The 94,160-nt window shown below is 51.3% G+C and carries 84 protein-coding genes, 1 tRNA gene and 1 rRNA gene; 35 read left to right on the top strand and 51 right to left on the bottom strand.

The window, feature by feature from the left end; genetic code table 11:
- The 6 genes from C9I98_RS23305 to C9I98_RS23280 form a co-directional block, all read right to left on the bottom strand.
- Nucleotides 1–116: ribosomal RNA gene (locus C9I98_RS23305) — 16S ribosomal RNA — on the bottom strand; the annotation flags it as partial.
- A gap of 422 nt (nucleotides 117–538) precedes the next feature.
- Nucleotides 539–1,375 carry an ABC transporter ATP-binding protein gene (locus tag C9I98_RS23300; RefSeq protein WP_081878900.1) on the bottom strand — a complete coding sequence of 279 codons (837 nt, stop codon included), beginning with the start codon at nucleotides 1,373–1,375 and terminating at the stop codon, nucleotides 539–541.
- Between the two features lie 30 nt (nucleotides 1,376–1,405).
- Nucleotides 1,406–2,272 carry an ABC transporter ATP-binding protein gene (locus tag C9I98_RS23295; RefSeq protein ID WP_081878901.1) on the bottom strand — a complete coding sequence of 289 codons (867 nt, stop codon included), beginning with the start codon at nucleotides 2,270–2,272 and terminating at the stop codon, nucleotides 1,406–1,408.
- Nucleotides 2,273–2,283: 11 nt separating this feature from the next.
- Nucleotides 2,284–4,119 carry an extracellular solute-binding protein gene (locus C9I98_RS23290; protein ID WP_036820170.1) on the bottom strand — a complete coding sequence of 612 codons (1,836 nt, stop codon included), beginning with the start codon at nucleotides 4,117–4,119 and terminating at the stop codon, nucleotides 2,284–2,286.
- Nucleotides 4,120–4,149: 30 nt separating this feature from the next.
- The gene (locus C9I98_RS23285) at nucleotides 4,150–5,193 is read right to left on the bottom strand and encodes an ABC transporter permease (protein WP_036820173.1); all 1,044 of its coding nucleotides are present in this window, start codon (nucleotides 5,191–5,193) and stop codon (nucleotides 4,150–4,152) included.
- Between the two features lies 1 nt (nucleotide 5,194).
- Nucleotides 5,195–6,220: an ABC transporter permease subunit gene (locus tag C9I98_RS23280; protein ID WP_036820176.1), complete on the bottom strand. Its 1,026-nt coding sequence runs from the start codon at nucleotides 6,218–6,220 to the stop codon at nucleotides 5,195–5,197.
- An 823-nt stretch (nucleotides 6,221–7,043) separates the two neighbouring features.
- Here C9I98_RS23280 and C9I98_RS23275 point away from each other — a divergent pair.
- The 7 genes from C9I98_RS23275 (at nucleotide 7,044) to C9I98_RS23245 (ending at nucleotide 14,717) form a co-directional block, all read left to right on the top strand.
- Nucleotides 7,044–9,677 carry a TonB-dependent receptor plug domain-containing protein gene (locus C9I98_RS23275; RefSeq protein ID WP_107272534.1) on the top strand — a complete coding sequence of 878 codons (2,634 nt, stop codon included), beginning with the start codon at nucleotides 7,044–7,046 and terminating at the stop codon, nucleotides 9,675–9,677.
- 68 nt (nucleotides 9,678–9,745) lie between these two features.
- Nucleotides 9,746–10,513, top strand: a complete 768-nt coding sequence (locus C9I98_RS23270) for a DUF3450 domain-containing protein (protein ID WP_036824032.1) — start codon at nucleotides 9,746–9,748, stop codon at nucleotides 10,511–10,513.
- Nucleotides 10,513–11,880, top strand: a complete 1,368-nt coding sequence (locus C9I98_RS23265; RefSeq protein WP_036824029.1) for a MotA/TolQ/ExbB proton channel family protein — start codon at nucleotides 10,513–10,515, stop codon at nucleotides 11,878–11,880. The genes C9I98_RS23270 and C9I98_RS23265 overlap by 1 nt, the downstream gene beginning before the upstream one ends.
- Before the next feature lie 9 nt (nucleotides 11,881–11,889).
- Nucleotides 11,890–12,417 (top strand): MotA/TolQ/ExbB proton channel family protein, encoded by a 528-nt coding sequence (locus C9I98_RS23260; protein ID WP_036824027.1) that lies wholly within the window; start codon nucleotides 11,890–11,892, stop codon nucleotides 12,415–12,417.
- Between the two features lie 26 nt (nucleotides 12,418–12,443).
- Entirely contained in the window at nucleotides 12,444–12,851 is a 408-nt protein-coding gene (locus C9I98_RS23255) for an ExbD/TolR family protein (RefSeq protein ID WP_036824023.1), read from the top strand.
- Between the two features lie 4 nt (nucleotides 12,852–12,855).
- Nucleotides 12,856–13,488, top strand: a complete 633-nt coding sequence (locus tag C9I98_RS23250) for an energy transducer TonB (RefSeq protein WP_036824021.1) — start codon at nucleotides 12,856–12,858, stop codon at nucleotides 13,486–13,488.
- 8 nt (nucleotides 13,489–13,496) lie between these two features.
- Complete coding sequence (locus tag C9I98_RS23245) at nucleotides 13,497–14,717, top strand: tetratricopeptide repeat protein (RefSeq protein ID WP_036824019.1); 1,221 nt, start codon at nucleotides 13,497–13,499, stop codon at nucleotides 14,715–14,717.
- Between the two features lie 103 nt (nucleotides 14,718–14,820).
- Here C9I98_RS23245 and C9I98_RS23240 read toward each other — a convergent pair whose 3' ends face one another.
- Nucleotides 14,821–15,120, bottom strand: coding sequence for a hypothetical protein (locus tag C9I98_RS23240; RefSeq protein ID WP_036824015.1), 300 nt, complete (start codon nucleotides 15,118–15,120; stop codon nucleotides 14,821–14,823).
- Nucleotides 15,121–15,337: 217 nt separating this feature from the next.
- Nucleotides 15,338–15,892: a D-glycero-beta-D-manno-heptose 1,7-bisphosphate 7-phosphatase gene (gmhB, locus tag C9I98_RS23235; RefSeq protein WP_036824011.1), complete on the bottom strand. Its 555-nt coding sequence runs from the start codon at nucleotides 15,890–15,892 to the stop codon at nucleotides 15,338–15,340.
- A 352-nt stretch (nucleotides 15,893–16,244) separates the two neighbouring features.
- Here gmhB and metN point away from each other — a divergent pair, with 352 nt between their 5' ends.
- The 3 genes from metN to C9I98_RS23220 all read left to right on the top strand — a co-directional run bounded on the left by metN (nucleotide 16,245) and on the right by C9I98_RS23220 (nucleotide 18,835).
- Nucleotides 16,245–17,279 carry a methionine ABC transporter ATP-binding protein MetN gene (gene metN / locus C9I98_RS23230; RefSeq protein ID WP_036824009.1) on the top strand — a complete coding sequence of 345 codons (1,035 nt, stop codon included), beginning with the start codon at nucleotides 16,245–16,247 and terminating at the stop codon, nucleotides 17,277–17,279.
- Entirely contained in the window at nucleotides 17,269–17,955 is a 687-nt protein-coding gene (locus C9I98_RS23225; RefSeq protein WP_036824006.1) for a methionine ABC transporter permease, read from the top strand. Before metN ends, C9I98_RS23225 begins: the two co-directional genes overlap by 11 nt.
- A 64-nt stretch (nucleotides 17,956–18,019) precedes the next feature.
- A complete protein-coding gene (locus C9I98_RS23220; RefSeq protein ID WP_107272533.1) occupies nucleotides 18,020–18,835 on the top strand; it encodes a MetQ/NlpA family lipoprotein in 816 nt (271 codons plus the stop codon).
- 77 nt (nucleotides 18,836–18,912) lie between these two features.
- Here C9I98_RS23220 and ykgO read toward each other — a convergent pair whose 3' ends face one another.
- Entirely contained in the window at nucleotides 18,913–19,056 is a 144-nt protein-coding gene (gene ykgO / locus C9I98_RS23215; protein ID WP_081878948.1) for a type B 50S ribosomal protein L36, read from the bottom strand.
- Nucleotides 19,057–19,320 carry a type B 50S ribosomal protein L31 gene (locus tag C9I98_RS23210; protein ID WP_036822809.1) on the bottom strand — a complete coding sequence of 88 codons (264 nt, stop codon included), beginning with the start codon at nucleotides 19,318–19,320 and terminating at the stop codon, nucleotides 19,057–19,059.
- A 128-nt stretch (nucleotides 19,321–19,448) separates the two neighbouring features.
- On the opposite strand from C9I98_RS23210, the gene tsaA reads away from it, so the two are divergent.
- The 7 genes from tsaA to C9I98_RS23175 all read left to right on the top strand — a co-directional run bounded on the left by tsaA (nucleotide 19,449) and on the right by C9I98_RS23175 (nucleotide 25,225).
- Entirely contained in the window at nucleotides 19,449–20,162 is a 714-nt protein-coding gene (gene tsaA, locus C9I98_RS23205; protein WP_036822777.1) for a tRNA (N6-threonylcarbamoyladenosine(37)-N6)-methyltransferase TrmO, read from the top strand.
- Nucleotides 20,163–20,294: 132 nt separating this feature from the next.
- Nucleotides 20,295–22,010: a proline--tRNA ligase gene (locus tag C9I98_RS23200; protein ID WP_036822780.1), complete on the top strand. Its 1,716-nt coding sequence runs from the start codon at nucleotides 20,295–20,297 to the stop codon at nucleotides 22,008–22,010.
- Between the two features lie 171 nt (nucleotides 22,011–22,181).
- On the top strand, nucleotides 22,182–22,535 hold the full coding sequence (locus tag C9I98_RS23195) for a hypothetical protein (RefSeq protein ID WP_036822783.1): 354 nt from the start codon (nucleotides 22,182–22,184) through the stop codon (nucleotides 22,533–22,535).
- Between the two features lie 77 nt (nucleotides 22,536–22,612).
- On the top strand, nucleotides 22,613–23,737 hold the full coding sequence (locus C9I98_RS23190) for a patatin-like phospholipase family protein (protein WP_036822785.1): 1,125 nt from the start codon (nucleotides 22,613–22,615) through the stop codon (nucleotides 23,735–23,737).
- 92 nt (nucleotides 23,738–23,829) lie between these two features.
- Nucleotides 23,830–24,684: a GGDEF domain-containing protein gene (locus C9I98_RS23185; RefSeq protein ID WP_036822786.1), complete on the top strand. Its 855-nt coding sequence runs from the start codon at nucleotides 23,830–23,832 to the stop codon at nucleotides 24,682–24,684.
- A 146-nt stretch (nucleotides 24,685–24,830) separates the two neighbouring features.
- Nucleotides 24,831–25,037: a YaeP family protein gene (locus C9I98_RS23180; RefSeq protein ID WP_036822788.1), complete on the top strand. Its 207-nt coding sequence runs from the start codon at nucleotides 24,831–24,833 to the stop codon at nucleotides 25,035–25,037.
- Entirely contained in the window at nucleotides 25,037–25,225 is a 189-nt protein-coding gene (locus C9I98_RS23175; protein ID WP_036822791.1) for a DUF4250 domain-containing protein, read from the top strand. The genes C9I98_RS23180 and C9I98_RS23175 overlap by 1 nt, the downstream gene beginning before the upstream one ends.
- A 122-nt stretch (nucleotides 25,226–25,347) precedes the next feature.
- On the opposite strand, the gene C9I98_RS23170 is transcribed toward C9I98_RS23175, so the two are convergent.
- From C9I98_RS23170 to rpsB, 20 genes are all read right to left on the bottom strand, one after another.
- On the bottom strand, nucleotides 25,348–26,559 hold the full coding sequence (locus C9I98_RS23170; RefSeq protein WP_036822794.1) for an aromatic amino acid transport family protein: 1,212 nt from the start codon (nucleotides 26,557–26,559) through the stop codon (nucleotides 25,348–25,350).
- Nucleotides 26,560–26,852: 293 nt separating this feature from the next.
- Nucleotides 26,853–27,164: a c-type cytochrome gene (locus C9I98_RS23165; protein ID WP_036822797.1), complete on the bottom strand. Its 312-nt coding sequence runs from the start codon at nucleotides 27,162–27,164 to the stop codon at nucleotides 26,853–26,855.
- A 98-nt stretch (nucleotides 27,165–27,262) separates the two neighbouring features.
- A complete protein-coding gene (gene tilS, locus C9I98_RS23160) occupies nucleotides 27,263–28,582 on the bottom strand; it encodes a tRNA lysidine(34) synthetase TilS (protein ID WP_036822800.1) in 1,320 nt (439 codons plus the stop codon).
- Nucleotides 28,583–28,722: 140 nt separating this feature from the next.
- The gene (gene accA / locus C9I98_RS23155; protein WP_036822803.1) at nucleotides 28,723–29,682 is read right to left on the bottom strand and encodes an acetyl-CoA carboxylase carboxyl transferase subunit alpha; all 960 of its coding nucleotides are present in this window, start codon (nucleotides 29,680–29,682) and stop codon (nucleotides 28,723–28,725) included.
- A 54-nt stretch (nucleotides 29,683–29,736) separates the two neighbouring features.
- Nucleotides 29,737–33,216, bottom strand: a complete 3,480-nt coding sequence (dnaE, locus tag C9I98_RS23150; protein ID WP_107272532.1) for a DNA polymerase III subunit alpha — start codon at nucleotides 33,214–33,216, stop codon at nucleotides 29,737–29,739.
- Between the two features lie 143 nt (nucleotides 33,217–33,359).
- On the bottom strand, nucleotides 33,360–33,965 hold the full coding sequence (gene rnhB, locus C9I98_RS23145) for a ribonuclease HII (protein WP_036822063.1): 606 nt from the start codon (nucleotides 33,963–33,965) through the stop codon (nucleotides 33,360–33,362).
- A 1-nt stretch (nucleotide 33,966) separates the two neighbouring features.
- Nucleotides 33,967–35,106 carry a lipid-A-disaccharide synthase gene (lpxB, locus tag C9I98_RS23140; protein WP_107272531.1) on the bottom strand — a complete coding sequence of 380 codons (1,140 nt, stop codon included), beginning with the start codon at nucleotides 35,104–35,106 and terminating at the stop codon, nucleotides 33,967–33,969.
- Nucleotides 35,107–35,108: 2 nt separating this feature from the next.
- Nucleotides 35,109–35,897: an acyl-ACP--UDP-N-acetylglucosamine O-acyltransferase gene (gene lpxA, locus C9I98_RS23135; RefSeq protein WP_036820755.1), complete on the bottom strand. Its 789-nt coding sequence runs from the start codon at nucleotides 35,895–35,897 to the stop codon at nucleotides 35,109–35,111.
- The gene (fabZ, locus tag C9I98_RS23130) at nucleotides 35,897–36,349 is read right to left on the bottom strand and encodes a 3-hydroxyacyl-ACP dehydratase FabZ (RefSeq protein WP_036820752.1); all 453 of its coding nucleotides are present in this window, start codon (nucleotides 36,347–36,349) and stop codon (nucleotides 35,897–35,899) included. Before fabZ ends, lpxA begins: the two co-directional genes overlap by 1 nt.
- A gap of 91 nt (nucleotides 36,350–36,440) precedes the next feature.
- A complete protein-coding gene (lpxD, locus tag C9I98_RS23125) occupies nucleotides 36,441–37,469 on the bottom strand; it encodes a UDP-3-O-(3-hydroxymyristoyl)glucosamine N-acyltransferase (RefSeq protein WP_036820749.1) in 1,029 nt (342 codons plus the stop codon).
- Between the two features lie 280 nt (nucleotides 37,470–37,749).
- Nucleotides 37,750–38,259: an OmpH family outer membrane protein gene (locus C9I98_RS23120; protein WP_036820746.1), complete on the bottom strand. Its 510-nt coding sequence runs from the start codon at nucleotides 38,257–38,259 to the stop codon at nucleotides 37,750–37,752.
- 20 nt (nucleotides 38,260–38,279) lie between these two features.
- The gene (bamA, locus tag C9I98_RS23115) at nucleotides 38,280–40,700 is read right to left on the bottom strand and encodes an outer membrane protein assembly factor BamA (RefSeq protein WP_107272530.1); all 2,421 of its coding nucleotides are present in this window, start codon (nucleotides 40,698–40,700) and stop codon (nucleotides 38,280–38,282) included.
- 35 nt (nucleotides 40,701–40,735) lie between these two features.
- On the bottom strand, nucleotides 40,736–42,091 hold the full coding sequence (gene rseP / locus C9I98_RS23110; RefSeq protein WP_036817160.1) for a sigma E protease regulator RseP: 1,356 nt from the start codon (nucleotides 42,089–42,091) through the stop codon (nucleotides 40,736–40,738).
- A gap of 2 nt (nucleotides 42,092–42,093) precedes the next feature.
- Nucleotides 42,094–43,284, bottom strand: a complete 1,191-nt coding sequence (ispC, locus tag C9I98_RS23105; RefSeq protein WP_036817162.1) for a 1-deoxy-D-xylulose-5-phosphate reductoisomerase — start codon at nucleotides 43,282–43,284, stop codon at nucleotides 42,094–42,096.
- 114 nt (nucleotides 43,285–43,398) lie between these two features.
- On the bottom strand, nucleotides 43,399–44,247 hold the full coding sequence (locus C9I98_RS23100) for a phosphatidate cytidylyltransferase (protein WP_036817165.1): 849 nt from the start codon (nucleotides 44,245–44,247) through the stop codon (nucleotides 43,399–43,401).
- Nucleotides 44,248–44,396: 149 nt separating this feature from the next.
- The gene (locus tag C9I98_RS23095; protein WP_036817167.1) at nucleotides 44,397–45,161 is read right to left on the bottom strand and encodes an undecaprenyl pyrophosphate synthase; all 765 of its coding nucleotides are present in this window, start codon (nucleotides 45,159–45,161) and stop codon (nucleotides 44,397–44,399) included.
- Between the two features lie 72 nt (nucleotides 45,162–45,233).
- On the bottom strand, nucleotides 45,234–45,791 hold the full coding sequence (gene frr / locus C9I98_RS23090; protein ID WP_036817168.1) for a ribosome recycling factor: 558 nt from the start codon (nucleotides 45,789–45,791) through the stop codon (nucleotides 45,234–45,236).
- 82 nt (nucleotides 45,792–45,873) lie between these two features.
- Nucleotides 45,874–46,602 (bottom strand): UMP kinase, encoded by a 729-nt coding sequence (gene pyrH / locus C9I98_RS23085; protein WP_036817170.1) that lies wholly within the window; start codon nucleotides 46,600–46,602, stop codon nucleotides 45,874–45,876.
- A 91-nt stretch (nucleotides 46,603–46,693) separates the two neighbouring features.
- Entirely contained in the window at nucleotides 46,694–47,539 is an 846-nt protein-coding gene (gene tsf, locus C9I98_RS23080; protein ID WP_036817173.1) for a translation elongation factor Ts, read from the bottom strand.
- 113 nt (nucleotides 47,540–47,652) lie between these two features.
- Nucleotides 47,653–48,381: a 30S ribosomal protein S2 gene (gene rpsB / locus C9I98_RS23075; protein WP_036817176.1), complete on the bottom strand. Its 729-nt coding sequence runs from the start codon at nucleotides 48,379–48,381 to the stop codon at nucleotides 47,653–47,655.
- A gap of 321 nt (nucleotides 48,382–48,702) precedes the next feature.
- On the opposite strand from rpsB, the gene map reads away from it, so the two are divergent.
- From map to C9I98_RS23060, 3 genes are all read left to right on the top strand, one after another.
- Nucleotides 48,703–49,581 (top strand): type I methionyl aminopeptidase, encoded by an 879-nt coding sequence (map, locus tag C9I98_RS23070; RefSeq protein ID WP_036817178.1) that lies wholly within the window; start codon nucleotides 48,703–48,705, stop codon nucleotides 49,579–49,581.
- 100 nt (nucleotides 49,582–49,681) lie between these two features.
- The gene (gene glnD / locus C9I98_RS23065; RefSeq protein ID WP_107272529.1) at nucleotides 49,682–52,303 is read left to right on the top strand and encodes a bifunctional uridylyltransferase/uridylyl-removing protein GlnD; all 2,622 of its coding nucleotides are present in this window, start codon (nucleotides 49,682–49,684) and stop codon (nucleotides 52,301–52,303) included.
- 132 nt (nucleotides 52,304–52,435) lie between these two features.
- Nucleotides 52,436–52,816, top strand: a complete 381-nt coding sequence (locus C9I98_RS23060; RefSeq protein WP_036827329.1) for a DUF3461 family protein — start codon at nucleotides 52,436–52,438, stop codon at nucleotides 52,814–52,816.
- A gap of 38 nt (nucleotides 52,817–52,854) precedes the next feature.
- Here C9I98_RS23060 and C9I98_RS23055 read toward each other — a convergent pair whose 3' ends face one another.
- From C9I98_RS23055 to C9I98_RS23045, 3 genes are all read right to left on the bottom strand, one after another.
- A complete protein-coding gene (locus tag C9I98_RS23055) occupies nucleotides 52,855–53,316 on the bottom strand; it encodes a flavodoxin (RefSeq protein ID WP_036827319.1) in 462 nt (153 codons plus the stop codon).
- Nucleotides 53,317–53,458: 142 nt separating this feature from the next.
- Nucleotides 53,459–54,211 (bottom strand): tRNA pseudouridine(65) synthase TruC, encoded by a 753-nt coding sequence (truC, locus tag C9I98_RS23050; protein ID WP_036827321.1) that lies wholly within the window; start codon nucleotides 54,209–54,211, stop codon nucleotides 53,459–53,461.
- Between the two features lie 3 nt (nucleotides 54,212–54,214).
- Entirely contained in the window at nucleotides 54,215–54,535 is a 321-nt protein-coding gene (locus C9I98_RS23045; RefSeq protein ID WP_036827323.1) for a YqcC family protein, read from the bottom strand.
- Nucleotides 54,536–54,718: 183 nt separating this feature from the next.
- On the opposite strand from C9I98_RS23045, the gene C9I98_RS23040 reads away from it, so the two are divergent.
- The 4 genes from C9I98_RS23040 (at nucleotide 54,719) to C9I98_RS23015 (ending at nucleotide 59,120) form a co-directional block, all read left to right on the top strand.
- Nucleotides 54,719–55,771 (top strand): DUF3549 family protein, encoded by a 1,053-nt coding sequence (locus C9I98_RS23040; protein ID WP_081879046.1) that lies wholly within the window; start codon nucleotides 54,719–54,721, stop codon nucleotides 55,769–55,771.
- A 27-nt stretch (nucleotides 55,772–55,798) separates the two neighbouring features.
- Entirely contained in the window at nucleotides 55,799–56,104 is a 306-nt protein-coding gene (locus C9I98_RS23035; RefSeq protein ID WP_036827326.1) for a DUF3301 domain-containing protein, read from the top strand.
- Between the two features lie 2,454 nt (nucleotides 56,105–58,558).
- On the top strand, nucleotides 58,559–58,789 hold the full coding sequence (locus tag C9I98_RS23020; protein WP_036819865.1) for a DUF2789 domain-containing protein: 231 nt from the start codon (nucleotides 58,559–58,561) through the stop codon (nucleotides 58,787–58,789).
- 46 nt (nucleotides 58,790–58,835) lie between these two features.
- The gene (locus tag C9I98_RS23015) at nucleotides 58,836–59,120 is read left to right on the top strand and encodes a hypothetical protein (protein WP_036819863.1); all 285 of its coding nucleotides are present in this window, start codon (nucleotides 58,836–58,838) and stop codon (nucleotides 59,118–59,120) included.
- A 79-nt stretch (nucleotides 59,121–59,199) separates the two neighbouring features.
- Here the strand turns inward: C9I98_RS23015 and C9I98_RS23010 are convergent, their stop codons facing one another.
- The gene (locus C9I98_RS23010; RefSeq protein WP_036819860.1) at nucleotides 59,200–59,979 is read right to left on the bottom strand and encodes a Zn-ribbon-containing protein; all 780 of its coding nucleotides are present in this window, start codon (nucleotides 59,977–59,979) and stop codon (nucleotides 59,200–59,202) included.
- 3 nt (nucleotides 59,980–59,982) lie between these two features.
- Nucleotides 59,983–60,549: a SecY-interacting protein gene (gene syd, locus C9I98_RS23005; protein ID WP_036819857.1), complete on the bottom strand. Its 567-nt coding sequence runs from the start codon at nucleotides 60,547–60,549 to the stop codon at nucleotides 59,983–59,985.
- A gap of 63 nt (nucleotides 60,550–60,612) precedes the next feature.
- On the opposite strand from syd, the gene queF reads away from it, so the two are divergent.
- The 5 genes from queF to xni all read left to right on the top strand — a co-directional run bounded on the left by queF (nucleotide 60,613) and on the right by xni (nucleotide 68,014).
- On the top strand, nucleotides 60,613–61,458 hold the full coding sequence (gene queF / locus C9I98_RS23000) for an NADPH-dependent 7-cyano-7-deazaguanine reductase QueF (protein ID WP_036819854.1): 846 nt from the start codon (nucleotides 60,613–60,615) through the stop codon (nucleotides 61,456–61,458).
- Nucleotides 61,459–61,562: 104 nt separating this feature from the next.
- Complete coding sequence (locus C9I98_RS22995; protein ID WP_036819852.1) at nucleotides 61,563–63,842, top strand: tetratricopeptide repeat-containing diguanylate cyclase; 2,280 nt, start codon at nucleotides 61,563–61,565, stop codon at nucleotides 63,840–63,842.
- Nucleotides 63,843–63,969: 127 nt separating this feature from the next.
- Entirely contained in the window at nucleotides 63,970–65,535 is a 1,566-nt protein-coding gene (locus C9I98_RS22990; protein ID WP_107272528.1) for a GGDEF domain-containing protein, read from the top strand.
- A 228-nt stretch (nucleotides 65,536–65,763) separates the two neighbouring features.
- Nucleotides 65,764–67,140 (top strand): nucleotide 5'-monophosphate nucleosidase PpnN, encoded by a 1,377-nt coding sequence (gene ppnN, locus C9I98_RS22985; RefSeq protein WP_036819204.1) that lies wholly within the window; start codon nucleotides 65,764–65,766, stop codon nucleotides 67,138–67,140.
- 97 nt (nucleotides 67,141–67,237) lie between these two features.
- A complete protein-coding gene (gene xni, locus C9I98_RS22980; protein ID WP_036819206.1) occupies nucleotides 67,238–68,014 on the top strand; it encodes a flap endonuclease Xni in 777 nt (258 codons plus the stop codon).
- A gap of 105 nt (nucleotides 68,015–68,119) precedes the next feature.
- Here the strand turns inward: xni and rlmM are convergent, their stop codons facing one another.
- The 4 genes from rlmM to C9I98_RS22960 form a co-directional block, all read right to left on the bottom strand.
- A complete protein-coding gene (gene rlmM, locus C9I98_RS22975; RefSeq protein WP_036819208.1) occupies nucleotides 68,120–69,202 on the bottom strand; it encodes a 23S rRNA (cytidine(2498)-2'-O)-methyltransferase RlmM in 1,083 nt (360 codons plus the stop codon).
- A 9-nt stretch (nucleotides 69,203–69,211) separates the two neighbouring features.
- Nucleotides 69,212–69,532, bottom strand: coding sequence for a DUF423 domain-containing protein (locus tag C9I98_RS22970; protein ID WP_051902025.1), 321 nt, complete (start codon nucleotides 69,530–69,532; stop codon nucleotides 69,212–69,214).
- Nucleotides 69,533–69,614: 82 nt separating this feature from the next.
- Entirely contained in the window at nucleotides 69,615–70,292 is a 678-nt protein-coding gene (locus C9I98_RS22965) for an alpha/beta family hydrolase (protein ID WP_036819209.1), read from the bottom strand.
- The gene (locus C9I98_RS22960; RefSeq protein WP_036819212.1) at nucleotides 70,285–71,193 is read right to left on the bottom strand and encodes a transcriptional regulator GcvA; all 909 of its coding nucleotides are present in this window, start codon (nucleotides 71,191–71,193) and stop codon (nucleotides 70,285–70,287) included. The genes C9I98_RS22965 and C9I98_RS22960 overlap by 8 nt, the downstream gene beginning before the upstream one ends.
- Nucleotides 71,194–71,655: 462 nt before the next feature.
- On the opposite strand from C9I98_RS22960, the gene csdA reads away from it, so the two are divergent.
- Both csdA and csdE read left to right on the top strand, forming a co-directional pair.
- On the top strand, nucleotides 71,656–72,876 hold the full coding sequence (gene csdA / locus C9I98_RS22955; RefSeq protein ID WP_036819215.1) for a cysteine desulfurase CsdA: 1,221 nt from the start codon (nucleotides 71,656–71,658) through the stop codon (nucleotides 72,874–72,876).
- A gap of 8 nt (nucleotides 72,877–72,884) precedes the next feature.
- Nucleotides 72,885–73,310 carry a cysteine desulfurase sulfur acceptor subunit CsdE gene (gene csdE / locus C9I98_RS22950; RefSeq protein ID WP_036819218.1) on the top strand — a complete coding sequence of 142 codons (426 nt, stop codon included), beginning with the start codon at nucleotides 72,885–72,887 and terminating at the stop codon, nucleotides 73,308–73,310.
- 79 nt (nucleotides 73,311–73,389) lie between these two features.
- Here csdE and tcdA read toward each other — a convergent pair whose 3' ends face one another.
- The 3 genes from tcdA to C9I98_RS22935 all read right to left on the bottom strand — a co-directional run bounded on the left by tcdA (nucleotide 73,390) and on the right by C9I98_RS22935 (nucleotide 76,010).
- Nucleotides 73,390–74,199, bottom strand: coding sequence for a tRNA cyclic N6-threonylcarbamoyladenosine(37) synthase TcdA (tcdA, locus tag C9I98_RS22945; protein ID WP_107272527.1), 810 nt, complete (start codon nucleotides 74,197–74,199; stop codon nucleotides 73,390–73,392).
- 100 nt (nucleotides 74,200–74,299) lie between these two features.
- The gene (gene mltA, locus C9I98_RS22940) at nucleotides 74,300–75,397 is read right to left on the bottom strand and encodes a murein transglycosylase A (RefSeq protein ID WP_107272526.1); all 1,098 of its coding nucleotides are present in this window, start codon (nucleotides 75,395–75,397) and stop codon (nucleotides 74,300–74,302) included.
- Between the two features lie 205 nt (nucleotides 75,398–75,602).
- On the bottom strand, nucleotides 75,603–76,010 hold the full coding sequence (locus C9I98_RS22935) for a DUF2850 domain-containing protein (protein WP_036821154.1): 408 nt from the start codon (nucleotides 76,008–76,010) through the stop codon (nucleotides 75,603–75,605).
- A 268-nt stretch (nucleotides 76,011–76,278) separates the two neighbouring features.
- On the opposite strand from C9I98_RS22935, the gene argA reads away from it, so the two are divergent.
- The gene (gene argA / locus C9I98_RS22930; protein WP_036821151.1) at nucleotides 76,279–77,604 is read left to right on the top strand and encodes an amino-acid N-acetyltransferase; all 1,326 of its coding nucleotides are present in this window, start codon (nucleotides 76,279–76,281) and stop codon (nucleotides 77,602–77,604) included.
- Between the two features lie 126 nt (nucleotides 77,605–77,730).
- On the opposite strand, the gene recD is transcribed toward argA, so the two are convergent.
- The 4 genes from recD to C9I98_RS22910 form a co-directional block, all read right to left on the bottom strand.
- The gene (gene recD / locus C9I98_RS22925; protein ID WP_107272525.1) at nucleotides 77,731–79,830 is read right to left on the bottom strand and encodes an exodeoxyribonuclease V subunit alpha; all 2,100 of its coding nucleotides are present in this window, start codon (nucleotides 79,828–79,830) and stop codon (nucleotides 77,731–77,733) included.
- On the bottom strand, nucleotides 79,823–83,428 hold the full coding sequence (gene recB, locus C9I98_RS22920; protein WP_036818610.1) for an exodeoxyribonuclease V subunit beta: 3,606 nt from the start codon (nucleotides 83,426–83,428) through the stop codon (nucleotides 79,823–79,825). The genes recD and recB overlap by 8 nt, the downstream gene beginning before the upstream one ends.
- A 276-nt stretch (nucleotides 83,429–83,704) precedes the next feature.
- Nucleotides 83,705–87,160, bottom strand: coding sequence for an exodeoxyribonuclease V subunit gamma (gene recC / locus C9I98_RS22915; RefSeq protein ID WP_107272524.1), 3,456 nt, complete (start codon nucleotides 87,158–87,160; stop codon nucleotides 83,705–83,707).
- Between the two features lie 201 nt (nucleotides 87,161–87,361).
- The gene (locus C9I98_RS22910) at nucleotides 87,362–88,339 is read right to left on the bottom strand and encodes a TDT family transporter (protein WP_036818413.1); all 978 of its coding nucleotides are present in this window, start codon (nucleotides 88,337–88,339) and stop codon (nucleotides 87,362–87,364) included.
- Nucleotides 88,340–88,463: 124 nt separating this feature from the next.
- Between C9I98_RS22910 and C9I98_RS22905 the strand changes: the two genes are divergently transcribed.
- Nucleotides 88,464–89,372: a LysR substrate-binding domain-containing protein gene (locus tag C9I98_RS22905; protein ID WP_036818403.1), complete on the top strand. Its 909-nt coding sequence runs from the start codon at nucleotides 88,464–88,466 to the stop codon at nucleotides 89,370–89,372.
- A gap of 13 nt (nucleotides 89,373–89,385) precedes the next feature.
- On the opposite strand, the gene C9I98_RS22900 is transcribed toward C9I98_RS22905, so the two are convergent.
- Nucleotides 89,386–90,072 carry a DNA-3-methyladenine glycosylase I gene (locus tag C9I98_RS22900; protein WP_036818405.1) on the bottom strand — a complete coding sequence of 229 codons (687 nt, stop codon included), beginning with the start codon at nucleotides 90,070–90,072 and terminating at the stop codon, nucleotides 89,386–89,388.
- An 82-nt stretch (nucleotides 90,073–90,154) separates the two neighbouring features.
- Here C9I98_RS22900 and C9I98_RS22895 point away from each other — a divergent pair, with 82 nt between their 5' ends.
- Nucleotides 90,155–90,454, top strand: a complete 300-nt coding sequence (locus tag C9I98_RS22895; protein WP_036818407.1) for a YebG family protein — start codon at nucleotides 90,155–90,157, stop codon at nucleotides 90,452–90,454.
- Nucleotides 90,455–90,710: 256 nt separating this feature from the next.
- Nucleotides 90,711–91,742: a 2,3,4,5-tetrahydropyridine-2,6-dicarboxylate N-succinyltransferase gene (gene dapD / locus C9I98_RS22890; RefSeq protein WP_036818409.1), complete on the top strand. Its 1,032-nt coding sequence runs from the start codon at nucleotides 90,711–90,713 to the stop codon at nucleotides 91,740–91,742.
- 79 nt (nucleotides 91,743–91,821) lie between these two features.
- Here dapD and C9I98_RS22885 read toward each other — a convergent pair whose 3' ends face one another.
- From C9I98_RS22885 to C9I98_RS22870, 4 genes are all read right to left on the bottom strand, one after another.
- The gene (locus C9I98_RS22885; RefSeq protein ID WP_107272523.1) at nucleotides 91,822–92,160 is read right to left on the bottom strand and encodes a DUF2799 domain-containing protein; all 339 of its coding nucleotides are present in this window, start codon (nucleotides 92,158–92,160) and stop codon (nucleotides 91,822–91,824) included.
- Nucleotides 92,161–92,201: 41 nt separating this feature from the next.
- On the bottom strand, nucleotides 92,202–93,398 hold the full coding sequence (locus C9I98_RS22880; protein ID WP_107272522.1) for an MFS transporter: 1,197 nt from the start codon (nucleotides 93,396–93,398) through the stop codon (nucleotides 92,202–92,204).
- Between the two features lie 96 nt (nucleotides 93,399–93,494).
- Entirely contained in the window at nucleotides 93,495–93,794 is a 300-nt protein-coding gene (locus tag C9I98_RS22875; RefSeq protein WP_036828929.1) for a hypothetical protein, read from the bottom strand.
- A gap of 281 nt (nucleotides 93,795–94,075) precedes the next feature.
- Nucleotides 94,076–94,152, bottom strand: a tRNA-Asp gene (locus C9I98_RS22870).
- Nucleotides 94,153–94,160: the final 8 nt, after the last annotated feature.

Here is a 94,160-nt window from a genome sequence, read left to right as displayed (position 1 = left end):
GCCGCTCGCCGCCCACCAACGCACCCGAAGGATTGTTGATGTCGCTGCCGCTCGACTTGCATGTGTTAGGCCTGCCGCCAGCGTTCAATCTGAGCCATGATCAAACTCTTCAATTAAAGTTTTGTTGCATCTAAGATGCGGCTCAATGAATACTGTTAATCCATTACCGAAGTAATGAATGAATTGACTGTGCCGAATCTTACGATTCGATTTGGTCACTCAGTTTCATTGATAAATCTTTTGACTATCATTCCACGAGTGCCCACACAGATTGCATGGTCAAATTGTTAAAGAACAATCCGATACGTTGCTGGCTAAGTTGCCGTGCTCCGTGTCGGTGAGGCGGCATTATAGAGAGTTCACACAGCCTGACAACCCCTAATTGTGAAAAAACTCAAAAACAAAAGCCAACCGAACAATATATAGACAAAATTATAATTTACGGTCAAAAAACAACAAGGCACGACGTTGTGTCGTGCCTTCTCTTTATCAGGTATTCAAATTATTTAGTCATTCAGATTCAAAATGACCATCAGAGTTAAGCGACATTGGGGGCACTTCCCGCCCGCCTCTTACGTTTCCTATCTTTAGGGTGAGTGATAGGGATAGCTGAAAGCAACTTCTTGGTGTAGTCAGCCTGCGGGTTAGCATATATTTCGGTTGCCGGGCCCATTTCCACCACTTTGCCGAAGTACATCACGACAACATTGTCTGAAATGTGCTTCACCACCGACAAATCATGCGAAATGAAAATAATCGCCAAATTCATCTCTTTCTGTAGTTGCAGCAGTAAGTTTAGAATTTGCGCCTGTACCGATACATCCAGCGCAGAAACAGACTCATCACAGATCAGTAACTTGGGCTTGAGTGCTATAGCTCTAGCGATCCCAATGCGCTGCCTCTGCCCACCAGAAAACTCATGGGGATAACGATTAACGGCGGTTTCTGGTAATCCCACTTTCAACAGTAGTTCCTTTACCCAAGCTTTCCGCTCTTCGGGTGTGCCTACCTTATGAATAATGAATGGCTCTTCTAATATCATACCAATCGTGTGGCGCTGGTTAAGCGACTCCATCGGGTCTTGAAACACGATTTGCATATCTTTTCGCAAAGGGCGCATTGCCTTGGTAGACAAACTCGTTATGTCCTCCCCTTCGAAAAAGATTTTCCCCTCTGTCGGTTCATACAACTTTAAAATAGTCCGTCCAAGGGTACTTTTACCGCAACCAGACTCACCGACTAAACCCAATGTTTCACCTCTCGCGATAGAGAATGACACCCCATCAACCGCTTTTATTGTATAGCCCTTCTTGAAAATGCCTTTACCCGACACAAAATGCTGTTTGAGGTTTTCTATCCTTAGTACTTCTGCCATAACGTCCTCCTTACATAACCTCATCAAGGCTCAACCTTTAAATTCAGGGAAAAGCGTGACATCAATCGGTTTAATTTCTATCGGCTGCTTGGGCTCACTATCCAGGCTCGGCATCAAGCCCATCAAACGCTCGGTGTAAGGATGCTGGGGATTATCAAACAAATCGAAGATATCGGCATACTCCACAACTTTCCCCCCGTACATGACCGCCACATCATCACAAACCTCGGCAACAACCCCTAAGTCGTGAGTAATGAAAATCATCGCCATGCCGGTTTCTTCCTGCAAGTCGTTCATCAATTCCAAAATCGATGCTTGCACGGTCACATCAAGGGCCGTTGTCGGTTCATCACAAATAAGTATGTCAGGTTTACAAGCAAGTGCCATGGCAATCATGACACGCTGGCGCATTCCGCCTGAAAGGTTGTGCGGGTATTCATTAAGACGCTTTTCCGGCATCGGGATCTTGACCTTTTGCAGCATCTCTAATGAATAGGCGTTGCGCTGCACCTTGCTAAGTTCCGGCCGGTGGAGTTCCAATACCTCATTCAGTTGACACCCAATGGTATGCACTGGGTTTAAAGCTGTCATCGGGTCTTGAAAAATCACTGATATCTTGTTGCCCCGCATCGCATACATATCTTCTGGTGGCAGCGTTACTAGATCTGTTCCGCGATAAAGGATCTGCCCCTTCGTAATTTGGCCATAAGGCTTAGGTAACAAACCCATGATCGACATGGAGGTGACACTTTTGCCACACCCCGACTCACCAACCAAGCCCAGCGTTCTTCCTTTACGAACATCAAAGCTGACACCATGAAGTATCTTTACCACCCCTTCATCCGTCATAAATTCCGTTTCCAGATCACGGACACTTAAAATTACATCATTTTGCATAGTGCCCATTCCTACAGCTTGAAATTATCGTCAATCACGGTTACCGGCTCAAACGCTTTACCTTTCTTCATCGCGGCAAGGGTGGCTTTCTTTTCATCCTCGTCAATCCAAAAAGTGGCTAAATCAACCACCGAAAACATACCTGCAGTTTGTTTTGTCATTGCCGGTGTTGGGTACTTCATCCAACGCCAATAACCTTCACGGGTATAGGGCACCATGTACCCCGGCACAATTAGGAACTCATCAGCGACGATTTTTTGAATTTGATGGGAAATAGCTTGCTTCTTCTGTAGATCAAACTCTTTATTATAGCTATCGATCAACTCGTCCATCTCAGCTGAGCGGTAATTGTTATGGTTGTTAGTCTGAGGTTTAGCATTGACCGAGTGAAGGTACTCCCAATAGGCAGGGATCTCTCCGCCCCCCATATTGATAAATGCCAGTTCATGCTTTTTCTCTAGCACATACTTGAAAGCAGATGATCCATCGACAAGGTTGAGGGTAATTTCAAGGCCCGCTTGCTTGGCTTGCTCTTTGAGGTATGCAATGCGTGGGGTATGCGGCTGGTAACCATAAGTGATCGCAAAGCTCAAACGCTCCCCGTTGGCATTTAGCCTGATCCCATCCGGGCCTACCTTACCAAACCCGGCTTTGACAAAGAATTCTGCTGCCAATTCAGGATCAAACGCAGGAGGTAAGTTATCACTACGATCATAGCCTCCATGACCAAAGCCCATACCGTGTGGCTTACGAGCGTAGTCCCCGCGCAATACATTGTTGATCATGCCGTCAAAGTCAGTGGCATACGTAACGCCAGCGCGAATATTGCGGTCATCAAGAAGTGGTTGGGCGGTATTCATCCAAATGCCTCCCGCCCCCTGCACTCGCTGGTTGTAACCCCAGAACTTGTGGATATACCCTTTTTGATAAGGTTTGGTATTGGATTTTTCATGCCACAAGTTCGGCAGCACCAAACCGAATGTATCCAAACTCCCTTTTTCAAAATGCTTGCGGGCAATATCGTTATCCCGTATCACCGTATAGCGCACTTTTTTCACGTTATAACGGTTTTGGTAGTAGCGGTTACTGTAACCCCACCACTGCTCACCAACATGCTTGAAAGTGACACTCTTGCCTTTCTTAACCTTATCCATGTAATAAGGCCCGGTTGTCGGTTCGCTCTTGAAATTGTAACGACGGACGAAATCATCATCGATACCGTCATTGTTCTCATCTTTCTTGGGCTTAAAAAAGTGCTCAGGTCTTGGCTGTAAGCCATTGCTCGGCAGGTTGATTTGTACCATCAATTCGTCATCGGTCTTTTTATCGACCGACTTTACCGCAATGGTATAGTCATCAAATTTGACGACGTCTTCTATTTTATTAGTAAAGAAGTCGTTGTACCACGGCGAAATAATGTCCTTAGAGCGGTAGTACTTCAACATAAACAGATAATCGTCGGCAGTCACTTTTTCGCCATCCGACCACCGGGCCTTGGGATCCAATTTGAAAAATACGGTCTGGTGGTCCTCGCCAAAGGCCCACTCTTTTGCTAGTTGTGGGATCCATTTCCCCGTATTTGGGTGGCGGGCTGCTAGCTTAGGTACCCCGTCCATAAAGTAGTGTCGTAACCCTGCATTCGAGTCCGGGCCAACACTGCGCAGCGTCTGCGGAAAACTGGTTATATGGGTGCGCAGAGTGCCGCCGAACTTAGCGTCGGGAGAAGCGAAGAGTGGCTCCTCCATGTTGGATTGCCATGTCAAGCCTGCGGGTAGCTCTGCCGCCTGAGCGGCACTGCCTAGCACGGCAATAATGGCGGCCGCTGAAAATGTGAATACTTTTTTCATAATCAATGTCCTTATTACAACAACAGCAAGCTAAACATAGCGGGTAAATTTCTTGGGGTCGAAGGCAGCACGGATTGCTTCGCCAATAAAGGTCACCATAACCAGAACCAAGACAATAGATGTAACAACTGAGGTGACAATCCAGGGTGAATCAAGGTTGGACTTGCCCTGCTGAAGCAACTCCCCCCAGCTCGGCGTTGGCGGCATTAGCCCCAAACCTAAGTAATCTAAAGCCGTCAGTGCCGTGATATTGGCCGCGATGGTGAAGGGGGCAAGCGTGACAATCATGACCATGGTGTTCGGCAATATATGATTAAACAAAATGCGGCCGGTGGACGCCCCCAACGCTTTCGCCGCCATGACATACTCACGCGCAGACTCCTTATAAGTCATGGTGCGCATGTACCAAGTCATCCCCATCCAGCCAAAGAGCACATTGATCCCGACAAACAGCGCAAACGTCGGTTGCGTTATCGACACCAAAATCATGATGACATACAAGAACGGCACCATTGACCACACTTCAATCAAACGCTGGACAAACAAATCAAACTTGCCGCCAAAGAAGCCCATTGCACAACCAACCGCCGTACCAATGGCGTAGGAAATTGCCATCGTCAGCAAGGCAAACCCCATGGCAATCCGAAAGCCATAAACTAAACGGGCCAGAATGTCGCGGCCGATAATATCGGTCCCCAGGTAGTGTTTGTTTTCTATGCTCGGGGGATTTGGCGGATAATTGCCAGAAAAGTCCTGCTCGTAAGGGTTCCATGGCACCAGCGGCATGATGACAAAGTTACCCTGAGCTTCTTCTGCAAAGGTTTTTTGCAGCAAGCGGTAATCGGCTTCACTGGCTGTCGCCTGACCAAACTCATTGCCTAAACGAACATCCGAAAAGACGGGAAAGCTAAATGCCCCATTATATTTAACCACCAAGGCCTTGCTGTTGATTAACAGTTCAGCAAATAACGACAATACCAAGAGCAACGATAATATAATGAATGAAAAATAGCCTCGTTTAATATCTTTAAAGCGCTTGATCTTTTTTAGCGTAAGGGGATTAAGGTTCAACATACTAAGCTCCAAACTTCACGCGAGGGTCGACCAAGGCAACGCAAACATCAGATAGGATATTGCCAATCAATAGCATTACCGCATTAATCGCAACGATGCCCATCACGACCGGATAGTCACGCTCAATAATTGACTCGTACCCCAACAACCCAATACCGTCGATATTAAAAATCACCTCAATTAAGAAAGAGCCAGTCATAAAGAACAACAGTGAGTTACCAAAGTGGCTAGCGATGGGAATTAAGCTATTTCTAAGCGCGTGCTTTCTAACAGCTTGCTTAAAAGGCAGCCCTTTTGCGATTGCAGTGCGAATATAATCTGAGGATAAGTTTTCCATCAGGTTATTTTTCATCGTCATGGTGAGAGTGGCGAAGTCGCCAATCAAGTAACAAATCAGCGGCAAGACAGCGTGCCACATAACATCTTTGGCGCGCTCGGCAAACGTTTCATAATCGTCAAAGTCATCCCCCACAAAGCCCCCCATCGGGAACCACTCCAAGTGATAGCTAAACAGGGTAATGAGCAGCACCCCGACAACATAGCCTGGCAAGGCATAGCCAACAAAAATAAGAATGGATGAACCGGAGTCAAATACTGAGCCGTGCTTGAGTGCTTTATAGTAGCCAAGAGGAATAGAAATAAAATAACTGATAAAGAAAGTCATTCCCCCATAAAACAAGGAGACCGGCAGGCGCTCTGCAATCATATCCGAGACCGGTTCGTAATAGCGGGTCGATTCGCCAAAATCGAGCACAGCCAGCTTGCCGAGCCACTCAAAATAGGCTTCAAACACAGGCTTATCCAGCCCATAAAAGGCATTCAATTCTGCAATCTGATCTTCTGACAGCGCGGTTGTACCGCCCGCCGAGGTCATCGCAGCAGCACCGTCGCCTTGCGCCTGCATATTAGCAAGCATCCGCTCGACAGGGCCGCCGGGGACAAAGCGAGTGATTGCAAAGATAAGTATGGTGATACCGATGAAGGTTGGGATCACCAACATCATTCGGCGTAGAAAATATGACAGCATGTACTCACTAACTCCTTGTCAACTCGCAGTACAAGATAAGAATTCCACCTTTACCTCTTAAAAGGATAGCCAATCATTCAAGCTATCACTTACTGCGAATACCTGTTCTTCCTGAACATTTCCATTTTATGTGTCGCCAAAAACAACATCACTTATTTTTTATATAGCCACATGTACAGTGAATATTGCCACCCATCAAGTGTGATTAACTATTTTGACCCATTTTTGTCACATTTTCCCTGTATGCTATTTTACTCATCAAAAAAAAATCAAAATCTAAAATAACCACCAAAACAAGCACATTTTATAAAACACAAAACAACTCATGCATATTACTTTAGTCACCTTGGTAATAAGGTTATTCAATTTAAATTATTCCTTCTAAAAATATAAACCTTGATATTGTTTGTGATAACTGGAACAAGTGAAACCACAAAAATTATATCAATAAAGAATATCAAGAATAAAAACCCACTTAATAGCAAACAATACTTAAAACTGAGTTTTGCGCAGAAATATAGCCAAATCTTCCAGCAATAACCAAATACTTAACACTTCATCTTAATATGCACATCAAAACAATTTCCAAAAACTTTTTAACACAAAAAACCAAAGCAACGTCCAAAACCAACTTCATTCACCGATATATGATAAATATTGGTGATAAATATTATTTTATGTTTTCTTATAACTAAATACTGCTGGTTTGACTTCAAGTTTTTGCTTCATGTATATCTTGCGACTCAACGTTAACGAAAAGTTAATGTTTATTTCGATAACAACAATTCGAAACGCAGGAAGAATAATAAATGGAGCAGCAAGGATGAATAAAAAAACAACAGCTCTATCTGTCGCAATAAGTCTTGCTTTAGGGGCGGTGCTCATAGCCCCAATAGCGCAAGCTGAAGAGCAGCAGGTAGAGAAACTGCAAAAGATGAAAGTAACAGGTTCACGTATTTCACGAGTAGAAATGGAAGGAGCCGAACCAGTCCAAGTATTATCGTCTGAATATATCGAAAACACAGGCCTTGTTTCTTTAGGCGATATCCTTAACCAAATCCCCGCCATTGCCGGTACAGTCCAAAGCACCTCAATGAATAACGGCAGTAATGGCGCAGCAACCGTTAACCTACGTGGCCTTACCGCAGAGCGTACCCTTGTTCTGGTTAATGGCCGTCGAATGGTCAATGGCGGAACGGGGGCCGATGCCGCTGTCGACCTCAACATGATCCCAACCGCCATGGTTGAGCGAATCGAAATTCTAAAAGATGGTGCATCGTCGGTTTATGGCTCTGATGCGGTAGCGGGTGTGGTTAATATTATCACCAAGCAAAGCTACGAAGGCTTTGAAGTTGGTGTTAAAACCGGACAAACGTCAAAAGGTGATGGCCAGGTTACCGAAATCACCATGCTAACTGGCGTTGCTAGCGACCGAGGTAACCTTCTGTTCTCGGCAGGGTACACTGAAGAGAAAAAAATCCAAGGCAGTGATCGTGGCTTTGCCAACACCGACTTAAATCACGATGGATTTGGTGGCAGCTATGTTGGCGGCAGCTCCTCTACTCCTTGGGGCTATTACGACGGCCAAACATTTGGCCCAGAGGGCGGCAATACCCTCCGTCCCTTTAATCCGGAAACCGACCTATACAACTACGCCCCCGACAATTACCTCAAGCGCCCGGCAGAGCGCTTTTACCTAAGTGCCAACGGCAACTACCTTGTTGCCGAAAATGATTACTTGGGTCCTGTTACTGCCTCATTCGAAGCACTGTATGCCAACTCTAAGTCGGACTATCTATTAGCCGCAGAACCTATGTTTGGTGCTTTTACCCCGGGCTTTAACCCAATTTCTGCCGACAACGAGTATAACCCGACTGGCGAAGACATTGTTGACTGGCGCCGCCGAATGGTTGAAACCGGCGGGCGCAACCGAATGTTTGAATCCGATACGGCACGGATCGTATTTGCGCTGGATGGCGAATTCGCCAATGGCTGGGTATGGGATACCAGTTTTAACTGGGGCAAAACCAAAACGGTTCAGCAAGAGGACAACGTCTTCATGAAAGACCGGGTGAACAATGCACTTGGCCCTTCATCAAATGGACAATGTTTGGATGCCGGCGGCAACGTCATTCCTGGCTGTGTGCCAATGGATATCTTCGGCACCATTAGCCAGGAAGCTCTCGATTACGTGACCTTCACGCGCCAAGATACCGGCTATAACCAACAACAAGTCATCGACTTCAATGTAACAGGCGATGTGTTTGACTATGAAATGGGGACCATTGCCTTCGCAGCTGGCTACCAAACCCGAACCGAAAAAGGTGAAAGTCAGCCTGACGCCCTTGTTGTATCAGGCAATGCCAGCGGTAACGCCCTGTCTGCAACATCGGGGACTTACTCAGTCGACTCACTCTATGGCGAGCTATTGATTCCGCTGCTTTCAGATGTTCAGTTTGCCGAATATTTAGAAGCCAAAATTTCGGCTCGCCACGATGACTACTCATCGTTTGGCAGCAATACCTCTATGGGCTACAGCCTGCTGTACCAACCATTCGACGACTTAATGTTGCGTGGTACTTACTCTGAGGTATTTAAGGCTCCATCTATTAGCCAGCTTTATGGTGGACAACAGGAGAGCTTCGACACCCTAACCGACTCATCAGGGCAAGATACCTCCGGCCGCGACCAGTTCCCGGTGCAATACGGCTCGAATGAAGACCTAAAGCCCGAGCAAGGGCATACCGCCTCCGTTGGTTTCGTTTACTCACCTTCTTTTGTCGACAACCTATCAATGACTGTCGACTACTGGCAAATCGAGCTGGAAGACCTGATCGATAATGTGGATCCCCAGTTCATGCTTGACCAGTGCGAGGCAACCGGTGAGTACTGTGACAGCATCACCCGCTTTGACAATGGCAACATCCGTTCGATTGATGCCCGCTATACCAACCTTGGTGGCTTGAAAACCGATGGCATCGACTTCAACGTTCGCTACCGCTATGACTTTGACGAGTTAACCTTCAGGGCTAATTGGGAAAACACCTACCTACTGAAATACGAAGTCGAGCAGCCAGACGGAACCGTCATCGACTACGCGGGTAAGTTTATCAGTGATCAGATCGGCCACTTTGCCCAATATCGCTCCACATTAAACCTTGGTTTATCGCAGGAAGTTTGGGCAGCCAACTGGACAGCACGCCTGATTGACAGCGTCACCTACCAACTACCCGGGGTTGATCAAGACCAGTATGAATTCAATGTTCCGACCGTGGTTTATCACGATATCAATGGTTCATACCTAGTCAACGACAACATCAAATTATCTTTGGGTATCAACAACCTGTTCGATAAAGAGCCGCCATTGATGCTAGATACCTTATCAGCCAATACCGACTCAACCACCTATGACGTAGCAGGGCGTTTCTACTACGCCAATGTCAACGTCAAATTCTAATAACAATGAGGCGCGGGGCTGCCCCGCGCCACTTCTGACTGACAAAACACCATGACAAGGATGCAACTATGACGTTAAAGGACTTTGGCGTAAGTGCTATCACTGCCGCCATACTGACTTTCAGTGTACCTTCGCTTGCCGCCGATACTGGCACGGTTGTCGCCACCCAAGGCAAGGCAGACAAGTCGGCAGCCACTTCACAGGCAAAAATAGACAATTATGCCGACAGCACCGACGCCATGCTCGCCGAATACAAGGGACTGTTACGCCAAATCGACAGCATAAAGGTGTACAACGCGCAAATTAGCCGCATGGTCGACTCTCAACAGGGCGAGCTGGATTCACTGAACCGCCAGATCGCCCAAATTGATCAAACTGCAATGGAGGTGGTGCCACTCACCCTAAAAATGATCGATGCGCTCGATGAGTTTGTCGCGCTTGATTTGCCCTTCCAATCAGAAGAGCGCACTGTGCGGGTCAACGAATTGCGCGAGCTCATGGATCGCGCCGATGTCACCACATCGGAGAAATTCCGCAAGGTGATGGAAGCCTATCAAATCGAAGAGGGCTTCTCGCGCTCTATCGAATATTATAAAGCCAGCCTTGAGCGCAACGGGGAAACCGTCACCTACGACTTCCTGCGCATTGGCCGTACCGCCCTGCTTTACCAGTCACCGGACGGTGGTGAAACCGGCATGTGGAACCAGCAAACCCGCCAATGGGAACCCCTCCCCCAGAGCTACCGCATTGCGGTCCAGCAGGGCCTTCGGATTGCCAAAAAGCAAGCGCCACCAGCACTGATTAAATTACCTGTATTTGCCGGGGAGAAAGGATAATGAACGCATTTAAATCACTGGCAGCGGCATTCACGGCAGGGCTGCTACTGGCAAGCCCTGCCCAAGCCGAAACACCCGCCTCTTTGGCTGAACTATTGAAGTCCGTAAAAGCCAACAGCATTGTTGAGTCTCAAGAAAGCAAAGATCGCGAGGCAGCATTTAGGGCAGATAGAAACCAGCAGGCCGCCTTGCTAAAACAAGCCAAAGCCGAGCTAAAAGCGGAAACCGAGCGTGGCGATCAACTTAAGGCCAGCTTCGACAATAACGACAAGCAACTCACCGAATTAACCGAAACCTTGCGCCAACGTTCCGGCACATTGGGTGAAATGTTTGGTGTCGTTCGCCAATATGCCGGCGAGTTCAAGGGGCTATTTGCGGCATCACAAAACGCAGTGCAATTTCCCGAGCGCGATACCCTGCTGACCAAACTGGCTGAGAGCAAAGAGCTACCATCAACGCAGGAACTTGAGGCTTTCTGGCATACCATTTTGCAACAGGTTGTCGTATCGGGAGACACCACGACGACTGCGGCCACGGTGGTTTATGGCGAGGGCAAGGAAGCCGTGCGCGATGTGACTTTGGTGGGTGAATTCAATGCCATTGCCGACGGCAAGTATGTTACTTACGTCCCGCAAACAGGTAAGTTCGAAGAGCTATCTCGCCAACCAAACAACAACATCATGCGCAACGTCCCAGGCTTTGAACAGGCAGGAAACAGCTACGAGCCTCTGTTTATCGACCCTTCCCGTGGTGTGATTTTGTCGCTGCTTGTCCAGAGCCCAACAGTACAGGAGCGAGTTGACCAAGGTGGTATCGTCGGGTACGTGATCCTTGGCATGGGGGCCTTAGGTGCCGTCATCGCCCTCTTCTGCTTCCTGCGCCTGGCTATCATTGGCAGCAAAATGCGCAAGCAAGCGAAATCGGAGCAGGTACTCAAGGGCAACCCGCTCGGCGAAATCATGGCAGCCTACCTTGGCCATAACAGCGATAACCTGGAAGATCTGGAAGCGAAGCTGGACGAGGTGATCCTCCGCAACGCCCCGCGCATCGAGCGCTTCGTAGGCTCGATAAAGCTCTTTGCCTCTGTCGCGCCACTGCTTGGCCTACTGGGTACGGTAATGGGGATGATCGGCACTTTCCAAGCCATCACCTTGTTTGGTACCGGCGATCCGAAACTCATGGCTGGCGGGATTTCAGAAGCACTGGTGACGACCATGTTGGGTCTGGTTGTTGCAATACCTCTGCTGTTTTTCTACACCCTCGTCCATAGCAAGAGCCGCCGCCTGGTTCAAACGCTGGAAGAACAAAGCGCAGGCTTTATAGCCCGCTACCAGGAAAAGCTTCACGCGGATAATGCCGACAAATAAGGAGGCTCTATGTGGTGGCTAATTGAAGAAGTGGAGTCTATCAGGCGCTTCCTCGGCATGGGGGGAGATGTATTGGTGGCCCTCTTCATCCTGAGTTTCATGCTTTGGACGATCCTGCTGGAGCGCTGGTTCTACTTTGCTGCAGTACTGCCGCGGGCAATCAAAAAAGCCGAAGCCAAGTGGGCGGCAAGGACTGATCACCAAAGCTGGAATGCCAAGATGATCCGCCAAGAGCTCGTTTCAATCCAAGACATCGAAAACAAGCGAGGGTTACCCGTGATCAAGGTATTGATCGCGCTCTGCCCGCTGCTTGGCCTGCTCGGCACCGTGGTGGGCATGATCCAAGTCTTTGATATTTTGGCAGTCATCGGCACAGGAAGCCCCCGAGCAATGGCTTCGGGGATCTCAAAGGCAACTATTCCAACGCTTGCGGGCATGGTCGCATCCCTATCGGGGCTATTTTTCAGCTCCCGGCTTGACCACCTGGCGAAGGTCTCCACGCAGAAGCTGGAAGACCGATTGAAGCATGTTGCCTAATTAAACGGAATTTAGAGGTATAGCTCATGAAACGACGCTATAGCAGCGAAAGCAGCGACGAAGCAGCAATCGATATGACACCGATGCTCGACATCGTCTTTATCATGCTGATCTTTTTTATCGTAACTACATCGTTTGTCAAAGAGGCAGGCATCGATGTCAACCGTCCAAGCGCCAATACCGCGCAAACAGTGAAAAAGGGCAACATCATGGTTGCAGTTGGGGCATCGGGGGATGTCTGGGTTGACAAGCGCCGAGTCGAAGTCGATGCCGTACGCGCCAATATCGAACGCCTGCGCGCAGAGAGCCCCGACGGTGCCGTGGTGATCCAAGCCGACGAAGAAGCCAAATCAGGCGTTGTCGTCAAAGTGATGGATCAGATAAGAATGGCGGGTGTCCAAAGCATCTCCATTGCCGCAACCAATAAGGATTAAGCCTATGCGGTATCTGGCCTCATTAGCACTGGCGCTCGTTGTCTCCCTGGGGTTGTTCTGGGGGATGGACAAGCTAGTAAACAAAGAGCGCCACGAACTGACGTCGAATGAAGACTTGAGAATGGTCGACTTCATCCGCGTTAAATCAGAAGAGAAAGTACAGGAGAAAAAGCGCGAGCTACCCAAGCCAACACCACCGAAGAAACCACCGCCGCCACCCGAGCTAAAGGTGACTTCCACCGTCAAGCCAGTGATGGAGCAAATCCCGGTGGATATGCCAAAGCTGGATCTGCCAGTGAATGTGACAGGCGGTTCGGTGCTTGGCCACTATAGCCAAGGCGGTAGCGCGAAGGTCACGGGCAATGGCGGCCCGGTACCGCTTGCGACCTTCCAACCCCAAATGCCGCGTAAAGCAGCAAGGGCTGGTATTGAAAGCGGAGTGGTCTTGTTGGAATTTACCGTCAATGCCCGCGGTACCGTGGAAGACGTCAAGGTATTGAAAGAAGATCCTCGTCGCCTGGGGCTGGGTAAAGCGGCCAAGAAAACGGTATCAAAATGGACCTTCAAGCCAAAGCAAGAAGACGGCAAGCCCGTCAGTGCGAGGCTATCTCAGGAAATTGAGTTTTCGATTAACTAGGAGTCACAATGAATAAATATTCTCAACATTTGCTGGCTTCGTTATTCTTGCTTGCCGGTGCCCTTGCGGCGCCGGCAACCGCCAAGGGTAACCCGGAGCTCAGTGACCGCACCTTCAGAACGGTAAACAAGGTACAGGAACTAATCGCGACCGAGCGCTACGAAGATGCTATAGATAAGCTGACTGGCGCCCTGGGTAAAACCAAGTCCAAAAAGTACGATCGGGCCGTGCTGCTGCAACAAATGGGCTTTTTATACTCGCTTCGCGATAACTACCCAAAAGCAGCTGAGTATTTCGCCAAGTCGTTGGCATTGGATGCCCTGCCCGTCCCGGTCGCACAGCAAGTACGCTACAGCCTGGCGCAACTGTACTTAGCCCAAGAACAGTTCGAGCTGTCGGTCACCACCATGCAACAGTGGTTTGAGGTAGCGAAAACGACCGAGGAGCAGCCCGAAGCCCATGCCTATATCACCCTTGCCAGTGCCTACGTCCAAATGGAGGATTACAAAAGCGCCATACCGCCGGTAAAGCAAGCCATTGCAATGAGCCCATCACCCAATGAGTCATGGTACCTACTGCTAATGGCCTCCCATTATGAGCTCAAGCAATTCAAGAGCGTGGCGGGGGTGCTGAAAACACTCACCAACAAATACCCGCATAAAAAGCGTTATTGGATGCAGCTTTCGGGGATCTATATGGAGCTAAACCAAGAGCAACACTCGCTCGCGACCTTGGAATCAGCGTACCAGTTAGGTTTGCTAGAAAGCGAGAAGGAAATACTGCGCTTGGTTAACTTCCTGGCCTACCGCGGCATTCCATTCCGCGCCGCCAAAACCCTGGAGGCAGAAATGGCAAGCGGCCGTGTCGCCCAGTCGCAGCAAAACCAAGAGCGGCTAGCCTCCTTCTGGCAACAAGCCAAAGAGCTCGATAGTGCCATTGTTGCCTACCAACAGGCATTTGACTTGGCTCCTACCGCCAAGGCGCAAATAAAAATTGCACGGCTGATGCTACAGGCTCAACAATTTGAGCAAGCCACAACCTTCAGCCAGCAAGCAACAAGCGACGCCAGTGCTGACGATAAGGCTGAGCTCGCTTACCTAAGAGGCATGGCTTACTTTGAATTAGAGCAACACGGCAATGCCCTAGCGGCAATGCAGGCAGCAGCGAAATCGGTCGAGATAAAATCGGCAGCCGTTCCCTGGATAACATTTCTAAAAGATCAAGGTTAACCACTCCCCTTCCATTAACCTCAGATCTGGTGTGAGTCAGTCACACCTTTCGGGAAGCAGATGAACGTCATTTGCTTCCCTTTTTTTCTTGTCGCCACCTAAGCTATTTAGCAGCAATATCGAGTTCAGCCACCCGCACCGACTGGCAACCCACAACCAGCACATCCCCCTGAGCATTTGGGCACTCTGTTTTGATACTATCGACAACTACCCGGTTCACGCTTGGCAAAGCGCCGATGAGCAGCTGCTGGTTCTCTTCCTGAAGCGTTTTGACGGCTTCAGTCTTTTGTTCCACCATCATCCTATCAAGTTCATTTTGCCAAACAGCTTTATCCAACGGCTCTGCATGTACCATATTGGTGACTGATAGCGTCATCAAACTGCCTACAACCAACATCTTCATCCTGCATCCCTTTATATTGATATCCACAAAAGATAGAACAACTAGAGCAGGATGCATGCCAATAGCTATCTATTTGACATTAATACAAAAAACAATCAACAGCGTCGAACACGGAGGCATTATGCAACAGTTATCACCACAAGTTGGCGAAATACACCACACTCAATAACGCAAAAAGGCCGCCTAAGCGACCTTCATTACCAGTGAAAAGAGACAATTACCGCGTTGCCAACCAACCCGGTACATCTGCGACGCTATCCAGTACCACTGTCGCAACCTGCTCGCCTTCATCTGTTACCGGTTTACCGCTGCGCACCAAGATCTTGGTACCGACTTCCGCCGCCTCGGCCGCTTTCATATCATCGGTTTTGTCACCGATCATCACCGAATTCGCCATATCGATTTTCAAGAAGTCGCGGGCTGAAATAAACATCCCCGGTTTCGGCTTGCGGCAGTTACAGTCTTGCAGGTAGTCACCCTGGCCTTCTGTTGGGTGGTGCGGGCAGTAGTAAATACCGTCAAACTCAACACCGTTATCGACAAAGTTCCAATCCATCCACTCGGTCAACGTCAGGAACTCGTCCTCGCTATACATACCCCGGGCAATACCTGCTTGGTTGGTCACCAATACAAGCATGTAGCCCATATCTTTGAGCTTCTTACATGCTTCGAATACGCCTTCAACATACTCAAAATCATCAACGGTATGAACGTAACCATGATCGATGTTAATGACACCATCACGGTCGATAAAAACTGCTGGTTTAGCCAAGTGGCAACCCTCTGTCTAACTAGATCTGTAATGGCTTAAATTATGGCATGCTTAAAAGTGGGATTCACCTGTTTCTCATCGCCATTGGTAAGTTATTGGCAATTATCACCAATCACCCCCACGAGCCTGAAAAGTTGGTTAGCAAATAGCTATAAAGCCATTTAGACGTCCAGACGTAAAAATATCTATTGACTTCATTTATGTTAGCCCATAGCATCAACTCAACAGATGAGAATGGCAGACAGTTCTCTCACCTTACAAAAATAATGTAAACACACGAAACAACATGACAATATGCCGTTAACACGGCACGATAACTCAAATCGGCGCGGCATAGGATTCAGGGCGAACAATGATAGAAATAAATCGAGTAAATAAAGTGTTCTATCAAGGGGAAAGGGAGATAAACGCGCTGCGTGATATCAACCTGACCATTGAGCAGGGCACTATCTTCGGCGTTATTGGCTCTTCAGGTGCGGGGAAAAGTACCCTTATCCGTTGCGTCAACTTGCTGGAGCGACCGACCAGCGGTCATGTCATTGTTGACGGTACTGATCTAACCGCGCTATCCAACCAAGAATTGACCCAGGCGCGCCGTAAAATCGGCATGATTTTCCAACACTTCAACCTGCTCTCATCGCGCACCGTGTTTAGCAACGTTGCGCTACCGCTTGAGCTGGCTGGCACGCCGAAAGAAACCATCAAACAAAAAGTCACCGAACTGCTATCGCTGGTTGGCTTGGATGATAAGCACGAGTCTTACCCGTCTAACCTCAGTGGTGGACAAAAGCAACGCGTGGCCATTGCCCGCGCATTGGCATCGGATCCGAAAGTACTGCTGTGTGACGAGGCAACCAGTGCCCTGGACCCGGCAACGACCCAATCGATCCTCGAACTACTCAAAGAGATCAACCGCAAGCTAAACCTAACCATCTTGCTGATCACCCACGAAATGGATGTGGTGAAAAGCATCTGTTCTCAAGTGGCCATCATCGGTGGCGGTGAACTGGTTGAAAAAGGCCCGGTCGGCGATATTTTTGCCCATCCGAAAACCGCGCTGGCCCGCGAATTCATCCGCTCGACACTGGATCTGTCCATCCCGGAAGATTACCGCTCGCGCATGGTAGAAACCCGCATCGACAACAGCTACCCGCTGGTACGCCTTGAGTTTACCGGCGCCTCGGTTGATGCCCCGCTGATTTCGCAGGTGGCCCGCGAATTCAACATCGATATCAGCATCCTGAGTTCAGACATGGACTACGCCGGCGGCGTTAAGTTCGGGCTGATGCTAGCCGAGTTCTTCGGTACTGAACAAGCAGCGGAACAGGCAATTGCCTTCCTTCGTGATCACAAAGTCAATGTAGAGGTATTAGGTTATGTTGCTTGAGTCAGTTGTTACATGGTGGACTGAAAACGAACGTCTGGTGCAACTCTTAATTGATGCCTTGGGCCAAACCCTTGTCATGGTGTTTGTCTCTGGCTTAATCGGCTTTTTGATTGGTATCCCAGTCGGTGTTGCACTGCACCTCACTAAAGAGAATGGATTGCTCGCAAGCCCTGCGCTGAACAAAATATTGGGGGCGATTACCAATATTGGCCGCTCTATCCCATTCATTATTCTTTTGGTTGCAATTATTCCATTTACCCGCTTTGTGGTCGGAAGCTCAATCGGTACCGCGGCTGCAATCGTACCGCTAACCGTTGGTGCGATCCCGTTTATCGCCCGCCTTGTTGAAGGTGCCCTGCTGGAAGTACCAACAGGCTTGGTTGAAGCTGCACAAGCGATGGGCGCTACCCCACGCCAAATTATCAGCAAGGTATTACTGCCAGAAGCCCTACCAGGCATTATCAATGCCGTTACCATTACCCTGGTAACCTTGGTTAGCTACTCGGCAATGGCTGGTACCGTGGGCGGTGGTGGCCTGGGTGATGTCGGCATTCGTTACGGCTACCAACGCTTTGATGGCACAGTCATGCTGATCACCGTTGTGATGCTCGTCATCTTGGTACAAATTATTCAGTCTGTTGGTGATCACCTGGTTAAACGCTGCGATCATCGCTAAAGAAACAACACGAAAAACAAATACTATCTAGAATTACGGAACCCCAGTTTTAAGGAGAAATAAAATGGCGTTTAATCTTAAGAACCTTGTAGCCGTTGCAGGCCTGGCTTCAGCCCTTGTGCTGACCGGTTGTGGCGAGAAAGAAACAGTTGTCGACAACAGCAAAGTTAAAATTGGGGTAATGGCGGGCGCTGAAGAGCAAGTTGCAGAAGTTGCAGCGAAAGAAGCCAAGGAAAAATACGGCCTGGATGTTGAGCTAATTACATTCACCGATTACGTATCACCTAATGCGGCACTGGAAGAAGGCTCTATCGATGCCAACGCATTCCAGCACAAACCCTACCTAGATCAGCAAATCACTGATCGCGGTTACAAGTTTGCCGTTGCAGGTAACACCTTTGTTTACCCAATCGCTGCATACTCAAGCCAAATTGAGTCTATCGACGAGCTGAAAGACGGCGATCAGATTGCAGTACCAAACGATCCAACCAACCTTGGCCGTTCGCTACTTCTTCTTGAGCAAAAAGGCCTACTAACCCTAAAAGAAGGTGCTGGCCTGACTGCAACCGTGCTGGACATCGTTGAAAACCCGCAAAACCTAAAGATTGTAGAGCTTGAAGCCGCTCAGCTGCCTCGCTCACTAGACGATGTACAACTTGCTATCATCAACACCACTTACGCTAGCAGCATCGACCTAACGCCTGAGCGCGACGGTGTATTCGTTGAAGACAAAGAATCACCATACGTAAACCTGATTGTTGCGCGCGAAGATAACGTTAACAATGAAAACGTTCAGACCTTCATCAAGGCATACCAATCAGACGTTGTATACGAAGCTGCGAAAGAAATTTTCCAAGGCGGCGTGGTGAAAGGCTGGTAACCCCTCCTTTTCATTCAACCTGAAATAAACAAGCCCCTCGAATGAGGGGCTTGCTCGTATAGGGAAGCACTATTCCCTCATTTTTTCTTCTTCACCCGTCCTTGCACTGCCTTAAGACGAGGATTCGACTTACAAATCACGTACAAACGGCCACGGCGTTTTACAACCTGGCAATCGCGCTGACGGTTTTTAGCGCTTTTCAATGAGCTGAGTACCTGCACTTACTTCCCCTTCTTACTGCCAAATTGACCAAAACGACGATTAAAGTTAGCCATTCTTCCTTCTGTACTAATGACCCGCTGCTTACCGGTATAGAACGGATGGGATTCAGAGGACACATCCAAGGTGAAGTAAGGGTACTCCTTGCCATCCTCCCAAGTGATAGTCTTGTCCGTTTTCAGGGTTGAGCCTACGACAAAGTATTTATCGACACTGGTGTCATGGAACACAACAGGGCGATATTCAGGGTGAATACCTGGTTTCATTTTGAGCACCTCAAATAACAACATATCAATTGATACGTTATAACATATCACCTGATAATCATTCTCAACAAGTTTTTCTTAGTTTTTTATGATATTTTTTGCGCCATACTCCACCGCACGGACTTGTTATGACATACCAAATCGAGCCAATCGGCACCATTCGCTCACCCTACAAGGAAAAATTCGCCGTCCCGCGCCAACCGGGCCTCGTACCCAGCGCCCGTTCGGAGATCGTCCTTCAAGGCGAAGCCAATGCGATTGAGGCAGTACGCGGACTCGAGCAATTCAGCCACCTTTGGCTGCTCTTTTTGTTTGATCAAAACCTCGAGGCTGGCTGGCGGCCAACAGTCAGGCCACCGCGACTGGGTGGCAATGAGCGTATTGGCGTGTTTGCCAGTCGTGCCACCTTCCGCCCCAATGGCATTGGTATGTCGGCGGTTGAGCTAAGAGGCATCCGCCAGCAAGGTAGCGATGTCATTATCGAACTTGGCGGTGTCGACTTAGTGGATGGCACCCCCATTGTGGATATTAAGCCCTATATCCCCTACTCCGACAGCCTACCAGAGGCCCAAGGCGGCTTTGCCACCGAGCAACCAGACACCTTGCCTGTGGCCTTTGACCCACAAGCCGAGTCCCAGTTTCATGGTTCGAACATCGCCAGGCAGCGTGCGGTTATCGAGGAGGTGCTGGCACAAGATCCGCGCCCGGCTTATAAGAAGGGAAAAAGCGACGATAAAGAATATGCCGTTCATTTGTTTGACTACAATGTAAAATTCAAAGTCAGCCAAGAGCAGGTTCGCGTCACGGCACTGGAAAAACCCGCTGTTAGCCACAAGATTTAAGCGAACGCTAGCCTGTTCCCTTTGGCGAACAGGCAAATGGCTGGTAGTATATGCGGTTACCGCCCGAATGGGTGGCAGGGGCCACCAGCCCCCAACATCCCTTATTTTCATCTAAACAAACGGATACCATCAATGCGTACCAGTAACTATCTTCTTTCTACTCTGAAGGAGACTCCAAATGACGCAGAAGTTGTTAGTCACCAGCTAATGCTTCGTGCAGGTATGATCCGTAAGCTGGCTTCAGGTCTTTACACCTGGCTGCCTACTGGTCTGCGTGTTTTACGTAAGGTCGAGAACATTGTTCGCGAAGAAATCAACAATGCAGGTGCTGTTGAGACTTTGATGCCCGTAGTTCAGCCGTTCGAACTATGGGAAGAAACAGGCCGATCTGAAAAGATGGGTGCTGAGCTACTTCGCTTTACTGACCGTCATGAGCGTCCGTTTGTACTTAGCCCAACAGCTGAAGAAGTGATCACTAGCCTTGTGCGCAACGAAGTGAGCTCTTACAAGCAGCTGCCGCTAAACCTATACCAAATCCAGACTAAATTCCGTGACGAACGCCGCCCTCGCTTCGGTGTAATGCGTGCACGTGAATTCTGCATGATGGATGCGTACAGCTTTGACATCGACAAAGACGGTCTGCAAAAGTCTTACGATGCGATGCACGAAGCATACTGCAAGGCGTTCGACCGTATGGGCCTTGACTACCGTCCAGTTCTGGCTGATACCGGTGCTATCGGTGGTAGCGGCTCTCACGAGTTCCACGTACTGGCTGAGAGCGGCGAAGACTTGATCGCCTTCTCTACCGAGTCTGACTACGCGGCAAACATCGAAAAAGCAGAAGCACTAGCCCCTGCGACCGAGCTGGCTGCGCCAACTCAAGAGATGACGCTGGTTGACACACCGAACGCGAAGACTATCGCTGAGCTGGTTGAGCAGTTCGACCTGCCAATCGAGAAAACGGTTAAGACGCTATTCGTTAAGGCTTCTGACGAAATCGATGCCGATCTTGTTGCCCTGATCATCCGTGGTGACCACGAGCTGAACGAAGTTAAAGCAGAAAACCTTAAAGACGTTGCTTCTCCGCTTGAAATGGCAACCGAAGAAGAAATCCGTGCCCTTATCGGTGCAGGTCCTGGTTCACTAGGCCCTGTAGGCCTGAAACTGCCGTTCATCGTTGACCGCTCTGTAGCGGTAATGAGCGACTTTGGCGCTGGTGCCAACGTTGACGACAAGCACTACTTCGGTATCAACTGGGGTCGTGATGTTGAGCTTGGCCAGGTAGAAGACCTACGTAACGTGGTTGAAGGTGACCCAAGCCCATGTGGTCAGGGTACTATCCAGCTTAAGCGTGGTATCGAAGTAGGCCACATCTTCCAACTGGGTACTAACTACTCAGAGAAGATGAACTGTGGCGTGCTTGGTCCTGACGGCAAGAACGTTATCCTAGAGATGGGTTGTTACGGCATCGGTGTATCCCGTGTGGTTGCTTCTGCTATCGAGCAGAACAGCGATGAAAACGGCATCATCTGGCCTGACGCAATTGCCCCATTCCAGGTATCAATCGTACCGATGAACATGGCGAAATCGGCTGAAGTGAAGGAAGCGGCTGAGAAGCTATACGCTGACTTGACGGCTGCTGGTATCGAAGTGCTATTCGACGACCGTAAAGAGCGCCCAGGTGTAATGTTTGCTGACCACGAGCTGATCGGTATCCCGCACACTATCGTGATCGGTAACCGCAGCCTAGAAAACGGCGAAATGGAATACAAAGACCGCCGTGCCGGCACCAAAGAAGGTGTCGCTGTAACCGATATCGTCGAGTTCGTTAAGCAAAAACTTGCTTAATCGCAATACAGTGATTTTAGAAAGCCTCTCTCGTGGAGGCTTTTTTTTACAGCTCATCCCCCTCGCACATCCACTTAGCTGTTTTCCCTCTCAAGGTTGGCAATTAAATTGCCTACTTGTTAATGTACTCATTAACAAGTACGCTTCCCGTAGGTAGAAAATAGTTAAGATATGAAAACCGACAGTACCGAACAATTGCGCCAGACGTGCGTGGCTACCCAAAACGCCAAAGAGGCTTCCGACCAAGCACTCCATGCCGTGATCGACTTTGTCATTACCACTCTAGCGCAGATCGATAAACCGGCCTTTGAGCAAGTATCCAAGATCACAGGCGATAGCCTATACCTGCGTGGAAACACCATTCACGCTGCCATAGAGCAAGCACACCCAAACGCAGCCAGCTTGTTGCTAAATGCCATCCGCACAGCAGAGCAACTGCAAGAGGCACTCACAACCGCCAATCGCACCCTTGGTGACTTTAAACATGCTTGCGCGATGAAAGCCAAAATACTGTCATCTCAATAACACTGTTATCGGTACTATATTCCCCGATGGGCAAAAATAGGGATATAGTTACTTATATACAGAAAGAAAGGAGCGCTATGGGCAAGGAAACGCCAAAAATAAGTTTGCTGCTCACAGGAGGAGGAGCAAGAGCTGCCTACCAAGTCGGGGTTCTCAAAGCCATTGCCGAGTGGTACCCGCGTGTCCACCATAGCCCGTTTAGTATCTACTGCGGTACTTCGGCCGGCGCTATCAACGCCATTTCGATTGCGAGCTACGCTTCCTGCTTTCGCCTCGGCGTCAAAAAATTGGAGTGGATTTGGTCCCGGCTCCACAGTCGGCGTATCTTCAGAACAACCCCATTGGGCATGACAGGCTACCTCGCCAACCAATGGTTTGCCCGCCTACAGGCCTCACACCATGAAAGGCCCCCCTTTGGCTTGCTCAACAACCGTCCGCTGCGCCAATTACTTAACCAAGTGAACAACTATCAACGGCTGGAAAAACAAATCACCGCGGGTAACCTGCACGGGATATCAGTGACGGCCTCAAGCTATAAAAGCGGTAACTCGGTCAGCTTTTTCCAAGGCCAACAAGGGATTGCCGAATGGGACAGGGCCAAATCGAAAGGACGCCGTGCCCTGATCAACACCGAGCACCTGTTGGCCTCCGCGGCGATCCCCTTGGTTTTCCCTGCAGCCCGTATCGGGCAAACTTACTATGGGGATGGCTCTATCCACCAGCTGGCCCCCCTTCGCCCCTCGCTCAAAATGGGGGCGGACAAGATCCTGATCATCGACCTTATCAACCAGAAGGTTGACGAACGCGACCACACGCGTGCCCCGGGATTGGCAACACTAGGCGGCCACCTCATGGACACCATCTTTAGCGACACCCTAACCGCCGATCTGGAAAACCTATCGCGAACTAACTCCCTGCTGGCCAACCTGCCCGAGCAAGCACAGCGTAAAAGGGGGATGAAGGTCGTTAAGCACATCCATCTTTCCCCCAGCCGCTCTTTCGAACCGTTGGCCCAACGCTTTTATTGCCACCTTCCGCCGATGACCCGAGCGTTAATGCAACTGGCCGGGATCAGCCCAAAAGATGATGCCGCTATCACCAGTTATATCCTCTTTGAACCCGCATATATTCAATCTTTGATCACAATGGGGTACGAAGACACCAAGGAGAAAGAGTCGATCCTGCGCAATTTTTTAAAATAAATCAGGTAATTATTGCCTAATTTCTCACCTTACTATTGAAATGGCTCAGTTTTTGCCTATAGTAACCTTCTTAACAATTATTTGACGCTCATATGGATCCACTTCTCTGGAACAACATTCTGGCAGATGATCGTAAACCAAGGACTAAACCCCTTGGGGCTGATCAACGCCTGTTGATCCTGCAAAAATTACAGGGGAAGCTCGATCTTTCCGTGTTGTTTGAAGTGTTCACCCGCGAGGTGGAAAAACAGATCGATATCAGCCGATTGGTTTGGGAAGTCGAGGACACCGCAACCCTGATACGACGGGGTTCGGCCACTGAAAACCGCCAAACGTTTATCCTGCGCTTTAGCAATAACGAGCTAGGAAAACTCCAGTACTGCACCCCCTACCCACTCGATAAAGATGAAGTAAACCTACTTCATACCTATCATCGTCTCTTTGCCGGCCCATTAATGAATGCGTTGGAATATCGCCGCGTCAAAAACATGGCACTGCGTGATTATCTGTCGGGGCTAGGCAACCGGGGTTGCTTTGAGCAAGATATTCTTCATGCTATCGCGATTAGCGAAAGGCGAAATGTTGGCCTGGTATTGGCGATGTTCGATCTGGACAACTTCAAGCAGGTAAACGATCGCTATGGCCACCCTGATGGCGATAAGGTGATCCGCCACTTTGGTAGCCTGCTCAAAGAAGCGGTGCGCGCATCCGATCGTTGCTACCGCATCGGCGGCGATGAATTTGCCGTGATCCTCCAGCCTGCGACAGACAAGTCTGCCTACCATGTTGCCAAGCGGGTCGAACAACTGATCGCCAACGACCGCACGCTCAGCGCCCTGAAAATTGGCTGCTCATACGGTTTTGCCCAATACCAAAAAGGTGACACCAGCAGCTTGCTGGTCGACCGCGCCGACCGCAGCCTCTACCAACACAAGCGCAACAAGTAGCGAATCGCCATCTCTGCTGCCTCCCCCTGCACTATCTGGTATAGTCAATTTGGTAATACCTCTTGGTAACCAGCCGAAGACTGTTATTCCGCCAGCTCGCTTGATTAAGCCTGCTGACGAAATCACTGTTTAAGTAAGGAATCCCCATGAAAGTGTTTGAATGCTGCGAATTGATCCGGATGAACTATGCCCAAATCGGCGGTGGCGAACTGGGCTACATCCCGAACGCAATCCACTGCGCAGTAAAAGCATTGGACTTCATCGCCGGCAACGAAGAGCTTCCAAAGGATGTTCGTGAGCGTGCGGCGTTTGCTGCGGCAAACCTGCTAATGAGCGATCACGAGGACGCATAATGGATTTGAAGAACTTTGAAAACATGGATCCGGTGATGCTGATGAGTATCGTCAACATGAAGATCCGTGATGAGTTTGGTGATCTCGATGGCCTAGTGAAGTACTTTGATATCGACAAAGAAAAGTTGGTCGCCAAGTTGGCTAGTGCGGGTTTCGACTACCTGCCGGAAGCTAAGCAGTTTAGATAAGCTGCCTTCCCCTAAGCAATGGATAGGCGATGCATTAACAATCCATTTGCCTACATTGATTACAATAAAAAACGGAAGCCAATGCTTCCGTTTTTTATTCGCTAATCGATTAGCCTATTGATCTAGCCACTAAAGACTGGCAACAAGTTCGCCATGGCTAGCATGTGGAAAGCAGCCGTCAGTACCCCGAATGCAATCACCACATAGATAGTGGCATTGCCACCCGGAACAACAAAGCCCTCTTGCTCCGGTACGCGTTGGCGTAGTGTTTTTGCCAACAGCGCCGGGATGATACAAGCCCAAATGGTCGCTGCCGCGCCCGCCAAACCAATCGCTGCCACAAAGCCAAACGGGGCAACCAGCGAGAACACCAACGGCGGAATAAAGGTGACGCCCCAAGTTTTTAGTCGGCCTTGCTTGGTATCCTCAAAACCAAAGAAGTCTGCGAGGTAATCGAATACGCCCAATCCAACGCCGATGAAAGATGAAACAATCGCGGCAATAGAGAAGATATGCAGGGCTTGCTTGATACTGTTTGAATCAATGGCTGAGGACAGTGCGCCCATTAGCGCATCTACACCACCGCCCGCGGCAACCACAGGGCCAAACTCTTGGCGTGGTAGATTACCGAAGATACAAATGACCCAACCAACATAGAAGGTCAGTGCGATAACCGTACCACCAAGAATTGCCTTTTTGGCACGATGTTCATCCTGGTAGTAGTCGCGCATTGTACTCACTGAATGGTGATAGCCAAACGAGGTTAGTGCAACGGGCAAAAGGGCTAGCGCATAGGCCGAGTAGGTCGTGTCGCCTTCGTTCGGCGAAAATAGGACCGGTACACTGATATTCGAAGCCAGCCCTGAAACCCCCAGCACGAAACTAATGATCATAAAGAGGATCAGGACGATAGAAATACGGTCAACGGCTCGAGTTGAATGCAAGACAAAAGCCGAACAAAGAGCGACAAACAAGACAGAAGCCAACTCACGCGACACCCCCAGCATGTCACTGAAAATCATGCCAGACGATGACACATAGGCGTAAAGCAAGATCCCGCCAACAAAGTACAACGACAGGTTATTAATAAAGTTAACTTTTTTACTTAACACATCCTTCGCGACAGTATTAAACGATGCCTTAAGCTCATAATGCTTCAGGGCCTCAAGCAACAACCAGCCTGACAGCGTCATCATGATCATAGTGACTGAAATGGCAATCACACTCCATAACGTCCACGCACCCGCACCTGCACTTGGCAACCCAAGCATGCCTGCCCCTACACAAACACTGGCGATAATACATGCGCCCCCAAGTGTGGATGGTTTACTCATAATGACTCCTAAACAACATTATCGCATCAGCGTGCTAGTACGATAATATATCCTGAGTAATTACACAACTTTGGCTAATCCATTTGAGCGAAAGATAATCAGCCAGTTGGAAATATGGCTATACAGTCAATCAACCACTCAAACCACTAACAATAAACACAACATTGGATAACAACCTTGCTCATCAACCATAAAAAACCGCCCCCAGCCAATCAGGCTGGGGGCGGTTGAGTCGAGCAAAGCTACCCTAGGGTAGCTTTGTTCTCAATTCGCTGTTTACACCGATACAGCACTTACTTCATCTGGGCAAAGTAAGCCGCTACATTGGCAATATCTGTATCGTTGAGCATTGACGCCTGCGGTTGCATTACCATTGCCATACCACCTGTACGCTCCTTGTTCTTATACGCTTTTAGCGCATTGACAAGGTACTGCTCATTCTGTCCTTTCAAATTAGGATAACCTGGGATCACAGCAATCCCATCTACCCCATGACACGCAGCACACACTGCTGCTTTGGCTTTCCCTGCTGCGGCATCACCTGCGGCCATTGCTGGGCTGGCAACCACTGCTGCTAACATTGCTATCGCAAAAACTTTCTTCATCAGGTCCTCTTTTCTTATAGTTTATTATCCATTCACTTCAATCGTAACCGGCATGCCGATTACAACAGAGCCAATTAAATTGTGCCCTGTTTAACTAATTATTGCACCTGCAATGCACTATTGTGCCATTCTAGGTCACAGTCTTCACCGGCAAAGCCTTCCACCACAAAGACCCCCGCCACCGCAGCCAGTACCTCACCGTAAAACAACAGTGGCGTCCGGCGACGGTTCCAGCTCGGAATACCATACTCTTGAAATAGCTTTTTCAGCTTGCGCTTTCCTACCCGCCCCACAGGCTGGACAACCTGGCCAGCGGGCTCGAACCGGATAGAAATAGGTTCATCAACACTAGGGCGGCGCAGGCTTCCTTTCGATGTTTCTACCAAGGCGATACCGCCAAGCTCACCTGGAAGGGGGGCAGGCTTGTTCAGGGTTAGCGAAACGACTTCCGTGCTGATATCAGGCCATCGGCCCAGTAAATACAGGCGCTCTTGCGAGCGCCGTACTTCATGCTGGTGCCAACTGAGCTTGGGGTTAGCATCCTGCTTGGCCATGGCGATGTTGTGCCAAATCTGCTCAAGCTGGGCCTGGGAAGGCATTCGGGCATTTTGCTGTGACAGCCATTGGCGGATCAATGCCTTAGCCTGCCGCTCGCTGCCCAATGCCGAAATATTCAAACTTTGGTCTGGGTGCAACGCATACTGGAGCTTGTCGGCTAGTAGCTCTTGTAGCAAGGCCTCTTGCTCACCGCACAAGCTCGCGCTGCGGGCAACCGCCTTGCGAAGCCCAGGCCAGCGCTCAACTAATTGGGGGGTCACGCTATGGCGGAGAAAATTCCGGTCGTAGCGCTCATCGTTATTGCTTTCATCATCCACCCACTGTAACTGGTGTTGCCCGGCATAGCATTCAATATCCTGCCTCGCGGCAGCCAATAGCGGTCGCCAGTGCACCCCGCTCGCGAACGGCTGCAAGGTTGGCATTGCCGCCAAACCGGCAGGCCCGCTGCCTCGTTTTAGTGCTAGCAGCACCGTTTCTAGCTGATCATCGGCATGCTGCGCCGTCATTAGCGTGCTGCCCGCCTGCAGGTGTTTTGCCAGGGCCTGATACCGGGCTTGGCGAGCTTGCTCCTCAAGGCTTTTGCGTTTGCCCAATTCCAATGTCACATGCTCAACCACGCAATGGATACCGGCATCACACGCCCATTGCAGGCATTGCTCCGCCCACCGATCGGCATTGGGGCTTAAACCGTGATGGACATGGACAGCCCGGCACCGGGTTTGGGGATATTGCTTGAGATAACGCCCCATCAAGTGCAGCAGCACACGGGAGTCCATCCCTCCGCTAAGGGCTAGGACAAAGCACGCGGACGAATGGTCTAGGTGTGCCTGCATATCAGCATGGAATTGGGTATAGAGCATAGGGGGATTCCAAAAACATCGACGCCACATGATAGCAAATTCGCGGCCAGGCGATGAACCCGAACCGGCAGTGACAACCAATAAAAAACGGGCCAGCATAGTGCTGGCCCGTTGTTCATTCAGATAGTTGGCAACCGCTATTAACAGTAACCGTAGCTCATTAGGCGCTGGTAACGGCGCTCTAGCAATGCATCCGCATCCATCTCATCAAGCTCAGCCAATGTTGCCAAGAACTGTGCTTTGAGCGAGCTAGCCATTGCTGCAACGTCACGGTGAGCGCCACCCAGTGGCTCTTCGATGATATTGTCGATCAGCTCAAGCTCTTTCAAGCGCTCAGCCGTAATACCCATAGCTTCTGCAGCCTGAGGCGCTTTTTCAGAATCACGCCACAGGATAGACGCACAGCCTTCTGGCGAAATGACCGAGTAGGTCGAGTACTGCAGCATGTTCACGCTGTCACCCACACCGATAGCCAAAGCACCACCAGAGCCACCCTCACCAACAACGTTACAGATAACCGGCACAGTCAGGCCAGCCATTGCTTTTAGGTTGGCAGCGATAGCTTCAGACTGGCCACGCTCTTCCGCGCCCACGCCTGGGTAGGCACCGGCCGTGTCAATGAAAGTGATGATAGGCATCTTGAAACGCTCTGCCATTTTCATCAGGCGAAGCGCTTTGCGGTAGCCTTCCGGCTTTGGCATGCCGAAGTTGCGAATCACTTTCTCGCGCGTCTCACGGCCTTTTTGGTGGCCAATCACCATGACAGGACGGCCATCAAGGCGAGCGATACCGCCCACCAGGGCTTTATCATCGGCAAACGCACGGTCACCCGCCAGCTCGTCGAACTCGGTAAAGATGTGCTCGATGTAGTCAAACGTATACGGACGCTGTGGATGACGCGCCAGTTGAGCAACCTGCCAAGCACCCAGATCACCAAATATCTTCTTGGTCAACTCTAGGCTCTTCTTCTCAAGCTGTTCAATTTCTTTATCTAAATCAACCGATTCAGATTCATCGCGACGAGATACGTCACGCAATGCTTCAATTTTGGCTTCTAGTTCAGCAATCGGCTGTTCAAACTCAAGGAAGTTCAGGCTCATACCACTTTAATCCTTTTGCTCATAATCTTTGATTATTCAATAACTATGGGCTAATTAATTAAACTCAAGCTCTACTTGCTTCTCACCCAGCAATATTTTGAGATCGGAGATGAGTTGATCTGCTGGGGTAACACGCCATTCTGTCCCTAGGGTCAGCTTAGCGCGTGCATTAGAGCGCTGATAATATACATTCACCGGCACAGTACCTGCGCGGTGCGGTTCCAGCACTTGGCTGAAACGTTCAAAAAACTGTTCATCAATTTGCCTCTCAGTGACTGAGATAGCAAGCCCCCGGAGGTGCTTTTCTCGCGCATCTGAGATATCTAGCACTTCCCGGGCGGACATTTTAAGGCCACCGTTAAAATCATCAAAGCTGACCTGTCCGGAAACGACCAAAATTTTATCTTTTTCCAACAAGTCGATATAGCGTTCGAGCGGCTCGGAGAACAGCATGACCTCCATTCGGCCACTGCGATCGTCCAAGGTCATGATACCGATCCGGGTGCCGCGCTTCGTCGTCATGACACGGGCGGCGATCACCAAGCCGGCCACCGTCACCACCTTATCACGGCCAGTCGGGTGGGCATCCTTCAAACGCCAAGTCGTGTAGTGCTTCAGCTCTTTTACATAGGCATTGATCGGGTGGCCCGTCAGGTACAGCCCCAAGGTTTCACGCTCGCCTTCCAGCCATACTTTATCCGGCCATTCAGGGATGTTGGCATAGGCATGCTCTACCTCTTCCGGCGCGGCGGTCAGTACACCGAACATATCGGTCTGGCCGAACGCTTCTGCCTGGTGGTGCTGGCTCGCCGCCTTAATGGCGTCATCAAGGGTTGCCATCATGGCTGCGCGGTTAGGGCCGAGACGGTCCATCGCACCGGACTTGATCAGCTTCTCCAGCACTCGCTTGTTCACTTTCTTGGTATCGATGCGGGCACAGAAATCAAACAGGTCCTTAAAGTGGCCCCCCTTCTCTCGCGCCTCGATGATATTTTCAATCGGCCCCTCACCGACCCCTTTCACCGCACCGATGCCGTAAACAATGGCGCCGTTATCATCAACGTTGAAACGGTAGAGGCCCTTGTTCACATCAGGCGGCAACAGCTTAAGCTTCATTCGGTGGCACTCATCCACCAAGCCGACAATCTTGTCGGTATTATCCATATCGGCAGTCATTACCGCCGCCATGAACTCTGCCGGGTAGTGGGCTTTAAGCCACAATGTTTGGTAGGAAACCAACGCATAGGCTGCCGAGTGGGATTTGTTGAAACCGTAGCCCGCGAACTTCTCTACCAAGTCGAAGATCTTCATCGCCAACTCGCCGTCGACGCCGTTCTTCACCGCACCATCTTCGAAGGTGGCACGCTGTTTGGCCATTTCTTCCGGCTTTTTCTTACCCATCGCACGGCGAAGCATATCCGCGCCACCCAGGGTGTAGCCAGACAGTACCTGGGCGATCTGCATTACCTGCTCCTGGTACAGGATAATGCCGTAGGTTGGTTCCAAGATAGGCTTCAGGCTCTCGTGCTGCCAAGTGGCATCCGGGTAAGAGACCTCCTCGCGGCCGTGCTTACGGTCGATAAAGTTATCTACCATGCCCGATTGCAGCGGGCCCGGACGGAACAGGGCTACCAGTGCGATCATATCTTCGAAGCAGTCGGGCTGAAGGCGCTTGATCAGATCCTTCATCCCGCGCGATTCCAACTGGAATACCGCGGTAGATTCGGAGCGCTGGAGCATCGCGAACGATTTGGCATCGTCCATCGGGATAGCCGCGATGTTCACCGGCTCCTTGCCCTGCGCTTCCAAGCGCGGGTTAACCATCCCCAGCGCCCAGTCGATGATCGTCAGGGTACGCAGACCCAAGAAGTCGAACTTAACCAGGCCGGCAGTTTCAACATCGTTCTTATCGAACTGGGTAACCGGGTTGGCACCTTCGGCATCGCAATACAGCGGTGCAAAGTCGGTAATGGTTGTTGGCGAGATAACCACACCACCGGCGTGCTTACCGGCGTTACGCGTCACACCCTCGAGGATGCGACACATATCAATCAGGTCTTTAACTTCTTCATCTGCCTCGTACACCTGCGGCAGCTGAGGCTCGGCTTCGAACGCCTTGGCCAGCGTCATGCCCGGCTCAGCCGGCACCAGCTTGGAGATACGGTCAACAAAGCCATATGGGTGGCCGAGTACACGGCCAACGTCTCGAATAACCGCCTTCGCCGCCATGGTACCGAATGTGATGATCTGCGATACCGCATCACGGCCGTACATTTCGGCTACGTGGTCGATAACCTGATCACGCTTGTCCATACAGAAGTCGATATCGAAATCGGGCATGGAGACACGTTCAGGGTTCAGGAATCGCTCGAATAGCAGGTCAAATTCCAGCGGATCCAAGTCGGTGATATCCAACGCATAAGCCACCAACGAACCGGCACCGGAACCACGGCCCGGCCCAACCGGTACCCCGTTGTCCTTCGACCACTGGATAAACTCCATTACGATCAGGAAGTAACCCGGGAATCCCATCTGGTTGATAACTTTCAGCTCGATATCCAAACGCTCATCATATTCAGGACGTCGCCTGGCGCGCTCTTCCTCATCGGGGAACAGGAATGCCAATCGGCGCTCCAAGCCCTCCTCCGACTCCTTGACCAAGAAGTCTTCGATGGTCATATCACCCGTCGGGAAGTTAGGCAGGAAATACTCACCGAGGCGCACCGTCACGTTACAACGCTTGGCGATCTCGACACTGTTTTCCAGCGCCTCCGGTATATCGGCAAACAGCTCGCACATCTCTTCTTCGCTGCGCAAGTATTGCTGTTCGCTGTAAAGTTTAGGACGGTTAGGATCGGCCAAGGTATAGCCGTCATGGATAGCAACCCGGATCTCATGGGCATCGAACTGATCCGGCTTGATAAATCGCACATCATTGGTTGCCACGACTGGCAAACCGGCGTTTTCCGCCAGCTCTATCGCAAAATGCAAATACGCTTCTTCATCCGGCCTGCCCGTGCGCACCAGCTCCAGATAGTAAGCATCCGGGAAATGGGTTTGGTAAAACTCGACACACTGGTCAACCAGCTTCTGGTTGCCCTTGAGCAACCCCTTGCCGACGTCACCGGTCTTACCGCCGGAGAGCAGGATCAGGCCTTTCTTATGCTCAACCAACCACGCTTTGTCCATCACCGGCAAGTGCTGAACATGGCCGCGCTGGTAAGCCTTAGAGATCAGCATGGTCAGGTTCTGGTAGCCGTCATTGTCTGCGGCCAGTACGGTAAGATCGCAAAGCTCGTCGCCAAATTCCTCTGACATAACTTTGAAATCGGCACCAATGATTGGCTTCATCCCCGCGCCTTGGGTGGCGAAATAGAATTTCACCAGGCCACACAGGTTGGTGAAGTCGGTCAACGCCATCGCAGGCATGCCCATTCCGGCCACGGTTTTAACCAGCGGCGGTACTTTTGACAAGCCGTCAACCATTGAGAAGTCACTGTGGACACGAAGATGAATAAAGCGAGGATCTGCCATGACGAACCAGATTTGATATGTGCATAAAACAAGGTGACGATTATAGCCCAAAGCGCCACAACCATCACCGTGATCTGCTAATTTCCAACACCGACGCTGGAAAATCAGCCATTTTAACGCCCCAGCTCACCGGGGCATAAAAGCTACTCTAGGCCGAGAATACGCTTCACCGGCTTAAAGCTCTTGCGGTGCTGCTCAATGGCACCGTGCTCGGCCAGGGCTTCAAAGTGCGCCTTGGTTGGGTACCCTTTGTGCTTGGCGAAGCCGTATTGCGGGAATTGTGCATCCAGCACTTCCATTTCACGGTCGCGCGTTACCTTGGCCAAGATTGACGCGGCACTGATCTCGGCAACCCGCAAGTCCCCTTTCACCACCGACTGCGCAGCCATCGGCAATTCAGGGGTTTTGTTACCGTCAACCAGCACGAAATCCGGCGTCACCGACAAACCGGCAACAGCACGCTGCATCGCGACCATGGTTGCCTGCAAAATATTAAGCTGGTCAATTTCTTCCGGCTCGCAGCGGCCAAGCGACCAAGCCAGCGCCTTCTCTTTGATTTCATCAAACAGCAGGTTACGCTTTTTCTCGGTCAGCTTTTTCGAATCGGTCAGCCCCTCAATCGGGTTGTTCGGATCTAAGATCACGGCTGCGGTTACCACCGCACCCACCAAAGGCCCGCGGCCTACTTCATCGACACCCGCAATACAATTGGCTTGCGGGTACTCAAACGGTTCTAATTCTTTGCTCATGTTACTTATCAATCAATTGCAGGACTGCCGCAGCCGCCTTCTGATCAGCATTACACTTAATCAACTGGTGCAGGCGATGAAACTCGGCCATTAGCTCAGCATTATCGGCAGCCAGAAAACGGTTTACTTCTGCGGCTAATTTTTCCGGGGTGCACTCTTCTTGCAGCAATTCAGGCACCAGCTCCCGATCGGCAAGGATATTCGCCAACGACACGTACTTAGTCTTCAGCATTTTCTTCGCCAACCACGCCGTCAGCGGCTTCACCTTGTAGCCGACCACCATAGGGCGCTTAACCAGCATACATTCCAGTGCCACCGTCCCCGACGCCAGCAATACCGCATCGGCAGCGATCATCACGTTACGTGCCGTATCGTCCACCAGCTCAAAGTCCAGTTCCGGTGCCGTTTCCTGCCAAGCTCGCTCAAATTGTTCGCGCCGCTTCTGATTCACCAGCGCCACCACAAAACCTAAATCCGGGTGTTGTTGCTTGAGAAGCTTGCAAGTTTCAATGAACGGCGGAGCCAACAACTCCATCTCGCCGCCACGGCTGCCCGGTAGCACGGCAAGCCAGCGCTTGTCCTGCGCCAGTCCCAGCAGCTCACGCGCTGCCGCCTGATCGGTTTCCATCGGGATGGCATCCGCCATGGTATGGCCGATAAACTCGCAAGGCACATTGAACTTGTCGTAAAACGCTTTCTCGAACGGCAAAAAGGCCAACACTAAATTGGTCGCCGCCTCAATCTTGAAAATACGCTTTTGACGCCAAGCCCATACCGACGGGCTGACATAATGAACGGTCTTGATCCCTTTCAGCTTCAAGTCGCGCTCAAGGCGCAAGTTGAAATCGGGCGCATCAATCCCCACAAAGACATCCGGCGGGTTATCCGTGAAGTACTGAACCAGCTCAGCCTTGACCTTGAACAGGCGCGGCAAGCGACCGAGTACCTCGACAATGCCCATGACCGCCAGCTCTTCCATGTCAAACAAGGTTTGGCAACCTTCAGCCTGCATGCGCGGGCCGGCAATACCGACAAACTCGGCATCCGGGTATTGTTCACGCACCGCCTTCATAAAGCCGGCACCTAAAATATCGCCGGAGATTTCCCCGGCGACAATTCCTATTCGAAGTGGCTTCGTCATAATTAGCGAATAATACCGCGCTCTGTATTGTTCAATGCATCAAGAAGCAAACCCACAGACGGCCATTCCTCAGCCATCTCGGCCAATACCGGCTTCACTTCTTCCATGGTTTTGCCCGAACGGTAGATTTCCTTGTAGGCACGGCGCAGGGCATGAAGCTCTTTCTTCTCAAAGCCGTTGCGCTGCAGGCCAACCAAGTTCAACCCGTACGGTGTTGCGTGGTTACCCTGGGCCAAGACATAAGGAGGCACATCCTGAACAACCGCAGAGCAGCCGCCAACATAGCTGTAGGCACCGACAGTACAGAACGGGTGGATAGCAGAAAGCGCCATTACGCCCGCATAGTCAGCCACGGTGACGTGGCCGCCAAGGATAGAGTTGTTACCAATGTGGGTGTGGTCACCCACAACAACATCGTGGGCAATGTGGGCATTAACACACAATAGGTTGTCGTTACCTACGATGGTCACACCCTTATCCTGCACGGTACCACGGTGGATCTGTACGCTCTCGCGGATCACGTTGCGGTCACCAATTTCAAGGCGGGTTGGCTCACCGTTGTACTTCTTATCCTGGCACTCTTCGCCAACGATGGCGTAAGGGAAGATACGGTTATCTTTGCCGATCACCGTCGGACCCTTGATCACCACGTGAGACATCACCTCGGTACCTTCGCCAATCTCAACATCGCTGCCGATATAGGTGAATGGACCAACGGTGACGTTCGCGCCAATCGTGACACCCTCTTCAATCACTGCCGATGGGTGAATTTTTGCAGTTTCGTGGATCATTAAAATTCTCGTCTCGCACACTTCAGCTCAGCTGAACAAACCACTGCACCATCTACTTTTGCTACACCATTAAACATAGCAATACCACGGCGCTCTTTCAGGTATTCCACTTCGATGATCAGCTGATCGCCAGGGCCTACCGGTTTGCGGAATTTGGCGTTATCAATGCTGGCAAAGTAGTACAGCTCATTTTCCGCCGGCGCGCCGAAGGTTTTGAATGCCAACAGGCCGGTTGCCTGCGCCATTGCTTCTAGGATCATAACACCCGGAAATACCGGCATTTTCGGGAAGTGGCCAGTAAACTGAGGCTCGTTAACCGACACGTTCTTGATAGCAGTCAGCGTTTTGCCTTCTTCGTAGTTGGTCACACGGTCGATCATTAGGAACGGGTAACGGTGTGGAAGAAGCTCTTGAATTTCCGTGATATTCAGCGTTTTATTTTCGCTAGTCAAAACTGAATTCCTGTTTAGTAATTTAGTATAAATGAACAGTTGAATTGAAGGCGGCCCACCTCATGCAGGCCGGGGTTGCAAACCGGAGGCGTTACTCGCCCTTTTCTTCCAGTTGCTTTTCAACTGCTTTGAGACGCTTGTTCATCTCATCGATCTTCATGGTACGTGCCGCAGTCTTACGCCACTCTCGGTTCGGCTGAAGCGGAATACCCGATGAGTACATCCCTTTTTCTTCGATGCTGCGCATCACCATGCCCATACCGGTAATGGTGACACCATCTGCAATTTCAATGTGGCCGTTAAGTACCGATGCACCACCAATAATACAGTATTTACCGATTTTGGTACTGCCAGCGACAATAGTACCACCCGCCATAGCCGTGCCATATCCGATCTGAACGTTGTGGGCAATTTGCATCTGGTTATCGAGGATCACGTTGTCTTCAATGACCGTGTCATCAAGGGCACCACGGTCAATGGTAGTACAGGCACCGATTTCAACACGGTTACCAATTCGCACCGTGCCCAATTGTGGGATCTTCACCCACTCGCCTTTTTCATTGGCATAACCGAAACCATCGGCACCGATCACCGTGCTTGATTGAACCAAGCACTGCTCGCCAAGCACAACACTGTGGTAAATCGTCACGTTGGCCCAAAGCTTGGTGCCCGCACCGATTTTTGCGTTTTTACCAACAAAGCAACCCGCGCCAATTTGCGCGTTGTCGCCAATTTGAGCACCCGACTCAATCACGGCGTTATGGCCAACGGCCACGCCTTCACCAATCACGGCATCGTCTGCAATGTAGGCCGACGGTGCGATATCCGACGCAGCAGCGGGGGTGGTATCCAATAGCTGGGCAACTCGCGCGTAACCCACATACGGTTCAGCCATAATCAAGGCATTGCCTGAGAAGTACTCTGCATCACCGTCCTTAAGCATAACAGCTGATGCCTGGCAATCAGCAAGGTGCTTACGGTATTTACTGCTCGACAAGAAGGTGATTTGCCCCTCGCCAGCTTGATCCATCCCTGCAATAGATTCAATAACAACATTGCCATCGCCGCGAAGCTCGGCATCCAGTTGCGCTGCTAAATCAGCGAGAGTAATTCCTGCCATTCGTAACCTTTCGTTATTAATATTCTGTTGGTGCTTTTCTGCCTACCGATGGGCAATACCAATCTGGATAAGCAGTTGTACACAACATCGTTGAGCAAATACTTATCTCGGTTAGTATTTATAACCTACGCGGCTTGGCGTGGCTATATGGTAAGACCAGTGAATAAAAGCCCTAAATAAAACAAGTCGAAAGACAGTAGTGTACCAAAGTACCCACTATACTTTCGACTCATGATTAGGGGCTCTCGCCCCTATAATTGCCTAATGTGTTAACCACCGCTTACTTAACGGCAGAAATCACTTTCGAAGATAGGTCATCTTGCGGGTTGGCATGCAGTACCGCGTTCGCATCAATCACCATATCGTAGCCTTCACGCTTCGCCACGTCTTGGATTGCTTGACGGATTTTCTGAACTAGCTTCTGCTCTTCTTCCGCACCGCGACGACGCTGGTCTTCTTGCAGCGCTTGCGCCTTCAGTTTGTAATCAGACTCAAGTGACTGCATTTCACGCTGTAGCTTAGTGCGCTCGCTTGAGCTCATTAGCTCGCCATCACGCTTCATTTTGTCTACTTTGGTCTTCATGCGGCTTTCAATACCACGCAGCTCATCGATGCGATCTTTGAACTCACCACGAAGTTTCTCAGCAACACCGTAGCGCTGTGCCAGTTGTTGCATCGCCTGTGCAGTCGCCACATAACCAACTTTCTGTGCGGCTTCGGCTGCTTGGGCATACATAGATGAAGAAAGAATAACCAGGCCAAGACCAGCCGCTTTAATCCACTGTTTCACAGGGTATCTCCTTAAAAAATTTAGAATGTTCGACCAATGGTGAAAGTAAAGAACTCTTCATCGTCACCCTCGTATTTCTTGATTGGCTTCGCAACCGAGAATACAAGAGGTCCCATTGGTGACATCCACTGCAATGCGGCACCATAAGACGCACGAATCAAAGATGGGTCGGAATAATCATGGATGTACTTACCATCATTATCTTTCAGATCATATTCCGTGTCCCACACTGTACCAGCGTCAACAAACACACTGGTACGGATTTGGTTGCGAACCTCGTCAGACGCGAACGGCGTCGGGACGATCAGTTCCATACTGGCCAACGCAACGGCGTTACCACCGGCTGCATCATCAGAGCCTTGCAAGCAAGGGTTGTTACCGCTGTTACCACCACCGCTTGAACAGCCTTCGGTATAGATGGCTTTCGGGCCTACCGTATTCGAGCGGAAACCACGTAGCGTAGTAAAGCCACCGGCGTAGTAGTTCTCGTAGAATGGCAACAACTGGTCGCTACCGTTATCGGTTGTACCGTAGCCATTACCATAACCTAAGCGACCGCGTAGCAATAAGCTGTAGCCGTGATCTTCGGTTAGCGGGAAGTACTGGCGTACATCGTACTGCACCTTGAAGTACTGGGCATCCGATCCTGGGATCGTCATACGGTATGATGCACGCTGGTGGTTACCCGCCGTTGGGAAGTAGCCACGGTTCAAGTTGTTGCGCGTCCATGATACCGACCAGTCAAAGTCATCAAGTTCAATCACGTTGTCACCGCGGTTGAAGCCGTGGATCGCCTTGAACTTCTCGATCTGGTAGTACTCTTGGGTATTCGAGATCTTGTTGTGGTCGTAGCCCACACCGAATTCGAAGAAGTTCAGCTCATCGAACGGGAAACCCCAGGTCAGGCTGGCACCGTAACTTTCGTTGGTATAGTCGGAAATGTTCGCGTCAGAGGCTTCAAACTCGTTGTAGTAAATCTTACCGCCCAAACTGATACCATCGAGCGTGAAGTACGGATCGCGGTACTCCAGGCTAACGTTCTTCTGGTAATCGTTCATCATGGCATTGATACCAAAACGGTTACCGGTACCAAGGAAGTTATCCTGCTGGATACCCGCCTGGAAACTGATCCCCGACTCCGTACCGTAACCGATACCAAAGTTAATGTTACCGGCATTCGCTTCTTTTACCGTGTACTTAACATCAACCTGATCATCAGAACCCGGCACTCGAACCGTCTGAACATCGACCGTTTCGAAGAAGCCAGTACGGCTCAGACGCTCTTTACCACGCTCAACAGAGCGCGAGTTCAGCCAGCTGCCTTCCATCTGGCGCATTTCACGGCGCAGGACTTCATCTTTGGTTGAGGTGTTACCGGTGAAATCAATATTGCGCACATAAATACGCTTGCCGGGCTCGACATTGATAATCAAAGCGACTTGCTGGTTATCGTCGTCGAAATCAGGGATAGTGTTCACTTGCGGGTAGGCATAGCCCAGCTCACCCAACTTGCGCTTCAAGGCTTCTTCCACAGCGGTAACTTCCGCACCGTTATAGACATCACCCGACGAAACCGCCACTAAGCTTTCCAGCTCAGAGCTCTTGCCTACCAAGTCACCGCGAAGCTGCACATCCTTGATTGAGTACTGCTCACCTTCATCGACTTTCAGGGTGATATAAACCCCTTTCTTGTCTGGCGAGATAGCAACCTGGGTCGCATCAAGCTTGTACTTCAAGTAACCATTGTTGAGGTATAGCGAGCGCAGGGTTTCCAAATCGCCAGCCAGTACCTGCTTTTGGTACTTTTTATCGGCCAGGAAGTTCCACCACGCCACTTCGGCTTGCAAGTTAAACTTGCTGCGCAACTCATCATCGGAGAACACTTCGTTACCGATGAAGTTAATTTGCTGGATCTCGGCAGACACGCCTTCCGTAAACACAAACTTCAAGTCTGCACGGTTACGCGGTAGTGGTGTCACCACCGCCTGTACCGACGCGTTGTATTTACCCACGCTGTAGTAGAAGTCTTCCAGTCCCTTCTCGATTTTACTTAACGTTGTTCTATCAAGGGATTCACCAACTCGAACACGGGAAGCGTCCAAATTTTCGGTTAACTGCTCTTCTTTAATCGCTTTGTTGCCGGAGAAGGTAATGCTGGCAATCGTTGGGCGCTCCAGCACCTTCACCAATAAGGCATTACCATCGCGGTAAACTTTAATGTCCTCAAAGTTGCCCGATGCAAACAGGGATTGGATCATCTCCGCCACATCGCGCTCGCCAACATTGTCGCCAACCCTAACAGGCATGGTCAGCAATGCCGCACCAAGAGTTACACGCTGTAGGCCTTCAAAGCGGATATCTTCAACTACAAATTGATCCGCACTATACGCAACACTGCTGCTAAACAGGAGTGATGCGATCAACAGTTTTTTCATCGCCATTACTGTTCTGATTATTCCTTGCTAAAACGCTCTTTTTAAAGGCGGGTAAAGTCATTGAAAAGCGCAACCGCCATCAACGCAACCAAAATGGCTGAGCCCACTCTATAACCTATATCCTGAACACGTTCAGAAACAGGACGACGTGTTACCGCCTCGATGGCAAAGAACATCAAGTGTCCCCCATCCAATACCGGCAGCGGTAACAAATTAACTATGCCCAAGTTGACGCTGATTAACGCCAGGAAGCCAAGGAAGTAGACGATGCCGTAGTCGGCTGTCATCCCTGCCCCTTTCGCAATCGAAATCGGGCCACTCAGGTTCTTCATTGCGACATCGCCGGTCACCAACTTGGTCACCATATCGAAGGTCAATGTCACGAGTTGCCACGTTTTTTCCGTGGCCTTGCCGATGGCCTCGATAGGGCCAAACTGCAAGTTGATACGGTATGACTCCGGCCAAGGTTCAACCTTTGGCGCAAACCCTGCGTACCCAATCATTTCACCACCAGGGCCTTCTTTCGCCCCAGGGGTTAACGCCAAGGCTGTCAACTCCCCCTCTCGCATCACCTCTAGTGCTAAAGGTTGCTCAGGGTGAGAGCGAACAGCTTCAACCACCTGCTGCCATTGGGTGACAGTTTCACCGTTGATTGAGACAATTTCGTCATTTAAACGTAAACCGGCATCAATTGCTGCCCCGCCGTCCACAAGTTGTGAAATAGTCAGGGTAATTTCAGGTGAATATGGTGTAATACCCAACGTCGTCAGGACGCGGTCACTTTCCGGGTCGAATGACCATGCCGACAAATCTAAAGTGCGCTGGCTTTCATACCCGCCTTCAGCGTCTGCCACAGTCAAAACCATCTCTTTATCACCGATATGGGAAATCATCGCCAAATTAACGGATTCCCAATCAGCGGTTTTGATTCCTGAAATAGATTTTAGTTCCATCCCAGATTCAATTCCTGCCTGCGCCGCAATAGATTGCGGAGCCACTTCGCCAATCACCGGGCGAACCGCCGGTACGCCAATCAGGTACACAACCCAGTAGGCGAAAATCGCAAACACGAAGTTGGCCAGCGGGCCGGCCGCCACAATGGCGCTACGCTGCCACAGTTTTTTGTTGTTAAACGCCATATGGCGCTTGTCGGCAGGTACTTCCTCAACACGCTCATCAAGCATCTTGACGTAGCCGCCGAGCGGGATCATCGCAAGGGTATACTCGGTGCCATCTTTGCCCACCTTGCGCCACAACGATTTCCCGAAACCGATTGAAAAACGCTCAACAAAAACACCACAACGGCGTGCAACCCAAAAGTGGCCGTACTCATGTACTGCTATCAGTATCCCAAGAGCGAGTAAAAATGCACCTAGGTTCCACAAAATACCTATCATATCTATACCTTACGAATAACGTCCTTCGCTAAGTTGCGAGCTATTCTATCCAGCTCAATCACACTTTCCAAGTCGGCTGGCTCGCGCATTGGGGCTTGCTCTAGCACCTGTTGGTTGATCCGCGCAATATCGGTAAAGCCGATTTGGCGCGCTAAAAAGGCCGCCACAGCCACTTCGTTGGCGGCATTGAGTGCCGTTGTTGCTGCTTGCCCGGCATAACATGCATCGATGGCAAGTTTCAGGCATGGGTAGCGGGCAAAGTCTGGCTTAAGGAAAGTAAACTCGCCTACCTGGCTAAAATCAAGCGGGGCAACACCGGCATCTACTCTTTCAGGATAGGACATTGCGCAGGCAATCGGGGTTCTCATATCCGGCAATCCCATTTGTGCCAGCACAGAGCCATCCTTGTATTGCACCATCGAGTGAATCACCGACTGCGGGTGAATAATCACGTCCATTTGCTCGCGGGAGGCATTAAATAGCCATCGCGCCTCAATATACTCCAACCCTTTGTTCATCATGGTCGCAGAGTCAACCGAGATTTTCGGCCCCATCGACCAGTTCGGGTGGGCAATGGCCATTTCTGGTGTGACGGCGTCAAGCTCCGCGACATCGGTATAACGGAAAGGGCCGCCAGAGCCTGTCAGCAAGATTTTACTCACGCCGGCCGACTCAAGGTCGCAGTAACCCATCTTGCGCTGGATCTCCGCTGGTAGGCTCTGGAAAATGGCATTGTGCTCACTGTCCACCGGCAACAGTTCAGCCCCGTATTCGCGGCAAGCATCAATGAACATCTGCCCCGACATCACCAGCGCTTCCTTGTTGGCCAGCAGAATGCGCTTTCCAGCCTTGACGCCTGCCATTGTCGGCAATAGGCCAGCAGCCCCAACAATCGCAGCCATCACAGTGTCGACCTCGTCCAGCGCAGCAACCTGGCACATGCCAGCCTCGCCAGCCAGCACCTCTGTCGCGATATTATGCTGCTTTAATTGTGTCGCCAATTCACGCGCTGCAGACTCTGATGCCATCGCCGCATACTTTGGACGCCACTGCATACACAGCTCGAACATTTTCTGGCTATTGCTACCCGCAGCCAGAGCAACAACATCAAATAAATCGGGGTTTTGAGCGGCCACGGCAAGTGTACTGCTACCAATAGAACCCGTTGCACCAAGAATCGTTAACTTACGCATATTATCACTTAACAACACAAAAACTCGTTTGGCATATTGAGCATGGCACTCCCAATGAACACAGACAAGTCTGTTCGACGTCTGAAGCGTTCACTGGGAGCACGTTAGAAAGGCTTATATCAACCAAAGATACAGTAAGGCAAATACAGGAAGGGCGGCGGTTAGGCTATCAATGCGGTCTAAGATACCGCCGTGGCCTGGTAAGATACTTCCGCTATCTTTAATTCCGGAAACACGCTTGAACATACTTTCAACAAGATCGCCCAGTACCGATGCCACCACGGTTACCACAGCAATCAATAGCAGGCTACCCAGGCTGACAAACGGGATGTCCATCAGGGCGGCACCGCCCCATGTCACCAATACCGCCAGCAAAGCGCCACCAGCCAGGCCTTCGATCGTCTTATTCGGGCTCACTGCAGGGGCCATCTTGTGCTTACCGAAGCGCTTACCGGAGAAGTACGCACCAGTATCTGCCGCCCAAACCAAGAAACAAACCAGCATCACCAGTTTAGCACCGTGATACGGCGATTCGAGGTAGTTAACGGCGCGCAGCATCAGCACGCTCCAGAAGAAAGGAAGCAGGGTCAGCAAACCAAAAAGGTATTTCAAAGGGATAGATGTTGACCATAGTTTGGCACTGCGCGGATAGCTGATAGCCAGCGCCGAGGCAACGGCCCACCAAATACCGCCAATCAGCAGTACGGCTTGGTGCGATGACGCTAGCATTGATAGCGTTGTTGCGTCGGTCGGCATCAAAGCGATTGAAGCCCCAAGAACCAAGGTCGGAAGCACCATCGCGGCAACACGCGACTTCGCTTCAACAAATTGTGTCCACTCCCAGAAGCCAATCAGGGTAATACCTGCTAGCGCGGCAACAAAAGCAGGAAAAGGAAGAAGAAAAATTCCTGCAATAACTAGGGGAGCGAGGATGACTGCGGTAATAATACGTTGCTTAAGCAAACTGCGTCCTCTCAATATTATTTTTTGATGGCTGGAGCCATAGCCCAACCTAATGTTGCCTACCTGGCAACCAGTAAAAAAGGCATCACAACCTAATGTCAGATGCCCTAAAGATAAAATCGTAACCCGACACGCGGTGCCATCGCTACTTATTGCTCAAGTAAAGCTTGTACTTGCTCACCGGTGCAGCCGAAGCGGCGCTCTCGGTTCACAAACCATGCTACGGCGTTGGCCATGCTGGCTTCATCGAAGTCAGGCCAATGCTGCTCCGTGAAGTACAACTCAGCATAAGCGGTTTGCCATAGCATAAAATTACTGATGCGGCATTCGCCACTGGTACGGATCAGCAAATCAACCTCAGGCAACCCTGCCGTTGATAGGCCATCGGCGAGCATATCTTCAGTGATATCCTCAGCAGTCAATCCGCCGTGAGCCACTTGGTGTGCCAAGCGTTTTGCAGCCTGAAGAATATCCCACTGACCACCGTAGTTGGCGGCAACATTCAATACCATACCAGTATTGTTTTCCGTCAACGCCTCAGCTTCGGCAATTTTACGTTGCAAACGCTCACTAAACCTTGTGGTATCACCAATAATGCGCAGGCGAATATTGTTCTTATGAAGTCGCTTCACTTCACGGCCCAATACCGTAATGAAGAGCTCCATTAACAAAGACACTTCGTCTTCAGGGCGGCGCCAGTTTTCACTACTGAAAGCGAAAAGCGTCACAACCTTGATACCAAGGCGGTTTGCTGTCGAGACAGTTTTACGTACGGCTTCTACGCCAGCCTTATGGCCAAACACTCGAGCCTTGCCTCTCGCCTTCGCCCAGCGGCCGTTTCCATCCATTATGACGGCAACGTGCTTAGGCAAACTATCAGCAAAGAGTGCAGTATCGATTGTATGCTCTGCCATACATCTCCCTCAAAAAAAAACGCTGTGCTGCACGCACAGCGCCCTGTACTTTGTTCAAGCCAATGAAGTCGATTAAACTTCCATCAACTCTTTTTCTTTCACATCTAGAATCGCATCAATTTCTTTCACTGCTGCGTCTGTGATCTTCTGGATGTCGTCCTGTGCGCGGCGATCATCATCTTCAGAAATTTCTTTCTCTTTAAGCAGTGCTTTCACGTCTGCGTTCGCATCACGACGGATGTTACGAACGGCAACACGGCCTTGCTCTGCTTCAGCGCGTACGATTTTAACAAGATCGCGACGACGCTCTTCCGTTAGTGGTGGAAGTGGAACGCGGATCACAGTACCCGCTGACATTGGGTTCAGGCCTAGGTCAGACATCATGATCGCTTTTTCGATTTTAGGCGTTAGCTCTTTATCGAAAACAGTGATTGCCAGAGTACGCGCGTCTTCAGCAACAACGTTTGCTAGCTGCTTAAGAGGCGTGTTTGCACCGTAGTACTCAACGTAGATAGTATCCAGCAGGCTCGGGTGAGCACGGCCAGTACGTACTTTTGCTAGCTGGTTTTTAAGCGCTTCAACACTTTTGCCCATGCGCTCCTGCGCATCTTGTTTAATTTCTTCAATCACGGTTAATACCCTTTAATCATTCGGTAAAATCGGAAGCCCGTAGGCTTCCGAATAAAAGAAGTAAGCTCTTTCGACAAGATACTTAGTCGTTGGTAATCAACGTACCTTCTTGCTCACCCATTACCACGCGGCGAAGAGAGCCTGGCTTGTTCATGTTGAATACACGAATAGGCATACCGTGGTCGCGAGCAAGAGTAAATGCTGCAAGATCCATTACTTTTAGTTCTTTTTCAAGAACGTCTTGGTAGCTAAGCTTATCATAAAGAACAGCGTCTGGGTTTTTAACTGGATCTTCTGTGAATACACCGTCAACTTTTGTTGCTTTTAGTACCACGTCAGCTTCGATTTCGATACCGCGCAGACAAGCAGCAGAGTCGGTAGTGAAGAATGGGTTACCGGTACCCGCAGAGAAGATTACCACGCGACCCTGGCGCAGCTGGCTGATCGCGTCAGCCCAGTTGTAGTTGTCACACACGCCATTTAGCGGGATTGCCGACATCACTCGAGCGTTCACATAGGCACGATGTAGTGCGTCACGCATTGCAAGGCCGTTCATCACGGTAGCTAGCATACCCATGTGGTCGCCCACAACTCGGTTCATACCTGCTTCAGCTAGGCCAGCACCACGGAACAGGTTACCACCACCGATAACAAGGCCAACTTGCACACCTAATTCAATCAGTTCTTTGATTTCCTGAGCCATACGGTCAAGAACTTGTGCATCAATACCAAAACCTTCCTCGCCCTGCAGTGCTTCCCCACTGAGTTTGAGCAGAATACGTTGATAAGTCGGTTTAGGATTCGTGGTCATTAGTTTACCTTCCAGGCTTACAAATATAGATACGGAGTTGTAAAAAGACCGCAGCCTAGGCTACGGTCTTTGGAGTTCTTAGCAAGAAGGATTAACCCTTCTGTACTGCTGCTACTTCTTCAGCGAAGCTCATTTCTTGAGCTTTCTCGATACCTTCACCAACTTCTAGGCGGATGAAGTTAGTTACTGTAGCGCCTTTCTCTTTTAGGAATTCGCCAACAGCTTTCTTAGGTTCCATGATGAATGGCTGACCAGTTAGAGAGATTTCGCCTGTGAATTTCTTCATGCGGCCGATAACCATCTTCTCTGCGATTTCAGCTGGCTTGCCTTCGTTCATCGCGATTTCAACCTGAACCTGACGCTCTTTTTCAACAACGTCTGCAGGTACGTCTTCTGGGTTTACGAACTCAGGCTTAGAAGCAGCTACGTGCATAGCGATGTGCTTCAGAGTTTCTGCGTCGCCGTTACCAGCAACAACAACACCGATGCGGTCGCCGTGACGGTAAGAAGCGATGTTTTCGCCTTCGATGTACTCAACGCGACGGATAGAGATGTTCTCACCGATCTTAGCAACTAGAGCAACGCGAGTTTCTTCGAACTTAGCCTGAAGAGCTGCAACGTCTAGACGCTCAGCTAGTGCTACAGCTAGTACTTCGTTAGCGAATGCTAGGAAGTTAGCATCTTTAGCAACGAAGTCAGTCTGACAGTTAACTTCTAGAAGCGCTGCAACGCCGTCAGCGTCTTTGATTAGGATTGTGCCTTCAGCAGCAACGTTACCTGCTTTTTTAGCAGCTTTAGCAGCACCGCTCTTACGCATGTTTTCGATTGCTAGCTCGATGTCAGCGTTAGCTTCAACTAGTGCTTTCTTACATTCCATCATGCCTGCGCCAGTACGTTCGCGCAGTTCTTTAACTAGGGCAGCTGTAACTGTTGCCATTGTTATATCCTCAGTTTTGAATACTTGGTGTAAAAATCAGGGGCCATTATCGGCCCCTGGTAACCATTCTTAGTTTACACAAGGTAACTTAAGATGCTCAAAGGAGCAGGCTATTATTCAGCTTCTACGAAACCGTCTTGCTCAGCCTGTGCAACGATGTCTTGGTTGCGGCCTTCAGTAACAGTTTGAGCAACAGCACCAGTGTATAGCTGGATAGAACGGATTGCGTCATCGTTACCTGGGATTACGAAGTCAACACCATCTGGGTTAGAGTTAGTATCAACAACAGCAAATACTGGGATACCTAGGTTGTTAGCTTCTTTAATAGCGATGTGCTCGTGGTCAGCATCGATTACGAACATAGCGTCTGGTAGGCCGCCCATGTTCTTGATACCGCCTAGAGATTTCTCAAGCTTCTCCATTTCACGAGTACGCATTAGCGCTTCTTTCTTGGTTAGCTTGTCGAAAGTACCGTCTGTTGACTGAACTTCAAGGTCTTTTAGACGCTTGATTGACTGACGAACAGTTTTCCAGTTAGTCAGCATACCACCCAACCAGCGGTTGTTTACGTAGAACTGGTCACAGTTAACTGCAGCTTCTTTGATAGATTCGCTGGCTGCACGCTTAGTACCAACAAATAGTACTTTGCCCTTACGAGCAGCAATCTTGTTGATTTCTGCTAGAGCGTCGTTGAACATTGGTACAGTCTTCTCAAGGTTGATGATGTGCACCTTGTTACGAGCACCGAAGATGAACGGCTTCATCTTAGGGTTCCAGTAACGAGTTTGGTGACCGAAGTGAACACCAGCCTTAAGCATGTCGCGCATTGATACAGTTGCCATTGAATAATCCTCTATGGGGTTAGGCGTCCACATATCCCATCTTGACCGACCCAATATACGCCCTAAGACGTGACAACCTCGCGAAAGATTGTTGGGCACCCCGGAAGATGTGTCGATATGTGTGAGTGATTAATAAAAGTTTAAGTGCAATCTGAATAACTGAATCGAAATCCAATTACCCAATTACGGCGCGCTTTATACCATATTTTAGCAACCGAAATCCAGTTTAAATATCGTCAACAACCGCAATCTTGGTTTCCATCACGTGCCCTCGCTGTTAACATGTAAAGAATAGAAAACAGTCAATGCAGAGAAGATTGAATGAGCATCAAGATCAAAACGGCTGATGAAATTGAAAAAATGCGCGCAGCCGGTAGTTTGGCAGCAGAAGTTCTGGAAATGATTGAGCCTCACATCAAAGAAGGTGTGACGACAGATGAACTAAATAAAATCTGTCATGACTATGCGTTAGAAAAAGGTGCTTACTCCGCGCCACTCGACTACCACGGATTCCCTAAGTCGATCTGTACCTCTATCAACCACATTGTTTGCCACGGCATTCCGGCAAGCCAAGATGAGATGGGCAGCAACGGCCAGCTTAAGCCAGCGGTATTGAAAAATGGCGACATCATCAATGTCGACATTACGGTGATCGTGCCGAACGACGAAAACGCCGACCTGAGCGTGCGTCCTGCGGGCTACCACGGCGACACCTCGAAGATGTTCCTTGTCGGCGACGTAACACCGGCCGACAAGCGCCTGTGCCGCGTCACGCAAGAAGCCCTGTATGTGGGTATGCGCAAAGTGAAACCTGGCGCACGCGTGGGCGATATCGGTACTGCTATCGAGAAGTTCATCAAGGACAACAACAAGAAGAACCCACTGAACAAGTACTCTATCGTGAAAGACTTCTGCGGCCACGGTATCGGCAGCGAATTCCACGAAGAGCCACAGGTGGTTCACTACCGCAACAGCGACCGTACCGTGCTTAAAGCGGGCATGTGCTTCACTATCGAGCCGATGATCAACGCGGGCAAGTTCGGCTGTAGCGTCGATGCGGCCGATGACTGGACGGTTTACACGGCTGACGGCAAGAAGTCTGCCCAGTACGAGCACACCATTGTTGTCACCGACACCGGCTGTGAAGTGCTGACCCTGCGCAGCGATGACACCATCCCTCGCCTAATGCGAAACGCCTAATCCCAAATAACCGACCTCTGGTCGGTTTTTTTATGGCCAAGATTTCTCCCAATATCCGTGGTAGGGTTATAACAAGACTCCATTACATGCACGGACGGCAATGACAGACTCCTCTTCTACCCCTGTGACCGAGACCGCGGACAAGTTCACCCCAGAGCAATTGCGCTTAGCGCTAGAGCAATTCACCGCCCAGCAGAAGCAGCAATTTCTGAACCATGCCCCAGTCACCTCGTTGGTTGAGGCTCGCTCCCACTATATCGATCAGCTACTCAGGCAGCTGTGGCAGCATTTCAACCTGTTTGACCAGCACGATCTCGCCCTGATCGCCGTCGGCGGCTATGGCCGGGGCGAGTTGCACCCGCTATCGGATGTCGACATCTTGATCCTGAGCGAGCAACCGCTAGATGATGCCACCGGCGCCACCGTCAGTGCCTTCATCACCCTGTTGTGGGACTTGAAGCTCGATGTCGGCCACAGTGTTCGCACCATTGATGACTGCATCCAGATAGGCATGGACGACCTCACCGTTGCCACCAACTTGCAAGAGTCGCGCTGGCTTTGCGGCAACCAAGAAACCTACCAGCAACTGGAAGAGAAGATAAACGCCGGCAATTTCTGGCCCAGCGAACAGTTCTACCAAGCCAAGCTGGATGAGCAGAAAACCCGCCATGCCCGCTACCACGACACCACCTACAACCTTGAGCCGGATATCAAATCCAGCCCGGGTGGCTTGAGGGACATCCACACGTTGAGCTGGGTTGCCCGCCGCCACTTCGGGGCCACCAGCCTGTTGGAGATGAGCCGCTTCGGCTTCCTGACCGATGCCGAGTACCGCGAGCTGGTTGAATGCCAAGACTCATTGTGGCGGATCCGCTTTGCCCTGCACTGCGAGTTGCGCCGCTACGACAACCGCCTGACCTTCGGCCACCAAGCCTCGGTAGCCGAGCTGCTTGGCTACGCTGGCGAGGGCAACCAAGCGGTCGAAATGATGATGAAGGATTTCTACCGTACCTTGCGCCGGGTCGCCGAGCTGAACAAAATGCTGTTGCAACTGTTCGACCAGGCAATACTCAACCAAGGGACGGCGGCAGAGCCCGTTGAGCTCGATGAAGATTTCCAAATCCGCGGCCAACTGATCGAAGCCACCAAGCCAGCACTGTTTCAGGCCCGTCCGGAAACCATTCTGGAAATGTTCCTGCACATTGCCCGCAACTCGGAAATCGAAGGTATTGCCGCACCTACCCTGCGCCAGCTGCGTACCGCGCGCCGCCGCCTCAACCGCTTCTTGATTGATATCCCGGAGGCCCGGGACAAATTTATGGAATTGGTACGTCAGCCGAACTGCCTGCAAAAAGCCTTTCGCCTGATGCACCGCCACGGCGTGCTCTCGACTTACCTGCCGCAATGGAGCCAGATAGTCGGCCAGATGCAGTTCGACTTGTTTCACGTTTATACCGTCGATGAGCATACCGTCCGCCTGCTCAAGAACCTCAATAAGTTCAGCGATAACGAAAACCGCCAACGTCACCCTATCTGCTGCGAGGTCTACCCGCGGGTAGCCAAGAAGGAAATACTGATCCTAGCGGCCATCTTCCATGATATTGCCAAAGGGCGTGGCGGCGACCACTCAGAACTAGGCGGGGTCGACGCCTACGATTTCTGTATCCAACACGGCCTGTCAAAGCCCGAGGCCAACTTGGTGAAATGGCTGGTGAACCAACACTTGCTGATGTCTGTCACCGCCCAGCGCCGGGATATTTACGATCCGGAAGTGGTCACCGAGTTCGCCAAGACGGTACGCGACGAGGAAAGGCTCGATCACCTGATCTGCCTAACGGTTGCCGATATCTGTGCGACCAACCAAGAGCTCTGGAACAGCTGGAAACGCACCTTGCTGGCCGAGCTGTACTACTCAACCCAAAAGGCCCTGCGCCGCGGTTTGGAAAACCCGCCCGACGTTCGCGAACGTATCCGCCACAACCAGCAGATGGCCTCGGCGCTATTGCGTAGCGAGGGCTTTGCCCAGCGCGAAATCGACGTGCTATGGCAGCGCTTCAAGGCTGATTACTTCCTGCGCCACACCCACAAACAGATTGCTTGGCATGCCGAGGCTATCCTCAACCATGACGACCACGACAAGCCGCTGATCCTGCTTAGCAAGAAGCCGACCAGGGGCGGTACCGAGGTCTTTGTCTACTGCAAGGACAAAACCAAGCTGTTCGCCATTGTGGTTTCTGAGCTCGATAAGAAGAACCTCAGTGTCCATGACGCCCAAGTCATGACCAGCAAGGATGGCTTCGCCCTCGATACCTTCATGGTGCTCGACCCAAGCGGCAAGGCGCTGAATGAAAGCCGCCACAACACGGTACGCCGGGCGTTGGTCAACGCCCTGACCCACATGAAGTCGGATCGCAAGAAAAAGCGCCCGCCGCACAAACTGCAGCACTTCAAGGTCAAGACCCAGGTCGACTTCCTGCCAACCAAGTCAGGCAAGAACACCATGATGGAGTTGGTTGCCCTTGATATGCCGGGGTTGCTTGCCCGCGTCGGTTCGGTATTTGCCCGCCAAAACATCAGCCTACAGGCAGCAAAAATTACGACCATTGGCGAGCGGGCCGAAGACTTCTTCATCGTCACCGGCCAAGATGGCAGCCCGCTAACACCAGAGGAGCAAGCTCAATTGCGAGAGGCGTTGCTAGCCCGGTTAGAGAAGCAATCCTAGAGATAAGAAAAATCAGGGAGGCCATACGCCTCACCTATCACACTGGCAGCCAGTACAGTATCCATGCTGGTTGCCAACTACAATAACAATTACAACCTATTATCCACCCAATCTATAACGAATGAGGCCTGTATGTACCCAAACCTCACCAGCATCGGGATTGAAAAGCCGGACAGTATCGAGCGCTACAGCTTGCGCCAGGAAGCCGCTAACGACATCCTCAAAGTCTACTTCAAGAAACAGAAGGGCGAATTGTTCGCCAAAAGCGTAAAGCTCAAGTTTCCCCGCCAGCGCAAGTCGGTTATGGTCAACAGCGGCAGCCGCGAGTACAAGGAAGTCACCGAGATCAACCGCACCCTGACGTTTGTCATCGACGAGTTGGATCAAATCACCAACCGCAAGCACAGCGATGTCGATATCAAGAAAAAGATACTCAGTGATTTAAGGCACTTGGAACAAGTCGTGACGCACAAGATCGCCGAGATCGAAGCCGATCTTGAAAAATTGAAATGATCGCCAAGGAGCCCCCAGGGGCTCCATCGCTCTAGCTCTTATGCCGCGTCGGCCAGCTTGGTCCAGCTCACCAGCCAAGGCATAGCGACCTCAAGGGCATCGAAGTTAACGCAAGCATCCACGTCCAACCTCTCGGCCAAGGGTTTAGCCTGCAGCTCCCTGAGCAGTTCGTCGAACTGCCTGCCGCCACCGCAAAAGCGCTCTTCGCCATAGCTGGAATCACCCAGCGCTATCACGCCGTAGCGCAGGTTCGGCATTAACGGGAACGTATCGTTGAGGGATTGATAAAGCGGTAACAGGTTATCGGGGATTTCCCCCTGGCCTGTCGTTGACGATACCACCAACGCCAAATCCTGCTGGTAGGCAAGAAACTCTTCCAACGTCGGATCGAGATATAACTCCACCTGATGGCCCGATTCTGCCAAATGGCTCACCACGGCTTCGGCCACTTCCTCAGCCCCACCATACACCGTACCAACAAAGACTCCGATTTTAGCCATGTCCAACACCATCCTTTGCATTAGCGCCCGAAGGCAATGAATCAATTACCGATACCACTGTGAATCCTGCACCTTGAGGTAACTTAGGTATAATAATAACTGTGGCTGTTGATACGGCCGGATGCAAGTTTAACTACTGAGCCTAGTCCTGATCTGGGCTCTTGGGGCTCAACAAAGATAGCGGCCATTCAAAGGCGTCCATCACCCGACCCCATGCTTCATCGACACCCGCGCGGATATCAAGCACCTCACCGCTGATCGGATGAGCCAGTTGCAATCGCGATGCATGCAACATCAAACGACGGCATTGGTAATTTTCGCGGAACATCCGGTTGTGGCGGCCATCACCGTGGTTAACGTCACCAATGATGTGGTGGCTAAGGTGGTGCATATGGCGGCGCAGCTGATGCTTGCGGCCGGTCTCGGGCTTCATTTCCACCAAGGTATAGCGGCTTGTGGCATAGCGACCGACCGGAATGTCTGTTTCCACCTTGGCTAAAGGCGCGTAGGCGGTGATGGCCTCTTTGGCTTCTTTGTCCTGGTCGGCATCCTTGTCGGCGATCTTATCCAGCTCTTCTTTCAATGGGTAATCCAGCACGGCGGCTTCTTTTACCCAGCCCCTTACCACCGCATGGTAGGTTTTTTTCACATCGCGACCAGCAAACTTGGGCATCATCACGGCTGCGGTCTCGCTCGACAAGGCAAACAACAGCACACCCGATGTCGGGCGATCCAAACGGTGGAGCGGAAACACATGCTGGCCAATTTGATCACGAAGCGTCTGCATCACAAAAACCGTTTCGTGACGGTCTAGCCAAGAGCGGTGAACCAGCATACCCGCCGGTTTATTTACCGCGACCAGGTGCTCGTCGCGATACAGGATTTCAAGTTCCATAAATCAGTTAATCTTAAATAATTGGTCAAGTTCACGGGTGACAGTCAATACGGCCTGTTGGCCCTTCGCGTACTTCATTGCCTCCTCAACATAAGGAGAGATCTCAAATGCCTGCGGTAGCGGCTGCGCCACTTGGATTAGATAGCTGAGCCTAGGGATCAACACCCATTGCAACCACTGCTCGCAGCTGAGGCAATCAATGGCAAATGGCTGAGTACTTTGCAGCGCACTTGGTGGGGGTGGCGTTGCTTCCCAAAGCGCATTGGCTTGCATAACCTCGGTCAGTTTTTCCAGCAGTAGCTGGCAATGACGGGATTTGTCCATCTCATTACCTCGAAGACAACGGTGTTTTTGTGCTGTGTGTATATTGGGGGCGAAGGATACCACCTCTCCCTGCAATCCCCAACGCCCGACAGGGTATTTGCAAAGTAAGAAATTCCTGTTGGTACATGCATCTTGAAGTAACTTGGGTATATACTCTTTCTCCTAGATTAAGGAGCACCGAGTATGCCCATGGATAAATTTCACACCCTGACCCAGCTCTTAGACAATGCTGGCTGCCAATATAAGATTTTCGACCTTGGCCGCCGCGTCGCCGAGATCGATGTAGAACAGTTCAAGGCTGTTGAGGACAACCGCCAGCCATATCCATGGCCACTGCAACAACACGCCAACCTCTCTATTTCATTCTGGCAGGAAAACAACCCGCCGTGGATTTGGTTCCTGCGCCTGCCCCTCGATGAGCGCGGCTTGCTTAAGCAAGCGGCCGTGGGCGACTTCATCAAGTATGTCATTGAAGCAATGGGAGCAACACTCAACACAACCCCAACGGAAGAAGAGCAAGAGAAGCTGGCGGCGAATCCTTACACCTTCAAGCCAAATGACGACAAAATGGCGATCTTCCATGCCCAGTTACGCCAGCAGTTGTCATTGCCAGCAAGCCAATATTATGAGCATGCCCAGCACTTCCTAACCGGCGAGCTTGGTTGGGATAAATGGCAGGGCGTTGGCCTTCAAGGCCTGGCTGATGTTTGTGCCCGGATGAAGCAAGAAAACAATGCCACCTTGCTGCGCAAGTCGGTCAACCAGTTGCCGCTAACACCGCTATACGCCCTATTGGGCTGCCTAGAGCACTGCGATCTTCCCGAGAACTTATCGTCGCGCATTGCCGGGCGCATCAGTGACGAGAGCGCGGTAGAGCAAGCCGATTTATTCTTAGTTGGTGCCCTATTGCGTGCGCTATCCGGTGCCGACAGCACCCTGCTCAACAAGACTTTGAAGCAAGTGCTTGGCCAACCTGAACTTTGCCACCCAGAAGTATTAGTTGCTATCGCTGGTCGCTGCTGGAATGGTTTGGCGGATACAGAAACTGCCGGCTTGTTCTTGCAACGCTTGGCTGAAGCCGGGGATCAAACCCTGTTCAACCAACTCTTTGCCGATCTGGTTATGCTGCCTATCCTACGCGGTATTATGCTGCAGGTACTCCATAGCCAAGCAAATCCAGCGCTTGTTGAAGCCATCGCTAAGTTGCAGCAGCACGCCCGCGGCAATAACGCTTAAACATCAGCAAGGAAGGCAGTGCCCATTATGGATAATTTATTGGGAATTTTAGCGCTGGCGCTATTTGGCTATTTATTCTGGCAGCAACGCCGGCAAACCGAGCTTGCCCAGCTGTTTATTACCCAGCGCTGCGAGAGATTGGGGTTGCAGTTGCTCAGTATCGCCCGAGGCTCCCACAAAGTGAAAGATCAGCACGGCCGATGGTATTGGCATACCGTCTATTGGTTTGAGTTTTCCGCCGACGGGCATGATGCCTATCAAGGGCATATCATCATGAAAGGATTCAGGCCGCTGGCCTTCAATGTCCCGCCGCACCGAATGCCGGGAGAATAGAAATTCTGGCCCGGAAAAAAGAACGGGCGCAACTTTCGTTGCGCCCTTAGGTCTTACTTGCAGCAGTCCCGCTACTATGGTGCTCCCTGCATCATTCCTTTGAATTGCTGTAATCCGTCAGCAGATTCCTTTTATTCTTCGTCCAGAAGTTGTCCTTTGGCCTTCCTGACCCGTCAGTTCATCCTGTCCTGACTCTCATCATCCTTCCTGGAGGTGTCCCTGACTTCATCCCGAAGCGGTCCTTGTGTCATCCTGACTAGCAAACGTCCTGTTTACTATTTTGCCTATCCTAGGCTATCCCTTCACAGTCCATGTTCGATATACCATCCTAGTACACCGGTCTCTTCCTGAGACTGCCATAATCCTTGGCTTTTTCCTGTTCCGTTCCGTCAGTTCCTTCCGACACCATTAAGATTACGCTTTTGCCCCTGAAATTGAACCCTCGCTGAATAAATTAATTCGCCTCTGCAGCATCGGAAACAACACCACAAAAATTAAACACAATAAAATCAAACACTTAATAAATTTCATCGTCAATTTTCTAGTTTATGAAACTAATTTATCCCACGCCTTTGTAAGAGATCTCGCACAAGCAAATGGGTTGAATACGCTAAAGCACTAATGGGGACTAAAATTGAGCATGGCGATGCATAGCTAAGAACAGTAGAAATATGCGTTCAAACGGTCATTTTCAACCACCACTTGGGCACGAGGTGCAGAGATGCAGAGATGCAGAGATGCAGAGATGCAGAGATGCAGAGATGCAGAGATGCAGGAGATTAAAAAACGTCAATGATTGGTCAATACGAAAGACAGGCTTAACTTCTTTCCAGAAAGCTATAACCAATAACCATATAACCATATAACCACAGCGCCGTAGCGCCATAGCACCGCTCTTAATCCATAGCACCGCACATAAAAGAACGGGCGCAACTTTCGTTGCGCCCTTAGGTCTTACTTGCAGCAATCCCGCTACTATGGTGCTCCCTGCATATTCCTTTGACTGCTGTTTCCTTCAGCATTGTCCTTTTGACTTCGTCCTGAAGTTGTTCCTTTGGCCTTCCTGACCCGTCAGTCCATCCTGTCCTGACTCTCATCATCCATCCTGGAGGTGTCCCTTACTTCATCCTGAAGTGGTCCTTGCGTCATCCTGACTAGCAAACATCCTGTTTACTATTTTGCCTATCCTCGGCTATCCCTTCACAGTCCATGTTCGATATACCATCCTAGTACACCGGTCTCTTCCTGAGACTGCCAAATCCTTGGCGCTTTCCTGTTCCGTTCCGTCAGTTCCTTCCGACACCAATAAGATTACGCTTTTGGCCCTGAAATTGAACCCTAGCTGAATAAATTAATTCACCTTTTCACTATTGAGAAATAGCGAAAAACAAACAAAACAATAAAAATCAACAACTTAATAAATTTAGCTGTCATTTTTCTGATTTATAAAACTAATTTATCCCACGCCTTTGTAAGAGATCTCGCACAAGCAGGCGGGTCGAATACGCTAAAGCATCAATAAGAGAAGGAAATTAAGAAAGACGATGCATAGCTAAGAGAAATAGAAATATGCGTTCAAGTGGCAATTTACAACCACCACTGGGAGTGATGTGCAAAGGAGCAAAAGTGCAGGAGATTCGAAAAACGTCAATGATTGGCCTATGCGAAAGGCAGGCTTAGCTTCTTTCCAGAAAACGATATAACCGCAAAACCATAGAACCGCTCTTAATCCATAGCACCGCACATAAAAGAACGGGCGCAACTTTCGTTGCGCCCTTAGGTCTTACTTGCAGCAATCCCGCTACTATGGTGCTCCCTGCATCCTTCCTTTGACTGCTGATTCCTTCAGCTTATCCTTTATGACTTCGTCCTGAAGTTGTCCTTTTGGCCTTCCTGACCCGTCAGTCCATCCTGTCCTGACTCTCATCATCCGTCCTGGAGGTGTCCCTTACTTCATCCTGAAGTGGTCCTTGCGTCATCCTGACTAGCAAACATCCTGTTTACTATTTTGCCTATCCTAGGCTATCCCTTCACAATCCATGTTCGATATACCATCCTAGTACACCGGTCTCTTCCTGAGACTGCCAAAATCCTTGGCGCTTTCCTGTTCCGTTCCGTCAGTTCCTTCCGACACCAATAAGATTACGCTTTTCTAATGCGAAAAGAACCCTGCTTTGCGACATTTTCCAACTTGCAAGACAATACCCCAAGCATCAATAAAACATAAAACAAAATACAATCAACAACTTAAAACCATAAGTGCGATATCCTAGGGTATACACCAACTTTAATATCCCACATCCTTGTAAGAGATCTCGCACACGGTAGCGAGAAATAGGCGGATCACCCTAAACACCTCCCGGCCTACCAGTTGCTGATAACAATATATACTTAGGTCAATCACCCTTGTTCTTCCCGCTACGGGCCGCTTCCCTTTTTACAACGGAGTGAATAATGGAAACTTTTAATCACAACCTCAGTAGCCTGTTCAGCCAGTTGGGGCTCAATAACTCCAAGGAGTTTATCGAGCGCTTCATCGCTGAGCACCACCTCGTCCAACACGAACAACTCGCTGAAGCTAAATTCTGGCAACCCTCGCAAAGCCGCTTTATAAAGGAGTCACAGGAACAAGATGCGGACTGGTGTGAGGTCATCGACCAACTCGACGCTTTACTTCGCAAGTAAGTCAGCGACAATAAGCGGGGTGTAGTTTTCAGAGGAAGGAAAAGCGATGTCATCAGAAATCACCCAAGCCCTAGAGCAAGCTATCAGCTCGCTGACAGAAGAAGGCAAAGAGCCATCGGTTGCCTTGATTAAGTCCCGCTTATCGCAGCCGCTTCCCATGCCGTTGATCATCCAGGCGCTACAAGCATGGAAGAAAAATGCAAAGGTACCAAAGATAGAGAAGTGCGAGCCGAGTGCCACACTAGAGGAAAGGGTAAAGTCGCTAGAGCAGCAGGTCGCCGATCTCACTGCGCGGCTGGCCCAGTTGGAAGGCACCAACCAGCAAAGCTGATTCATCGCCTTCCGGCTTCAAAGCCAGCCAGCGTCACAGCCAACAATCACGGGGAGGCCTGGCCTCCCCGCTTTATGCTTTATTGGTAGTCCCAAGAAAGGTTAGATACGATCCGGCACTCATCGCATTTGAAGTGGAAAATGCCATGAATTGGTGCGTCCAGTCGCCATTCATCATTACCGCACTTGGGGCAAGGGCGATTTAATTCGCTCTCCAAGCTATCACCGCCCACTTGGTATTGGTAGTAATAGGTTGGGATTTTGGTGATATATTCAATGCGCCCGCGCAAGTCCCACCCTCGGCGAAACAGATCGCTTTCGGCATCTCGAATTTCATGCAATGTAGCATGCTCGGCCTGGCAGCCGCCTGCCATCTGTATCTCGTCACACGCCTGCCACTCAGTTTGCCATTTCACTATTGCTTTATGGTCGCCATTCAAGGTTGGCTCAGGCAGGCGGTACAAAGGTATAGGCATCAAGGTTTCACCGCAGCGCAACGGCGAACACGTATGGACATAAGTGGTATAAATCACCTGCCACGACGGTGCGAACTCCTCTGCCGCCGCTTCTGAGTTAATGTCCCTACCGAGTACTTTGACTTTCGGGCTCAGCAAGCTCGCTTGGCTCAAGCGGTTCAGGCAAGCCTTTACATGATCACTGTGAAAGCGGCTATGCAGGCTATCCTGCTCTGGGCAGACCGCCCGCACCCGGAAGATCCCCTCATCCATCACAATAGGGAATTCTCGCCCCAGCACCTGGCCGTTATAACGCAGCGCATCCATCAGGCCGTTGACCGCCATGTCGACTGCCGACACCGTGGTGTTGTCAAAGCACTCGAACTCTAACTCAACAACATACATCGCTTAACCCGCCTTCACTATCGGTTGCAACACCTGCAAAAACGACTCGATATCTGCCGCCAGCACATCTCGCTCGTTCTTGCCCAAGGTCTCTAACAATACCTGGCCTGTCAGGTTACAAACAGAAATGACCTGGCTTTCCGAATCCATCGCGCCAATAAAAACCGTTGGCTTTAGCTTTAGGCGACGCTGGGTCACCAAGTGCCCAAGAATGTTTTCTTGCAGGCGCAACATATCGTGATCGCTGAAAACTTGCAGCAAATCGAATTCCAGATCATGCCCGGCATCGCTAAACCGTACCGCCATATCACCACTGAACTGCGAGCAATAAAAAGCAGTAATATCTTCATGCAGGCGAAGCTCTATCCCCTTTTCCACATTATCAAGGTCGCCAACAGGGTTTCTTGCCACCGGTTGCCAAGTCACTTCGTAACCGTCGTCAGCTTTTACACAAGGGGATTCGAGCCCCACCAAATCGTCACTACGGGGAAAACCTTGATCAGCATCACACCATGCTTGCAAAAAACGAGTAGAAAATTCAGATAAAGCCATCGCAACCGGATGATTCATTCGCAACCTCACAAAAGATTAAGTAAACTTTGGCTATTCTAATCCAAGTGTGTCCAGGACAGTATGAGCAAATATCAAGACGCGAAAGAATTAGCCGGTTTGACCCTAGGTCAGGGTACGGAATACAAAGACCAATACGATGCCTCTCTTCTTCAGCCTGTGCCGCGTAGCCTGAACCGAGATGATCTAGCACTTGGCGATGACTTGCCTTTTACAGGCTATGATATCTGGACGCTTTACGAGCTATCTTGGCTAAACAGCAAGGGCCTGCCACAAGTGGCCATTGGCGAAGTGCGCTTGCCTGCCAGCAGCCCGAACCTTATTGAGTCGAAGTCATTCAAGCTATACCTCAACAGCTTCAACCAAACTAAGTTCGATAGCTGGCAGCAAATTGCCGATACTTTGCAAAAAGATCTCACCCAGTGTGCCGGTGCCGACGTGGATGTCACGGTTCAGCCCCTGTCTGATTTCGACGATCAACCTATCGCCAACTTCTTCGGCGAGTGCATCGACGATCAAGATATCGAAATCACCGATTACGAATTCGACCCAGCCCACCTAGAAGGCGCGGCAACCGAAGAGACGGTAACCGAAATTCTGCACAGCCACCTATTGAAGTCTAACTGCCTAATCACCAGCCAGCCAGACTGGGGCAGCGTACGCATTTCTTATACCGGCAAGAAGATCGATCGCGAAAAGCTCCTTCGCTACCTGATTTCGTTCCGTAACCACAACGAGTTCCACGAGCAGTGTGTTGAGCGTATTTTCACTGACATCATGAAATACTGTAAGCCGGAGCTATTGACGGTATACGCACGCTATACCCGCCGCGGCGGCTTGGATATCAACCCATACCGTACCAATATGGGCAAAACCCCAAGCGATAATTTCCGCCTAGCTCGTCAATAACGTAAAATTAGGCTGATAAGTCCAGCAAAACTCAATACTTTGCTGGACTTGGTTTGCCAACCCATTAATATTGGTAATACTGTTTTATTGGGTCTTTGAAATGTATGTCTTTTAGCCGTTGGCTTTGCAGCTTGCTGCTCGTCTTTATTGCCTCTTTTAGCGTTCAAGCAAAAATCTATACCACGCCAATTCTGGCAGAAGCCAACGATCTCCTGCTCACCAGCCCAGAGCAATCCCTAAAGATCACCCAGCGCTATCTTTCCCAGCGCCATTTAAGTACCCCGAAAGAAGTTTCTCGTGTTCATATCAACGAAGAAGCCGATCACACGATCCGCACACCGCTAAGCACGGTGAATGCCCTGCAGATCAACGCCAGGGCCTACTCACTGCTTAACCAACCCGATAACGCCCTCAAGAGCATCAAGGAAGCGGAAAAGCTGGCGCTTGAAAATGAACTCACCTTCACCCACCTTGAAAGCCGGCTTATCCATGCCAACATCTACTGGAACAACCTAAAAAACAGTGCCCGCGCCCTGGCAATGCTGAACCAGATCGATAAAGAGATCGAAGGCTCGGAAGCGCTCAACCTCACCAACCAGGTCAAGCGGCTGCAATACCAGTCCCTGATGCAACGGGCGAGAGTGGAGTCTAGCCTCAACAACGAGAGCGAGGCTGAAAAACTGTTTAGCAAGGCCAAGCGTTACCTAATGAGCCTTGAGGACAAGGGCGAGCTGATCAATTTTCAACTGGCTATCGGCCAACACTACCTTGCCCATGACCATTTCGATTTGGCACTCGATAGCCTGCTTAGCGGCTATTGGCTATCGGTCGAGCAAGACGATCAAGCGAAAACTGCCATCGCCAACTACCAATTGGCCGCCCTGTTTGAAGAAAGGAAGGTGTTCGACAAAGCGTTGGAGCACGCTACCCAGGCCGGCGAGTTCTTCGAGCACTATAACCGGGCCAAGCCCTTGGCGAAGACCCTTGAGCTCATTGCTTCGATTTATGAGCAGCAAGGCCGCTTCAACTTGGCCTTGGTGCATTATTTCAATGCCCTCGACCAAGAAAACCAATTGCACCGCAATATCCGCTCGGCTCGCCTGAGGCTGAACATTGCCAGGGTTTATCTCCAGCTATACAACTACCCCAAGACCGAGCAATACCTGAACCACACCCGGATGCTGGCGACCCAAACCGGCGACGATGAAATCCAGACCGAGGCACAGATCCTCCAGGGGCAGCTTGAACGTTTGGAAGGCAAAACGGAACAGGCGATCAGCACCTTGCAGGCCGGGCTGATCGCAGCTAGCCGCACCAACAACCTCTCCCTGCAGCTGCAAGGCGAGATGGAGCTATCGAAAGCCTTTGAGCAGCAAACCGACTACTACAATGCCTTGTTGAGCCAGCGCCGCTACGAGCAACTCTTCAATACCCAGCAACAAGCGCAGGTAAAGAGCAACGTCGAAGTCTTCAAGCAGCAGCAACGGATGCTGGAGCGCTCGCTCCACCTAGAGGAAATGGAGCGCCAGCAGTTTGAGAGCGAAAAGGCACTCTACAAACAAAAGAACATCACCATTTTCCTGATCTGCTTCTTGTTGGTTACGCTAATCGTTCTGCTACGCCGCCACCGTGTTGCCAGCCAGCTTCAAGGCCGGCTGTTGCGCTTGCGCTCCGAGTTCTACACCCATCCTCGCAGTGGCTTGCGCAACCTTCGCATGCTAACCGTGAAGCTGCCTAATTCTTTGCAACAGAGCAGCGCCCACTTCGAGCAATGGCACCTTGGCGAAATCATCAACGAGCCATTGAGCGACCGCCTGCGCTTTGCTTTGTTTGAGGTGCCATTCCTCAAACACATCTACCTCAAGCATGGCTACCAGCAGGGGCTAGATATCGAAAGGCAATTTGGTGAATACCTGAAGAAGCAAGTGTGTGGCCCTGCCCGCCTTTATCACTTCTCTGATGCCATGTTCCTGTATATCGAGCCAAACTCGCGCCTTGATACGGCACCGGAGCAACTGGCCAACTCACTGCAACAGCTAATTGATAGCTTCGTCGAACACAAGTACATCGACAACCGGATCCGCATCGGCATGGCTGAATACCCGTTCCTGCCACGTGCCTATACCGCGATTAACGATCATGAACTGCTTGATATCTTGCTGATGGCCACCAATGCCGCCCGCGAAGTCAGCAAAAAGGAATCGGGAAGCCAGTGGGTGCACCTCAGTGCCATAGAGGCAGCCCCGGCTGCAAGCTTTGCCAGCGATAACATTCGCTTGGCATGTATTCAGGGCATCAATAACGGGCTGGTCAAAGTACAAAGTTCAACAATTACAGAAATAGCTTGGAATAACGATCACGATTCTGATAAAAATATCAGTTAAAGTGCTAAATTTATCATCACTTAGTGTCGAAATGAATAAATGAAACAAGTGATTCTGCTAGCATTAATTTTCGCTACTGAAATAAGCTTTAACTGATGGAATAAACCTAAGGTAACTTTGCACCAACGTGACTGATATAAACGCCGTGGCCTCCGAACTGAGTAAAGTGAAGCTGCGCTTGGACCAAGCTCAACTCTCTTACCGTGACGCATCGCTCAAGTCACGCCGTGAGATAGTGATCCTAAAGCGTTTAATTAGTCGCTTGTCTATTGCATGCCGTGGGTTGGACAGCGAACTGGATGACAAGCTTACCTCGCTTCGCAGTGATTTAGAGCAACACAAGGATATCAGTAAGCTGATCCCAAGGCTGGCGGTTGTCGAACGCCTGGTCACCCAGCAGGCGGATTTCGCCCAAACCGAAAACCAGCACCTCAGCCAGCAAGTCCAACAAAGTGGCGAAGTCCTTCGGCGGCTTCCCGGCTTACCGGTCCAACTCAAGCGCGATTTACGCAACCTTCTTAGCCAGCCAGCAGACACCTTAGCCACCACCCACAAGCAAGCTATCAAGCTGATGGCATTGTACGAACGTTCACTCAAGCTTATTTCATCATCCAACCATGATGCGGCCAGCCAACACCCGGGCAATGTCGACCAAGATCTTCAGTTACAGCTCACCGCCGAGTTGCAACACCTGATCACCGAGCTTGATTTTGATGGCGAGGCTGGCGATAAACTGCTGTCTATCCGCAACCGCCTGTTAATCGGTGTCGCCCCATCAACCCTGATTGAGCTATCACTGGAAATACTGCGCTTGGTCATGGATGGCACCAACCAAGAGCGCCGCTCTTCGCAACAGTTCTTGGACAAGGTAAACAGCGATCTTGCGACCTTGCAGAAAACCACCAGCCAAAGCGCCGGCCAAAGTTCTGCCATATACGAACACCGCAGCGACATGACCAACGAACTGGCTGACATTGCCAGCTCGATCCGAAGCGGGCTAAAAGACAACAAGAACTTGGATAACTGGCGCCCGGAACTCACCGGCCTGACCAAGGAGCTGCTCGTACTGGCCGAGCGCAACAAGGCGCTCGAAAAACGCGAGAAGGCTTTGCTGGAGCAGCTAAGCTACAACGAGAACAAGATCCAAACCTTGTTCGAGCAAACCCAAGACTACCGCCAGCGGCTCAATGACCAAGAGCGCCGGATGTTCTTGGATAACCTGACCAAAGTCTATAACCGCGCCGCCCTCAACGATCGCCTTGAACACGAATACCGCCGCTGGCTTCGCTATCAACACTCGGTGTGTGTCGCCATGATCGACATCGATGGGTTCGGTGAAATCAACAGCCGGTTTGGCCACCTAGCCGGCGACAAGGTGCTGAAAATCATCGCCAAGACTATACGCCAGCAACTAGCGGATACGGACTTTATTGCCCGCTTTGCCGATGATGCATTTATGGTGATCCTGCCGGATGTCAGTGAAAATGAGCGCGTGACCCGACTGAACAAGGTGCGCGAAACCATCGCCCAACTCCCGTTCCGCTTTCGCGATCAGAATGTCAGCATCAGCATCTCTATCGGGGCAACCTTGTTTGAAGGCAACGATACCCCGTCGAATATCATCGAGCGAACCAGCAAGGCACTCTCCGGTGCCCGCAGAACGGGCAACAACCGCCTGTTGTGGATTTCTTAACTTTCTAGCTCGCGTATTCCCGCCCAATTTCTGGCAAAAATCATCTTCCCTGTGTATGGTGTAATTATATCAGTCACTTAATACCACTTATTTACTTGGTCTTTTTCGCTGGCTGATCACCAAGGAACAGAATATACCTTCTGCTTTCTTCCGGCAGTATTCACCCATTCTTCCTACAATGAATTAACCCGTGACTACCGCCGCCTTATCATGACCAGGGAGGTAACCATGATCACACACATCAGCCCGGTAGGTGCAATGGACCTACTTTCACAACACGAAGTGGATTTGCTCAAGGCCACCGCATCCAGTGATATTTATCGCCTGTACCGCAACTGCTCATTGGCCGTGCTCAACTCTGGCAGCCATACCGACAACTCGAAAGAACTACTGGAAAAAAACAAAAGCTTCGACGTCAATGTGATGCGCCGTGAACGCGGCATTAAGCTGGAATTGATGAACCCGCCAGAGCATGCGTTTGTTGACGGCCGGATCATCCGCGGTATCCAAGAACACATGTTTTCGGTGTTGCGCGACATCGTCTACGTCAACATGCACGTCGAGCAACGCAAGGACATCAACCTAACCAGTGCGCCGCATATCACCAACTTTGTCTTTAGCGTCTTGCGCAACGCCCAAACCGTTCGCTCAGGCGAAGATCCGAACATCGTGGTTTGCTGGGGTGGCCACTCCATCAATCCTACTGAATACCAATATACCCGTGAAGTGGGTAATGAGCTTGGCCTGCGCGAGCTTAACATCTGTACCGGCTGCGGCCCCGGCGCCATGGAGGGGCCAATGAAGGGCGCGGCGATCGGCCATGCCAAGCAGCGCTACTACAACAGCCGCTTTATCGGCTTGACCGAGCCGTCGATCATTGCCGCCGAGCCACCAAACCCAATCGTCAATGAATTGGTGATCATGCCGGATATCGAAAAACGCCTGGAGGCCTTTGTCCGCCTTGGCCACGGCATCGTGATTTTCCCCGGTGGTGCGGGCACCGCCGAAGAGCTGCTCTACATTCTGGGGATCCTGATGGATCCGGAGAATGCCGCCCAACCCCTACCGCTCGTGTTGACCGGCCCCAAAGAAAGCGAGCCCTACTTCCGTACCCTCGACAGCTTTGTGCGCGATACGCTCGGCGAGGAGGCAACCAAGCATTATAAGATTATCATTGATGATCCTGCCGAAGTCGCACGGGTAATGAAGTCGGCCATGCCGCTGATCAAGGAGCACCGCTTGGCGACGGGGGATGCCTATAGCTATAACTGGTCGCTCAAGATCCCGCCAGAGTTCCAGTTGCCGTTCGAACCTACCCATGAGTCAATGGCCAGCCTAGATCTGCACATGAACCAAAGGCCGGAGCACCTCGCCGCCAACCTGCGCCGCGCCTTCTCGGGCATTGTTGCGGGTAACGTCAAGGAAGAAGGGATCCGAGAAATTGAGCGCAAGGGACGCTTCAAAATCAATGGTGACGTTGCGCTGATGAAGCGAATGGACAAATTGCTCAAGCAATTCGTCGAACAGCAACGGATGAAATTGCCAGGCACCAAGTACGAGCCTTGCTATGAAATCATCACCGCACCAATGCCTATTGCCAAATAACAGGCACAGACAACAGCAGTGACACTGCTTGGCAACTACGCGTACAATAAGGGGCTTTAGCGCCCCTTTTTATTTTTACAGCCAAACGGTTTACGCCATGTCGTCTATCCACCTAGTTATTATTGATGCCCTCAACCTGATCCGCCGCGTGCATGCCGCCCAGCACGGCGAGCCTGATGTCCAGAATACAGCCAAAGTCTGTTGTCAGGCCCTGGGGAAAATTATCAAGAGTAGCCAGCCAACCCATATCGTAGCGGTATTCGACCATCACGGTGAAGATCGCGGCTGGCGGGCCGACTTGCTGCCCCACTACAAGGAAGGGCGTAAGCCGATGCCGGAAGAGCTATTGGCCGGGATGGACAGTATCCAAGATGCATTCATGGAAATGGGGATCGACTCGCTGCTATCGGACGGTGATGAAGCCGATGATCTCGTCGCGACCTTGGCCTTGAAGGTTGCCTCGCGCGGTCAGCAAGCCACCATTATCTCTACCGACAAGGGCTACTGCCAATTGCTGCAACCAACCTTGATGATCCGCGACTACTTCCAGCAACGCTGGCTTGATAGCCCGTTTATCGAAAAGGAATTTGGTGTCAAACCCGAGCAGCTGGCTGACTACTGGGGGCTCGCCGGGATCAGCTCCAGCAAAATCCCCGGCATTCCGGGGATCGGCCCCAAAGCCGCCGTAGAGTTGCTGTCGACCTACCCCAACCTTGAGGCGATCCTAGAAGCAGACGATCTACCGAAAAAGTGGCAAAAGAAAGTGTCTGAAAACAAAGAGCTGGCGCTTGCCAGTAAGCAGGTGGCCTCACTGAAAACAGATCTCCAGCTCGGCTTTAACCTGCAAGATATTCGTTATGAGGCGAGGGACTAGTTTTTCACTGGGATGCTGAGGCTCAAGGCGATGCTGAGGCTCAAGGCATAGATACAAAAATCCCCGAAACAGGTTCGGGGATCACTCATAACACCGCTGTGGCTATTAGTGCGGTGAGCGATTATCCAGGCATTGCACATGAACGGTAATTTCTTCGCGGTCATGATACAAGTGCTTAGCTTGAAGGTTGAACTTCACGCCATTTTGGATCAGGTATACCTTCAGGTTCTCGATGTCCTGCAGTACCTCATCATAGCGGCCTTTCATTGGCAGCTTCAGGTTGAAGATCGCTTCCTTCGCCCACCCCTTGATTAACCAATCGCCCATTAGGTGGGCTACGCGGGCCGGCTTTTCAACCATATCACACACAATCCAGGTCACGTTCTTGCGTGGTGGCTCAAACTTAAAGCCATCAACCTCATGGTGCTTAACCTGGCCGGTGTTCATTAGGCTTTCGGCCATCTGACCGTTATCAATCGCGTGGACGAACATCGAACGCTTCACCAACTGATACGTCCAACCACCAGGGCATGCGCCCAAGTCAACGCCCCACATCCCCGGCGCCAAGCGCTCATCCCACTCGTCGCGTGGAATAAAGACGTGGAAGGCTTCCTCAAGCTTCAGCGTCGAACGGCTTGGTGCATCGGACGGGAACTTAAGGCGCGGGATCCCCATAAAGAACTGTGAGTTGTTAAACGTGTACGAGTAACCCACATAGCAACAGCCCGGCGCAACGAAGCAGATATGCAATACCGGCTTCTTCGGGTTGTCTTTGGCGTACAGCACGCCTTGCTTGCGCATCACCTGGCGCAACGGCACCGTGAACTTACGGCAGAACTTCAATAGCTCCTTGGCTTCGTTGGTGTCTGGGGTCTCGATACGCAAATCACCACAGCGCGGGAAGTCTTCAAGCGACTCCATAATCGGCGTGATGCGGTCTTCCGACGGTAAGTCCGTCAGCAGCGTTGCTACCGCAATCATTTGACGGGCGAAGATCAGCTCGGCAAAAGGCTGAAGTTGAATGAATTTGTCAGCATCCCCTGCCTGATAAAACTCAAACACAACATAACCAGAGTTGTTCTTCACCCGAGGGAAGCCATACAACTCCAACTTGTTCGCTTTGTCTTGAACTTCACCGGCACATTCTTTCTCAAAGCCGGGACGGCAGTACAACAGAACTTGATTCACTTTCAACCCTCAAGCTGAGCGCCAGGCGGCCACTGCAAGTACCACCCAGCCAATAATAAAACAGACGCCTCCCATCGGAGTGATGGGGCCAAACCACTTAATACCCGTCAATGCCAGCGCATAAAGGCTGCCACTGAAGAATACAATACCCACTGCAAAAAACAGGGCTGCGTATAATACCGCTTTTGACGACAGAATGCGTGCCAATATTGCACAACCGAAAATCGCCAGGCTATGCCAAGCCTGATATTGCACCCCGGTCTCGAAGACCCCGAGCAAATATGGCGGTAACTGGGATTTTAATCCATGCGCGGCAAAGGCACCGAGCATCACTGTGATTGCCCCGCTTAATGCGGCAAATACCAATAACCCGCGCGACCACGAACTTCGCGTAGTGGGGGTATTCAATCCATTACTGCTCACCGGCACACTCCTTGATAAACGCCGCCAACACCTTTACCGCCTTGGCAATATTGCCGCTTTCGGTATAACCCGACGCCTTTCGGGGCTTGAAGCCATGATCGCCATCAGGCAAGAACGTTGTCTCGACACAATCAGCATATTGCCACGCTTCCACCTCTGCCCGGGTGCCAAACGTGTCACGCTCACCTTGCAGGATCAAGGTTGGCGTGGTGATGGTTTTCAAATGCTCGCCACGGAAGTTCTCCGGCTTACCCGGAGGATGGAAGGGAAAGCCAAGGCAAGCCACCCCCTTCACTTTCGCTGCGCAGTTTTCCACATCGGGCGACTCATCGGCAATTTCCGTCACCATCAGGCTTGCCATTCGCCCCCCCATGGATTTTCCGCCAATCACCAACTTTTCACCGGCATGGGCATCGATATGGCGCTGAAAGTCCAGCAATAGCTTAGGCTGCCTATCTGGCGGGCGCTTCTTGCCATCTTCGCGGCGCTTGATCATATAGGGGAAGTCAAAGCGGATCACCCGGATCCCGGCTTGGGCCAGCCCTTTTGCAACTTCGGCCATGAAGGCATGGTCCATGCCTGCTCCCGCCCCATGGGCAAACAAGAAGGTCGCGACGGCGTCATCTTGACCCGGGCCGTCAATCAAATAGGTTGGATTATCAGACATCTGGCATATCCTCTTGCTCGCGGGCCGCCTTGGCCAATACCCAATCGCGGAATACCTGGATACGGCCGGCCTCTGCCTGCTTCTCCTGGCAAACCAGGTAAAACGCATTCTTGCTCATCAGCACTTCGTCGAATGGGCACACCAGGCGCCCGGCTTCCAGCTCGGGCTGTGCCAGCACGTTATTACCCAGCGCAATGCCCTGGCCATGCACGGCGGCCTGCAACACCATGGTGGAATGGCTGAAAATCGGCCCTTGGTTGACATTGGTCCCTTCGATTTCATGGTGGCGAACATAGTTCTTCCACTCCTTGCGCGAAGTGTCATGCAGCAGGGTATGCAGTTTTAAGTCTTCGAGTGAACGCAGCGGCTTGGGCCCGTTCAACAGTATCGGCGAGCAAACCGGTAGCAGGAACTCTTGGTAAAGCTTGTCGGCACGCAACCCCGGCCAATTACCACGACCGTAATAGATGGCCACATCCACGTCTTCGGTGAGTGAGCCTTCGTCGAGATCCACCGCCTTGATCCGCACGTCGATATCAGGATGCTGTTCGTTAAAATCACTTAATCGAGGTACCAGCCATTGAATCGCAAAACTAGGAGGTAAACTAATGGTTAGCGCACCTTTCGCGCCGCGTTCCAAGACCTTATCAGTGGCATCTGAGATTGCAGAAAAGATGTCTTTTATATCGAGAAAGTAGCTCTGACCTTCTTCGGTTAGCAATAAAGAGCGGTTACGGCGACGAAATAATTTGAGCCCCAAAAATTCCTCAAGGGCTTTAATTTGGTGGCTTACAGCGGCTTGTGTGACAAATAACTCTTCCGCTGCGCGGGTAAAACTCAGGTGCCGAGCGGCAGCTTCGAATACTTTCAGCGAATTGAGTGGAGGTAGACGTCTTGACATACTTTTCCTGCATTAGTTTTTTTTATGGTAAACATTATAAATTGTCCGTTGTTCAAGTGCTACATAAACCATATGATTTGCCTCGCAACGGTGAGGGAGGTTGGATTTCGCCCTCTGGCATTTCAGCCTTTTTCATAGTTGCGATGTTGTGTTTGCATATTATCCGGGTTGTGCCGGATGGGTAGTTTTCTACCAATTTTACTTCCTGTATTTTTGACCTGTCTGTCAAAATTTATTGTTAGCACTGCGCCTTGGCGCGGTGCTTTTTTTTATGCCTAGAAAACACTAACGAAGTTATCAATTATGGCTTCCCTCGATTGGTAACAGCAAACCTCTCCGCCTTCTGCTGATAACCACCTTATCCCGCTTGGTATAGAATGAAAGCATATCGGGAGAAAAGCTTGCCCTTGAGCCAATTTCGCCGCATGATCTCACCCTTGTCTATTTGCAATGTGACTCACCATGACTGCCCAATTTAATATCACTTCCCTGCGCCAGCAATTTCCGGCACTCGACCAGCACTGTAATGGCCAACCCCTGGTCTACCTCGACAGTGCCGCGACAACCCAAAAGCCCAAGGTCGTGATAGAAACCATCCAGCAGTATTACAGTGGCCACAATGCCAATGTCCACCGTGGCAGCCATACACTCACCGCCAGCGCCACCGCCCAATTCGAGCAAGCCCGCGCAACGGTCCAGCAGTTTATCCATGCAGCCGACAGCAAAGAGATCATCTGGACCCGGGGCGCCACTGAGGCGCTAAACCTCATCGCCCAAACCTATGCCCGCAATACCTTGCAGGCAGGCGATGAGATCCTTGTCAGCGAGATTGAGCACCACGCCAATATCGTGCCTTGGCAAATTGTTGCCGAGCAAACCGGTGCCAAGGTCGTCAAGATCCCGATGCTGCCGGACTGCACCTTAGACATGGCTGCATTTTCACAGCGCCTGAGCAACAAGACCAAGATTGTCGCCATAGCCCATGTCACCAATGTCACGGGGACTCGCAACCCAGTCGAGGAAATGATTGAGGCCGCCCACAAGGTCGGTGCTGTCACGGTGATTGATGGCGCGCAAGCCGTTGCCCACGAGCAGGTAGACGTCCAAGCACTGGATGCCGACTTCTATGTCTTCTCCGGTCACAAGATTTTTGCCCCGGCAGGTATTGGGGTGCTTTATGGTAAGAAAGCCCTGCTAGAAGCAATGCCACCCTGGCACGGCGGGGGAAAGATGGTAGAGAAGGTCAGCTTTGACGGTACGACATTCTCGGCGTTGCCGGGCAAGTTCGAAGCCGGTACCCCCAATGTCGCGGGCAGCCTGGCCTTCGCCGCCGCGATCAACTGGTTCCAGTCTATCGACCGAGAGGGCGCTGAGCACCACATCCAAGCATTGCGCCAGCAAGCGCTCGAGGGGATCCGCGATATCGACGACTTGCGTATTGTCGGCCTCCAGCCAGAAGCCAGCCTATTCTCTTTCGTGGTCGACGGGGTTCACCATCAAGACATCGCGACCCTGCTCGACCAGCAGGGCATCGCCCTGCGTGCAGGCCACCACTGCGCCCACCCGATGATGGACGCATTGGGGCTCAAAGGGACATTACGTGTCTCGCTAGCCATGTATAATACCGCCCAAGATGTCGAACGCTTTATCGCAGCCCTGCACAAAGCTTGCAGCCTGCTCTAGGAGACCCAATGACTTTGCCTGCTCACCCGTTTGGGACTGAAATCACCACCACGACAATTCTAGACCAAATGGCTGCGGCCAATGGCTGGGAGGACCGTTACCGTACCGTGATCCAGCTAGGGAAGAAGTTGCCAGCCCTGCCCGAGGAATTTAAGCAAGACCAGCTAAAGGTTAGCGGCTGCGAAAGCCAAGTCTGGCTGGCCCACCAGCAAGATGGCGAGGTATTCCATTTTGCCGCAGATTCAGATGCCCGTATCGTTCGCGGCCTGATCACGCTGGTGCTCGCCGCCTACGAGGGGAAAACCGCCGAGCAGATCCGCCAGTTTGATATCGACGGCTACTTTGATGGCCTCGGCCTAATGGCCCACCTGAGCCCATCACGCGGCAACGGCCTAAAAGCTATCGTTGAGCAGATCAAAACGCTGGCCGGGTAACCTTATCCCCCTTTACTAAACCCGAAAAAAAAGCGAGAACCCTGTTCTCGCTTTTCTGTTTATGAACTCGCCCCACCGCTTAAGCTTTATGCTTAGCCACCAGCTTTTGCAAAATACGGGATACCGCAACAAAGCCAAATGTCGCCGTCACCATGGTCGCGGCGCCGAAGCCACTGGCACAATCCATTCGCTTCGGCCCCTCAGCCGTCGACTTCACCCCACATACCGAGCCATCGGCTTGCGGGTATTTCAACTGCTCGGTTGAGAACACACAGTCAATACCAAATTTGCGCTTCGGGTTCTTAGGGAAGTTGTGGTGGCGACGCAGCGTATCGCGTAATTTCTTCGCTAGCGGATCCTGAATCGTCTTGGTCAGATCAGCAATTTGAATTTGGGTCGGATCAATTTGCCCACCCGCACCACCGGTCGTGATCACCTTGAGCTTGTTACTTTTACAGTAAGCCAGCAATGCAGCCTTTGGCTTCATGCTATCAATGGCATCGAGGATGTAATCAAAGCGGCCGTCGATGTACTCACGAATATTGTCGGGGGTAATGAAGTCATCAATCAGGTTAACCTTACATTCCGGGTTAATCAGCTTGATACGCTCAGCCATCACTTCAATCTTGCTCTGGCCCACGGTGCCTGTCATCGCATGGATCTGACGGTTGATGTTGGTCACGCAAACATCGTCCATGTCGATCAGGGTCAGCTCGCCAATGCCCGAGCGCGCCAGTGCCTCTGCCGCCCACGAGCCCACACCACCAATACCAATCACGCAGACGTGTGCCGCACGATAAATCTCGACTTCGCTGTTGCCGTATAGACGGCGCGTGCCGCCGAAACGCTGGTTATAACTGTCTGATGCTGGGGTTTCTAATTCTCGCATGGCTTATCCGCGCTGTATTCACACATTCATAAAGAAAGAGTGCGATTTATACGCACTCTTGGGGGAATTGTCCAGCGACGCTTGAGCTAGCCTAATGGGATCAGTCCTTAACGGGCTCCACCCACGGTTGCTCTGTCTTCGAGCCTTGCAACCCAAGCTTCCATACCCGGCCAAAGTGCTTATAGTGGCCGGCATCAATACCCGCCTGTGCGCCCATACCATGGTATAGGTCAAGATGGTTTTTCTTCACCGCACCGCCGGTATCAAGTGCCATTAATAATTTAAGCACATGCTGGCCGTTCCAGTTTCCGTCCTCGTCCAGCTGAGGGACTTCGGCCAAAATCACACTGCCCATTGGCAAGTATTCGCGATCGGCCGCCACCGATGCATGGGCTTGCAGCGGAATACCGGCCGTTCCCATCACGTCCAAGTTGTCCTTAGGCTTGAAGAACACGTAAGACGGGTTCTGCTCCAGCAATTCACGTACTGTTGCCTCGTCTTGCTGGTATACCCAATCGGCAATCGCTTTAAGCGACATTTTCTCGCGCGGTACCTCGCCGCGTTCAATCAGTACCCTGCCAATACTGACATACGGGTGGCCGTTCTTGCCGTTGTAGGCGAAGTACTCTAGCTCACCATTATCTTCAAAATGGACAAAGCCACTGCCCTGCACCTCCATCATGAAGATATCCAGCATGGAATCACTGTAACCCAGCTCCAGTCCCTGCCCGGCCAGCGCCCCATTGTAGATTTCGGCACGGGTCGGACAGCGCTCTTCACACTCGGGCATCCCGTAAACGGGGTAGCGATACGTCTCATCCGGTTGGTGTCGCAGCTCAATCACCGGCGAGAAGTAACCGGTGAACATCACGTTGCCATGGCCATCCCCGCCGCCCATTTGGGCGACCTGGATACCATAGTTGCCAAGCTGTGCCGGATCACCGCTTTGCTCTGCCCAGTTTTCGATCTGGCGATACAGGGCTTGATTCGTTGCAGCCATCGACGGAGAGCGCTCCAGCACCTTCTCCATCTGCTGGCTAAATTGGCTATAGTCTTGCGGCTTGTCTGAGTTCACCGCCGGTACCTGGTTCAGTACCTGGTCAAAACGGTTATCGAGGTATTGCTGACCTCGGTCTGTCGGCTTGGCACACCCTGCCAAGCCCAAAATCAAAAGAGCTATCGTTGCTTTACGAAACACAGTTAAACCTATGAATAGCAGATCAAAAATGAAGTTCCATACTGGGATTAGCCATCAGTGTAACCAACTGCCTTGCGGAACACTAACCCAATCTGGCATTTAGCGAAATACATGGATTCCATGCCTACCCACCACTTGGGCACCACCCTATTGTGGCAAACTCCAAGTACGGCAATGTCAGCACAAGGTTGTTTTAGAGGCTTGGCTAGAAACCACTTTTAGAACGTAAGTCCAATTTCTGACGAGTAAATGAGGAAATGTAATGGGCCGGCTGCTGGCGCACCAGGCGATCGGCGTGGAAGTAGTACGAGTAGGTATCATCACCCACCCGGTATTCAAGCACACTGCCATCCCACTTAAACTTCGTATTCACCTGCCGCCCGCCCACAAAAACACCGGCAGGCCTCAGCTCAAAGCTATCTGCCACATAGGGGGCGACCTCCTGCTCAATCCAGACACCGTAAATATCAGGCAAAGGCTTGGGCTGAAGTAAAGGTTGCTCTAACTTTCCAGAAAACCACAAACCAAGCCCAGCGATGACGGTCATCATTCCGGCAATGATCAAACTGGGATAATTCAGGGCTGTTAGAAGGTGATTTTTACGCTTGGCCATGGTGAATAAACATAATGAATAGCAACAGTGAATATAACGTAAATAAAAATACGATCGTGCTTCAATGCGGCAGCAAAGCCTAATAACGGGATCTTCTATCCAAAAAAATTAACCTATTATGTAATTTTCCATGCTCCCCATTCGTCGGCTGCATACGCCAAAGTGAATATTTATTGACTTGAGCGGCATAATAATCAATAACATTAGATAAACATCAACCTCTTCCTGCTCAATTTGGGCACGCACCAGTACAAGGACGTCAATCACTGTGAAGCTTAGAAGTACCGCTTTGGTTAAAGGGTTTCGCCAATCCGCTCCGTATCTCAATGCGCATATCGGCAAAACCATCGTGATCATGCTCGGCGGAGAAGCCATTGCCCACAGCAATTTCTCTCACATCGTCAATGATATTGCCCTGCTCAATAGCCTCGGGCTGAGAATCGTCGTGGTTTACGGGGCCAGGCCGCAAATATCTACCCTCGCCGAGCAAGTCGGCTACCCAACGCCCTATCACAAAGGCGTCAGGGTGACAGACGAGCGTACGCTAGAACTGGCCAAGCAGGCAGCGGGACAGCTGCAGCTCGATATCACGGCCCGCTTCTCGATGGGGCTCAACAACACCCCGATGGCCGGTGCGCAAATCAATGTGGTGAGCGGCAACTTCATCATCGCCCAACCCCTTGGCGTCGACGATGGCGTGGACTATGCCCACAGCGGTCGGATCCGCCGTATCGATATTGATGGCATCCACCGCCAGCTCGACCAGCATGCCATCGTCCTACTTGGCCCTATCGCCAGCTCAGTGACCGGAGAATGCTTCAACCTCACCTCCGAGGAGGTGGCGACACAGCTCGCCATCAAGCTAAAGGCCGACAAGCTGATCGGCTTTTGCTCTGAGCAAGGGGTGCTGCGCGAAGACAACAGTGTTTGGTCTGAAATGCTACCGTCTGAAGCCGAGCAAACCCTACAGAAGCTCGTTGCCGATAACAATGAGGACAGCGGTACCGGGCGGTTCTTGCGCGGGGCGATCACCGCTTGCCGGGCAGGGGTGCCCCGCAGCCATCTGATCAGCTACAAGGAAGACGGCGCCTTGATCCAGGAGCTATTTTCATTTGACGGGATCGGCACCCAAATTGTGATGGAAAGTGCCGAACAGGTACGCCAGGCCACTATCAACGACATCGGCGGGATCCTTGATCTCATCCAGCCGCTAGAGGAAGAAGGGATCCTAGTCCGCCGCTCCCGCGAGCAATTAGAACAAGAGATCAACCAGTTCACCGTTATCGATCGCGATGGGTTGATCATCGGTTGCGCCGCACTCTACCCCTTCCCCGATGAGCAAATGGCAGAAATGGCCTGTGTCGCGGTTCACCCGGATTACCGCGATGGCGACCGGGGCGCCATGCTGCTCAACCAATTGCGGATTCAATCCAAGAGTATGGGGCTACGCCATATCTTTGTGCTGACCACCCGCAGCCTGCACTGGTTCAGGGAGCAAGGCTTTAGCGAGTCTCCGGTCGAGCAATTGCCCATGGCCAAAAAGGCGCTGTATAACTTCCAGCGCCGCTCTAAAATCCTGATCCTCGACCTATAGCGGGCGCGGAGGTATCAACCACTGCCCGTTAGCCCCCCAAAACACCCAAACCCAAAAACCAAACCCAACAAAAAGGCACTGACCAACGTCAGTGCCTTCTTCTACCAATGCCCCTTATCGCGCGCCTTAGCTGAGCAACTCGGCCAAGCCGCTGGCTCGCTCGGTTCGCAGTTTGACCGAACGATTGACAATATCCGGGCTAGCAAACAAGTACAGCTTTTCCTTGGCCCGGGTAATACCGGTATACGTCAACTCACGGGTCAATAGCGGGCTAAACTCACTTGGCAGTACCATCAAGGTATCGGCAAACTCCGAGCCCTGCGATTTGTGAATGGTCATGGCATACACAGTTTCATGCTCCGGCAAACGGCTTGGCAACACCCCGCGTATCGAACCATCCGGCATTTCAAAAAATACCCGGGTACGGTACTCGCCAGTTTGCGGATCGGGCTCGCTATCTTTCATCGCGATACCAATATCACCATTGTATAAGCCAAGGCCGTGGTCATTCTGGCTGATCATCACCGGCCTACCGACATACCAAGTCTCCTCATCAGGGGCAATTTTCCCCAACCTTGCCAGCCCTCGCTCAATGCGCTGGTTGAGCCCGACCACACCGAAATCCCCTTCGCGCAGGGCGCATAGCAAGCGGACTTTCGAAAAAGCCTTTAGCACCTCCGCAGGCGGGCACCGCTCATAGATAGCATCGAGGTAATCACGATAGAAGGTCACTGACATATTCACCATCGACTGGTAGCTATCGCTGGTCAGCGGGTAGAGGTGGATATCTTTGAAGCCCTGTTGCCATACCCTATCAACCTGTTGCGGGCGACCCGCATTAATGGCTTTTGCCAACTGTCCGATCCCCGATTGGGCATGGAAACGATAGCTCTTGCGCAGCATACACAGGCTATCTGCCACCACGCCCAGCGACTGCAGCTGGACGGGAAACTGAAAGCCGGTCAGCTGGCCAAGCAACTGGCTTTGTTGCTGGCTGTACCCCTGATCAGCAAAGGCACAAATATCACCCAAGACCGCCCCCGCCTCTACCGAGGCTAACTGATCACGGTCACCGAGCAAGATCAGCTTGGCATTGGGCGGCAGGGCGTCCAGCAAACGCGCCATCATCGGCAAATCAACCATCGAGGCTTCATCCACCACCAGCACATCAAGGTGAAGGGGGTTCTCGCGGTTATGGCGAAACGCCACCCGGTTTGGAATGGAGCCCAACAATCGGTGCAGGGTACTCGATTGGGTCGGAATATTGTCTTTCACCACCTTCTCGACAGCCAATGAGTCAACCGCAGCACCAATCGACTCGGTCAAACGTGCTGCCGCCTTACCTGTCGGCGCGACCAGCTTAATGTCTGGCAGCCGTGGCTGGCCATTTTCATCCAGCGCTTCGCTTTGCAGAGATTGGGTGACCAACGCCGCCAGTAACTTAGCAACCGTGGTAGTTTTACCGGTACCCGGCCCGCCGGAAATCACAGCAAATTGGCGGGTTAAGGCAACCGCTGCCGCCACCTTCTGCCAATTCATACACGCCGCGTTTGGCACCAACGCATCGAGGGCATCCAAGTCGCTAATATGCTCGGCCGCCACCAACACCGAATCGATGGCCTGCCAATCGAGCGCCTCTGACGCAACGATATCGAGCTTATCGCACACTTCGTATTGGCGCGCCTGCGCAGTATTGGCCTCGCCAGCCTGGCTGAGCTTGTGCAATGCTTGGAACAAAAAGCGGTAGTTGCGGGCAAACAATTCATCGAGTTTGGCCGCCATGATATCGATATCTTTCGCACTCAAGGTCGTTGAATTCGACGAACGCTTTAAGTGGCTCGCCACCAGTTGCTCAAACTGCCAATAGCGACTCAAGTACACACGCTGGCTATCCATGACCAACGGGGTCGGTTGGCCACCATCAGAAACAGCGACAGATTGCGACAAGGCATCTTGCCACAGGCCAACCTCGGGCAGCCCTTGCTGCAACTGGGCATTTTGCTCAGGTGTCAGCCCGAAAGCCCGCTGAATATCGAACTTGGACAACGGCAGACACACATGCCCCTGCCCCAACTCGTAACTGGTCAATGCCGCGATAAAGGTCACTAGGTTTGATTGGGCTTGGTCACCGCCTCCCGCCAGGCTCATCGCAACAAATTTGGCGAATTGGTAATCAAGTGGGCGCAGGCGCCCCTGACGGGTTAATTGTTCAAGGCGCTTAAGCATCAATGAGTTCTCCATCAATCAAACTTTCGAGATCGGTCAGCATGGCCAAGCTTGGGCGCGCCTGGAAAATACCGCTGCTACTGTTCGCCTTCACGCCCCGCAAGAACAAGTAGTACACCCCGCCAAAGTGGGTATCGTAGTCATAGTCCGGCTTGCGGCTCTTCAAGAACCGGTGCAATGCAAGGGCATACAACTGGTATTGCAGGTCGTAGCGGTGATCGGCCATCGCCGCTTTCAGCTTTTCATCCCGATAAACCTCCGGATCATCACCGAGCCAGTTCGACTTCCAGTCCAATACGTAATAGCGCCCTTGGTGCTCGAACACCAAGTCGATAAAGCCTTTCAGCATGCCGCTTACCGTGGCAAAACCCAGCTCTCCGGCTCTGGCAGACAATTCATCGTGGCGGGCTATCACCTTGTTCAGCAAAGGCGCTGACAACACATTAATCGGCAGCATAAACTCCATTTCGGTCAGGCGCTGTGACGGCGGCAGGCTACCTAGCAACAAGTCATTGCCATCCAGCGGGCATGACAGTACATCTCCCACCATTTGCTGCAATACCGGTAGCCATTCTTCGTCGTAGTTCTCGAGGCGAAGCAGCTCTAGGATTTTCTCGGTCGTCTGCTCGCTATCCACCGGTGCGGTAAATTCGATTTCCTCGAACAGGGTGTGGAGGAAAGTACCCGGCCTTGCCCCTTTCGGGAAGGTATAAATTGAGCGAACGGGTTCGGCTTCCTCGCCGTCTTCTGCATCTTGCGATGAGTCGGTATCAAAACCCGGCAGCTCGAACGATGCGTCATGGTGGCTATGGCCTTGCTTGACCAGCCCCGAATAACTGGTGATCCACCAGCTACGATCAAGCTCGGTGTCAAAGGAGGCCGCCACCAACTCGGGCTGTTCTTCCTCAACGGGCTGCCACGGGGTTTCCGGCAGTTGAGGCGGCGCCACCACGCGGATGGCCGACGACGCGTTGGCTAAGCCGGCCAACGCATTGTCCAACTCAAACAGGCCACCTTCCTCGCCATCTTGAACCAACCAGCCTATCGCTGACTGGTGCAACCCGGTCGGCTCTTTGCGGCTCAGTCCTTTACGCACCGGTGACATCCCGATATAGCAGCCATAAACGGCACGGGTCAGGGCAACATAAATGAGGCGCAGATCTTCCGCCAGCCGCTCTTTCTCGGCCAACTCCATACTTTCTTCCACAGCGGCGATATCCAGCACGGCTTGCTGGGTTTGCTCATCATGGAATAGCGCTGTCCCCGCCTCGCGGTAGCTACAAACAAACGGCAGGAAAACCAGATCGTACTCCAAGCCCTTCGATTTGTGGATCGTGACAATCTGTACCAAGTTGCGGTCGGACTCCAACCGCAGTTGTTGCTCGTCGGCATTGCCATTGGGCGCTTCAATGTGCTCCGCCAGCCAGCGGATCAGGCCGTGGTCGCTATCTAGGGTTTGGCTTGCTTGCTGGAGCAACTCGCCGATATGCAAGATATCGGTCAAGCGACGCTCGCCACCATTTTGGCTTAGCAGCATTTCCGGGATAGCGCGGCTGGATAACATATGCCGAAGCATCGGCAGCACGCCACGGCTATGCCATAGCTGGCGGTAACCGCGAAACTCAGCGACATGGCGCTCCCACTCGGCTTCATCGGTGTTGAGCTTATCCAGCGCCTCCGCCGTTAAGGCAAACAAGCCGGATGCCAGGGCTGCACGCATACTGCGATCGTCTTCCGGGGTCAGTACCGCACCCAAGAAGCGTTGGATATCAATGGCTTCAATGCTGGCAAAAACACTGTCACGATTCGACAGATAAACGCTGGCAATGCCCTGCTCGGCCAGTGCTTGCCTTACCAGCGCTCCCTCGGCACCGGTTCTCACCAAGACCGAAATGTCACTGGCATTAATTGGCTTGGTGTTATCACCATCAACCAGCAGCGCCTCGTTTTGCTGGGACAGGGTTAAGATGGTCTGGATTTCAGCCGCGGTGGCCTGTGCCATGGCTTGCTGGTAATCCCCCTTCTTAACCGGCTCATCGGCTTCCTGGCGCCAGAAGCTTAGTGCTGGCTGCTTAACGCCCGCCAGCTGCCAGCCCCGGCTTGCCGCTTTCGGGCTATGGGCAACGGGCAAGAAGGCAATGTCGTTATCGTAAATAAACGGGCGCTTGGGCTGTTCGAAAATACAGTTCACCGCCTCAATCATCTCGGCGGTAGAGCGCCAGTTGGTACCCAAGGTATAGTGCGCCGTCACCTGGCGGCGCGCCTGGATATAGGTGAAGATATCGGCACCGCGGAAGGCATAGATCGCCTGCTTCGGATCCCCGATCATAAACAAGCCGCAAGCGCTGGCTTCCTCCCCTTCCGGGAGCTGACGTTTTTCACCATAAACCGTATTAAAAATGCTGTACTGGAGCGGATCGGTATCTTGGAATTCATCGATCATCGCCACCGGGAACAAATTGCGGATCCTCGCCGCCAGCATCGCGCTTTCATCATGGCTCAGTGCTGCTGCCAGTTGGGTCAACAGATCATCAAATGATAACCAGCCCTTACGGCGCTTCGCGTCGGACAGTAACTCGCGGCACTCCTTGATGGCATGTGCCAATAGCGGGTCACGCACATTTGGCTTGTCGGCCAGCAGCTCACTAATCGCCACAAACGCCGGATGCTCGGGTGCTTGCCCCTTGCTGGTTTTGTCGAACAGCACCTGCTGATCGAATTTCTCCAGCGCCTTGGACAGCTTGTAGCCGGTATTGTCGCGGTTCGCCCATTCGGTGACTTCCGCGAGGGCTTTCGGCAAGCTGGTCTTGGTGTAGCTGCGCTTGTTTACCCCCGAACTGCTAATGATGTCATGAAAATCATCGGCGCCTTCGCGCCATAGCACTTTCACTCGCTCGATACGGGCAAGGTTGTCGTCATGCAGCTGTTGTAAATCGCCCTCTAGCTCGGGGGCGCGGATCTCCACTTCCGCTCCCGACAAGAAGACATTGATGTCCCGAAGCAACGCCGAAGGGGACGACCAAATGTTTCTCACTTCGCTCGCCAAGCTGCGTGGCAGCGGGTAGAAATTTCGGCGCCAGTAGTCAGCTGCCACCTGTGCCCGAAGGTGGCTTTCCTCGGTCACAAACTCATTGTTAAACAGGCTGCCCGACTCAAAGGCATTTTGGGTTAGCATCCGCTGGCAAAAGCCGTGGATCGTAAATATCGCCGCCTCGTCCATTTGCCGCTCGGCTTGCAGCAAGATGGCCGCGGCCGATTTATGATCACTAATATCTTCCAACAACGGCTTGATCACCGGATCATCGCTTTCCCCACGGCTAATTGCGATACGGGCATCATGGATCCGGCGACGGATACGATCCCTCAGCTCAGCGGTCGCGGCCTCGGTAAAGGTCACGACAAGAATTTGATCAACGGTAAGTTCACGGGGGAAGCGGCTAGCGGAGTCCCCATGGCCAAGCAGCAAGCGCAGGTAAAGGCTGGCAATGGTAAAGGTTTTACCCGTGCCCGCCGAGGCTTCGATCAGTCGGTTACCATGAAGCGGAAAACACATCGGCTCCAAGGCTTGCGGGATTATTGTGTTAGGTTGCTGAGTCATTAGATGCACAGATTCCTGTTAGTTCAACAAGGCAAAAACGCAGTGTCGCCTTGTCTGCTCAAGATTATTTTTTGTGATCAGAGGCAAATTCAAATAAATATATCGAATAAAAACATTAAGTCTTATATCAATATGAGAAGTGTTTCACGTTTTCTCCCCGCCGTGTCCGTTAGTATCCGAGGCACGAAATTTGGTCACCTCTGGACCTGTGGTCGTACAGCGAACACCCTACAAACAACAATGATTTGCTGGCGGCCACGCTACACCTTCTCTGCTTTATTTCTGATCTTCCCGTAAATGCATTACTGCTGGTTTCAGCAACGACTCACCCCAGCTCTGAAGATCCGCTGCAAGCTCGTCATGCCACTCCGGCCATACCCGGTTGATGTAAGCGTTGTTGCCTTCACCCTCGAACATGTAGCCACCGTTAAAGGCTTCCGCCATCTTACCCTTCGCTTTGCCGAGGGTATCTTCGTCGTCGCACCAGTTGCCTTGTTTATCCAGCCTTGCTTGCATCCCCGCCAATACCGTGCGGGGAAAATACGCCAGCGGTTGGGTCAAGCCATGGTAGTAGGCTTCCACCAATGCCGTTAGCTGAGCCATGGCATACTCGGGCGCCACAGGCTCAAAAACAAAACTGCCGTCAACGCCAACCAAGTAGGTACTGGCCGGCTTGGCCGACAGGGCAAGGCAAAGGTGATCCAGCCATCCCAGCAAGATATCCTGTGAGCGGATCTTGCCTGGTCGGTAGCGCACCAAGCCTTGCTGGCTCACGTGCTTGAGCCAGCCTTGAAGGCGCAACTGGCGATCGCCCAAGGCCAAGCTGATATCAACTTCGACATCCGGCAATGGCGAAGCCATTAGTCCGATAACAGTGTCAGCCAACGCTTCTATCTGGGTGCGCTCTTCCAATAATTCCAATTCACCAAACTGCGCGACGGGCAATCCCCCCGCAGCCTGCTGGTACTGGGAAAACTGTTCAAAGACCGTTTCCCTGCGGCTTTCTGCGCCGTCTGGTTGTAAGGCATGATGCTCCAAGAATGCCGTCAACAATGACTGGCGTAGCTGGTATCGGCCAAGGCCGTCGAGGGCAAATGGCTCATCGTCTTCTACCGCCCCCTGACCAGCATCAAAAAAGACTTTTAGGCGGCGATTGAAGAAATGCTTAACCGGTAGATTCCAGAAGCGAGCCAATTCGGCCAACTCAAGTACTTCGCCCGTCACGCTATCCGCTACTTCCGGCGGTAGCGGGTTAGCCTGAAACTCGCTCACAGCCACCAGTTCACGATTGGCGGCAGGCAGCCACTCTGCGGCATAGCTTGGCTGCGCGCCAAGGAAGGCTTGCGGGCTAAACGGCACCAAGGCATGGGAGTAAGTCATCGACTGGGCCATCTTTTTCGCCGATTCGTCAACCGACAGGGCCTCATCACCGACCAAACAATAGCCTTGCTGGCAGTACTCAACCAACTCGCTCACCAGCACCGACGGCATTTTTTCGCTATTGTCCTGAATAGAGCGGCCAACATAGCTGATATACAAAATGTCCTGCGCCGATTGCAGCGCCTCAAGGAACAGGTAGCGGTCGTCATCCCGGCGCGATCGATCGCCGTATTTCGCCCGGCCCGCCATCAAGTCAAACCCTTCCGGCGGAATAGAGCGCGGATAAACACCATCGTTCATCCCCAACAAGCATACAGCCTTAAACGGGATGGAGCGCATCGGCATCAAGGTACAGAAGTTCACCTGCCCGGCCAGAAAACGCTGGCTAACCCGTTCACCCGACAACTTGTCGTTTAAATAGTCGCGCATCACGGCAGGGGTAATATCGCCGTTGTAACCGGCGTCACCCAGCTGCTGCTCCAGCAGCTGCAACTTATCCCGGATCATCCGCAGTACCAGCTCACCATCCATGTCCACCGCAAAGCAATCGTCCAGCAATTGGTTAAGGGTGGCTATCCACTCGCCAACCGGCTGGGCCACCGCCAGCTGGTGGCGATACTGCATCAGGGTTTCAATAAACAGGCCAAGCTGGCCTGCCTGTTCGGCATCCAGCCCCTGTACTTCGTCGTAGGCCAATACCCCCTGATACAAACCCGATGACTGCGGCATCGCATAGCCCAAGAGCATACGCTGCAAACCGAATAACCAGGTGTTCTGCTGCTGTTTCGGCAGCTCAAATTCACCAGCCGTATCGTCATCCAGCCCCCAGCGGATCCCGACTTCCTCAATCCACTGCTTGATACGCTCAAATCGCTGGCTATCGAGGCCAAACTTGGCCATCACGGCTGGGACTTCGAGCAGCTCAAGCAACTCGGACGCTTGGCAACGGCTTTCCGGCAAGCTCAACAAACGCAAGAACGCCAGCAACACCGGGTTTTCCTGATCGGCACTGCGGTCGGAAATCGAAAACGGGATATAGCGGTTGCCAGACGCGTTGCCAAACACCGCCTGGATATATGGGCTGTAACTGTTGATATCAGCCACCATCACCACGATATCCCGTGGTGATAACGCCGGGTTTTCCGCCAGCATCGTCAGCATGTTGTCGTGCAGCACCTCCACCTCGCGCATCGGTGAATGGCAAGCGTGGATGGTCAGCGACTTGTCTCCCTGGCCGATAGGCAGTTTATGTTGACTGCTTTCGGTAATTTCATCATTGACCCGGTCTTCCAGGTTCAAGATGTCGGCCTGCAGGGCGTGCAGCAACGAATCGGGTTCGATATCGACGAACGCCTCGACATCCTGCGCCTCCATTTCCGATAGTAGGTACAGGTTATCGCGCCCCAACTTACCCAGCGAGGCCAACAAGGTGTTCCCTACCGCCCCCTCATGGGTATCGTCAATAACATTGTCTTCAATATCGCCTTTTAACGGCGAGATCACCCCGCCTTTTTCGCTGTGATCCGCGCACCACTGCAACTGCTGGCGTTGCTTGGCAGCCAAGCGGGCCAAATACTTACGGTCGCGCACCTCCCCCCAATAATGGCGGCAAGGGTTAGTAAACATCAGGTGGACATCGATATGCTTGCCCAGTGCCGCGAGCGCATCAAGATAGCGTGGCGGCAGGGCCGATATGCCGAAAACGAACAAGCGCTTAGGTAGACCAGAAGGTAAAGGCGTCCCGCTTTGAAGGTAACCTTCGAGGGTTTCGATAAAGTTGTCGTAAAGGTTGGCACGGTGATACGGCGACTGGTCTAGGCTCAGCGTTTGGTCATACAGTGCCTGCCATAGCATCGGCTGCCAGGGATGCTCGGCCACCAGCTCGGGGTCGATCTGGTCCGCCTCCCAAGCCTGAATCCATTCGGGGCGATATACCAAGTACTGGTCAAAGATGTCGGCAATTTTCTCTGCCAATTGATAGCTTTTGATCTGCTGTTCGTCTTCACGCAAATAATTCGCCAACGGTTCAAACTCTGGCTTATCGAGCATGAGTGGCAAGACTTGCAATAGCTTCCAGGTCATGGCTTCTTTATTGAAGGCACTGCGCTCGGGTACATCATCGAGCACCTTGGTGAACATGTGCCAAATAAAGGTGGCCGGTAGCGGAAACTCCAAGTTAGCGGCAATGCCCTGGGCTTTCGCCAGCTCCAGCTTAAGCCATTGTGACATCCCAGGGCTTTGTACCAAGATTTGCTCTTGTTCAAACGGGTTATCCAATGGGTCGAGCCGAATAAGCTCGACAAGCAGTGACTTGAGAAGATCAAGCTGATTTGAGTGGTAGACAGTAAACACGCAGGGATCTCACGCAAAGAGAAAGTTCCCTTGATTGTCTACCATCAACTGGTTGTCTGCAAACCAAAAAGTAGAAATGAATAAAAGCCCAGATTAACTGGGCAAAAGGCACACATTTATCCCTGTACTAACCACCTTGCAAACACTTCACCTGCTGCCGCAATCTACAAACTACAGCAGGTGTCATGCATCCCCCAAGGCTTAAGCACTGTGTGAAACAGGACTCAATAACCGCGAAATCGGACGGTAGAAAGCAAGGTAACGCAACGCTACATAGCTCACTACCACTGTCGCCACATACAACTCAATATGCGCCAGTGTCGATACCTGAGAAACATACTCATCAGCCACGCCAACCGATGCCATCCACGCCGCTGTTTTGAACAAAGCTGTCGCGCTGATCACAATCGGGAAGGTAAAGGCTGCGTAGCCTGGGCTGAAGCTCAGGCGCAGCAGACGGAAGAAGGCCACATAGATAACAAACGTCATCAGTACTGCAATGCCACCGAGCAAACCAACCACAACCGGTGACGGTGATTGGATCACCGTCAGGTAACCCGCCAACGAAAGGCTGGCTGGCGCTGCCATAATCGCAATCGTTGGTTTCGCGCCATCAGGAATTTCATGGCTAAAGATCAGGCGGTAAACCATGATTGGTAGCATCACCGCATAAGTTGCCATACCAAAGACTAATAAACCTTCGGCCAAAGGAAGCATTTCACCACCCGGGAAAGCCACATCAGCAACAACAATCCCAATCGGCGGTACAAACCAGCTTGGCACCATATGGTGCAATTCAAATTCAACAGCGCGGTGGTAAACAAACAGCACCAAGAACATCATGTGCAGTATCACCGCAAACAGCCATAATGCTTCACCAGCAAAAGGAAAATATAGGCCTATCGCATTCGATACCACCATGGTCGCCATGGCAAAGGTCGGCACCACACTCCCCACTACCGGGTGGGTTAGATCGTTCCATAGTGATTTCGGGTGCAAGATAAATTTCACCAGCAGAATAGCCAATAACAAACTAGCAATCGCTGCCCCGCCTAGTTGCCCCATTCCGTTGAGATCAGACGCGTTTTCCCAGCACCAACCCAGGCTTGCAATACCTAGCGCCAATCCTGCCATTGGTGTAGGCGCACCAAATACTTTTCTTTTTGTTGCCTGAATCATCTCAACCCCCATCTCTAGCCTGAAACCAGCCTGTTTTGAACACAGAAATAGTGTATATAATTTGATGGGTTTATAATAATTGAATACATTTAACCAGAAGTTAAACTTATCTGAACGGTGCCATATGAATATCGCCCTTAGGCAATTGAAAGTCTTCGTGACAGTCGCGCAGGAGCTGACTATCACAGCAGCTGCGGAAAAGCTGTTTCTGTCCAAGCCCGCTGTCAGCATGGCATTATCAGAGCTTGAAAAGCAGTTGGATCACAAATTGTTCGACCGCAACAACAACCGCCTGCTGATCAACGAGCAGGGTAAACGCTTGCTCCCCCTTGCCGATGAACTACTGGCCCGCAGCCAAGCCATCGAGCAACTTTTCGATCAGGAAGGCCCGGTTACGGGCAAGCTTAAAATCGGTTCAAGTGATACGGTCGGCAACCAAGTCACCCCTTTCTTGCTCCGTGACTTCAGGCTGGATTCCGGCCACAACGACCAGTCACTGTATATTTCCAATACGGCGCAGATTTGCCATATGCTGGGTGAGTTCGAGCTGGATATCGGCTTGGTTGAAGGTAAGGTGCAGCAAGAAGATTTAGTGGTGCAGCCTTGGCTCGGGGATGAGATGGTCGTCGCCTGCCACCCCGAGCATCCGCTAGCCAAAATGAAGCAGCTGAGATTATCGGATCTGGAACAATCGCAATGGATTTTGCGTGAGCCAGGCTCGGGCACCCGGGAGTTCTTTTTAAGCCGCATTTCACCAAGGCTAGAGCTGTGGCACCAAGCTTTCGAGCTCAACAATACCGAAGCAATTATCAACTGCGTCGCGGCAGGGCTCGGCATTACCTGCCTATCACGCCGCGCCGCCGAGCATGCACTCAATGATGGCAGGTTAGTACTGCTTGAGCTTCCGCTCAATATGCAGCGCCAATACTGGTTGCTCTACCACAAAGAGAAATACCAAAGCCCGTTGCTCAAGCTGTTTATCGCCTTTTGCCAACAGTGGAATTTACCGCAGAGTACAACAGCGCCAAACTAGCATCTGGCACACCCTAGATGCGGTTGTCTCCATTGCTGAAGGCGATAATTTGGCTGATCTGGCACAAAGGTCGGCCAGACTCTTGTTGCCATTCCGAGAAGGCTGCTTGGGTTGCATTTAGGGATTTCAGGGTATCTCGGCCACCGTCGATAATGCTGGTATTACGCAGATAAGATTCAACATCTTGGCTCAGGATAAATGTATCTTTGCCCATGATCCTCAGGGTGTAGAGGCCGGTATTGCCGCCAAGACGCTTGCCGTGCTTTTTCAGGTAGCGCCATAGGCCTGTAATATCATCCTGCGGCCAGTCGGCAACCATACTGGCAAATGAGCCATGTGACACCGAGGCTTGATGGATCATGTGGGCATTTTCCGGAATTGTCATCACCTTACCCAGATGACGAATAATCGCAGGATCGGTTGCTTTTCGCTCCCACATCTCAGTGGGCATCAGTAGCATTTTTTCAATATCAAAACCAAAAAACACCTCTTCGAAATTTGGCCATTTATTCCGCACAACCTGCCAGCTGATCCCCGATTGAAACACCTTCTGGGTAAAAGCTGCCAACCAGCGGTCATCGCCAATCAGCTTCAATTGCTCACTCGACAAGGGCGTTGACAACATGCTTTCTAGCACACTTTCCCCACCCTTGCGCTCTGCGGCACGGGCATAAATTTGAGCAAATTTTTCTCTCGCCATCACATTAACACGCTTATCACTGGACAATGGCCTTCATGCTACTGTATAAGCAGCCAGTAAATCAATTTCGGAGAGGGTGACCATGGCTGTTATCGTCAAATATGTAGTTGAGCGCAACGGAGAAGAAAAGATGACTTTCACCTCTAAGTCCGAAGCCGACGCATACGACAAAATGCTTGATATGGCTGATGATATGTTTACTTTGCTAGGCGAAAGTAAACTGTTCGAGGATGAAGCCAAGCAAGAAGAACTATCACTGTTCTTGGCTCAAAAGCGTGAAGAAGTGCTTATTGCACTGGGTGCGAAGAAAAAAGCCGCGCCAAAAAAGAAGGCTGCCAAGCCTGAGCCAGTAGCTGACGCCGCTTCAGATGAAGCAGCATAAGTACAAATACTGTTTTGGTTAATGAATAAACCTCCGATCTGGAGGTTTTTTTATGCATTCATTTCCCATATATCCCGCATCCCAGTCATAATTTCGTCATTTTTAACTGTTTACTCTTTTACCCCTTCAATATCCGCTCAAGTGTCATTATGATGGTTTCCAAGTATGAATAGATCCAAAAACCTGAGCCCTTAACGGAAACCTCTCGGCTTTGCCGAACGGCGCTCGACCTTTTTAGTATGGAGAACGATCAATAATGGCCAGCTTTTCACTAGCCCTAGGTACTGCAACCAAGAACCGCGATGACAAAATCATCGAAGCTTTTTTCCCAACCCCAATTCTTAACCCATCAGCTGAGCTAGTTAGCGCTATTGCTGCTGTTGTCGATTACAAAGAAGGCAACCAAGCAATCGAAATCACTCCTGCACAAAGTGCGGATCTAACTGCCGCGTTTGATGCTGCTGGCGAAGAAAAAAGCGCACAATTTGCAAGCCGTGCGGCGCAGTCTTCACAGCCATTGGTGGTTGTTATCCTAGCAACAGACGAAGCACCTACTTCCGTTGCTGAAGGCTTCCTAAAGCTACAGCTTATTTCAAACCGCTTAGTGCAACCGCACGGCCTAGTGCTTGATGGTATCTTCGGCCTATTGCACAACATCGCTTGGACTAACCAAGGCGCTATCGACCTACCAGAATTGGCCGATCGTCAGATCGAAGCTCGCCTAAACGGTGAGACACTTACTGTCGATTGCGTAGATAAATTCCCGAAAATGGTGGATTACGTTGTACCAGCTGGCATACGTATCGCTGACACTTCACGCGTTCGCCTTGGTGCCCACGTGGGTGAAGGCACAACAGTCATGCACGAAGGCTTCATCAACTTCAATGCCGGTACCACTGGCGTGAGCATGGTCGAAGGCCGTATCTCTGCTGGTGTTGTAGTCGGTAACGGCTCAGACATCGGTGGTGGTGCATCTATCATGGGTACCCTATCTGGCGGCGGTACGGTTGTTGTTTCTATTGGCGAAAACTGCCTACTTGGTGCTAACGCTGGTCTTGGTTTCCCTATGGGCGACCGCTGTACTATCGAATCAGGCCTATACGTTACAGCTGGCTCAAAAGTACGCATGCTAGACAACAATGGCCAGGAAGTTGAAATGGTTAAAGCACGCGACCTAGCTGGCGTTTCTGATCTTCTTTTCCGTCGCAACTCAGTGACAGGCCAGATCGAATGCTTGGCAAACAAATCAGCTGTTGAGCTAAACAGCGAGCTACACAGCAATAACTAATTGCTTGAATGTAGATATGAAAAAGGCTGCCTCGGCAGCCTTTTTCTTGTTAGGTGCTCCTAGAAAGCCCTGCGATATATCAATACCCACGTTCCACTAAGCCATAACTAGAACGGTTGTCGTTGCACTCATCGGGGTAGGCAGGGTTGAGCACCGTGTTGACATTATTCCTGCCGCTGCAATACTCAAACCGCCCTTGCAAATAACCCGCGCGATACTTTTCATAATCCGTTTCCGATAAAGCCCCGTGCTTATTCAGATCGTTGTTTGACCACTCCCGGTAGCCTTGCCCGCCATGATACTCACCTAACTGCTCCCATTCTTGCTGCTTGGCTAGTTCATTTTCATGATAGCCTGCGCAGCCCGCAAGCATCAGGATGACACACCCAGCCAAACATCGAATCACCCAACTAGCCATCACAATTCCTCCAATAAAAGAACTGCCTTAAGTATGGTTGATCAGCTAAGTGCTGCCACTGCACGTTGGCCGCTTTCGCTTTGGGTACCGATCACACCCAGCAGCAGGCCTAACACCGCCCCGATCACCATCACGCCCCCCAGATGCCATGCATCGCTGATCCCAAGCTTAAGCAAACTATTACTAATCAAAGATGCAAACACCATCTGGCATGCTCCCGATAACGCAGCTACGGTACCGGCTTTCTTGGCATAGGGAACCAACAACAAGGATTGGGCACATGGGAATGCGATACCGTTAGCCATCGCCAACAGGAAATGGCCAAGGCTCATCCATGCTGGTTCAAGCGGAGCCGCAATCAGCACCGACCCCGCGACGAAATGGAGCAACGGCGCCAATTGCAGCATGCGTTTTGTTCCCAATTTTGGACGCAACCGCTGACACACCAAACCACCACACAACAAGCCAAAGGCCGGCACCATCGCCCACAGTGCATACTGCTCGGAAGAAAGCCCGATTTGCACCTGCATAATAAACGGCATCAGTGATATCGAAATCACCACCAAGGAGAAGTTAACCCAGCCGATACCTGCAAAAGATAGAAAGTGGCGTTCATGGATAAGCGAAAAGTAGGAGCGGGCTAGCCCACCCACAGATTGTGGGGCTGATGCCTTGGCTAAGGTTTCTTTAAACGTAAACAGCAGGACTAACCACACGATGGCAATGTAAGCCAATAACAGGATAAACACCGATAGCCAGCCCGCATAATGGTTTAGCATCCCCCCAATCACGGGGGCCACTATCGGGGTGAAGGCAGCGACGATAGCCAGCCATGTCATTGCCTTGACCAAGTCTTGGCGCTGGTAACTATCGCGAATGGTCGCCCTAGCCAGCACAGCCACACTACCAGCACCGACACCTTGAATAGCCCGCCCAGTAAGTAACCAAGAGAAATCGTCAGCAAATGCGACCGCCAGTACCAAGCCCAATAGGGAAATTAATAAACCAGAGAGCAGTACGGGGCGACGTCCGAACACATCCGACAATGGGCCATAGGCAAGCTGAGACGTACCAAAACCAAACAAATACCCGGACACAAGCAATTGCGCCTGTTCGGTACTCAAATGAAGATCAGCCGCGATCCACGGCAAGGAGGGAAAGATCAACCCTAGACTAAATTGCCCGATACTGACGATCAGGCAGGCTAATAACAGCGGCTTCCAGCTAAATGATCCCATTCTTCCCCCCGTATTGTGAATTCTATCTATTATGCACGTAACAGGGGGAGAGGATAATCAGCGTGGTATTAAGGGATTATTTCCCATTAGGAATGATTACTTACTGATGATGTAGGTGAACGGGTTCGTGAAAGAAAACTTGCTGCCTTGAGTCGCAACCTTGCCTTGCTTCATCGCCACAATCACTTCTTTCTGCACTTTGATTAACGAGAAAAAGCGGATCACCATAAACACGATAAATACTGGCATCAAAACCTGGCTGATCGGGGCAGACTGCAGGAGCAAGTCATTGCCTAGCCAAAGTGTCAGCATCAGTAACATTGCGTAAAGCGAGTGGGGCTTTAGAACGATTTTAATATCAGTTGCAGATTCCGTTCGTTCAAAGAAAAACTTCATTTGTGACTCCCATAAAATCAATTGCCGTTACCCTCTCATAACAAACCACCCAAACACAAGCCAGAAGCAAAGTCTTACTTCAAATAGTTGTAAATGGGTATGTCTAGCGAAGCCAAACGTAAAAAGCCCCGTCTTTCGACGAGGCTTCTTAATAGGTGGCGGAACGGCCGGGCTGGCGCTCCATCGGACTCGCGCACGAGCGGGACTCATTCGTCCGAAGAACGAACATCCTCTTCTGAAATGCAAAAAACCTCAGCCTTTCGACTGAGGTTTCTAATAAGTGGCGGAGCGGACGGGACTCGAACCCGCGACCCCCGGCGTGACAGGCCGGTATTCTAACCAACTGAACTACCGCTCCACTCAAAC

It is taken from the genome of Photobacterium sanctipauli, assembly GCF_003026495.1.
Lineage (GTDB): Bacteria > Pseudomonadota > Gammaproteobacteria > Enterobacterales > Vibrionaceae > Photobacterium > Photobacterium sanctipauli.
Note: the sequence above shows the minus strand (reverse complement) of the source record. Positions and strands in the feature narration are given on the sequence as shown.

Bases quoted from the DNA above. Each gene is read 5' to 3' on its own strand.
- glnD (WP_107272529.1), top strand. From the start codon at position 49,682: ATGACAGACTCCTCTTCTACCCCTGTGACCGAGACCGCGGACAAGTTC.
- C9I98_RS22900 (WP_036818405.1), bottom strand. From the start codon at position 90,072: ATGGCGAGAGAAAAATTTGCTCAAATTTATGCCCGTGCCGCAGAGCGC.
- C9I98_RS23200 (WP_036822780.1), top strand. From the start codon at position 20,295: ATGCGTACCAGTAACTATCTTCTTTCTACTCTGAAGGAGACTCCAAAT.
- rnhB (WP_036822063.1), bottom strand. From the start codon at position 33,965: ATGAGCAAAGAATTAGAACCGTTTGAGTACCCGCAAGCCAATTGTATT.
- queF (WP_036819854.1), top strand. From the start codon at position 60,613: ATGAGCAAATATCAAGACGCGAAAGAATTAGCCGGTTTGACCCTAGGT.
- C9I98_RS23020 (WP_036819865.1), top strand. From the start codon at position 58,559: ATGGAAACTTTTAATCACAACCTCAGTAGCCTGTTCAGCCAGTTGGGG.
- C9I98_RS22970 (WP_051902025.1), bottom strand. From the start codon at position 69,532: ATGCTCGGTGCCTTTGCCGCGCATGGATTAAAATCCCAGTTACCGCCA.
- csdA (WP_036819215.1), top strand. From the start codon at position 71,656: ATGACTGCCCAATTTAATATCACTTCCCTGCGCCAGCAATTTCCGGCA.
- ispC (WP_036817162.1), bottom strand. From the start codon at position 43,284: ATGCGTAAGTTAACGATTCTTGGTGCAACGGGTTCTATTGGTAGCAGT.
- C9I98_RS22885 (WP_107272523.1), bottom strand. From the start codon at position 92,160: ATGGCTAGTTGGGTGATTCGATGTTTGGCTGGGTGTGTCATCCTGATG.
- C9I98_RS23250 (WP_036824021.1), top strand. From the start codon at position 12,856: ATGCGGTATCTGGCCTCATTAGCACTGGCGCTCGTTGTCTCCCTGGGG.
- C9I98_RS23195 (WP_036822783.1), top strand. From the start codon at position 22,182: ATGAAAACCGACAGTACCGAACAATTGCGCCAGACGTGCGTGGCTACC.
- C9I98_RS23240 (WP_036824015.1), bottom strand. From the start codon at position 15,120: ATGAAGATGTTGGTTGTAGGCAGTTTGATGACGCTATCAGTCACCAAT.
- C9I98_RS23260 (WP_036824027.1), top strand. From the start codon at position 11,890: ATGTGGTGGCTAATTGAAGAAGTGGAGTCTATCAGGCGCTTCCTCGGC.
- C9I98_RS23060 (WP_036827329.1), top strand. From the start codon at position 52,436: ATGTACCCAAACCTCACCAGCATCGGGATTGAAAAGCCGGACAGTATC.
- tsaA (WP_036822777.1), top strand. From the start codon at position 19,449: ATGACATACCAAATCGAGCCAATCGGCACCATTCGCTCACCCTACAAG.
- C9I98_RS22935 (WP_036821154.1), bottom strand. From the start codon at position 76,010: ATGGCCAAGCGTAAAAATCACCTTCTAACAGCCCTGAATTATCCCAGT.
- C9I98_RS23035 (WP_036827326.1), top strand. From the start codon at position 55,799: ATGGATAATTTATTGGGAATTTTAGCGCTGGCGCTATTTGGCTATTTA.
- C9I98_RS23295 (WP_081878901.1), bottom strand. From the start codon at position 2,272: ATGCAAAATGATGTAATTTTAAGTGTCCGTGATCTGGAAACGGAATTT.
- truC (WP_036827321.1), bottom strand. From the start codon at position 54,211: ATGGAACTTGAAATCCTGTATCGCGACGAGCACCTGGTCGCGGTAAAT.
- C9I98_RS23010 (WP_036819860.1), bottom strand. From the start codon at position 59,979: ATGTATGTTGTTGAGTTAGAGTTCGAGTGCTTTGACAACACCACGGTG.
- xni (WP_036819206.1), top strand. From the start codon at position 67,238: ATGTCGTCTATCCACCTAGTTATTATTGATGCCCTCAACCTGATCCGC.
- ppnN (WP_036819204.1), top strand. From the start codon at position 65,764: ATGATCACACACATCAGCCCGGTAGGTGCAATGGACCTACTTTCACAA.
- C9I98_RS22905 (WP_036818403.1), top strand. From the start codon at position 88,464: ATGAATATCGCCCTTAGGCAATTGAAAGTCTTCGTGACAGTCGCGCAG.
- rseP (WP_036817160.1), bottom strand. From the start codon at position 42,091: ATGATAGGTATTTTGTGGAACCTAGGTGCATTTTTACTCGCTCTTGGG.
- C9I98_RS23015 (WP_036819863.1), top strand. From the start codon at position 58,836: ATGTCATCAGAAATCACCCAAGCCCTAGAGCAAGCTATCAGCTCGCTG.
- C9I98_RS23055 (WP_036827319.1), bottom strand. From the start codon at position 53,316: ATGGCTAAAATCGGAGTCTTTGTTGGTACGGTGTATGGTGGGGCTGAG.
- tsf (WP_036817173.1), bottom strand. From the start codon at position 47,539: ATGGCAACAGTTACAGCTGCCCTAGTTAAAGAACTGCGCGAACGTACT.
- C9I98_RS23175 (WP_036822791.1), top strand. From the start codon at position 25,037: ATGGATTTGAAGAACTTTGAAAACATGGATCCGGTGATGCTGATGAGT.
- tcdA (WP_107272527.1), bottom strand. From the start codon at position 74,199: ATGCGAGAATTAGAAACCCCAGCATCAGACAGTTATAACCAGCGTTTC.
- C9I98_RS23265 (WP_036824029.1), top strand. From the start codon at position 10,513: ATGAACGCATTTAAATCACTGGCAGCGGCATTCACGGCAGGGCTGCTA.
- C9I98_RS22965 (WP_036819209.1), bottom strand. From the start codon at position 70,292: ATGTCTGATAATCCAACCTATTTGATTGACGGCCCGGGTCAAGATGAC.
- C9I98_RS23165 (WP_036822797.1), bottom strand. From the start codon at position 27,164: ATGAAGAAAGTTTTTGCGATAGCAATGTTAGCAGCAGTGGTTGCCAGC.
- metN (WP_036824009.1), top strand. From the start codon at position 16,245: ATGATAGAAATAAATCGAGTAAATAAAGTGTTCTATCAAGGGGAAAGG.
- lpxA (WP_036820755.1), bottom strand. From the start codon at position 35,897: ATGATCCACGAAACTGCAAAAATTCACCCATCGGCAGTGATTGAAGAG.
- dnaE (WP_107272532.1), bottom strand. From the start codon at position 33,216: ATGGCAGATCCTCGCTTTATTCATCTTCGTGTCCACAGTGACTTCTCA.
- C9I98_RS23270 (WP_036824032.1), top strand. From the start codon at position 9,746: ATGACGTTAAAGGACTTTGGCGTAAGTGCTATCACTGCCGCCATACTG.
- C9I98_RS22895 (WP_036818407.1), top strand. From the start codon at position 90,155: ATGGCTGTTATCGTCAAATATGTAGTTGAGCGCAACGGAGAAGAAAAG.
- C9I98_RS23180 (WP_036822788.1), top strand. From the start codon at position 24,831: ATGAAAGTGTTTGAATGCTGCGAATTGATCCGGATGAACTATGCCCAA.
- C9I98_RS22880 (WP_107272522.1), bottom strand. From the start codon at position 93,398: ATGGGATCATTTAGCTGGAAGCCGCTGTTATTAGCCTGCCTGATCGTC.
- C9I98_RS23275 (WP_107272534.1), top strand. From the start codon at position 7,044: ATGAATAAAAAAACAACAGCTCTATCTGTCGCAATAAGTCTTGCTTTA.
- C9I98_RS23300 (WP_081878900.1), bottom strand. From the start codon at position 1,375: ATGGCAGAAGTACTAAGGATAGAAAACCTCAAACAGCATTTTGTGTCG.
- C9I98_RS23280 (WP_036820176.1), bottom strand. From the start codon at position 6,220: ATGCTGTCATATTTTCTACGCCGAATGATGTTGGTGATCCCAACCTTC.
- C9I98_RS22910 (WP_036818413.1), bottom strand. From the start codon at position 88,339: ATGATTCAGGCAACAAAAAGAAAAGTATTTGGTGCGCCTACACCAATG.
- C9I98_RS23255 (WP_036824023.1), top strand. From the start codon at position 12,444: ATGAAACGACGCTATAGCAGCGAAAGCAGCGACGAAGCAGCAATCGAT.
- syd (WP_036819857.1), bottom strand. From the start codon at position 60,549: ATGAATCATCCGGTTGCGATGGCTTTATCTGAATTTTCTACTCGTTTT.
- C9I98_RS23170 (WP_036822794.1), bottom strand. From the start codon at position 26,559: ATGAGTAAACCATCCACACTTGGGGGCGCATGTATTATCGCCAGTGTT.
- C9I98_RS23045 (WP_036827323.1), bottom strand. From the start codon at position 54,535: ATGGACAAATCCCGTCATTGCCAGCTACTGCTGGAAAAACTGACCGAG.
- C9I98_RS22995 (WP_036819852.1), top strand. From the start codon at position 61,563: ATGTCTTTTAGCCGTTGGCTTTGCAGCTTGCTGCTCGTCTTTATTGCC.
- C9I98_RS23225 (WP_036824006.1), top strand. From the start codon at position 17,269: ATGTTGCTTGAGTCAGTTGTTACATGGTGGACTGAAAACGAACGTCTG.
- map (WP_036817178.1), top strand. From the start codon at position 48,703: ATGAGCATCAAGATCAAAACGGCTGATGAAATTGAAAAAATGCGCGCA.
- bamA (WP_107272530.1), bottom strand. From the start codon at position 40,700: ATGGCGATGAAAAAACTGTTGATCGCATCACTCCTGTTTAGCAGCAGT.
- C9I98_RS23095 (WP_036817167.1), bottom strand. From the start codon at position 45,161: ATGGCAGAGCATACAATCGATACTGCACTCTTTGCTGATAGTTTGCCT.
- csdE (WP_036819218.1), top strand. From the start codon at position 72,885: ATGACTTTGCCTGCTCACCCGTTTGGGACTGAAATCACCACCACGACA.
- recD (WP_107272525.1), bottom strand. From the start codon at position 79,830: ATGCTTAAGCGCCTTGAACAATTAACCCGTCAGGGGCGCCTGCGCCCA.
- C9I98_RS23210 (WP_036822809.1), bottom strand. From the start codon at position 19,320: ATGAAACCAGGTATTCACCCTGAATATCGCCCTGTTGTGTTCCATGAC.
- C9I98_RS23185 (WP_036822786.1), top strand. From the start codon at position 23,830: ATGGATCCACTTCTCTGGAACAACATTCTGGCAGATGATCGTAAACCA.
- C9I98_RS23190 (WP_036822785.1), top strand. From the start codon at position 22,613: ATGGGCAAGGAAACGCCAAAAATAAGTTTGCTGCTCACAGGAGGAGGA.
- rpsB (WP_036817176.1), bottom strand. From the start codon at position 48,381: ATGGCAACTGTATCAATGCGCGACATGCTTAAGGCTGGTGTTCACTTC.
- pyrH (WP_036817170.1), bottom strand. From the start codon at position 46,602: ATGACCACGAATCCTAAACCGACTTATCAACGTATTCTGCTCAAACTC.
- C9I98_RS23285 (WP_036820173.1), bottom strand. From the start codon at position 5,193: ATGTTGAACCTTAATCCCCTTACGCTAAAAAAGATCAAGCGCTTTAAA.
- tilS (WP_036822800.1), bottom strand. From the start codon at position 28,582: ATGCTCTATACCCAATTCCATGCTGATATGCAGGCACACCTAGACCAT.
- C9I98_RS23245 (WP_036824019.1), top strand. From the start codon at position 13,497: ATGAATAAATATTCTCAACATTTGCTGGCTTCGTTATTCTTGCTTGCC.
- lpxB (WP_107272531.1), bottom strand. From the start codon at position 35,106: ATGACGAAGCCACTTCGAATAGGAATTGTCGCCGGGGAAATCTCCGGC.
- lpxD (WP_036820749.1), bottom strand. From the start codon at position 37,469: ATGGCAGGAATTACTCTCGCTGATTTAGCAGCGCAACTGGATGCCGAG.
- C9I98_RS23040 (WP_081879046.1), top strand. From the start codon at position 54,719: ATGCCCATGGATAAATTTCACACCCTGACCCAGCTCTTAGACAATGCT.
- dapD (WP_036818409.1), top strand. From the start codon at position 90,711: ATGGCCAGCTTTTCACTAGCCCTAGGTACTGCAACCAAGAACCGCGAT.
- recB (WP_036818610.1), bottom strand. From the start codon at position 83,428: ATGACTCAGCAACCTAACACAATAATCCCGCAAGCCTTGGAGCCGATG.
- C9I98_RS22960 (WP_036819212.1), bottom strand. From the start codon at position 71,193: ATGTCAAGACGTCTACCTCCACTCAATTCGCTGAAAGTATTCGAAGCT.
- C9I98_RS23220 (WP_107272533.1), top strand. From the start codon at position 18,020: ATGGCGTTTAATCTTAAGAACCTTGTAGCCGTTGCAGGCCTGGCTTCA.
- C9I98_RS22875 (WP_036828929.1), bottom strand. From the start codon at position 93,794: ATGAAGTTTTTCTTTGAACGAACGGAATCTGCAACTGATATTAAAATC.
- C9I98_RS23290 (WP_036820170.1), bottom strand. From the start codon at position 4,119: ATGAAAAAAGTATTCACATTTTCAGCGGCCGCCATTATTGCCGTGCTA.
- accA (WP_036822803.1), bottom strand. From the start codon at position 29,682: ATGAGCCTGAACTTCCTTGAGTTTGAACAGCCGATTGCTGAACTAGAA.